General features: G+C 67.0%; 84 protein-coding genes (1 of these 84 cut by a window edge). 44 read left to right on the top strand and 40 right to left on the bottom strand.

All coding sequences use genetic code 11. The features are described from left to right. Together FV560_RS08820 and FV560_RS08815 are read left to right on the top strand one after the other, a co-directional pair. On the top strand, positions 1-632 hold a 632-nt coding region (locus FV560_RS08820), incomplete at its 5' end, for an SdrD B-like domain-containing protein (protein ID WP_200837586.1). 164 nt (positions 633-796) lie between these two features. After that, entirely contained in the window at positions 797-1,474 is a 678-nt protein-coding gene (locus FV560_RS08815) for a hypothetical protein (protein ID WP_159621139.1), read from the top strand. 46 nt (positions 1,475-1,520) lie between these two features. Here the strand turns inward: FV560_RS08815 and FV560_RS08810 are convergent, their stop codons facing one another. Genes FV560_RS08810 through idi form a run of 7 tightly spaced genes read right to left on the bottom strand, consistent with a single transcriptional unit; the run spans position 1,521 to position 7,046 of the window. Beyond that, on the bottom strand, positions 1,521-2,411 hold the full coding sequence (locus FV560_RS08810; protein ID WP_235020017.1) for a prenyltransferase: 891 nt from the start codon (positions 2,409-2,411) through the stop codon (positions 1,521-1,523). Beyond that, positions 2,408-2,740 (bottom strand): lycopene cyclase domain-containing protein, encoded by a 333-nt coding sequence (locus FV560_RS08805; protein WP_159621138.1) that lies wholly within the window; start codon positions 2,738-2,740, stop codon positions 2,408-2,410. Before FV560_RS08805 ends, FV560_RS08810 begins: the two co-directional genes overlap by 4 nt. Next, on the bottom strand, positions 2,737-3,060 hold the full coding sequence (locus FV560_RS08800) for a lycopene cyclase domain-containing protein (protein WP_159621137.1): 324 nt from the start codon (positions 3,058-3,060) through the stop codon (positions 2,737-2,739). The genes FV560_RS08805 and FV560_RS08800 overlap by 4 nt, the downstream gene beginning before the upstream one ends. Further along, a complete protein-coding gene (gene crtI, locus FV560_RS08795) occupies positions 3,057-4,637 on the bottom strand; it encodes a phytoene desaturase family protein (protein ID WP_159621136.1) in 1,581 nt (526 codons plus the stop codon). Before crtI ends, FV560_RS08800 begins: the two co-directional genes overlap by 4 nt. Continuing rightward, positions 4,634-5,485 carry a phytoene/squalene synthase family protein gene (locus FV560_RS08790; protein ID WP_159621135.1) on the bottom strand — a complete coding sequence of 284 codons (852 nt, stop codon included), beginning with the start codon at positions 5,483-5,485 and terminating at the stop codon, positions 4,634-4,636. The genes crtI and FV560_RS08790 overlap by 4 nt, the downstream gene beginning before the upstream one ends. Then, positions 5,482-6,519, bottom strand: coding sequence for a polyprenyl synthetase family protein (locus tag FV560_RS08785; protein WP_159621134.1), 1,038 nt, complete (start codon positions 6,517-6,519; stop codon positions 5,482-5,484). Before FV560_RS08785 ends, FV560_RS08790 begins: the two co-directional genes overlap by 4 nt. Next, a complete protein-coding gene (gene idi, locus FV560_RS08780; protein ID WP_159621133.1) occupies positions 6,516-7,046 on the bottom strand; it encodes an isopentenyl-diphosphate Delta-isomerase in 531 nt (176 codons plus the stop codon). The genes FV560_RS08785 and idi overlap by 4 nt, the downstream gene beginning before the upstream one ends. An 88-nt stretch (positions 7,047-7,134) precedes the next feature. On the opposite strand from idi, the gene FV560_RS08775 reads away from it, so the two are divergent. Further along, positions 7,135-7,635 carry a MarR family winged helix-turn-helix transcriptional regulator gene (locus tag FV560_RS08775; protein WP_159621132.1) on the top strand — a complete coding sequence of 167 codons (501 nt, stop codon included), beginning with the start codon at positions 7,135-7,137 and terminating at the stop codon, positions 7,633-7,635. Here FV560_RS08775 and FV560_RS08770 read toward each other — a convergent pair whose 3' ends face one another. Then, the gene (locus FV560_RS08770) at positions 7,636-8,364 is read right to left on the bottom strand and encodes a GAP family protein (protein ID WP_159621131.1); all 729 of its coding nucleotides are present in this window, start codon (positions 8,362-8,364) and stop codon (positions 7,636-7,638) included. A 110-nt stretch (positions 8,365-8,474) separates the two neighbouring features. On the opposite strand from FV560_RS08770, the gene FV560_RS08765 reads away from it, so the two are divergent. From FV560_RS08765 to FV560_RS08725, 9 genes are all read left to right on the top strand, one after another. Further along, positions 8,475-9,650, top strand: coding sequence for a sensor histidine kinase (locus FV560_RS08765; protein ID WP_159621130.1), 1,176 nt, complete (start codon positions 8,475-8,477; stop codon positions 9,648-9,650). After that, positions 9,647-10,318, top strand: a complete 672-nt coding sequence (locus FV560_RS08760) for a response regulator (protein ID WP_159621129.1) — start codon at positions 9,647-9,649, stop codon at positions 10,316-10,318. Before FV560_RS08765 ends, FV560_RS08760 begins: the two co-directional genes overlap by 4 nt. Before the next feature lie 234 nt (positions 10,319-10,552). Next, on the top strand, positions 10,553-12,211 hold the full coding sequence (locus tag FV560_RS08755) for a glycoside hydrolase family 13 protein (RefSeq protein ID WP_235020016.1): 1,659 nt from the start codon (positions 10,553-10,555) through the stop codon (positions 12,209-12,211). Next, entirely contained in the window at positions 12,196-13,704 is a 1,509-nt protein-coding gene (locus FV560_RS08750) for a sulfatase family protein (protein WP_235020015.1), read from the top strand. Before FV560_RS08755 ends, FV560_RS08750 begins: the two co-directional genes overlap by 16 nt. A gap of 58 nt (positions 13,705-13,762) precedes the next feature. Further along, entirely contained in the window at positions 13,763-15,562 is a 1,800-nt protein-coding gene (locus FV560_RS08745; protein ID WP_200837585.1) for a sulfatase, read from the top strand. Positions 15,563-16,035: 473 nt separating this feature from the next. After that, a complete protein-coding gene (locus tag FV560_RS08740) occupies positions 16,036-18,180 on the top strand; it encodes a right-handed parallel beta-helix repeat-containing protein (RefSeq protein WP_159621127.1) in 2,145 nt (714 codons plus the stop codon). Between the two features lie 132 nt (positions 18,181-18,312). Then, on the top strand, positions 18,313-19,683 hold the full coding sequence (locus tag FV560_RS08735) for an ABC transporter substrate-binding protein (protein ID WP_159621126.1): 1,371 nt from the start codon (positions 18,313-18,315) through the stop codon (positions 19,681-19,683). Continuing rightward, entirely contained in the window at positions 19,676-20,653 is a 978-nt protein-coding gene (locus FV560_RS08730; protein ID WP_159621125.1) for a carbohydrate ABC transporter permease, read from the top strand. Before FV560_RS08735 ends, FV560_RS08730 begins: the two co-directional genes overlap by 8 nt. Next, positions 20,650-21,477, top strand: a complete 828-nt coding sequence (locus tag FV560_RS08725) for a carbohydrate ABC transporter permease (protein ID WP_159621124.1) — start codon at positions 20,650-20,652, stop codon at positions 21,475-21,477. The genes FV560_RS08730 and FV560_RS08725 overlap by 4 nt, the downstream gene beginning before the upstream one ends. A 52-nt stretch (positions 21,478-21,529) precedes the next feature. Here FV560_RS08725 and FV560_RS08720 read toward each other — a convergent pair whose 3' ends face one another. The 5 genes from FV560_RS08720 to FV560_RS08700 form a co-directional block, all read right to left on the bottom strand. After that, a complete protein-coding gene (locus tag FV560_RS08720) occupies positions 21,530-22,582 on the bottom strand; it encodes a LacI family DNA-binding transcriptional regulator (RefSeq protein ID WP_159621123.1) in 1,053 nt (350 codons plus the stop codon). 189 nt (positions 22,583-22,771) lie between these two features. After that, positions 22,772-24,880, bottom strand: coding sequence for a beta-galactosidase (locus FV560_RS08715; RefSeq protein ID WP_159621122.1), 2,109 nt, complete (start codon positions 24,878-24,880; stop codon positions 22,772-22,774). 362 nt (positions 24,881-25,242) lie between these two features. Further along, positions 25,243-26,184 (bottom strand): aldo/keto reductase, encoded by a 942-nt coding sequence (locus FV560_RS08710; protein ID WP_159621121.1) that lies wholly within the window; start codon positions 26,182-26,184, stop codon positions 25,243-25,245. A gap of 23 nt (positions 26,185-26,207) precedes the next feature. Next, complete coding sequence (locus FV560_RS08705) at positions 26,208-26,990, bottom strand: SDR family NAD(P)-dependent oxidoreductase (protein WP_159621120.1); 783 nt, start codon at positions 26,988-26,990, stop codon at positions 26,208-26,210. Beyond that, entirely contained in the window at positions 26,987-27,841 is an 855-nt protein-coding gene (locus FV560_RS08700) for a fumarylacetoacetate hydrolase family protein (protein WP_159621119.1), read from the bottom strand. The genes FV560_RS08705 and FV560_RS08700 overlap by 4 nt, the downstream gene beginning before the upstream one ends. Positions 27,842-27,922: 81 nt before the next feature. Between FV560_RS08700 and FV560_RS08695 the strand changes: the two genes are divergently transcribed. The 5 genes from FV560_RS08695 to FV560_RS08675 all read left to right on the top strand — a co-directional run bounded on the left by FV560_RS08695 (position 27,923) and on the right by FV560_RS08675 (position 37,975). Then, a complete protein-coding gene (locus tag FV560_RS08695) occupies positions 27,923-29,209 on the top strand; it encodes an enolase C-terminal domain-like protein (RefSeq protein WP_159621118.1) in 1,287 nt (428 codons plus the stop codon). A 44-nt stretch (positions 29,210-29,253) separates the two neighbouring features. Beyond that, the gene (locus FV560_RS08690) at positions 29,254-29,952 is read left to right on the top strand and encodes a FadR/GntR family transcriptional regulator (protein WP_159621117.1); all 699 of its coding nucleotides are present in this window, start codon (positions 29,254-29,256) and stop codon (positions 29,950-29,952) included. Between the two features lie 461 nt (positions 29,953-30,413). Beyond that, on the top strand, positions 30,414-34,574 hold the full coding sequence (locus FV560_RS08685; RefSeq protein ID WP_159621116.1) for an SdrD B-like domain-containing protein: 4,161 nt from the start codon (positions 30,414-30,416) through the stop codon (positions 34,572-34,574). 47 nt (positions 34,575-34,621) lie between these two features. Further along, the gene (locus tag FV560_RS08680) at positions 34,622-35,293 is read left to right on the top strand and encodes a hypothetical protein (RefSeq protein WP_159621115.1); all 672 of its coding nucleotides are present in this window, start codon (positions 34,622-34,624) and stop codon (positions 35,291-35,293) included. Between the two features lie 162 nt (positions 35,294-35,455). Further along, entirely contained in the window at positions 35,456-37,975 is a 2,520-nt protein-coding gene (locus FV560_RS08675; protein ID WP_159621114.1) for a LuxR C-terminal-related transcriptional regulator, read from the top strand. 144 nt (positions 37,976-38,119) lie between these two features. Here the strand turns inward: FV560_RS08675 and FV560_RS08670 are convergent, their stop codons facing one another. The 4 genes from FV560_RS08670 to FV560_RS08655 all read right to left on the bottom strand — a co-directional run bounded on the left by FV560_RS08670 (position 38,120) and on the right by FV560_RS08655 (position 42,255). After that, positions 38,120-39,172 (bottom strand): N-acetylglucosamine-6-phosphate deacetylase, encoded by a 1,053-nt coding sequence (locus FV560_RS08670; RefSeq protein ID WP_159621113.1) that lies wholly within the window; start codon positions 39,170-39,172, stop codon positions 38,120-38,122. Then, the gene (locus FV560_RS08665) at positions 39,169-39,957 is read right to left on the bottom strand and encodes a 6-phosphogluconolactonase (RefSeq protein WP_200837584.1); all 789 of its coding nucleotides are present in this window, start codon (positions 39,955-39,957) and stop codon (positions 39,169-39,171) included. Before FV560_RS08665 ends, FV560_RS08670 begins: the two co-directional genes overlap by 4 nt. Before the next feature lie 109 nt (positions 39,958-40,066). Then, the gene (locus tag FV560_RS08660; protein ID WP_159621112.1) at positions 40,067-41,140 is read right to left on the bottom strand and encodes a dihydrodipicolinate synthase family protein; all 1,074 of its coding nucleotides are present in this window, start codon (positions 41,138-41,140) and stop codon (positions 40,067-40,069) included. Further along, positions 41,140-42,255 carry an NAD-dependent epimerase/dehydratase family protein gene (locus tag FV560_RS08655; protein WP_235020013.1) on the bottom strand — a complete coding sequence of 372 codons (1,116 nt, stop codon included), beginning with the start codon at positions 42,253-42,255 and terminating at the stop codon, positions 41,140-41,142. Before FV560_RS08655 ends, FV560_RS08660 begins: the two co-directional genes overlap by 1 nt. Before the next feature lie 91 nt (positions 42,256-42,346). On the opposite strand from FV560_RS08655, the gene FV560_RS08650 reads away from it, so the two are divergent. Next, positions 42,347-43,366, top strand: coding sequence for a Gfo/Idh/MocA family protein (locus FV560_RS08650; protein ID WP_159621111.1), 1,020 nt, complete (start codon positions 42,347-42,349; stop codon positions 43,364-43,366). A gap of 103 nt (positions 43,367-43,469) precedes the next feature. Beyond that, positions 43,470-44,585, top strand: coding sequence for an ATP-binding protein (locus FV560_RS08645; protein ID WP_235020012.1), 1,116 nt, complete (start codon positions 43,470-43,472; stop codon positions 44,583-44,585). 180 nt (positions 44,586-44,765) lie between these two features. On the opposite strand, the gene FV560_RS08640 is transcribed toward FV560_RS08645, so the two are convergent. From FV560_RS08640 to FV560_RS08615, 6 genes are all read right to left on the bottom strand, one after another. Continuing rightward, a complete protein-coding gene (locus FV560_RS08640) occupies positions 44,766-45,419 on the bottom strand; it encodes a hypothetical protein (protein WP_159621109.1) in 654 nt (217 codons plus the stop codon). A 227-nt stretch (positions 45,420-45,646) separates the two neighbouring features. Next, entirely contained in the window at positions 45,647-46,009 is a 363-nt protein-coding gene (locus FV560_RS08635; protein ID WP_235020011.1) for a type II toxin-antitoxin system PemK/MazF family toxin, read from the bottom strand. After that, positions 45,951-46,184: a hypothetical protein gene (locus FV560_RS08630; RefSeq protein WP_159621107.1), complete on the bottom strand. Its 234-nt coding sequence runs from the start codon at positions 46,182-46,184 to the stop codon at positions 45,951-45,953. Before FV560_RS08630 ends, FV560_RS08635 begins: the two co-directional genes overlap by 59 nt. A gap of 61 nt (positions 46,185-46,245) precedes the next feature. Further along, positions 46,246-47,223 (bottom strand): LacI family DNA-binding transcriptional regulator, encoded by a 978-nt coding sequence (locus FV560_RS08625; protein ID WP_159621106.1) that lies wholly within the window; start codon positions 47,221-47,223, stop codon positions 46,246-46,248. 52 nt (positions 47,224-47,275) lie between these two features. Continuing rightward, complete coding sequence (locus tag FV560_RS08620) at positions 47,276-48,202, bottom strand: dienelactone hydrolase family protein (RefSeq protein WP_235020010.1); 927 nt, start codon at positions 48,200-48,202, stop codon at positions 47,276-47,278. After that, the gene (locus FV560_RS08615) at positions 48,199-49,677 is read right to left on the bottom strand and encodes a DUF4127 family protein (protein WP_159621105.1); all 1,479 of its coding nucleotides are present in this window, start codon (positions 49,675-49,677) and stop codon (positions 48,199-48,201) included. The genes FV560_RS08620 and FV560_RS08615 overlap by 4 nt, the downstream gene beginning before the upstream one ends. Before the next feature lie 214 nt (positions 49,678-49,891). Here FV560_RS08615 and FV560_RS08610 point away from each other — a divergent pair, with 214 nt between their 5' ends. The 4 genes from FV560_RS08610 to FV560_RS08595 all read left to right on the top strand — a co-directional run bounded on the left by FV560_RS08610 (position 49,892) and on the right by FV560_RS08595 (position 59,928). Continuing rightward, the gene (locus FV560_RS08610; protein WP_159621104.1) at positions 49,892-52,792 is read left to right on the top strand and encodes a carbohydrate binding domain-containing protein; all 2,901 of its coding nucleotides are present in this window, start codon (positions 49,892-49,894) and stop codon (positions 52,790-52,792) included. 126 nt (positions 52,793-52,918) lie between these two features. Next, positions 52,919-55,876, top strand: coding sequence for a hypothetical protein (locus FV560_RS08605; RefSeq protein WP_159621103.1), 2,958 nt, complete (start codon positions 52,919-52,921; stop codon positions 55,874-55,876). 135 nt (positions 55,877-56,011) lie between these two features. Continuing rightward, entirely contained in the window at positions 56,012-58,528 is a 2,517-nt protein-coding gene (locus FV560_RS08600; protein ID WP_159621102.1) for a hypothetical protein, read from the top strand. 74 nt (positions 58,529-58,602) lie between these two features. Beyond that, on the top strand, positions 58,603-59,928 hold the full coding sequence (locus tag FV560_RS08595; RefSeq protein ID WP_159621101.1) for an enolase C-terminal domain-like protein: 1,326 nt from the start codon (positions 58,603-58,605) through the stop codon (positions 59,926-59,928). Between the two features lie 109 nt (positions 59,929-60,037). On the opposite strand, the gene FV560_RS08590 is transcribed toward FV560_RS08595, so the two are convergent. The 6 genes from FV560_RS08590 to FV560_RS08565 all read right to left on the bottom strand — a co-directional run bounded on the left by FV560_RS08590 (position 60,038) and on the right by FV560_RS08565 (position 66,773). Continuing rightward, positions 60,038-60,868: a carbohydrate ABC transporter permease gene (locus FV560_RS08590; RefSeq protein WP_159621160.1), complete on the bottom strand. Its 831-nt coding sequence runs from the start codon at positions 60,866-60,868 to the stop codon at positions 60,038-60,040. A 62-nt stretch (positions 60,869-60,930) separates the two neighbouring features. Next, entirely contained in the window at positions 60,931-61,869 is a 939-nt protein-coding gene (locus FV560_RS08585) for a carbohydrate ABC transporter permease (protein ID WP_159621100.1), read from the bottom strand. Between the two features lie 74 nt (positions 61,870-61,943). Then, positions 61,944-63,191 (bottom strand): ABC transporter substrate-binding protein, encoded by a 1,248-nt coding sequence (locus tag FV560_RS08580; protein ID WP_159621099.1) that lies wholly within the window; start codon positions 63,189-63,191, stop codon positions 61,944-61,946. Positions 63,192-63,293: 102 nt separating this feature from the next. Then, a complete protein-coding gene (locus tag FV560_RS08575) occupies positions 63,294-64,742 on the bottom strand; it encodes a DUF1961 family protein (protein ID WP_159621098.1) in 1,449 nt (482 codons plus the stop codon). 16 nt (positions 64,743-64,758) lie between these two features. Beyond that, entirely contained in the window at positions 64,759-65,748 is a 990-nt protein-coding gene (locus FV560_RS08570; RefSeq protein ID WP_159621097.1) for a Gfo/Idh/MocA family protein, read from the bottom strand. Beyond that, positions 65,745-66,773 (bottom strand): Gfo/Idh/MocA family protein, encoded by a 1,029-nt coding sequence (locus tag FV560_RS08565; protein WP_159621096.1) that lies wholly within the window; start codon positions 66,771-66,773, stop codon positions 65,745-65,747. Before FV560_RS08565 ends, FV560_RS08570 begins: the two co-directional genes overlap by 4 nt. Before the next feature lie 80 nt (positions 66,774-66,853). Between FV560_RS08565 and FV560_RS08560 the strand changes: the two genes are divergently transcribed. The 3 genes from FV560_RS08560 to FV560_RS08550 are packed head-to-tail and all read left to right on the top strand — an operon-like array spanning position 66,854 to position 69,390. Beyond that, positions 66,854-67,738, top strand: a complete 885-nt coding sequence (locus FV560_RS08560; protein WP_159621095.1) for a Gfo/Idh/MocA family protein — start codon at positions 66,854-66,856, stop codon at positions 67,736-67,738. Next, on the top strand, positions 67,735-68,727 hold the full coding sequence (locus FV560_RS08555) for a Gfo/Idh/MocA family protein (RefSeq protein WP_159621094.1): 993 nt from the start codon (positions 67,735-67,737) through the stop codon (positions 68,725-68,727). The genes FV560_RS08560 and FV560_RS08555 overlap by 4 nt, the downstream gene beginning before the upstream one ends. A gap of 9 nt (positions 68,728-68,736) precedes the next feature. Further along, the gene (locus FV560_RS08550) at positions 68,737-69,390 is read left to right on the top strand and encodes an SGNH/GDSL hydrolase family protein (RefSeq protein WP_159621093.1); all 654 of its coding nucleotides are present in this window, start codon (positions 68,737-68,739) and stop codon (positions 69,388-69,390) included. A gap of 59 nt (positions 69,391-69,449) precedes the next feature. On the opposite strand, the gene FV560_RS08545 is transcribed toward FV560_RS08550, so the two are convergent. Further along, positions 69,450-70,715: an NAD(P)/FAD-dependent oxidoreductase gene (locus FV560_RS08545; RefSeq protein ID WP_159621092.1), complete on the bottom strand. Its 1,266-nt coding sequence runs from the start codon at positions 70,713-70,715 to the stop codon at positions 69,450-69,452. A gap of 91 nt (positions 70,716-70,806) precedes the next feature. Between FV560_RS08545 and FV560_RS08540 the strand changes: the two genes are divergently transcribed. The 3 genes from FV560_RS08540 (at position 70,807) to FV560_RS08530 (ending at position 73,363) form a co-directional block, all read left to right on the top strand. Then, positions 70,807-72,378, top strand: a complete 1,572-nt coding sequence (locus FV560_RS08540) for a helix-turn-helix domain-containing protein (RefSeq protein ID WP_159621091.1) — start codon at positions 70,807-70,809, stop codon at positions 72,376-72,378. A 71-nt stretch (positions 72,379-72,449) separates the two neighbouring features. Then, positions 72,450-72,689, top strand: a complete 240-nt coding sequence (locus tag FV560_RS08535) for a hypothetical protein (RefSeq protein ID WP_159621090.1) — start codon at positions 72,450-72,452, stop codon at positions 72,687-72,689. A 77-nt stretch (positions 72,690-72,766) separates the two neighbouring features. After that, positions 72,767-73,363, top strand: coding sequence for a hypothetical protein (locus FV560_RS08530; protein ID WP_159621089.1), 597 nt, complete (start codon positions 72,767-72,769; stop codon positions 73,361-73,363). A gap of 98 nt (positions 73,364-73,461) precedes the next feature. Here the strand turns inward: FV560_RS08530 and FV560_RS08525 are convergent, their stop codons facing one another. After that, entirely contained in the window at positions 73,462-74,466 is a 1,005-nt protein-coding gene (locus tag FV560_RS08525) for a hydroxyacid dehydrogenase (protein WP_159621088.1), read from the bottom strand. Positions 74,467-74,559: 93 nt separating this feature from the next. On the opposite strand from FV560_RS08525, the gene FV560_RS08520 reads away from it, so the two are divergent. Beyond that, the gene (locus FV560_RS08520; protein ID WP_159621087.1) at positions 74,560-75,852 is read left to right on the top strand and encodes an AGE family epimerase/isomerase; all 1,293 of its coding nucleotides are present in this window, start codon (positions 74,560-74,562) and stop codon (positions 75,850-75,852) included. A 192-nt stretch (positions 75,853-76,044) separates the two neighbouring features. Continuing rightward, positions 76,045-77,019 carry an Rpn family recombination-promoting nuclease/putative transposase gene (locus FV560_RS08515; RefSeq protein ID WP_159621086.1) on the top strand — a complete coding sequence of 325 codons (975 nt, stop codon included), beginning with the start codon at positions 76,045-76,047 and terminating at the stop codon, positions 77,017-77,019. A gap of 214 nt (positions 77,020-77,233) precedes the next feature. Here FV560_RS08515 and FV560_RS08510 read toward each other — a convergent pair whose 3' ends face one another. Then, complete coding sequence (locus FV560_RS08510; RefSeq protein WP_159621159.1) at positions 77,234-78,916, bottom strand: glycerol-3-phosphate dehydrogenase/oxidase; 1,683 nt, start codon at positions 78,914-78,916, stop codon at positions 77,234-77,236. A 300-nt stretch (positions 78,917-79,216) separates the two neighbouring features. On the opposite strand from FV560_RS08510, the gene FV560_RS08505 reads away from it, so the two are divergent. From FV560_RS08505 to FV560_RS08470, 8 genes are all read left to right on the top strand, one after another. Beyond that, positions 79,217-79,510, top strand: a complete 294-nt coding sequence (locus FV560_RS08505; RefSeq protein WP_159621085.1) for a hypothetical protein — start codon at positions 79,217-79,219, stop codon at positions 79,508-79,510. Further along, on the top strand, positions 79,510-81,219 hold the full coding sequence (locus FV560_RS08500; RefSeq protein ID WP_159621084.1) for an alpha/beta hydrolase: 1,710 nt from the start codon (positions 79,510-79,512) through the stop codon (positions 81,217-81,219). The genes FV560_RS08505 and FV560_RS08500 overlap by 1 nt, the downstream gene beginning before the upstream one ends. A 125-nt stretch (positions 81,220-81,344) precedes the next feature. Then, positions 81,345-82,163: a DeoR/GlpR family DNA-binding transcription regulator gene (locus FV560_RS08495; protein WP_200837582.1), complete on the top strand. Its 819-nt coding sequence runs from the start codon at positions 81,345-81,347 to the stop codon at positions 82,161-82,163. A 91-nt stretch (positions 82,164-82,254) separates the two neighbouring features. Then, the gene (locus FV560_RS08490) at positions 82,255-82,713 is read left to right on the top strand and encodes a ribose-5-phosphate isomerase (RefSeq protein ID WP_159621083.1); all 459 of its coding nucleotides are present in this window, start codon (positions 82,255-82,257) and stop codon (positions 82,711-82,713) included. A gap of 104 nt (positions 82,714-82,817) precedes the next feature. Continuing rightward, positions 82,818-83,654, top strand: coding sequence for an HAD-IIA family hydrolase (locus FV560_RS08485; protein ID WP_235020009.1), 837 nt, complete (start codon positions 82,818-82,820; stop codon positions 83,652-83,654). Positions 83,655-83,688: 34 nt separating this feature from the next. Next, the gene (locus FV560_RS08480) at positions 83,689-85,269 is read left to right on the top strand and encodes an FGGY-family carbohydrate kinase (RefSeq protein ID WP_159621081.1); all 1,581 of its coding nucleotides are present in this window, start codon (positions 83,689-83,691) and stop codon (positions 85,267-85,269) included. Continuing rightward, positions 85,266-86,612 (top strand): iron-containing alcohol dehydrogenase, encoded by a 1,347-nt coding sequence (locus FV560_RS08475; protein ID WP_159621080.1) that lies wholly within the window; start codon positions 85,266-85,268, stop codon positions 86,610-86,612. The genes FV560_RS08480 and FV560_RS08475 overlap by 4 nt, the downstream gene beginning before the upstream one ends. A gap of 225 nt (positions 86,613-86,837) precedes the next feature. Beyond that, positions 86,838-87,815 carry an LLM class flavin-dependent oxidoreductase gene (locus tag FV560_RS08470; RefSeq protein ID WP_159621079.1) on the top strand — a complete coding sequence of 326 codons (978 nt, stop codon included), beginning with the start codon at positions 86,838-86,840 and terminating at the stop codon, positions 87,813-87,815. Between the two features lie 16 nt (positions 87,816-87,831). Here FV560_RS08470 and FV560_RS08465 read toward each other — a convergent pair whose 3' ends face one another. Then, positions 87,832-88,581: a maleylpyruvate isomerase family mycothiol-dependent enzyme gene (locus FV560_RS08465; RefSeq protein ID WP_159621078.1), complete on the bottom strand. Its 750-nt coding sequence runs from the start codon at positions 88,579-88,581 to the stop codon at positions 87,832-87,834. A 60-nt stretch (positions 88,582-88,641) separates the two neighbouring features. Continuing rightward, a complete protein-coding gene (locus tag FV560_RS08460) occupies positions 88,642-89,361 on the bottom strand; it encodes a YceI family protein (protein ID WP_159621077.1) in 720 nt (239 codons plus the stop codon). A gap of 208 nt (positions 89,362-89,569) precedes the next feature. On the opposite strand from FV560_RS08460, the gene FV560_RS08455 reads away from it, so the two are divergent. Further along, positions 89,570-90,406 (top strand): CPBP family intramembrane glutamic endopeptidase, encoded by an 837-nt coding sequence (locus FV560_RS08455; RefSeq protein WP_338049697.1) that lies wholly within the window; start codon positions 89,570-89,572, stop codon positions 90,404-90,406. A 23-nt stretch (positions 90,407-90,429) separates the two neighbouring features. Here the strand turns inward: FV560_RS08455 and FV560_RS08450 are convergent, their stop codons facing one another. From FV560_RS08450 to FV560_RS08440, 3 genes are all read right to left on the bottom strand, one after another. Further along, positions 90,430-91,596 carry a GDSL-type esterase/lipase family protein gene (locus tag FV560_RS08450; RefSeq protein WP_159621076.1) on the bottom strand — a complete coding sequence of 389 codons (1,167 nt, stop codon included), beginning with the start codon at positions 91,594-91,596 and terminating at the stop codon, positions 90,430-90,432. Next, a complete protein-coding gene (locus tag FV560_RS08445; protein WP_159621075.1) occupies positions 91,593-92,174 on the bottom strand; it encodes a TetR/AcrR family transcriptional regulator in 582 nt (193 codons plus the stop codon). The genes FV560_RS08450 and FV560_RS08445 overlap by 4 nt, the downstream gene beginning before the upstream one ends. Positions 92,175-92,315: 141 nt before the next feature. Then, positions 92,316-93,080 (bottom strand): SDR family NAD(P)-dependent oxidoreductase, encoded by a 765-nt coding sequence (locus FV560_RS08440; protein ID WP_159621074.1) that lies wholly within the window; start codon positions 93,078-93,080, stop codon positions 92,316-92,318. Between the two features lie 29 nt (positions 93,081-93,109). On the opposite strand from FV560_RS08440, the gene FV560_RS08435 reads away from it, so the two are divergent. Together FV560_RS08435 and FV560_RS08430 are read left to right on the top strand one after the other, a co-directional pair. After that, positions 93,110-93,694, top strand: a complete 585-nt coding sequence (locus FV560_RS08435) for a MarR family winged helix-turn-helix transcriptional regulator (protein ID WP_159621073.1) — start codon at positions 93,110-93,112, stop codon at positions 93,692-93,694. 9 nt (positions 93,695-93,703) lie between these two features. Continuing rightward, positions 93,704-94,201 carry a GNAT family N-acetyltransferase gene (locus FV560_RS08430; protein ID WP_159621072.1) on the top strand — a complete coding sequence of 166 codons (498 nt, stop codon included), beginning with the start codon at positions 93,704-93,706 and terminating at the stop codon, positions 94,199-94,201. A 4-nt stretch (positions 94,202-94,205) separates the two neighbouring features. On the opposite strand, the gene FV560_RS08425 is transcribed toward FV560_RS08430, so the two are convergent. Beyond that, positions 94,206-95,249: an LLM class flavin-dependent oxidoreductase gene (locus FV560_RS08425; protein WP_159621071.1), complete on the bottom strand. Its 1,044-nt coding sequence runs from the start codon at positions 95,247-95,249 to the stop codon at positions 94,206-94,208. Positions 95,250-95,339: 90 nt separating this feature from the next. Beyond that, on the bottom strand, positions 95,340-96,197 hold the full coding sequence (locus FV560_RS08420) for an SDR family oxidoreductase (protein ID WP_159621070.1): 858 nt from the start codon (positions 96,195-96,197) through the stop codon (positions 95,340-95,342). Between the two features lie 98 nt (positions 96,198-96,295). Between FV560_RS08420 and FV560_RS08415 the strand changes: the two genes are divergently transcribed. Continuing rightward, on the top strand, positions 96,296-96,670 hold the full coding sequence (locus FV560_RS08415; protein ID WP_159621069.1) for a winged helix-turn-helix transcriptional regulator: 375 nt from the start codon (positions 96,296-96,298) through the stop codon (positions 96,668-96,670). A gap of 99 nt (positions 96,671-96,769) precedes the next feature. Here the strand turns inward: FV560_RS08415 and FV560_RS08410 are convergent, their stop codons facing one another. Continuing rightward, a complete protein-coding gene (locus tag FV560_RS08410; RefSeq protein ID WP_159621068.1) occupies positions 96,770-97,234 on the bottom strand; it encodes an SRPBCC family protein in 465 nt (154 codons plus the stop codon). Between the two features lie 177 nt (positions 97,235-97,411). On the opposite strand from FV560_RS08410, the gene FV560_RS08405 reads away from it, so the two are divergent. Further along, positions 97,412-98,265, top strand: the 5' portion of a protein-coding gene (locus FV560_RS08405) for an amidohydrolase (protein WP_159621067.1). 724 nt of this gene lie beyond the right edge of the window; only the first 854 of its 1,578 coding nucleotides appear in the window; the start codon lies at positions 97,412-97,414; the stop codon falls past the right edge of the window.

Genomic DNA, 98,265 nt, shown 5'->3' with positions numbered 1-98,265 from the left:
CCACCAGTGGTGATCTGACCCAGGATGGTGACCGTGACCCGTCGCTGGACTTCGGGTTCGTCCCGGACCTGGTCTCGGTGGGTGACTACGTCTGGATTGATGAGGACCGTGATGGCATCCAGGACGAGGGTGAAACCCCCGTTGAAGGTGTCGAGATCACGTTGCTGGACGAGAACGGTGAGGTCGTGGCGACCACGACCACTGATGAGGACGGGTACTACGTCTTCACCGACCTGGACGTCAACACCGATTACACGATCGAGTTCCCCACCACCATCACCGTGGACGGCGACACCTACCCGCTCACCACAGCAGGGGCAGGAGACGACACCAGCCTGGACTCCAACCCGAACCAGGACACCGGCCGCTACTCCTTCACCACCCCCGCCACCGGTGCCAACTCCGCCGAACCCGGCCAAGCCGACATCCCCACCATCGACGCCGGCTACACCCCACCGCAGGTTGACGAGCCATCACCCAGTCCGACGGAAGGGCCGACCCCCAACCCGGTCGACCCGATGCCGAGTACGGGAGTCCCCGGTTCGCTCATCCTGACGGGTGGACTTGCCGCACTCGCTCTGCTGGTTGGCATCGTGCTCCTCACTGCACGCCGGCGGGCACTTCACTCCTAGACACGGAGCAACGCGAACGCCCGCGACACGGAAGTGTCGCGGGCGTTCGCCTGCCATCAGCGTGCGAGAGAATGGCAGCTGGACGAGGGCCCGGGACTTGGTGAAGGGATCCGTTGGTGGGCAACAGTAGGGACGCCGTCTCAGGGACACCCCAGACGGGCAACATGCACAAGCCCCTCGGAAAGCGGGTGCTCACCACTGTGCTGATGCTGTCGGCATTCTTGACCCTCGGTGCCTGCTCCGGAGGACTCGATGAGGAAGGGCAACCGCTGACGATCGAGCAGTCCGAACAGCTGGCTGCGGCCCGGTTCGCACTCGGCAATGGCGGCGTCTTCACAGCGACCGTGGCTACCGGGGAGTCCGATTCGATCGACCGAATCGCCACGGAACTCACGGTGGACCCTGTGCGTCTCGTCGCGTGGGGAACGCTGGCCCGCGGCCCTTCCGACATGGCAGTAGCGGAGGAGGTGTACCTGACAGAGACAGCCCTCGCTGTGATGCGAGATGGCCGATGGCAGGTGCAGGAGCAGGGACAGCTACTCGAGCAGCTCCGGATTGTCTTTGCGCTCGTCACTGACCGGCCAGAGAACGCGCAGTTGCTCCGTCAGTCCGATGCCCGGTATCTGGGAACCAGTGACCTCGATGACGTCGAGATGTCGGTCTTCCTGCTTCCTACCCTGGACGGCTCGGACGGCGTCTCTCGATTGTGGCTCGATCCAGACGGCAGTATCGGGCGACTCGATTCCGGCGATGACCGATTCGTGATTCGAGTCGGCGGTAGGGCTCCGACAGACGAGCCCGTCGACGCCCCCATCGCCGGAGCTGGCTCCGATACCGCTTAGGTAGCCGCGCCCGATGATTGTGCGGGTAGTGGTCCACGAATCAAGATCACCGAGCGAGGGCCCCTGGCGCGACCCACAGAAAGTACTGCGTCACCAGGAAACCCACCACCGGGTTCAACCACAGGAACAGCCGCCACCCGGCCGTCGCACGCTGTGCGTCAGTATCGCTGACGTTCAGATAGGGAGCTGTCGACACCAGGTAGGGAACCAGCAGCACGGCCAGCGGTGCCCACGCACCACCCCACACCGCCAGCATCACACCCGCCGCCACGTACAGCCCGACAGCGATACGCACCGTCGCGGCCGCCCCAGCCCACGTGGCGATCGAGGCGATCCCACCCGCACGATCGGCTAACACGTCCTGTACCGCCCCGAATGCGTGCGAGGCCATCGACCAGGCGAAGAAGGCGAACAGTGCGGCGAGCACGACAGCGTCGAGCTCGATACCGGAGAGTGCGACGGCGTACACCGCCGGACTCACGAAATGCATCGCAGACGTGACTGAATCCAGGCCCGGCCGCTCCTTGAAACGAAGCAGTGGTGCCGAGTACGCCACCACCGCGAACACACTGACGGCGAGCACCGCCGTCGCCGGCAACGACCCCAGCGCCACCAGAGCCGCAATGAACGGCGCCGAGGAGCCCACAGCAGCGATCACTGTGGTGCGGTGCAGTGAGCGTTCCAGGACCACACCGTGCACCCCGCCTTTGCGAGGATTGTGGATGTCGGACTCGTAGTCCCACACGTCGTTGAGGCCGTACATCAGCAGGTTGTAGGGCACGAGGAAGAAGAGCGTGCCCACGACCATGGTCAACGCTGGAACATCGCCCGCCAGCAGGCAGGCCACCAGGAACGGATATGCCGTGTTGATCCAGCTGATCGGGCGCGAGGAGGCGAGCACGTGACGCCACGGGAGGACCTGCTGCACCGCGCTCACGACGTGTCGTCCGCTCCGCGCCCGGTGCGGCCGTCCCGTCGCCGCAGGTCCGCTCGCGCGGCGAGCGACCAGAGACCGGGCACCACCATCGCCGCCACGAGTGGCCACGCGAAGTCCTCGATCGGGGCCAGACCCACCCGGACCCCCACCGTGTGCTCGTCCGCGTACCCGAACAGGTCAGCGGCGATCATCACGTTGTCGAAGACGGCGGTGAGAACCACCAGAACCAGCGCCAGTAGGCCGATATGCGGCCACGGTCCGCGATACGTCAGCGCACAGAACACCGCGGCCAGTGCCAGCACGATCAGGGCGAGTCCCAGGTAGGTCATGAACTCTCCGTCCTGCTCGTACGCCCGAGCAGCTGCAGAACGATGAGGCTCAGGTAGCACAGAAAGGTGATGAACACGAGCTCCTCCACGGGGAGCTCGGGCAGCACCTCGATGCCCGTCATCGCCGCGCTCTCACCTCGGTGGTAGAAGCCTGCACCGATGGCGACGACATCCCACACCAGGAAGATCGCCCCAGCTCCGAGCACGGTCGCCGCAGCACGCACCGGCGCGTGCCAGAACGCGAGTCGCCAACGGGCATCCATCAGCACCAGGCACCCCAGCGGGATCAGCAGGAACAGCAGGTAAAGGTACGGCGTCATCGACGTGCCCTGGTGCGCAGAGCGGGAAGCGGTTCCGGTAGTGGGCCGGTGCTGACATCGCCACGTATGCGCTTGAGAACCAGTTCCGCGCTGATGAGGCACATCGGCAGTCCCACACCGGGAATCGTCCCAGAGCCAGCATACAGCAATCCGCCAACGTGCCGGGACGCGTTGCGCGCCCGGAACATGGCGCTCTGGCGCAACGTGTGGGCCGGGCCGAGCATCGTGCCCCGCCACGCATGCAGGTCGGTGGCGAAGTCGGCCGGGCCCACGGTCCGGCGCAGAACGACGCGCTCGCGCAGGTCGGCGACCCCGGCCCGCTCGCCGATCTGATCGAGCATCCGGTCCACAAGCTCCTCGACGGCGGGCGAGCCCTTGCCGTCGAGGCCGCCGTGGCCCAGGGCAGGGTCCGCGCCCACCGGCACCAGCAGGAACAGGTTCTCGTCGCCGGCGGGTGCGACGCCGTCATCGGTGGCCGAGGGGCGGCAGACGTAGGCCGAGGGGGTACGTGGGATGCGGCCGGCGTCGATGTCGGCGAACGTGCTCGCCCAGTCCTTGGCAAAGAACAGCGAGTGATGGGACAGCTGAGGGAGCCCGCCGCGGATCCCGAGGTAGGCAAGGACGGCTCCCGGCCCCGGGTCGCGGCGGCGCCACCACGCCTCCGGATAGGTCTGTAGTTGCTCCGGCAGCAGCTGGGTCTCCAGATGGTGCAGGTCCGCAGCGCCGACCACCACGTCCGCCTCGAGGTGACGGCGCAGCCCGCGCCGGACGTAGTCCACGCCGCTCACCCGTGCCCGGCGGGTGCCGGTGGTGTCGATCGCCGTGACCTCAGCACCGGTGTGCATCTGTGCCCCGTTCTCGGTGGCGAGATCGGCGATGGCCTGGATGAGCCGGGTGAACCCACCCATCGGATACTGCACCCCGCCGGTCAGATCGAGCGAGCTCATCAGGTGATACATGCTCGGGGCCCGCCGAGGGGAGGTACCGAGGAACACCGCCGGGTACCCGAGGATCTGCTGCAACGGAACATCCGAGAACTCACCTCTCACCTTGGACTCCATCGACCGCAGCAGCAGCGTCGCCAGCCGCGGCAGCCGGCGCAGTACGTCCGGCGTCAGGAACCCACGCAGGTCCGCAAAAGTGGTGTAGAGGAACCGAGCCCGGGCGAGCGCCTCGGTCTCGGCGGCCGAGTCGAGATAGGACCGCAGGCGGGCGCCCGCTCCGGGCTCACGTGCCTCGAACAGGGCCACGTTCTGCTCCAAATCGGCCGCGATCTCGATCGGCTCCGCCTCCCCCTCGGCGAAGACGCGATAGGCGGGGTCCAGCGTGCGCAGGTCGAGCACATCGTTCACGTCCCGCCCCAGGAGCGAGAAGAAGTGGGCGAAGACCTCCGGCATCAGATACCAGGATGGTCCGGTGTCGAAACGGAAGCCCTCGGCCTCCCAGGAGCCAGCGCGTCCGCCGACCTCGTCGTGCCGTTCCAGCACGTGCACCTCGTGCCCCTCGGCTGCGAGCAGGGCCGCCGTGGCCAGCCCGGAGATCCCACCGCCGATCACCGCCACCACGGAGCCCGTCACGCCCGGGCTCCGATCGCCGTCACGAGAATGCGGGCCTTCACCGCATCCGGAACGCGGACCCTGCGGCGCAGGATCTCCTCAGCGGGTGTTCGCCTCAGGCGCCGGGAGAGCTCGCCGAAGAAGTGATGCGCGGCCAGCACCGCGCGGCGGCTGCGAGGTGGCAAACCCGCGATGGTCACCCGGGCAGCGGCGAGGTCGGCGTCGATCTCGTCCAGGAAGGTGTCACGCTCGGCGTTACTCAACCCCGCCACGTCCACCCCGGGCAGGTAGTTACGCCCGAGGAGATCCCGGTCCGCGGCCAGATCGCGCAGGAAGTTGACCTTCTGGAATGCGGCACCGAGCCGGATCGCGCCGGCTTGCAGACGTTCGTAGGCAGCGTGGTCACAGTCAGTGAACACGCGCAGGCACATCAGGCCCACGACCTCCGCGGAGCCGTGTACGTACGCATCGAGTCCGGTCCGGTCGTGGTCACGCACGTGCAGATCGCTGCGCATGGACGCGAAGAAGGGATCGATCAGCTCGGCTGTGATGCCGTACCGCCTCGCCGTCCCAGCGAATGCGTGCACGACCAGGTTGGCGCTACGTCCATTCTCGAGGGCAGCCAGCACGTCTGCCTGGAGACCATCGAGCAGGCGCGCGCGGCAGGCGGGGTCGAGGGCGGGGTCCGGATCGTCGACCAGTTCGTCGGCGATGCGCACGAGTGCGTAGATCGTGCGCACGTGGGTGCGGTCCGGCTCGCCCAGCAGCGCTGTCGCCCAGCCGAAGGAGGTCGAGTACTGGCGGATCACCACCTGTGCGCTGGCGTGAGCAGCGTCGTCGTATCGCGTGCGTCCGGTCGCGCCTGTCATGCGGCGCTCCACGCGAGGTCATGGGCGAGCCAGGCGACGCCGATGAGTTCGGCGCCGGCACTGCCGAGGAGGATCGCGCGCTCGCGGGCTGCGCGCTCGTGTTGGTCGGCCAGCTGCTCCACACTCGTCCTAGCGCCGCACTCGATCAGTAGTCGGCGCACTCTCGCCAGGGCTGCCGTGTCGACGTCGGGATCTCCTACGTGCGGGCGCACCTGGTCCCACGCATCGGTCGCGGCAGCATGGGCGAGCAGGGCCGTCCGCTTGCCCTCGCGAAGGTCGGAGAGGGGGTTCTTGCCAGTGCTGGTCTCGTCGCCGAACATCCCGCCGAGATCGTCGCGGAGCTGATAGGCGATCCCGAGCAGCCGTCCGACCTCTCCTACCTCGGTCACGACCTCCTCACTGGCACCTGCGAGCACTGCACCTGCCTGCAACGGCAGGGAGAAGGAGTAGGCAGCGGTCTTCAGCTCCTCCATCCGGAGCACCTCGGCCACCGGGAGCGAGTCGTCCAGCGTGGCGCGCACGTCGGCAAGCTCTCCGGCAGCACTGTCGAGGAGAGCATCGTCCAGGAGCGCGAGCAGTCGTGCGACGCGCTCGGTCGGCGCCCCGCAACCGGCCACCAGCTGGACCGCACCAGCGAGGGCGAGATCTCCGGCCAGGAGCGCGGCAGCCTCACCGTAGCGGCGCGCCACATCCGGCGCGGCACCGACACGGGCGCCGTCGTGGGCAAAGGAGCCGGAGATGTTGGGAAGGCCGCGCCTGGTCTGATCGCCATCGATCACGTCGTCATGGATGACGAAGGCCGTGTGCAGCAGTTCCACCGCGGCGCCGATCGTGGCGCTGTGGTCGGCGTCGGCGCCACCGCAGGCGGCAGCTCCCGCCTGGACCAACCGCGGCCGCAGCCGCTTTCCGCCGTCGCTGGCACGCCGGAGTGCCGTCCACAGGTCGTCCGCACCGCGCGCCGCCATGCGGGCGGCGCGGGAGGCGAAGAAGGCGTCGAGCCGTGCCTGGACGGCTGCGTCGTGATCGTGCGTCATGATCGCAGCTCTGCGTCCAGCAGGGGTACCTGGAGGGCCATCCACGGGCTCACGCTCCAAGGTGCGAGCCGAACGAGGTCGACAACGCCCGACCATGGCTCCCACCGCCACCAGACGACCTCGCCCGGGTTGGGCGCCGGATCGGTGCCGACCGTGGCGGTAAAGACCGGGCACACCTCGTTCTCGACGATTCCGGAGTCATCCACTGCCCGGTAGCGGAAGTCCGCGACCGCCATCCGGATACCGTCGGCCTGGAGCCCGAGCTCGTCACCGGCGCGACGACGAACTGCCGATTCGAGCTCTTCGCCAGGCCGGGGGTGCCCGCACCAGGAGTTGGTCCACACGCCTGGCCACGCACGCTTGGACAGGGCACGTCGGGTCAGCAGGACATGGCCGTCGTCGTCGAAGGCGTAGCACGAGAAGGCCAGGTGCAACGGTGTCGATCGATGGTGGCTCTCCTCGCGCGGCGCCGTCTCTCGTGGCCGGCCGTCGTCGTCGAGAAGGATCACGAGGTCCTCGGAATCCATGACACTCCCTCCTTATTGCTAGATAATCTAGCAATAAGCGTGCTGAGTAAAAAGGGGAGTGCTGATGGGTCGCCGTAGCATCGACGTCATGTCAGGCGATGGCTACTGGTATGACGCGAGCGCCGAGGGCACGCAGATCCTTGCGGCGCTGCGGCGATTCCGGGCGGCCGAAGAGCATTTCCGCCGCCAGCTGGTGCGAGAGATGGGGATGAACATCACCGATGTGGTGGCGATCCGTCACGTGATGGCCGCGGAGCAGGCCGGTGCTGCGCTCACCCCCCGCGACCTCGCCGACCGTCTGGAGATCTCGACGGCGTCCGTGACCACCTTGCTGGACCGGCTGGCTGGCTATGGGCACCTGGACCGCGTCGCGCACCCCACCGACCGGCGCAAAGTGGTGGTGCGTGCCACGGCGCACGCTCACGAGGAGGTGCGCACCCGCCTGGCCGCGATGCACGAGGAGATGGCCCGGATCGCTGCCGCCGTCCCTCCGCACTGCCGGGACGCCGTCGTGGGCTTTCTCGACGCGATGGCGGGCCACTTCGCCGGAGCCACGGGCCCAGCCGACCATGACCCAGCCGGTACGTGATCAGCCGATCGACACGTCGATCGCCTCCAGCAGTCCGATCCGGGAGGCGGCATCACGCAGCAGCAGGAACCCGGCGATACCCATCACCCAGGCGATCGTCTCGCCCGAGGATTTCGCCATCCAGGCCGAGACACGGATCAGCAACGGTTCGATCAGCCGGCGGGCGGCGATCCGTGCGCCGAGCAGCACCAGCGCCGGAAGCACCATCACCACGCAGTAGCCGGTGAGTAGCAGCACCCGCTGCGCTACCGGCAGGTCGGCGGCGGTGAGCATCCCGACGGCGCCCAGGTAGGGAAGCATGGTGGCCACCTCGAGTGTGGCTGCCCCGAGTGCCAGTCCCATCAGCGCCGGCCATCCGCCCCGGCCCTCGGCCGAGACTGTGCGCTCCCGCCAGCGGGAGAACCGGCCCGGTGCGGGGCTGCTGCCGTCCTTCGGCTCTCGCCCGACGAAGAACGCGCCGACGAACAAGACGGCCCCCAGGACGAGCTGCGCGTAGGTGAGCACCGGGGAGTCCTGGTCCAGCGCCGTCATCAGGGTGTCGGCTCCGGCGAGCAGGAGCAGCCCGACCGCCCAGTAGAAGGCGGCCACGGTCACCAGGAACACCAGTACCCGCCCCGGGCGTAGCCGCCCCGGGGCGAGCATCAACCAGATCGGGATCAGCAACGTCCCGAAACTGGCGGAGTCCACGAGCGCGAGCACGGCGAGCGTTCCGAGCAGAGCTGCAGTCATGCCAGCAGCATGCGCGGGCGGGCGGCGATGCGGCATCGGCCAGGAGGAGCGGGCGGATCTCATCCTTTCGTCGCATCGGTGCGGGCCCGTCGTGGCGCAAGAATGGACGGATGCAGCGATGGATCGAGGTGTGGCACCGGCGCCTGCGCGGCACGTCGCGACGCCAGGTCGTGACGGAGGCGATGGCCGTGGCTATCGCCGGCCTTGCGCTGCACGGACTGGGTGTGGGGCCGGTCATCAGCGATGCGCCGTTCGCCGTTGCCCCGTACTGGCACGTCCCGCTGCTGCTCGCTGGAGCCCTGATCATGCTCGGCAAACGCCGCCATCCGGTCGGTGCTCTGGGCGCCGGTTTCGTGGTGTTCACCGCAGACCTACACATCGGCGGCAGCCTCGGCGTGATGCTCGTCCTCATCGACCTGCTGTACACGCTCGCGTTGCACGGGTCCGCGCGTGCTGTCCGGCGCCTCATCGCCCTCACGGCCATGATCATCGCTGCCGTGACAGTGCTCGGCTGGGCACTGCTGCATGATCTGCGCGCCGGCCTCCTCATCGGCCTCCAGGCGTTCGCCGTGCTGGCGACTCCCACATGGTGGGGCACCTCGGTCCGGCGGCAATCGGAGCTGGCTGAGCTTGCCTCCGCCCGCGCCGCCGACCGTGAACGACTCACCCGGATGGAGCACGAGGAAGCCCTCCGTGACGAACGCGAGCGGATGGCGCGGGATCTGCATGACGCCGTGGCGGGGAACCTCTCCGCCATCGCTCTGCACGCCGAGGCAGGGCTCACGCGACCGGCCGTGGACCACGGTGCCCGCCGCGCGCTCGAGGCGGTGCGCGCCTCGAGCCTGTCCGCCCTCGCCGAGATGCGCACCATGATCCGGCTGCTGCGCGGCGGCACCCCGGAACGGTCGCCCACCGGCATCAGCGACAGCCGGGCCGTCCGGGAACTGGTGGCGGCGCACCACGGAGCCATCCGCGCTGACCCAGTCGATCTACCCCAACTCCCGACGGCGGTCGATCAGACCGCCTTCCGGCTCCTGCAGGAGGGGCTCACCAATGCGACCAAGCACGGATCGGGTCCGCCGGAGGTGGAGGTGACCCTCGCTGAGGGGCACCTGGACCTGCTGCTGCGCAACCCCAGCCCTACGGACGCCGAACGCAGGCGAGGGATGGGACTGGAGATCATGGCGGAACGGGCGTGCGCCGTCGGGGGCTCGTTGACGACGGGGGAGGATGATGGGGTGTGGACGGTGCGAGCGCGACTGCCGATCGAGGGGGAGACGGAATGATCCGCGTGCTGCTTGCCGATGATCACGCCGCTGTGCGGGCCGGCCTGCGGATGGTGCTGGAGACGGACCCGCAGATCGAGGTGGTCGGTGAGGCCGCCGACGGAGAGAGCGCCGTGACGAATGCCCGCGCTCTGCGCCCGGATGTGGTGCTGATGGATATCCGGATGCCGCGGATGGATGGCGTGGCGGGGACCACGGAGATCGCCGAGGCAGGCACCGCGCAGGTGTTGGTGCTCACCACGTTCGACCTGGACGAGTACGTGGTGGCCGCGTTGCGGGCGGGGGCGGCCGGGTTCCTGCTGAAGACCGCCGACGGTGCCACGCTGGTCGACGCGGTGCGCCGGGTGGCTGCGGGGGAAGGGGTGGTGGCGCCGGAGGTGACGCGGACGTTGCTGGACGCGTTCGTCGGCTCGCGCCCTGGGCCGGGGGAGAGCAGCGGGGGCGAGGCGGACGACACGCGCTTTCCCGGCCTGACCGCACGGGAGCGGGAAGTGCTCGACTGCCTCGGACGCGGCTGGTCGAACCAGGAGATCAGCCGGGCGCTCCACATCACCGAGGCGACCACCAAGTCACACGTCTCCCGGGTGCTCACCAAACTCGGATGCCGGTCGCGGGTGCAGGCGGCGATTCTGGCGCGGGAGGCGGGCGGTCACCGGCGCCTGCCGTAGGTGCCACTCATCGTCGCTCCGATCGCCCGATAGCAACGACGAGTGACACTTACCCGGAACGCCAGACCTGCGCAAGGTAGGTGCCACTGCCTGTCGGAATCGCCAAACGAGAGCGACAACGAGCGGCACCTCGCTGCTTGACCCGGGCGACGGCGGACACGTAAGGTCAAAATGAAACGTATAAATTGCGCAGAACGGAGCCAGGCTGTGACAAGGGCCCAGGGAACCAAGGGGGTGTCTCGTCCACGACAGGGCGGCACGGTGCTGGTCGGCGACGCCGACTGGTGGCGTCAGGCCGTGGTCTACCAGATCTACCCCCGCTCCTTCGCTGACTCCGACGGCGACGGCATCGGTGACCTGCCCGGGATCACCAGCCGCGTGTCCTACCTGCGCGACCTCGGAGTTGACGCCGTCTGGCTCAGCCCGTTCTACCCTTCGGCACTCGCCGACGGCGGCTATGACGTGGACGACTACCGCAACGTCGATCCGCGCTTCGGCACACTGGACGACTTCGACGAGATGCTCACCGCGCTCACCGAGGCCGGCATCAAACTCATCATCGACATCGTGCCCAACCACACCTCCAATCGGCACGAGTGGTTCCAGGCCGCACTGGCGGCCCCGAAGGGGTCGCCCGAGCGGGACAAGTACCTCTTCCGAGACGGCATCGGACCCGGCGGCGAGGAACCGCCGTCGGACTGGGCGAGTGCCTTCGGGGGCTCCGCCTGGGAGCGGGTGGCGGACGGTCAGTGGTACCTGCACCGGTTCGCTGTGGAGCAGCCAGATCTGAACTGGGACAACCGCGAGGTCCGCGACGACTTCCTGCGGACGTTGCGGTTCTGGTCCGATCGCGGGGTCTCGGGCTTCCGGGTGGATGTGGCCCACATGACCGCCAAGCGATTGCCGGACGAGCTGCCCACGATGGAGCAGCTGCAGGCGATGCCCTTTGACGGCAGCCACCCCACACTGGACCGGGACGAGGTGCACGAGATCTACGCCGAGTGGCGTGAGGTGTTCAACTCCTACGACCCGCCGCGCACCGCGGTGGCCGAGGCCTGGGTGCCCGCGCACCGTCGGGCCCGGTATGCCAGCGCTGAGGGCCTGGGGCAGGCGTTCAACTTCGATCTGCTGCAGGCGCCCTTCGAGGCCGAGGCGTTCCGCGATGTCATCGCCCGCAACCTCGACCTCGCCGCACAGAGCGGTTCCTCCACCACCTGGGTGCTCTCCAACCACGATCTGGTGCGGCATGCCACCCGCTACGGGCTGCCGCACGACCCAGCGGAGTTCAAACAGGGCCGGACGTGGCTGCTCAGCCGTGGGACCGAGCCGGTGCTGGATGCCGACCGGGGGCTGCGCCGCGCGCGCGCCGCGACGCTGCTCGAGCTCGCCCTGCCCGGATCTGCCTACATCTACCAAGGTGAGGAGCTCGGGCTGCATGAGGTGGCCGACATCCCCGACCATGCCCGGCAGGATCCGACGTTCGCTCGCAAGCCGGGCAGTGACGTGGGCCGTGACGGCGTCCGGGTGCCGCTGCCGTGGACCGCAGCGGGGGAGTCCTATGGCTTTGGTCCCGGTGCTGCGCATCTGCCGCAACCGGAGTGGTTCGCCGAGGTGGCCGCCTCCGGCCAGTCCGACGATCCGGCCTCGACCTTGTCCTTGTACCGCGAGGCCATCGCGATGCGGCACCGGTTGCAGTGCGAGGAGCAGCTGGAGTGGTTGGACACCGGACACGAGGACGTCCTCGCCTTCTCCCGCCCGAACGGCTGGACCTGCGTGACCAACTTCAGTGACAAGCCCGCGGATCTGCCGGCGGGGCAGGTGCTGCTCGCCAGCGCTGAACTCGACGGCGAGGGACGCCTTCCCGCGGAGACGACGGCGTGGCTGCAGCGATGAGCGCGGACCACCCCGACCTCGACCCGACCCGCCGACCGGAACCCGCACCCGTGACGACACCGAATGTCCTGCTCCTGCACTGCCACGACCTCGGTCGTTACCTCGGTTCCTATGGGATCGACACGGTGCAGACCCCGCACCTCGACGCTCTCGCCGCCGACGGTATCCAACTCGATCAGGCATTCTGCACGGCCCCCCAGTGCAGCCCTTCGCGCGCGTCGCTCTTCACCGGGAAGTACCCGCACGCGGCCGGGGTGAACGGCCTCACCCACGCTCAGTTCGCGTGGGACCTGAACGACGACGAACGCCACCTGGCCCTGGAACTGCAGGAGGCGGGGTATGCCACCTCGTTGCTGGGGGTACAGCACGAGTCCCGCGGGAACCGGTCAACCGAGGAGATGGCAGCACGGCTCGGTTTCGACCGGCTCCTGCTCGATCGGGAGATCGGCCACCCCTGCAAGGCCGAGGACGTGGCCACCCATGCGCGGGACGAGATCGCCCGGCTGGCCGTGGGGGATCGGCCCTTCTACCTGCAGGTGGGCTTCGTTGAACCGCACCGGCTCCCCGGTTTCAGCCGCTCCGAGCCCGGGTATATGGGCTTCATCAGCGACTACATGGAGCCCGACGACGAGCGCGGTGTCACGGTGCCGCCGTACATCGCTGATGAGGGCGAGAGCACCCGGGACGAGCTGGCCGAACTGCAGGGCGCGATCCGCTACCTCGATGCCCAGGTGGGCCGCGTCCTCGCGGCCCTCGAGGAGACGGGGCAGGCCGAGAACACGCTCGTCATCTTCACCACCGACCACGGCGTCGCACTGCCGCGGGCGAAGTGCGCACTGTACGATCCCGGGCTGGAGGTCGCCTGGGTCATGCGCTGCCCGGCCTTGGGCTGGACGGGCGGGATGCGCGTTGATGAGATGGTCTCCAACATCGACCTGTTCCCGACCGTGCTCGAGGCTGCGGGCGTCCGTCCGCGGAACGAGATCCACGGCCGCAGTCTCCGGCCGTTGCTGGACCGGACAGATGTCGCCTCAGGATCCGATGCTCCTGGACCCGGCGGACGAGGCAGGCCGGCGGCAGGGCGTCATCCCGGCCGCACGCACATCTTCGGCGAAATGACCTATCACGACTACTACGATCCCCGTCGGTGCGTGCGCAGCAGGACCTACAAGCTGATCGCGAACTTCACTGCGGCGCCCGAGTTCATGGATTCGTCCCAGTCGTGGCGGCCACGCACCATGCCGACTACACCGGTGCGGGCCTACCATCCACCCATCGAGCTGTACGACCTGCGCACCGATCCGCACGAGACCCAGAACGTGGCCGACGAGGCTGGATATGCCGACATTCGGGCTCAACTGCTCCGCGAGCTGTATACCTGGATGCGGGAGACCGGCGATCCGCTGCTCGGTGGGGCTGTGACGAGCCCGTTGCATGAGTTGTCGGTGTCGCTGCTTGCTGCAGCTGGGGAACCGGTCGCCAGCTCTGGCTGAGAGCCCGGGAGTGGATCCGGTGCCGAACATCTGCTGCTGCGGGGACTGACGGAAGGGTATGAGTGTGCGCGCGATCGTGGTGATGTACGACAGTCTGAACCGGGAGTACCTGACTCCCTATGCGCCATGTGGGATCGAGACTCCCAACTTCGAGCGGTTGGCGGCCAGGTCCGTGCGCTTCAACACCTGCTACGTGGGCTCGATGCCATGTATGCCGGCCCGCCGGGAACTGCACACCGGGCGGTACAACTTCCTGCACCGCGGGTGGGGGCCGCTGGAGCCGTTCGACGATTCGGTGCCGCGGATGCTCGGACAGGCAGGCGTGACCACGCACCTCGCCACCGACCACATGCACTACTGGGAGGACGGCGGGGCCACGTATCACACGCGGTACGGCACGTCCTCACTGATCCGCGGTCAGCAGGGGGATCCATGGAAGGGGCGGGTTGCTGACCCGGAGGTGGGTGAGGAGCTGCGCATCCACCGCAACGGCACGTGGCGCCAGGATCAGATCAACCGTGAATACATCAACGGCCTGGCCGAGTATCCGCAGACGTTGACCTTTGATGCCGGGCTGGAGTTCATCTCCGACAATGCCTCCGAGCAGGGCTGGTCCGTGCAGATCGAGACCTTCGACCCGCACGAGCCGTTCGACGCGGCGGAGGAGTTCCGCTCCCGGTACGGGGGGCGTTCGCCGGAGATGGCGCACTATGACTGGCCCGAGTACCAGGCCGTGCTCGAGGACGATGACCTCGCTGAGCAGGTGCGCGGCCATTACTCGGCCCTGGTGTCCCAGTGCGATGCCTCCCTGGGGCGCGTACTCGATGCCATGGACGCCCACAACCTGTGGGAGGACACGATGCTGATCGTGTGCACCGACCACGGGTTCCTCCTCGGCGAGCACGACCGGTGGGGCAAGGGCATGCCGTGGTTCGAGGAGACCGCGCACACCCCGTTGTTTGTCTGGGATCCGGTAGCCGGGGCGGCCGGAACCAGCACGGACGCACTGGTACAGACCATCGACATCGGGCCCACGCTGCTCGATCACTTCGGTGTGGACCCGACGCCGCGGATGCAGGGTCGCTCACTGCGCGAGACGGTTCGCTCGTCGGCTCCCGTGCGCGAGTTCGGGCTGTTCGGCTCCTTCGGCGGGCACGTGAACGTCACCGACGGCCGGTATGTGTACATGCGCGCTAGCGCCGACCACTCAAACGAGCCGCTGTTCGAGCACACGCTGATGCCCACCCGCATGCGCGGCTACTTCGCCGGTGAGACTCTCGCCGAGGCCGAGCTCGCCGACCCGTTGCCCTTCACCCAGGGAATGCCCGTGCTGCGCACCCCCGGCACCAAAGGTCACACCCCGGGCGCCTACGGCACGCTTCTGTTCGATCTGGAGTCCGACCCGGCCCAACAACACCCGCTGATCGATGACGAGATCGAGACCCGGATGGCCCAGGCCCTCGTGGAGGCGATGGCCGCCAACGATGCGCCGTCCAGCCAGTTCCAACGCCTCGGCCTGCCCGAGCACGGCCAGGTTGGTGCCGAGCACCTGCTGTGCCGTAGCCAGCACGCCCAGGCATTGGCCGCCCAGCGGGCCTACGACGCCGTCCCCTCGCCGGAGTCCTTCCCGTCCGGTCGCGTCGGGGTCACCTCGACCCTGCGGGAGATCCTCGACGACCCGGACGCAGCGGTCGTGCTGCGCCGCCACATCGGCGACGTTCCGATCGGCCCGTTCGCACCGGTCGCCGAAGCCACCACCCTCTACCGCGCAGCGCCCGTGCTCTTCGGACCGCTCCCGTGGGAGAAGTTGGGTGCGCTCGCGGACGAGCTGGCGCAGGTCAGCGGCGGTGGCCGATGATCGTGCCCCTCATCGTCTGAGCAGCTCTTCGACTCGAGCGGCGACCACGGGGATATTCCGCCAGAATACTGCAGACGATTTCCGGGTCGACGACGAGATAGCCGTGGGCGGCCAGGTTGCGGCATCTTTGACCCGGCGCAGTTCCAACTCGGGGTGGGCGTCGATGAAGCCCTCAAGCCACCATGCGCAAGCAGCAACTTGAATCGTCTCAGTCTACATCTTGACAGTGCCCAGCGAACTGGGCAAGCATGGACCAGCAACCACCACCGCCGCGGGTCACAGCGAGGGGTCTCGAACCGGCGGAAATCCCCGAATCTCAGAGTCGAGGTGAAGACAGCGCGTCGCTAGCGCATGAATTGATACGTCTCATTTCGGGACGAAGTCCGGACTGAGATTTCACCCCGCAGCGACGTCGCTGCGATCGAGAGTTGAGAGGCCAGGACACGATGAAACAGGTCACACAGGGAGCGTCCATGGAGGACACGGGTTCAAGCATGATCGGGCGCCGAGGCGTCTTCGGCGTAGTAAGTGGCGCAGCGCTCGCGACGGCCGCCTCGGTCGCGACGGCGACCAGCGCGTCGGCGGATCCTGGACAGGTGGTCGCCAGCGGCGGTCACGTGGTCGATACCGCCGTCGCTGACAGGGGTGGAATCAAAGCGCTTGATCCGGGCACGACGAAGGTGGTCTACCTGACCGAACCGGGACGGGAAGGAACATTCGTCTGGCGCGCCGGCGACTTCTCCGACCACGCTGCTGCTGACGCGCGCGAAGGTGTCTACATCGTCTCGGACTCGTCACCTGCCACCGACGGCGCATGGGTCCGAGTCCACGACGATCGTCTCAACATCCGGTGGTTCGGCGCGGTCGGCGACGGCGTAGCGGACGACTCCCAGGCAGTCCAGGGTGCGTTCGACCTGGTCGAGTTCCTGGTCGGCGATGGCGTGTTCACAGGGTTGGTCGTTTACGTCCCGACCGGCCTATACCGGATGATGTCCCAGGCGGTCTGCCAGATCGACAACCGTCCGGTCGATGGCGTGCCAGGGATCAGCGTGACCGGCGATGGTCCGCAGAGCTCCTACTTCGTCGCAGACGAGAGCAATGCGGACGGCCTGATCAAGCTGACGTCGAACTTCAACGCCGAGGTGTGGCAGGTTTATGGGATTAGCTTGCTCTCCGCACTACCGGCAGATTCAGCGACGAACAACGGAGTCGCGCTGGAGATCAGTTCGTCATTGAGCCCAGGAACGCCGGGTTTCGGGTCGCACCGACGTCGTTCAGTACGCATCGAGAACGTCTACATCGGGGCCTACGCCAATGGCCTCCGCGACCTGGCCTTCGATGGCAACTTCGAGAAGGGCATCTATCTGGCCAACAAGTGGTGGGCCTACATCACGGACGTCTACATCAACGGCGACACACCGTCGAACATGTTCACCAACTTCTACGGACCTCGTCAACCCGACCCGAGCGAGATTCCCTCTGAGGGTGAGTTGATGAAGTACGAGCTCACCGGGCGCACGCATGCCATCCACTTCAAGGACTGCTACAGCCCCGTGATGACCGAGATCTACGTCAATGGGTTCTGGCGCTACGGGGTCAAGATCGAAGGACGGGACGCCGGGGTCGCCCCCAATGACTTCGAGGATTTCCGGATCGCCGACTCCTTCCTCGTCGGCATGGACGTCGCGTTCGAAGTCTGGCACGCCGACGATCTGTCCGACGGGGTCCATTTCGACCGCCTGCACGAGCCTGGTGGGGCGATCTCCAACTGCCACATCAACGCCCACACCTACGGGATTCGACTACGACTCCACCGGCAGGTGGTGGTCAGCGGGGTCTACTTCTACACGCCTCGTGGCCGTGGCCTGGCCAATTACGAGGGACTCCCGTCGGCCCTCTTCCTGGATGGCGCAGACGACATCACCGTCATCGGGTGCCTCTTCCTCGAGCCCGGCTTCTACCTCGACCAGGACAACGCCACCTGCGGCATCAGAACCGCTGGACGGGTCACCGCGAACATCGTCGGAACCACATTTGCCCATGGCGGGATCGGGATCCGCACCGATGGTGACGGCGAAGGATCTGTCACCGTGACGTCGTCACAGTTCGTCGGCGCCACCGTCGATGATGTCTGGGCGACCTTCGTGCCGCGCGTCGACAATGCCGGCATTCTGGCCGAGGCCTACGTCGAACGTAAGGGCGGCGACCAGCCTGGATCTCAGCACGTGGTGCGTTCATCCGGCACCGGCGTGGGTAGCCCGGTGCGTTCCATCCTCAGGAGCGAACGCCCGGACTATGCGACGACCTCGGACCCGATCCTTGGCGACTGGCAGGTAGCTGGACCGAACGCCAGTGGCACGGAGGTGACGGCGTCCGTGATCCGGACCCGGCTGCACGACAATGCCGATGGTGGAGAGGTGAGTGGACTCGACTTCTTCGCGCTCGGCGGTGGTGCTCAGCCCGTGCGCGTGGCTGCGCTGGCCGGAACTGCAGCCGACGGCGAGACAACTCTGCTGCTCGGTGTCCAGGTTGACGGCGGGTTGTCCGTGCGCACGGTCGAAGTGGGTGATGCTGACAGCGGTGGGCCCGGCTATCGCAGCTTGCGTGTCATCAACTGACCCATCCGGGTGCTCGACCCAGGCTTTACGAGTCCGGGTTGAGCATCCTATATTGAAACGTATCAGGTACTGTTCCTCACATGTGGGGACACCATGAGCGACCGACGACGGTCGCCGAGAGGAGCCAGATCCATGCAGAGCGTTCGACAAAGTCGCCACACTGGTCCACGAAAAGCGACGGCAGCAATCACGGCAGCACTCGCGCTGAGCTTGGCAGGCTGTGGTGGGAACGACGCCGAAGGGGGCTCGAACGAGCCCGAGGCAGGCGAAGTTCCCGCACCCGAGGAGGTCACCGGTGAGTTGACGATCTCGGTCTTCGACTGGCAGGACCCTGTCGAGGGTCAGGTCATCGAGGCATACGACGAGGCGCGCCCGAACCTCGAGGTCGAGTACGAGTACGTGACCGCCTCCGAGTACGTCCAGCTCATGCTGCAGTCGCAGATGGCAGACGACCTCCCCGACGTCGTGGCCACTTTCGACCTGGCGAACGACACCTTCGCCGACAGTGGCATCACGCAGGACCTCACCGAGTTCCTCGGAACCGATCCGGAGCTCAGCGCAGATGAGTTCGCGCCGACGTTCCTCGCGAACTATGAGGTGCGCGGGGGCGAGAACGATGGTGAGATCCATGGCCTCCCCCGCAGCGCCGATGCGAAGGTCATCTACTACAACAAGGCGCTCTTCGACGAAGCAGGAGTGGCCTACCCAACCGACGACTGGACCTGGGAGGATCTCCTCGAGATCTCCCGACAGCTCACCATCACCGAGGGTGGGAGCACGGTGCAGTACGGGTTCGGCGCCAACTACAACCAGCCGGCGGAGTGGGTCTCAAAGATCAACATGTTCGGTGGCGCGCTGCTCGCCGAAGACGGCACACTACAGCTCGACTCCCCGGAGGCGATGCAGGCCTGGCACTACTGGCTCGACCCCATCCAGGAAGGCATCTTCATCCCGCCGTCGGTGCAAGCAACCCAGGGTGGCAACTTGGCACCGTTCCTGAACGGCACCCAGGCGATGTACTCCGGCGTCCGCGGGCAGGTGCCGCCGATCCGGAACTCGCTCGGGACCGACCCAGCCGACTGGGGCGTGGTCACCTGGCCGACGACCGACGGAGAGCGCGTCGTCGGCGCCGGTTCAGCTGGTATCGGGATCTCTGCCACCACCGACAACCTGGCAGCTGCTCAGGACTACCTGCGCTGGTACTACTCCGAAGACGGTGGGATGGGCATGCTGGCCGAGACCTACGCCGTCATGCCCCCGCTGACGTCACTCGCCGACAGCGCCATCTGGCGTGACCTGCCGGCGCCGCCGGAGAACAACGACGCGTACCTGCAGGCGATCGAGGACGGCGGGTCCTACCCGGACATCCCCTTCAACAACCAGGCCGGGGTGCGTGACGTCGTGATCCAGGCCATGGACGAGGTGCTGATCAACGGCACCTCCATCGAAGACGCCTTCACCCAGGCCAACATCGAAGCGAATGACGCCCTCAACGATGACTGACGTTGCCTCATCGAGCAGGTCCCATGCCTCGGCCGTGCCGGCACCGAACTCTGGTGCCGGCCACCGGCCGGGGAGGGGTCGGCCCACGCGCTCCTCCGGGCACCGGGGAGATAGACGTGGTCTGTGGGCGGCGATTCTGCTGGCCCCGAACCTGTCCGTCTTCACGGTCTTCGTGATCGTGCCGGCACTTCTCGCATTCGGTCTGAGCTTCTTCGAGTGGGACCTCACTTCCGATGCGAAATGGGTGGGCCTGGAGAACTACCTCCGCTTCCTGGGCGACGAGCGAGCACTGACTTCGCTTCGGCTCACCGCCATCCTCATGGCCACCACAGCGATCCCGATCGTGTTCCTCGGGTTCGTCATCGCCATCGGTGTCAACGTGCCCACCCGCTGGATGCGCGTCGTACGCACGCTCTACTTCATGCCCATCGTCATCTCATTCGTGGCATCGGCCGTGCTGTGGCGCTTCCTCTACGACCCCACGTACGGGTTGATCAACACCACGCTCAGCTTGATGGGCATCGAAGGGCCTGAGTGGCTGTTCAGTCCCACCTGGGCGCCCGCAGCTGTCGCAATCGTGGTGATCTGGCTCAACATACCGACCGCGGTCATCTTCTACCTGGCTGCGCTGCAGCAGATCCCGCACGAGCGAATCGAAGCCGCGCATCTGGATGGTGCCGGCGCGTGGTCACGCGCGCGCCACATCCTCTGGCCCGGCGTGCGTCAACAGACCTTCTTCGTCAGCGTCGTCACCACCCTGCACGTGCTGTATCAGACGTTCGACATCGTCTCGGTGATGACCCAGGGCGGTCCGCTGCGGTCGACCGAAGTCTTCATCTACTACCTCTACGAGACGGCCTTCCGGTCGTTCGACATCGGGTATGCCAGCGCCTTGGCGACTGTGCTGTTCATATGCATCGCCGCGCTGACGTTCTTGGTCTACCGGCCGCAGCTGAAGGAGAACGAATGATTGTCGACCGGCGCGCCCGCGCAGCGCACTACACGGCCGTGATCATCGGTGCGATCATCATGGCAGCGCCCCTGTTGTGGATGGTCACGAGCGCATTCAAGTCGCCTGCTGAGGTCATTGCCTACCCACCCACGTGGTGGCCAGAGTCGCTGCAGTTGAGCAACGTCACCGCAGCGTTCGAAATCCTCGGTGCCCGGGCATTCGTCAATTCGGCTCTGTTCGCGATCGTCGTCGTCACGGTACAGGGTGCGATCTGCCTTTCGGCCGGCTTTGCGCTGGCGAAGCTGCGGTTCCGCGGGGCGAAGCCCATGTTCACCCTCTTCGTCACGGCCATGCTGGTGCCTCCCCACGTGATGTTGTTGCCGATGTTTCTCGTGGTGAAGGAGTTCGATCTGCTGAACACCTACGTCGGCCTGATGCTGCCGATCGTCGCCCAGACGGGCTTCGGCACCTTCCTCTTCCGGCAGTACTTCACCTCGCTTCCCGACGAGATGGTCGAAGCGGCCAGGGTAGACGGCGCGCACTGGGGCCAGGTCTTCCTGCGGATCGCCGCTCCGTTGGCGCGCCCTGCCGTCGCTGCCTACGCGGCGATCTCGTTGCTGAACGCGTGGACCATGTATGCGTGGCCGCTGGTCGCAGCCCGGTCCTCAGAGATGCGAGTGCTGCCGCTCGTCCTAGCTCCCTTGGCAACGAGCGAGCATTCGATTACACCCATCAGCACGGTGATGATGGCCGTCCTGCTCACCACCCTGCCCATGCTGATCGTCTTCCTCGCTGCACAGAACCAGTTCGTCAAGGGCCTGGGAGGGGCCGTGAAGGAGTAGGCCCTGCAGATCAATGGATTCGATTCGGCCGCCCGGGTGACGCCGGCGCCGTTCAACCATGGACGGCGCCGGTCGACCCCCGAACGATCAGCTCCGGTTGGAACATCACCTGCTGATGCGAATGACCCTCGCCCGGGTCGATCTCCTCCAGCAGCAACTCCGCAGCCCGGCGTCCGAACTCGTGCTTCGGTCGCCGCACCGAGGTCAGCGCTGGGGCGAGGACGGAGGCGAATTCGACGTCGTCGTATCCGACCAGGGCAACGTCGTCAGGGACCCGGAGCCCACGGGCGTGCAAACCGCGCAACGCGCCCAGGGCAACAAGGTCGTTCACGCACATGATCGCCGTCGGCGGAGGAGACTGCGACATCAACCGGTCGACGGCTTCCTCCCCCTCGCTCGCAACCAGCGTCGGTACCACGACCTCCTCGACGGTGGCGGCGACGTCCAGTCCGGCGGCCGCCACGGCGTGCCGCAGGCCTTCCCGCCGGTCGGAGGCCTGCTGGATGTGCTCTGGTCCATTGATGAGGGCGATGCGCCGGTGTCCAAGATCCAGCAGGTGCTGGGAAGCCGTCACCGCTCCCTTGATGTCATCCACCGCGACTGAACAGCGACCCGCATCGGGGCTGGGCTGGTCCAGCAGGACGACGGGCGTACCGCGTGAGCGGACGCCGTCAACCTGGGCGAGATTCGTCGTCGACGGGGCGATCAGGATCCCGCTGACACCGTGTTCCTCCAGTTGGGCCAGCTGGCGCTCCTCCGTCTGCGGATCCCGGTCGGAACTGCACAGCATGAGGACGAAACCCGCCTCGGCCATCCGCTGCTCGACACCTTTGGCGACCGCAGTGAAGTACGGCCCGACGATGTCCAGCACCAGCAGCCCCACGGTCTGTGACCGCCCCATCCGGAGCTGCCGCGCGGAGGCGTTGCGCACGAAGCCCATCTCCCGCATCACGGTCTCGACCTTCTCGCGTGTGGCCGGTGCGACGAGGTCAGGGCGATTCAGGACGTTCGAGACGGTGCCGACAGACACACCAGCACGCGCCGCGACGTGGCGGCTGTTCGGGCGTGCGTTGCCGTCCGGCCCGCGTGATCCCTGTCGTGGCATCGGTGGGTATCCCGTTCGTGGTCGTGGGGGATCCATCTTTGCACGTTTCAGGTGGCGAGATCATCTGCATGGTGCCGCCGCAGTAGGTGCCATCGCCTGTCGGCAACCGACTGCGCGAACGACGACGGATGGCACCTACTGGCTGGCTACCGACGACGGATGGCGCCTACCCGGCCACACGGTTGCCGATCAGCGCTCGGCGACCACGGCGGACCCGTGTGCGGGCACGTGCAGCTCGCCGGCCACCTCGGTGCTCGTGAACAGCTCGGTGCCAGACGCCGGGACGGTCACGTCGCTGTCGGTGTGGTTGAGGACGAACAAGAAGCTGGAGCGCTCACCGGACTCCATGGCACGTCGCACCACCTCCACCCCACGTGGCACCGCAGCCACGTGCTCCACCCCCGCCTCAGCCAGCACCTGCTCGACCAACGCAGCGGTTCCTGCCTCGTCCTGCCGCGTCGCCACGTACCAGGCCGCACCCTCGCCGACTGCGTTGCGCGTCACGGCAGGGCCACCGGGTAGGGGGCCGTCGGCGAAGGACCGGAGCACCTCAGCGGTGGTGACCTCCACCCGCTCGGTCCACACGTCCGCCGTCGTGCCATCGTCCAGCGTGACGCTCTCGCCCTCGAGCAACGGGAAGAACTCATCCGAGCTCGCCCCGAGCAACTCGCGGAACGCACCCGGGTAGCCGCCGAGGCGGACGTGGTCGCGCTCGTCGACGATGCCGGAGAAGTAGGTGATCACCACGCTCGCACCGCGCTCGGCGGCCGCCGCGATCGCCGCGGCGTGCTCGTCTGTCACGAGGTACAGCGAGGGGACGAGTACCACGTCGTAGCCGTCCAGGTCTGCGCTGGGATGCACCACGTCCACCGTCACGTTCCGGTACCAGAACTCGCGGTAGAGCGCCCGGATCCTGTCCCCGTAGGTCACGTCCACACTGGGGTGGGAGTCAAGCTCGATCGCCCACCATGCGTGGTAGTCGAACAGCAGCGCCACCCGCGCCTGCACCCGGCTCCCGACGACGTCGCTCAGCGTCCCGAGCGCCTCACCCAGCCGCACGCTCTCCCGCCAGCCGGTCGACTCCCGGCCGGCGTGCGGAACGAGTGCCGAGTGGAACTTCTCCGCCCCCGCCTTGGACTGGCGCCACTGGAAGAACATCACCGAGTCCGCGCCGCGCGCCACATGTGCCAGGGAGTTGCGGACCATCTCCCCGGGCCCCTTGGCGCGGTTGCGCGGCTGCCAGTTCACGGCGCCGGTGGAGTGCTCCATCAAGATCCACGGCTTGCCGCCGGCCACTCCGCGGGTCATGTCGGCCGCCAGGGCGAGATCGATCTCCCGCTCCGGGTCGTCGGCGATCGTGTAGTGGTCGGTGGCCACCACATCCACCTCACGCGCCCACCGGTAGTAGTCCATCCACTTCGTGCTCAGGTTCACCATGAAGTTCGTGGTGGAGGGCACGAGCGGGGTGATCGGCCGGACGGCGTCACGCAGCTTCTTGTAGTACTCCAGCAGCGTGTCCGAGGAGAAACGGGCGAAATCCAGTTGCTGGGTCGGGTTCGCGTAGGTCGGCGCCGCCAGCGGAGGTAGCACATCCTTGAACGCGCTGTAGCGCTGGGACCAGAACGCCGTGCCCCATGCCTCGTTGAGCCGGTCGATCGTGCGGTAGCGCCGCCGCAGCCAGGTACGGAACGCCCGCTCAGCCGACTCGGAGAAGTCGTGCGGCACGTGGCAGCCGATCTCGTTGTCGATGTGCCACAGCGCCAGCGCGGGATGTTCGGCGTAGCGCTCCGCGATCGCCGTGGCCATCTTGACCGCGTAGTCCCGGTAGACGGGGGAGGAGGGGGCGTAGGACTGCCGGCCACCCTGATGCAGCACGACTCCCTCAGCGGTGCGGGGCAGGATCTCCGGGTGGTTCGCCGTCAACCACGGTGGCGGAGAGGCGGTGGCCGTGGCCAGCGCTACCTTCACGCCCGCCGCCTGCAGCCGGTCCATGATGTTGTCCAGCCAGGTCCAGTCGTAGCGACCCTCGCGCGGCTCGATCGTGGCCCACGAGAAGATCGCCAGGCTGACGAAGTTGACCCCGGCCTCGCGCATCAGCTCGATGTCCTCGAGCCGCACCTCCATCGGCCACTGCTCCGGGTTGTAGTCGCCACCGAATCCGAGCGCGCGCAGCCCGATCGGCCAGTCGGGGGTCGTGGGGGCCGGTGGCGTGGCCGGCTTGGGCTCGGATTCAGCAGCGGGTTCAGCAGCGGGTTGAGACTCGGGTTGAGTCTCCGGGGCGGTGACGTCGTCGGCCATGCTTCAGAGCGTATTGACCCCCTGTAGGTCGGTCCAATCGCTGGGTTCGAGGCGCGGCCGTGACCTAATCGTTGCCGGGTTGTGATCACGATGCGATCTACCAGCGCCTCCGAGGCGTCACGATGGGCAGCAGGTCCGGGCGCCCGCCGCTCAGACCGGCGCAATGGGGCGTCACTGGGGTCGAGGTCGGCCCATCCCCTGCCTGACCTCGACCCCGCCTCAATTCTGAGGCGGCGGCGGGCGTACCTGGCCGGACCATGAGGTTCCGGACCGTGCGGTACGCGACCGTGCTGGGATGTGCTGTGCAGGTGCCCGGCGCACCGGTCGGACCCGGCCTCGGTGCCTCTGGTTCAGCACACCCCTCAGAGCCCGGCCTCACCCCACGCCGTGAACTCCGGCCGCGACCGCAGCGCCACGTTCTCCTGCACCTCGACCGCGGTCTGCATCCCGAGCACCACCGACGCCACGCACTCCTGCCGCAGCGGGTACTCGACCGCCAGCTGCGGCAGCGTCGCCCCGTACTGCGCAGCGACCGCCGCGATCTCACGGGCCCGGTCCAGCAGGGCAGTCGGGGCCGGCTCATAGTCGAAGGTGGCGACCTCCGGAACCTGCGGGCGCGCAAGGATTCCCGAGTTGAACACCCCCGCGAGCACCACGCGACGCTCACCCGCGGCATCCCGCACCCGGTCGAAGTCGTCATCGCGCAGCAGGGTGTACCGGCCGGCGAGCATCACGGTGTCGATGTCGTACCGCTCCAGTGCCACCGCCGCGGTCGCAGAGTCATTGGTACCGACGCCCACTGCCTTCACCACGCCCTGTTCGCGCAACTCCAGCAACGCCTGCACGCCCTGGTCGAGCGCATCCGGATCGTCGCTGACGTCCGGGTCGTGCACCAGCGCGATGTCGATGTACCCCAAGCCGGTGCGGTCCAGGCTCGCATCCAGCGAGCGCCGCACCGCGTCACGATCGAAACCCCACTCACGGGTCAGATCTCCCGGGACCTCGAACATCTCATCGTCCTGCGGCAACGGCGGGACCCGGGGGGCGAGCAATCGCCCGACCTTGGTCGAGACGACGAACTCCTCCCGCGGCCGCCCGGCCAGCCCCGCCCCGAGGCGACGTTCGGACAGTCCCAGCCCATAGTGCGGTGCCGTGTCGAAGTAACGGATCCCCAGCTCCCAGGCGGCGTCCACGCACCGCTGCGAGGTCTCGTCGTCGATCGCCTGGTACAGATTGCCGAGGCCAGCCGCCCCGAACCCGATCTCCGTGAGCGCAAGACCTCCGCCCAGCTCACGCGTGCGCATCACTGGGCCTGCTGTCGGGCCTGTCATTGGGGCCGCAGCCGCAACTCGTGCATGCCGCCGTCCACGGCCAGGCTCACCCCAACTGTTGAATGACTGTGCGGATTCGCCAGATACGCGACGGCGTCCGCCACCTCCACCGGGTCCACCAGCCGGCCGTGGGGTTGCCTCGCCCGCAGCGCCGCTCGCTCGGCCTCGGGATCATCGGCGGCGTCGAGCAGCCGGCCGATCCACGGGGTGTCCGCGGTGCCCGGACTCACGCAGTTGACCCGGATGCCCTCGCGCACATGATCGGCGGCCATCGCCCGCGTCAGGGCCAGCACCGCCCCCTTGGATGCGCTGTACAGCGCTCGCTGCGGGAGCCCGGCGGTAGCGGCGATCGAGCTGGTGTTCACGATCGCCGCATGCGCGGAGGCGCGCAGGTGTGGCAGGCAGGCGCGGCTCACCCGCGCGATCCCGACCACGTTCACGTCCAGCACCCGCGCCCACTCGGCGTCGTCGTTGCCGGCCACGTCGCCCTGAGCGCCGATCCCGGCGTTGTTGACGAGGATGTCGATCCCGCCGCAGGTGGCCACCACCTGCTCGACGGCGGAGCTCACCTGTGCGCTGTCCGTCACGTCCGCGCGCACGCCCAGGACGCCGTCGGGCAGCCCCATGACGGGCGCCGGGGTGCCCTCGGGGAGGTCCCGGTCCAGGACGACCACGCGGGCGCCGTCGGAGTGCAAACGTGAGGCGACGGCTGCGCCGATCCCGGATGCCCCGCCCGTGACCAGGGCGACCAGACCCTCGAAGGCGCCGTTCGTCGTCATCGGGATGCCTCCATGACGGTGCGCTGACGTCCCAGGCCCTCGATCTCCACCTCGACCACGTCCCCGGCGCTCAGGTACGGGAACCGGCCCGAGAGGGCCACGCCCTGGGGGGTGCCGGTCAGGATGACGTCGCCCGGGTCGAGCGCCAGGTACTGGCTCAGGTGCCACACGATGTGGTCGACGTCGAAGATCATGTCTGCCGTGGACGAATCCTGACGTGGCTCACCGTTCACCCAGCTGCGCAGCGCCAGGTTCTTCGGGTCCACCTCGTCGGCGGTGACGAGCCACGGGCCGAGCGGGGAGAAGTCCGGCGCGCACTTGCCCTTGCTCCACTGACCACCGGACTCGGCGAGCTGGAAGTCGCGCTCGGAGAGATCGTCGGCGGTGACGAAGCCGGCGATGTGCTCACGTGCCTGCTCGGGGGAGTCGAGGTAGAGCGCGCGGGTGCCGATCACGATGCCCAACTCCACCTCCCAGTCGGTCTTGGTGGCCCGCCGCGGGATCGCCACCGGATCGTTGGGACCGGTCAGCGTGTTCGCCGCCTTGAAGAACAGGATCGGCACCTCCGGCGGCTCGGCGCCCGATTCGGCCGCATGCGCGGCGTAGTTCTGGCCGATGCACAGGATGGAACCTGCACGAGCGATCGGGGAGCCGGTGCGCAGGTCGGCAGAGCCCTCGAGTGCCGGCAGTGCGCCGTCGTCCGCGGCCTGCTGGATCTTCGCCAGCGAGTCCGGCCCCAGGTGCTCCCCGGTGATGTCGGGCACGACCGAACGCAGGTCGAATGCGGTGCCGGACTCGTCGATCAGCACCGGGATCTCCTGGCCGGGTGCTCCGAGGCGTGCGAGCTTCATGGGTCCTCCACTAGTGACTGGCGCATTGACCAGGCAAACATCCGATGTCTAGGCTCACCACCGTATCCACGGGAGGCAGCCATGAGCAAGATCGTCGCCATCGACGTCACCGACATCCGATTCCCCACGTCCACCCAGCTGGACGGGTCCGACGCGATGAACCCTGACCCTGACTACTCGGCCGCCTACCTCCGTGTCGACACCGGCGACACCGGCGACACCGGCGAGTCCGGCTACGGCTTCGTGTTCACCATTGGCCGGGGCAACGACGTGCAGGCCGGTGCGGTGCGGGCGCTGGCCGAGCGGCTGATCGGTCGCGATGTCGACGAGCTTCTCGCCGACCTGGGCGGCGTGTGGCGCGAACTCGTCTATGACTCCCAGTGGCGCTGGCTCGGCCCGGAGAAGGGTGTCGCGCACATGGCGGTCGGGGCGGTCGTCAACGCCCTGTGGGACCTGCGCGCCAAGCGCGCGGGCATGCCGCTGTGGCAGCTCCTGGGGAGCCTGAGCCCGGAAGAGATCGTCGATCTCGTCGACTTCCGGTACCTCACCGACGCACTGACCCGTGCGGAGGCACTGGAGATCCTCACAGCCGCCCAGGCCGGGCGCGCCGAGCGGGAGGCGACCCTTCTTGCCGAGGGCTACCCCGCCTACACCACCACCCCCGGCTGGCTCGGCTATTCCGACGAGAAGCTCGAGCGGCTCAGCAAGGAGGCTGTGGCGGACGGGTTCGCCCAGATCAAGCTGAAGGTCGGAGGCGACCTCGCGGACGACCGCAGACGGCTACGGATTGCACGGGACGCCGTCGGGCCGGACATCCGGATCGCGATCGATGCCAACCAGCGGTGGGATGTGGCCGAGGCGATCGGCTGGGTGAACGCGCTCGCCGAGTTCGACATCGCCTGGATCGAGGAGCCCACCAGCCCCGACGATGTGCTCGCTCACGCGGCCATCTCGCGCGGGGTGGCGCCCATCCCGGTGGCCACCGGGGAGCACGCCGCGAACCGGGTGATGTTCAAGCAGCTGCTCCAAGCTGGGGGCGTGCAGGTGGTGCAGATCGACGCTACCCGCGTGGCCGGGGTGAACGAGAACATCGCGATTCTGCTGCTCGCGGCCAAATTCGGGGTGCGGGTGTGCCCGCACGCCGGCGGGGTGGGCCTGTGCGAGGCTGTCCAGCACCTGTCGATGTTCGACTATGTGGCGGTCTCCGGCACGCGCGAGGATCGGATGATCGAGTTCGTCGATCACCTCCACGAGCACTTCCTGGATCCGGTGCGTGTGACCGGTGGGGCGTTCCAGGCGCCGAGGCTGCCCGGTGCGGGGATGCAGATGCACGAGGCCTCAGTGCGCGAGTACACCTGGCGCGGGTGAGGCGCTGCTCAGGGCAATGTTGCGGCGAGAGGAGAGGATGAGCCATGGCTGTCACCGATACCGCGATCGAGACCATCAAGGCGATGATCGTCTCCGGTGAACTCAAGCCGGGGCAGCGCCTCCCCCCGGAGAAGGAGCTCAGTGAGAGGCTCGGGCTGTCGCGGAACTCGTTGCGCGAGGCAGTCAAGTCCTTGGAGCTGATCCGGGTGCTGGACGTGCGCCGTGGTGATGGGACGTATGTGACGTCGCTCGAACCTGGGCTGTTGCTGGAGGCGATGAGCTTCGTGGTGGACCTGCACCAGGACGACTCCGTGCTGGAGATCTTCGAGGTGCGGCGGCTGTTGGAACCACACGCCGCGGCTCGGGCGGCCGTGCGCATCACCGACGATGAGCTCGCGGCGTTGCAGGCTGAGCTCGACAGTGTCACACCTGCGGCGAGTGTGGAGGATCTGGTGGCGCACGACCTGCGTTTCCACCGGGCCATCACCGAAGCCGGTGGCAATACGTACCTGGCGAGTCTGCTCGACTCCCTCACCAGTGCCACGGTGCGGGCGCGGGTGTGGCGCGGGATTACCGAGGGCGGCGTGACTGACCGCACCCTCTCCGAGCACCGGGCGATCCTGGACGCGCTACGGCGTCGGGACGATGAGATGGTGCGCGCCGCCCTCACCGTGCACATCGGGGGAGTGGAGGCATGGCTGCGACGCGCGGCCGAGGGGGACCGCGCCCAGCAACACGCCTGACCGGCGTGGTGGCCACGACTGCGTGAATCGCCTGAGTGTTCTCGGCCCCCGTCCGTGCGTGCTGAGCGCGTGCGACGGGGGCTGAGGACCATATTGAGGACCAAATCAAGGACCAACTTGGGCGCGCGAGGTATCCGTGGTCGGCGAGGTGCCGGGCAGGACCATCCGCTCCGACGAGTGTCGAGTAGTCGGCTTCAACAGGCGCATAAGGCCTGGCGACTCGAGCATTCCCCGCTGCCCCCGCGAGCTTGTCACAGGTGAGGTGCGCGCCGATGGGGGTACTGGTGTCGCCTTACTCCCGCGCCCTAGCCTGGCCACATCTTGGAATGTCGCGGCTCACCAGGTGACTATCCCGCGGGGGAGACAGCCCACGCCGTGCATCGAGGCTCAACAAGACCTGGAGGTCGGACGTGTCAAGTGTGGTTCCTTCCCGGCGCACGCCGCGGCGAGGCTCAGGGGGCATGCTGACGCGTGCCATTTCCGTCGTGGCCCTGGCCATGGCCAGTGTTGGCGTCGGCGGTGGTGCATTCGCGGCCGCCGGTGACGGATCGGTCCAGGTTCGGGTAGTCGAAGATTCCGGCGCGCATGGCTACGTCGCCATCGAGACCACCGGGCCCGACGAAGGGGCGCAGACCGCGACGAGCCGTCAGATGGCACCGCCGCTGTCCGGGGTGAGCGTCACCCTCACAGATGACGATGGCGACACGCTCTCCGCCACGACCGATGACGATGGCATCGCGACGTTCGACCTGGCCTCGGCGCCGGAGATGACCGGCGGGCAGTACCGCGTGGATGTGGCCAACCCGGACCCGGGCACCTACTTCCCGGCGTTCGCCGCCAACAATCAGGAGGTCGGCAGCGGGCACGAGCCCTTCGTCGACGCATCCGGTGGCACGCCGAGTACGGTCCCGCCGGTGATGCTCGAGGACCTGGCGAACCCGAACAACGCGAAGCTGTCCTCGAACACCGAGTTCGTCGACGTGCGCGAGGGGGCCTCCGCGTTCGTGAACACGGCCTTCTGGTACCCGCCGTACTACTGCCAGGACAACCCGGCCGTCTGCGACGCCAACCAGCCGTGGGATGCGGAGGACCCGGGTAACCAGAGCGCGCCGGATGAGGCAACTCTGCTGTCTGCGCCATACCACCTGGACCAGCCTGACAGTGGATTGGCAGAGAACCAGGAGACCGGAACGGTCTACGGCATTGCGTATGACCGCGAGAACGAGCGCATCTTCTCGGCGGCCTACGCCAAGCGCGGATCCGACTACGGTCCCGCCGGCGCAGGCGGCATCTACGTCACCGATCTCACCTCGACCAGTTATCCGCTCGAGGGCACCACGAGCGAGTGGACGACAGTGCCGAACGCAGGTGCGGACAATCACGCGATGGACGTCGACAACGACCTGGGATTCATCCCGCACGTCGGCAACGAGTCCTTGGGTGACATCGACATCACCGACGACGGGCAGTACCTCTTCGGCGTGAACCAGTTCGACCGGACCGTTTTCGTCTACGACATCGCTGCCGGCGGTGCCGCTGGGACTCCGGAGGTCTACACGATCCCGAACCCGTGCGCCGTCGAGTCCGACTGGCGCCCGATGGGGACCGGTTCGGCACGCGGTGGAAGTTACGTCGGTGGCGTGTGCAACGGCCAGAGCTCGGCCGATATGAACGACCTGTCGGCGCACGTCTTCGAGTTCGACCCGGCATCGGGCGCGTTCGGAGCCGAGGTGCTCAGTGACCCCCTGACTTACGGCCGGGGCTTCACCATCCGCCCCGTGCTGTGCGACGGCACGCTCGACGGCGAAGGCCGGTGGTTCTCGTGGACCGACACCTACCCGTGGGGTCCGAACGAGCAGCAGGCTGAAGGCTGCGACGGACCTGCCGGAGGTACCGGCTCGAACGGGACCAGCGAGGGCAACCACTGGGTGGCCCATCCGCAGCCGATGCTGAGCGACATCGTCGAGGAGACCAACGGGGATCTGGTCCTCTCCTTCCGCGACCGCCTGGCGGACCAGGGCGGTGCCGGAGCGCTCATGGAGACAGTGGAAGGCGAGCAGTTCTACAACGTGTGGGGGCCGGCCAGCGGAGGCGACCTGGTGCGTGGCTGCCGCCTCGCGGACGGCTCCTACGTGCTGGACCCGAACTACGCGGGTGAAGCCCTCGATGCGGCGGCCGTGTGCACCGACAACAATGTGGACGGTGCGGCGAACGGTGGCCAGGAGACGAGCTTCCGCGAGTACTACGTCGGCGACTGGCGCGTGAACAACAGCCACACCGAGACGTTCTTCGGAGGCATGGCACTCTCCCGCGCCGAGCCGACGCTCGTGATCTCCGGGATGGATCCGGCTGACGGCATCATGACCCAGGGAATCAGCGCGATCGACCGCAACGGTCAGCGCCCGGAGGGATCCCTCGGTGTCGTCACCGACAGCCCGTCGGACCGCTTCTCAAAGGGCGCCGGCATGGCGGATCTTGAGGTGTTGTGCGACGTGGCACCGATCCAGGTGGGCAACCGCGTCTGGAACGACGTCGACGGTAACGGTGTGCAGGATCCGGGCGAGCCAGGCATCGCCGGCGTCACGGTCAACCTGTACGACGACGCCGGAGAGGTCATCGGTACGACGATCACCAACGACACCGGTGCCTACTACTTCGACGCCACGAATGTGAACGTCGAGGACGACGACCCGGGCAACGACGGGTTGGCCCAGAGCACCGACTACACGGCGCGACTGGACAACCCGGACGACTACGACGAGGGCGGACCGCTGGCCGGCCTGAGCCCGACCATCGCCGACGCCGGCGAGGACGACGGTCACGACTCCGATGGAGCGATCCCCGACGGCGGAACCTACTCGGAGATCGACCTCACCACCGGTGGGGCCGGCGAGAACGACCACACGCTCGACTTCGGGTTCTCGGGCCCGCAGGTCTCGGTGGGCGATTTCGTCTGGGTCGACAGCGATCGGGACGGCGTGCAGGATGAGGGCGAGCCCGGGATCGAAGGGGTGACGCTCGTCATCACCGGACCCGACGGTGAGCCTGTCATCGATGTCGCCGGGAATCCGGTAGACCCGGTGACGACGGACGCCGATGGCCACTACTCCTTCGACGGCCTGCCAGTGTTGCCTCCGGGTGAGTCCTACACGGTGACCATTGACCAGGGTGCCTCGGCAGATGCGCTCGCCCCCTATGAGCCCACTGTCGAGGGCGCCGGGGACGATCCCGCCGCGGACTCCTCGACATGGACGGCTGAGTCGGGCGATCTGAGCGAGGACGGCGCTGCCGACACCACTCTCGACTTCGGCTTCGTCGAGCCCGTGGTCTCCATCGGTGACTATCTGTGGATCGATGGCGATGGCGATGGTGTGCAGGACGAGGGTGAGTCACCAGTCCCGGGTGCCACGGTGCGGCTGCTCGATGACGAGGGTGTCGAGCTGGCCACGACGACCACGGATGAGAACGGCTTCTACGCCTTCACCGATCTCCCGCCCGACACCGAGGTGACGGTGGAGTTCCCGACCACGGTGACCGTGGACGAGATCGACTACATCCTGGTTCCGCCGGGGCAGGGTGAGGACCCAGCCGCCGATTCCAACGCGGATCAAGCCTCCGGGCAGGCGCCGGTCACGACGCCGGCCGAGGGCGAGAACTCCGGTGAGCCGGGGATGGCTGACGATCCCACGATCGATGCCGGCTATGTGCCCGCCCCGGTCTCGATTGGTGACTACCTCTGGATCGACGCCGATGGTGATGGCGTGCAGGACGAGGGCGAGCTCCCCGTCGCGGACGCCACCGTCCGGCTGCTCGACGTCGACGGCAACGAGCTGGCGACCACGACGACGGATGAGAATGGCTTCTACGCCTTCACCGATCTCCCGCCGAACACTGACGTGATCGTCGAGTTCCCGACGTCGGTCACGCTCGACGGCGTGGACCACCCCCTGACCGTTCAGGGGGCGGGGGATGACCCGGCTGCCGACTCCAACGCAGATCCGGAGACCGGCAGGGCTGCGGTCACCACACCGATGCGTGGAGACAACATGGGCACCCCCGGGGAGGCTGATCTGCCGACGATCGACGCCGGATACCGGCCGAACCCCGTCTCGATCGGCCACTACGTGTGGATCGATGAGGACGGCGACGGCGTCCAGGATTCGGGAGAGTCTCCGGTTGCCGGCGTGACGGTCGACCTGCTGGACGAGTCCGGAGAGGTCATCGCGAGCACCACGACCGACGAGAACGGGTACTACGTGTTCACGGACCTGCTTCCGGACACGCAGTACGGGGTGAAGTTCCCGACCACCGTGATCGTCGACGGCGTGGAGCACACCTTGAGCACTCCAGGTCAGGGAAGCGACCGCGGTACCGACTCCAACCCGGATCAGTCGAGCGGGATCGCCTGGGTGACCACGCCGGCGACTGGCTCGAACTCGGCGGAGCCGGGCGAGGCGGATGATCCGACGATCGATGCCGGGTACACCCCGGACCCGACCGCGCCGCTCCCGAGCACCGGGTTCGACAATGTCGCGCCTATCTTGGCCAGTGCTCTGTTCCTGCTGGGTGGTGGGTTCCTGCTGGCACAGCGCGGCAGCCGCAGGGCACGTAGCACCTCGTGAACCGGCGGCAACGACCCATCGGGCGGATGGCCCGGTGGGTCGTTGTCATGGCCAGCGTGTTGCTGTCCGTGGCTGTCGTGACGGGATGTTCCGACGGCGATCCGTCCCCTTCGCAGGAGGAGGCGCCGCGTCCGCTGACGTCTGAGGAACTCGACAGACTCGCGGTCTCCCGGTTCGTCCTCTACCAGACGGAGACGGTGGAGGTGCAGGCCACGGTTTCCGGTCAGCAGCCGGTGACGTTCAACGGCTGGGTGGACGTGGCTGACGGGCTCGGGTACGGCGTTGTGGTGACACCGAACGGCGGGCAGGGCGGAGCGTTCCTCACGGCGTGGACTGACCAGGAGGTCAGCGCTCAGGACACCTCCGGCACCTCGGCACCGCTTCCGCCTCCGGAGTCTGGCTGGCAGACGATGCCGCTGGACCCGGATACGTCCACGCTGGCCGCGGCGCAGGTACTGCTGGTCAGTCTTGCCGCGGACCGGCCGGAGAACTCCCAGCTGCTGGCTCAGAACGGTGCGCAGTGGCTGGGGGCAGGAACCGTCGACGGCGTGGTGGTGGACATCATGAGCGGGCCGGTCGAACCTGGTGCCTCCGGTGGCAGCAGCAGCTTCCGCTACTGGATCGATGATGACGGCTCCCTGTTGCGCGTGGAGGCGATGCTCGACGGCGTCGCATGGAGCACGTTCGACCTCACACCTGCCCAGGGCGTGGATCTGTAGGTCGCTGCCGGCGTGCGGCGTGTGTGTTTCGCGGGATCGGCTACAGTGCTCTCACGTTGCCCAGGCGTTGGCTGCTCCCTAGAATCGGCGCGTGCGTTCCGGGACTGAGGCGTCGGCGAGCGGGACGTCGGCTGCCTTGTTCAGTGCCGCCACCGTGGCCAGGTGGCGGCGTTGATGCGATGGGGCGATGGGATGCCTGTGCCGCGGATCGTGGACGATGCCGTCGCGATATCGCGTGTGCATGACGTTCTCAACAGGTGGGCACCGCTCACCGTGGTGCAGGGCCTGCAAGGCGCCGGCAAGACGACACAAGTGGTCCTCTGGCTACGCGAGTTGTCGTCGCGTCCGTCGCTGGCGTGGATCGACGCCGGCGAGGGGCCGAGCGTGGACGACGTGATCGCGCAGCTGCCGCAGCGCCGTGCGGATGGGCGTGCCGTCGTCGTGATCGATGACGCGGATCGGCTCGCGGCCGGCGATGTGGAGCGCCTACTGACCCTGCTGTGCCGACACCACGACGTCCACGCCATCGTGATCTCGCGCGCTCCGACGTCACTGGACCGCGAAGCCGACGGCCGGGTGCAGATGGAGCGAGTGACGGCCGGCGATCTGATGCTGCGGCCCGATGAGATCGCGGATCTGGCATCACGAGTACGTGCGCCCCTCAGTGTCCACGAGTGCGATCGCCTCGCGCGTAAGCTCGGTGGCTGGGCAGCGCCGACCCGGATGGTGCTGGACGCGCACCAGGACGCCGATGGCGAACCGCCGCTCACCCGCGCCGAACGCTATGTGCAGGAGGCGGTGCTGCAGAGTCCGGCCGGCGCGGGGGAGCAGCAGGTGCTCATGGAGCTGGCGCTTGCCGACTGCCTGACACATCGCCTGATCCGGGACGTCCTGGCCGAGCGCGCGCAGGGCGCGATCGAAGCACTCGAAGCCGAGGCGTATACCCACGTGCGCTACCACGCCGACGATGTCGAGCTGAGGATCCCGCATGTCGTGCGACGGGTGCTGCGCCGCGAACTCATGGATCGGCAGCCGGATGCCGCGTGCAGGATGCATGAGCGATTGGCTGCATGGTTCGAGCGAAACCACGGCCCGGGCTACGAGCTGCACGCCTTGCGCCATGCCCATGCGGCGCAGGCGTGGACGCTTCTGGAGTCAGTCTGGAGTCGGTCCGGTGCACACCTGATGACCCGTTGGCCCGTCGAGGTTGAGCGCGTGTTGCGGGACGTACCGATCGCTCTGCTCACCCGGCGTCCGAGCATCGCCGTGCTGAGGGACGCGCTGGCCGCGGGGCGGTCTGAGCTGACGGCGATTCGCGCAGAGTACGTGCGGATGTCGTCCCAGGTCGCGCCGTCGAACATCCTGAGTATGCCGCCGGAGGACATGCTGATCGTCGGTACCGGGCGGATGATGGGACTGCGGCAACGCGGGCTGGTCAGCGAGGCAGCGGCCTGGGCCGAGCGGCTGGAAGTGACGATGGAACGCGCACCTGAGGCGCGCGGACCGGGCGCGGACGTGGTGAGTTGGTTCTACCTGCAGCGGGCTGTGATCGCGCTGCTCCAGGAGGAGCTTGGGAATGCGCTCCGGTGGCTGCAGCGTGCATGGCATGACGGAGGGGGTGACGCCGGCACTGCCGCATCGATCGCCGGCGGGCTGGCGCTGGTGAGCGCGCTGAACGGCTGGACCGAGGAGAGCCTGGCATGGCAGGCCCGCAGTCCTGCGATCGCCGGGTCCGGGCAGGAGACCGAGGTGCTGAGTCGTGCGGCCGCTCAGGTGGTGGCTGCCGATCGGGTGCAGGCAGCCGGTGCCGAGCCCCCGGATCTATCCGAGGCGCTGGGGGAGTATGGTCCGTTGGTCGTCTACGCCGCGACCCGGTGGACCCTGACCTTCGGCCCTCGTGGCCGGGTGATCGGCCTTCTTGATCGCATTCGCCAGGTGCGGGCCTCCGGGGCGCCGGCCCTTCTGGCCCGGGCCGAGGCTGAGGTGCTGATCGCCGCCGGGCGGGCTCACCAGGCACTCCGGCTGATCGAATCGACCGATCGCGAGGTACGACCGCTACTGGACGTGCCGCTGGCGTGGATCCATCTACTCTCCGGTGATCCGGCTACTGCAGGTCAGGTTGCCCTAGCCGCGACCTTCGCCGATGACAGCGCGGTGTCGGACCGCGTCGAGACGATGCTTGTGGCAGCCATCGCCATCGAGCAGTGCGGTGACCAGGCGGCGGCCGCCGATGCCTTTGACCAGGCTGTCGCGATGGCAGTGGCGTCCGGCATCTGGCGCCCCTTCACTCTGCCGGACCGGAGGCTTGTGGAGAACTGCATGCGGGGGCTCGGCCGCGAGCTGCCGCCGGAGGGAAAGGTGAGAGTGTCCGACGTCGTGCCCACCTACCCGGAGCAGGTGGCTGTCGTGACGTTGACGCCACGCGAACGGCAACTGGTCACCTTGCTTCCGCACGAGGTCTCCCGTGAGCGGATGGCCGACTCCATGTTCGTCTCGATCAACACGATCAAGAAGCAGTTGGCGACCCTGTACCGCAAGCTCGGTGTGACCAACCGTGCGGACGCGCTCACGCGCCTAGCAGCGCTCGGGATGCTGGCGGCGGGTAGCGGCGAGGCGCGGACGCGCCGTCCGCGCACGGACGTGCCTACCGCACGCGTGCGCACTTCCCACGCGCGGACCTAGATCCAGGAACCGAGCTCCTTCTACTTTTGCCTGCCTCGATCGGTGTGGAGATGGTGCCGGAGTCGCGCCGCCCGGCGTGCTGGTGGGCTGCGCCCCGCCATGGTGGATGCGGACGGCCTTGCTGTGAATGCCAGGCCCAATAGCTCACTCCTGGACGACTCTGTGCCCCGCCACATCGACAGCGAGCACCCGGCTGCCCCCGCGGCTGATCTCGAGTTCCACCCGGTCCCCTTCCGGCCCGGTGCGTTCTGCCAGCCCGAGCAGCGACGCCGGGCGATCCGTGGCGGCCGCCACCAGGTCTGCCTCCTCGAACGGCAGGTGTTCGCGCGCCCAGTCGAGGCACGCGCGCAGCGAGCGGCCGGACCCGGCCAGCAGGTCCGTACCGGCCAGAGTGAGCCGGCCGTCGTCGGAGACGGCCACCGAACCGCCGACGGGCGTGCGGTACTCACCCGGCTCGGCACCGGCGAGGGCGACCGAGTCGGAGGTGAAGACGCATCGATCGGGCGCGGTCGCACGCAGGAACACAGTGAGCACATCGGCGGGCAGGTGGTGTCCGTCGGGGATCACCATCGCCGTCAGCCGGTCCTCGGCGAGCTGTGCCCACAGGTGGTTCGGATGCCGCGGCAGCTGGGGGTAGGTGCCATTGCCGAGGTGCGTGGCGAGGCTCGCGCCGGCTGCCGCTGCCTCGTGCACCTGGTCCGGGGCCGGCGCACAGTGTCCGATGGAGACGCGCACGCCCTGTGCCGTGGCCCCGCGGATGTACTCCAGTGCGCCGTCTCGCTCGGGCGCCAGGGTGACGATACGGACAAGGCCGTCGCTGGCCTCCTGCCAGCGCTCGAGCTCGCCCAGGTCGGGGTCGCGCAGGTGGCGCACGTCATGCGCACCGCGAGGGCCGTCGTCGGGGTTCAACGCGGGCCCTTCGACGTGCACGCCCGGGATCGAGTGCGCCACGAGCGGATCCCGACGGCGTGCCTCGGCTATCGCTCGGAGCGTCGCCAGGAGCTGGGCTTCCGGGGCGGTGACGAGGGTGGGCAGGTAGGTGGTGGTGCCTTCTGCCCACAGCGCCCTGGTCAGCGCGATGACGAGGTCGGCGTCCGCGTCGGGAGCATTCAGGTCCAGGCCGCCGTAGCCGTTCACCTGCAGATCGACAAGGCCTGGGTAGCTCACCTGCCGAGTCGTGGACGCGGGGGAAGTCATGACGACGATGATGCCGTGACTGTTACTCCTTCGAGCTCGCTCGCGGCCTCTGAGTCCACGAACCAGCGTGCGCCTGGATGCTCCTGCAGGCGGCTCGCCGGGCACGCGGTCTCCACCGGGCCTGTCAGCGCTCGCGCTACGGCGTGCGCCTTCTGCCGGCCCAGCACGGTGCACACCATCGTGGCGGCCGAAGTGAGGGCCGGGACGGTCAGGGTGAGTGCGCGGGTGGGGACCTCGTCGACGGAGGTGAACAGTCCGTCGTCCACCTGCTGCTGGCGCGAGACTACATCCAGCGTGACCTCCCGCACCCAGGCGGGGTCCGCGAAGTCTGCGATCGCCGGCTCGTTGAATGCGATGTGCCCGTTGACGCCCACACCGAGGCACGTCACATCGATCGGTGCCTGAGTGATCAAGGTGCTGTAGCGGGCGATCTCGGCTGTGCTGTCGTCGGCATCGGCGCGGATGCGTTCGAAACCGGGGAGAGCGGTGAGCGGGAGGCGGTCGGCGAGCCACTGGCCGAAGGCCTGCGGTCGGTCCATGGCCAGGTCGAGGTACTCGTCCATGTGGAAGGAGGTGACCTTCGTCCAGTCGATGCGTTCGTCTCCTGAGAGCTCGGCCAGCATCGCCTCCTGGGACGGGGCGCTGGCGAAGACGACGCGGGCCGATCCACGAGCCTGGACGGCTCCGATGATCGCTTCGGCGGCGTGCTGGGCCGCTGCACGAGCGGCGTCGGCCACGGTGGCCCCCATGGTGACCCGTGTCTCCAGCTCGTCGGTGACGGGCATGTCGTTCCTTTCACTTGCAAGCGGTTGCATCACTCTAGTGTGGCGTACTTCTGTGGTCAATCGGTCCGGTCGTGCGCTGGTGTCGTCCTGCGAGGTTGAGGACGAAGGGCTAGGCCAGCCAGCGGTCGAGGTTCTCCGCGATGAACTCGTCGTCGCGCAGGTGGGGGTAGGCCGCCCAGATGCGGTCGATCTCCTCGGCCTGTCCGGGGGAGAGGCCTTCGCCCTCGTCGAGGAAGACCAGATTCTCCAGCAGGCCCTGCCGGCGCAGGATCTCGTGGATACCCGGGATGCAGCCGGCGAACCCGTTCGCGGCATCGAAGATCACCCCGTTGGCATCGGTGAGGGCGGGGTTGATCCGCAGCAACGACTCGAGTGCCTCGCCGTCGCCCTGCTTGGCGCGGCGGGCGAGGGCGAGTGTCTCGACGGCGCCGCCCACCCAGACCGCCCACTGCCCGAGCAGCCCACCGACGATCTCCATCTGCGTGGTCTCGCCGCCGGAGGTCTGGGCTGGGAAGGAGGTGAGTAGATCCATCACGATGTGATCGTCGTTCCCCGTGTACAGGGCCACCTCGTCGGCGCGGTCGGACCGGGCGACGCCCTGGATCACATCGAGCGTGGCGTACCGGTCGAACGGGGCGATCTTGATGCCGACGACATTCGGCAGCGCGGCCAGTCGCTCCCAGAAGGAGCGCGAGAGCCGCGTACCCCCGACGGCCGGCTGGAGGTAGAAGCCGATCACCGGTAGTACGGTGGCGACTGCCGCGGCGCGCTCGATCAGATCGTCCTCACTCGCCTCACCGACGCCGTAGGGCGAGAGCAGCACGAGGTCGTACCCGAGGGACGCGGCCAGCTCGGCCTCGCGCACCGCCTGCCGGATCGGGCCGGTGATGCCGGCCACGAGCAGGGGATTCTCGGCCGGGTACTCCCGGGCGACGTCGGCCGTGAGTGTGAGGACCGGCTCGAGCAGGTGCTGATGCGAATCGTGGATGGCGAACTGTGTCGAGTGCACGGCCACCGCCAGCCCGAGCGCACCGGATTCGATCTGGTAGCGACCCAGCGCTCGCTGCCTGCGTTCATCGAGCCTGCGGTCGCTCGTCAGCGCGAGCGGGTGAGCGGGGATGACACCCCCGGCCCGGAAACGGGAGACGGCGGGGGAAGCGTCGAGAGCTGCCGGCGTGGTCATCAGAACTTCCCGTCTCGTTGCTGGAACTTGGTGGGCTTGCCGAGCGTCTCGCCACCGGCGGCGACCCAGTCGGCGGTGGCCGCGATGAGCTGATCGAGGGTGAGCGCGGGGTAGCCGAACATGCCGTGGCACCGGGCGGCATTGGCAAGCAGTGCGGTGGGCGCTTCCTCACCGGTGAACTCGACCTCGCGTCCCATCCGTTCGGCGAGCTGGCTCGCCACCTGGCGGATCGAGATCGTCTCCGGTCCGGTGAGGTTGAGCACGAACGGCGGTACATCGGCGTGCAGCAGCGAGCGCAGCACCACCTCATTGGCGTAGCCCTGCCACACCACGTTGGCGAATCCGGTGGTCACGTCGACCGGCCGGCCGGCCATGATCTCGCGGGCGATGTCCACCAGCACCCCGTAGCGCATCTCGACGGCGTAGTTCAGCCTGATCAGGGAGGCGGGGGTCTGCGTGGTGCCGGCCAGGTGGGTGAGCACGCGCTCGCGGCCCAGGCAGGACATCGCATAGTCTCCGACCGGACCGAGCGGGTCGCCTTCGCGCGAGCCACCGCCGGCCACCGGAACGAGCGGATAGACATTCCCGGTGGACAGGGCCGCAATCCGGGAACCGGCGTAGCGCTGCGCGACCCGTCCCGGCAGGTAGGCGTTCGTGGCCCAGGTGGCCGCCTCTGCTCCGGTGCTGCCGAACTTCGCGCCGACGAGGAAGACGACGTTCGCCGCGTCGGGAAGGTCGTCGAGCGCACGGTCGTCGCTGAGGTCGGCGGAGACGATCTGCGCGCCGGTCCGCTCGATCGCCTCGCGGGATGCCGCGCTGCCGTATCGCGAGACGGCGTAGACCGTCGCCCCGGTTCCGGCTCGCTCGATCGCACGTACGGCCAGCGAGACCAGGCTGGGGCCGAGCTTGCCGCCCGCGCCGAGCACGACCAGGTCGCCATCGAGAGCGCGCATGTCACGAATGAGCCCGTCGCTGGGTGCCGCGAGGGCCTCCTCGAGCTCGTGCAGAGTCTTCATCACAGGTTCCAGTCCGTTGGGAGCGAGTGCCGCGCTGTGCCGCAGCCGTGGTCGCGGCTGTGCCCCGGCATCGTGGGCACTCGCGACCGCTGTGGCCATAGCGGCTACGGTACGGATCTGCGCCCCAGAATGCAACCGATTGCAGGCAGGGTGTGAGAACCTGGGTGGAACCAGACGAATGGAGGATGTTGTGGGCGAGTCCCTGCGCGTAGGTGTCGTCGGAGCGGGAGCGAACACCCGGCGCCATCACCTACCCAAGCTGCAGGCCATCGACGGTGTCGAGGTGGTCGCCGTCGCCAACCGGAGCCGGGAATCGGGAAGCCGGGTGGCTGAGGAGTTCGGGATTCCCGTGGTGCATGACCACTGGCAGGACCTCGTCGGCAATGCTGACGTGGACGCCGTCGTGATCGGGACCTGGCCGAACATGCACGAACCTGTCACTGTGGCCGCACTGCAGGCAGGCCACCACGTGCTGTGCGAGGCACGGATGGCGCGCGACCTGGCCGAGGCTCGACGCATGCTCGCTACCGCGCGCACGCACCCGAAGCAAACGGTGCAACTGGTCCCGGCGCCGTTCACGCTGCCCCACGACGACGCCATCTCCCGCCTGATCGGCGAGGGAGCGATCGGGGAGCTGGTCGGCGTGGACGTGACGATGCGGACCGGGTACGCGGACCGCCAGGCGCCGCGCAGTTGGCGTCAGGACGTCGATCTCAGTGGCTTCAACGTGATGGCCCTGGGGATCTGGTACGAGCAGGTGATGCGCTGGGTCGGGGAAGCAACGCGCGTCTCAGCCCTGGCGCGCACGGTGGTGCCGGTGCGGTCGGACGGCGCCGGAGGGACCGTCGCCGTCGACGTGCCGGACCACGTGGATCTGATCGCAGCGCTGGCCGGGGGTGGCCAACTGCGGATGACGATCAGTCAGGTAAGTCAGTCGAGCGGGAATGGTGTGCAGATTCTCGGGACCGACGGCACGCTAACTTTCGTCGACGGGGAGTTGAGCCTGCAGCGGCGGGACGCCGAACCGGAGACAGTTCCGCCTGACGCCTCGGCCGGATGGCGGGTCGAGGAGGAGTTCGTGGCGGCGATTCGCGGCACCGAGCAGGTGCGCAGGACGACCTTCGAGGACGGCGTGCGCTACATGGGATTTACCGAAGCCGTGCACCGGAGTGCGCGTGAGCACCGGCAGGTCTCGTTGAGCGAGTTGTAGCCTGACTGCGGATGCTTGAACTAGTCGGGAGAACCACTCCAACCCCAGTATGAGAAGTTTTAAAAGATTTAAAACTTCTCATAGGCGCTGTAGGATGCTGGCCGTGAACCCGTTCACCCCAGGATTCGGCGTTACGCCACCGTTGCTCGTCGGTCGCGAGCACGAGATCGACGATTTTCGCGTGGCGTTGCAGGAGGGTATCGGCGCGATCGAGCGGATCACGTTGGTGACCGGACTGCGTGGCACAGGCAAGACGGTCATGCTCAATGCCTACGAAGATGTGGCGAAGAGCGAAGGGTGGGTGGTGCTGTCGGAAACCGCAGGCAGAGGAGTCCTGAACCGCCTCACACATACGGCGGTACCTGAGGCACTGCGGATGCTGGAGCCGAACCAGACCCAGTCGAGGATCACTGGCCTTTCGGTAGGCGGCGGATTCGGCGCACAGCGGCAGGTCAAGGAGTTGAACGAGCCCGAACCGAACTTCCGGTCTCGGATGAATCAGTTGCTCGACGCGATGAGCCCTGAGACCGGCGTGCTCATCACGATCGACGAGATCCACCGTGACGACGACATCGAACTTCTCGGCTCGACTCTGCAGCACTTGCGCCGGGAAGGGCGGCATGTCGCATTTGTAGCGGCCGGGCTGCCGTCAATGGTCCAAGACCTGCTCGCATCAACGCATGCCTCGACCTTCCTGCGTCGCGCGGACCGACGCCACCTGGGCTCCGTCAGCGAAGACGACGTGCGCCAGGCGCTTCGCGTGCCGATCTCCCACGGAGACCGCACGATAAGTGATCACGCCTTGAGCGCCGCTGTCGCGGGCACTCAAGGCTATCCCTTCATGATCCAGCTTGTGGGACAGCAGGCCTGGCGGGCGGCTCATGGTGAGCACGAGATCTCGAGCGACCATGTTGAGCGAGGGGTTGCGCAGGCTCAACGCAAGATCGGGCAACTGGTGCATGCGCCAGCGATGGCGGATCTTTCTCCCACGGACCGCTCATTCCTCATCGCGATGGCAGACGATGCGCAAGGCCCCAGCCGCATGGCGGACATCGCTGCACGGCTAGGCGTGAACAGCAGTTATGCCGGTCAGTACCGCATGCGTCTCATCGACGCCGAGGTCATCGAGCCCGCCGGGTACGGCAAGGTCGAGTTCACCATCCCGTACTTGCGCCAGTACCTCCGCGAACATGCGACTGCAGATCTTCGCCACTTCTGAGCCGCCACGACGACGACCCCGCTGTACGCGACTCGGGAGCCCGCCCCCCGATGTAACCCCCGGGCGCCTCTCACGCGTATGGGCCCGGCCCAACGACACGAACTCCTCAAGATCGACTAACTACTAGCACCGCCTCGCTGCCCCGGCCGCATGAGATACCGCGGCTAGCGCCGCAGCGGCTCAGGTGATCAAGTCCGTGATGTCCATCGGGTACCAGTGCTTGGGGTTCTTCTTGCACTCGGCGGCGGGCTCCCGCCGGTCGATGATCCGCTTGCGTCGACCGTTGATGACCTCGTCATGCCATTCGACCGGCTTGTCGTAGAACCGCAGCTGTCCGTTGCAGATGATGCAGTTTCCTGAGAACCGCACCAACGCGAGCCGCTTGCGGGAGCGCTTGTCGGTGACGCCCGCGAGTGCCGGGAGGGTGCTCAGGCGAGGTGGCTGGAACGTCTGATTCCTTACGTGACGCAGGCCCGCGAACACGGCCACCAGTGCGACGATGCACACGAAGAGTGCGAGCAACCAGTAAGTTTGGCTATCGCCCGGTGCAGGTGGCAGAAGGTCGCGTCCTTCCCTGAGGCCGTTGACCACCTGGATGAGCGGCGTGAGCGATCTCCACCCGGTCGAGAACGTGACGATGGTGATGACAGCCGCGGTCGTGGCGAGGGCGCCCTGCGTTGGCAGGTTCATGACGACGCGGGCGCTGTAGGGCTGGACTGGGTTCTCCGGGGCTCCGGGATTCACGACGATTGTGCCGTTGTTGCCGCCGTTGAAGATGCCTCCGACGCTTCCGCCGGTGACCTGATTGTGCTGGGTCTGCTGCTTCTCGGACATCCCATTCTCCTTGTGACGCTTGACAGGACACATACGAGCAGATCAGAAGCCACCGACAGCGGCCCTCGAAGCCGGACGACCTTCGAGGACGGCGTGCGCTACATGCGCTTCACCGAGGCCGTGCACCGGAGCGCACGTGAGCACCGGCAGGTCTCGTTGAGTGAGTTGTGACGTGACTGTGGTGACAGGCTCCGCCACGTCGCCACGGTGAGGGCCATCTCATCGCGCTACAGGCTCATCACCACACGCAGCGCGGCGTCGACCGCACGCAACTCATCGAAGCCCAGGTGCCCGATCCGGTCGCCGAGCCGGCTCGGATCGACTGCGCTCGCCTGTTCGGCGAGGACGCGAGTTTCGATGCCGTCGATCCCAACGCTCGGGCGGAATGTGGCAGGGCGCGCCGACGTCGACGTGGGAGCGACCAGCCAGGTCGACAGGAGATGCAGATCATCGGACTGCACAACGACTGCGTAGCGAGATCCCTGCTGTTCGTGACCCCCGGTGCCGCGGGGCGCGCGCAGACGGTAGACATCACCACGCACGCAGAGACTCCATGTCGCGCAAAACCTGCGCGGCCTCAGCACGGTCATCGGGATCCGCAGCCAGAGCCTCAGCTTCGGCCTGTAGCCGGGACTTCGCATGCTTGGCAGCCGCCTCGACCAAGGCATCGCGCACCGCCCGCGACACGGGAGTTCCATCGGAGGTCAACTCATCGAGTGCGAGCCGAGCCTCATCATCGGGACGGAATGTGATCGTTGCGGCCATAGCTCGAGTGTCTCACGGAGCGTAAGACACCGCGAGAGAGGTCCTCGCTATGTCGCCGCCGTCACACCTTCCCCGTCGTCCCCCGTGGCGCGTACACCCCGGACAACTTCTGATTCCCGGGCGCACCACCGGCGCTCACCTCGCTGAGCATGGTGACCGCGCGGGCGCCCAGTTCTTCGAACGGAGCTGTCACGGTGCTCAGCTGCGGTGTCAGCGTGCGCGCGAGGAGCACGTCGTCGCAGCCGATGATGCTGCGATCGTCCGGGACGGACAGGCCCTGCTCGTCGAGCCCGCCGACCACACCGCAGGCGAGGTAGTCGTCGAAGGCCATGATCGCCGTCGCCCCGCTCGCAGCGATGGCCTCCGCTGCGTGCCAGCCGGCTTCGTAGGTGGCTTCGACGGGTCCCAGCTCGACGAGCTCGACATCGGCTGAGGTGTGCTGCGCCCAGGAGCGGACGGCGTTCGTACGTTGGCTTGCCGCCCATGATCCTGCGGGTCCGCGCAGCAGCAGGATTCTGCGGTGGCCGAGCTCGACCAGGTGGTCACCCGCTTCCCGCAGAGCGGCGGAGTTGTCACAGGTCACCGACGGGATGCCGCGAACTGACCGGTTGACCAGCACCGTCGGCGTCGATCCGACGGCTGCCTGCAGGTCCTTGGTGGCCAGGCGCGGTGAGGCGACGATGAGGCCGTCGACCTGGGCACTGAGCCTTTTGAGCTGGTCGGCGGCCTTCTGGCCGCCGGACTCGGCGTCGAGCAGCATCACCGACGTATCCGACTCGCTCGCCGCGCGCTCGACCGCGCGGACCAGGGGCGGGAAGAACGGGTTGGTGATGTCCAGCACCACTAGGCCGATCAGTCCGGTGCGTCCGGTGGCGAGCCCGCGGGCGGCGCGGTTGAGCTCGTATCCCTGAGCTTGCGCGGTAGCGAGGATGCGCTCGCGGACCTTCGCGTTCACCATGTCCGGCCGGGAGAAGGCACGCGAAACGGTCGATGCCGAGATGTCCAGCTCTCGCGCGATCGAGTAGATGGTCGCCTTCACGCGTGCGCCCCCTGTCCGTCGTCGGTTCATCGGCACGATACTCCCCGCAAGGTTAGTTCAGATGGTCGGTGAGCCAGGAAGCGCAGGCGGCGAACACGTGGTCGGGAAGCGGGTGGCCCGTGTTGTGCATCAGCACATCGAATCCCGAATCGGGCCAGTGTTGCTGCGCACGCTGGGCGATGTCGGCGTTGTGCGACCCGTCCGACGCCCCACCGCCGGCATACAGGATGGGGCGAGGGGAGATGAGTCCGGTGAGTTCGTCCAGGTCGCGGTGTCGTGGCACCTGATCGCCCAGATACCACGGGTCCTGCCAGTTCGAGTGCGCGAAGCCCACACCTGGTTCGTGCACCACGGCGGCGCGAATCCGTGGATCGAGGGCGGCGAGGAACAGCGCGTGCTTGCCGCCGAGGGAGTGGCCGAAGGTGCCGATTCGATCGGCGTCGACCCCAGGGGTTTCGGTGAGTGCATCGATGGCGAGCAGCAGATCGGCGACGCTGCGGCCCAGGCCGGTGACGCCCGGATGCTGCGCGGCGTGCGCCGCGGCCGGTGGACCATATCGCGCGGATAACTCGGTGGGGCCCTCGCGCTCGGCGAGCAACTCCGCCCACCACGGCACAGCGAGCACACCGAGGCCGCGCGCGGCCAGGCGCAGCGCATAGTCCCGGCCCGGCCCCGGGCGGCCCGCCGGATAGAGCGGGCTCGGCCGTCCCAGCAGGGTATCCGTGTCGTAGAACGGCACCACCACGACGGCGGAAGGTGAGGTGGCATCCGGCGTGAGCAGCACCGCCGTCACGTCTGTTCCGAAACTTCGCAGGTGCAGCGGGCGCTGCACGCTGCCGTGGGGGCCGGGCTCCGTTTCGCCGAGCCGCCACGATCCGTCGACGGCGCGGCGTGCACCGATCAGGTCGATCCAGCTGGTTCGGTCGATCCGGTCGGTGGGACCGGCGGCGTGACCAGTCTCGTGTCCGGAGGTGCTCACCGGACCCGTTCCAGGTCGAAGTCCACGGTGAACAAGTAGTTCCAGGGCCAGCGCACGTCGCGTACCCGCCACCCGTCGAGTGCGTCGATGCCAGATGCCCAGTCGTTGAGTTCGTCCTCGACGCGCCGCTCCAACTCGGGGATCTCCTCCAGCGGCGGATCCGTCAGCCCCCGCTGCATGAATTCGTGCTGCAGTCGTGGGCGCAGCACCGGCAGATAGTGGCCGTCCTTGATGATCTTGTTCGCCAGGAACTGCTCGCGCTCACGGGATGCGTCGTCGGAGTCATCGATGATCGCGCTGACTGCGGCGGCGAGCGCGGTCCCCAGGGTGTTGCCGGCCGTGTTCCACCCGCCGTAGGAGACCAGGCGCGGAAACAGATTCGCGGCGTCTAGGGCATCGACCAGCAGCGGGTCCGAACCGTTCGCATAGCGCACGTCGGCGAGCGCGACGCGGCGACCCTCGGAGAGCAGGGCCCCGACCTCGGCGACGAGCTCCTCACGCTCTGCTGCCGTGCTCGGTTCTGGCACCTCGCCGGTCCAGTCCCCGGGCGTCGTGGATGGTGGATGGACAACGAGCACGACATCCGCATCGGCTGGATCGTCCACACGGGCAGCTCCGAGCGCGCGAATCTGGTTGCCGATGCCGTCGGCGAGCGGGCGGTCCTCATACGGTGCCGTACGGTCGAGACCACCCGGTTCCGGGCACCGCACGCAGATCCGTGGCGTCACCGCCTTTGCTTCGGCCGCGACCCGTGCCGTCAGCACGCTCGGCACCTCGTCGGCCCCGGGGTAGAACAGGGCGCGCGTGCCGAGGCGGTCGTTCCATCGGTCCAGGGCGCGGCGGTCCGATGCGGGAAGTCCCCGGGGCGCGGTGTCGTCGGACGTGATCGCGAGCGTAGACACTGTGCCGTCGGCGAGCAGGGACAGGGCTGTGAGGTTGATGGTGTGGTTGCGCAGGCGCCGCTGAACCTGATCTGCCACCGCGTCGGTTGGCACGGCCTCCCGGGCAGCACTCACCTGGTCGGCGTTGGCTTCGCCGTGTTCGATGTTGTCCCAGGCCTGGGACAGCTCGAACAAACGTCGACCATGTGTCGCCCAGTACTCGGGCTCTTGCCGGCTGCGCGTGTTGTTGTCGTAGTGGGGCAGGCGGGTGACCACCTGGTAGGCCGTGATCGGGGAGGTGAGTCCCCGGAGCACCTCCAGCCGCGGGAGTGCATCGAGGATTCCGTCCGGCGTGTTCCGGGACGGGATGAGTCCGCCGTGCACCAGGAGGTCGAGCGAGAGGACGAAGGCATCGACGTCCTGGTCGACCTCACGGAGCCAGACGGCAAGCCCGGCCGTATTCGCGCCTTCACGAAAGCGCGGCATCAGGTGGCGCGGAGGCAAGAGAACGTCGACTCCGCAGCACCGGCCGATCCACTCGGCGTAGCCGGCCGTGTTCGGACGCTCGTCGGGTGGGAGGAGGGCGATGCGCATGGATCTCCTTGTCGTCTCGTCAGCCCCGCGACCGCGGCGTGGGCAGCAAACCAGGTCGGTTCATCCCCAGAACTGGTATCGGCTGCTACTTCGCGCTGGGGGTTGTGCCCGACTGATGAACCACGGTAGCGTCACACAGCAATGCGATGCAACCGATTGCACTTGTCATACGCGGCAACTCCGCGTCGTCCAATCTGCAGTGAAGGAGATTGAGATGGGACACTCCACGAATCCACGCCGCGCCGTGAGCACGGCAGCGCTGGTCGGGCTGGCAGCAACGATGCTGATGCCGGTGGCGGCTGTCGCGACGCCGCCCACGAACGAATCCGGGATCGCACAGGAGACCAGCCGTGTCGAGGAAGACCTCGGCCCCACGATGACCGGCTACGGCTCCGCTTCGGTTGGCTATACGACCGATCCCGACGGCCGCAACATCGGACTGTTCGTCTCCACGGGGTCACCATCGGCGTTCAGCGCGGTCGATATCGAGACAGGCGAGCGCCTGCTGGAGTACGACATCGACGGCTTCGGCGTGCAGATATGGGAGTTCGTCACGGCACCGGACGGCGACGTCTACTTCGGCGCCACCAAGACTGGTGAGGTCTTTCAGTACGACGTCGAGAACAACGAGCTCAACGTAATCGCCGTCGAACCGTTCGGACAGACCCACTTCTTCGGCGCTGCGGCAGGAAGCGACGGCCGCATCTACTTCGGCACCTACCGCGACGGAAAGGTGATCTCCTATGAGCCGTCGGCGGATGAGTGGCGTGACTACGGCTCCGTGCTCGACGGGGCAATGTACGTGCGAAGCATCGACGTCGACGATGAGTACATCTACGCGGGCACGGGGACGACTGTCGGTGTGGTGCAGATCGACATCGAGACCGGCGCGATGAGCGAGATCGAATTGCCCACTGCGGCCCAGGATGAGCAGTTCGTCCAGGACCTCAGCGTGCGTGGGGACTACGTATTCGCCCGGATGAGCGACGCGGTGTTGCACGTGTACTCGCTCGCACAGGAGGCCTGGATCGAGGAGATCCCGCGGGCAGCTGGTCAGGACCTCTCACCCGTGGTGACGACGATCGACTCGGGTGTGGAGCGCCGCGAAGCGCTGATCCCGATGCAGCTCTCCGACGGCCTCGCCTTTGATATCGACACAGGTGAGACGCGTGAGATCTCGTTCGGCCACCGGGGGCAGAAGCGCAGCTTCGGTCTGCTGGAACTCTCGGCGGAGGGATTCCCCGGTGAGACCCTCGTCACCGCGACCGATGAGGGGACGTTCTACGCCTGGAACCCCGAGACAGGGGCCACGTCAACCTTTGAACCGGACGTGGCGCCGTCGCGATACCTGATCCGTTCGCTTGGTGTGGGCCCGCAAGGTGACATCTGGACCGGCGGCTACGCGAGCCCTCCAGGTCTCGCGCGCACAGATGCTGACACGGGGGAGAGCATCGTGTACCCGACGCGCACCGGGCAGCCCGAGGAGATCGTCGCGCACGGCGACTACCTTGTCGCCGGGATGTACACGCGGGCGAGGCTTCATGCCTACGACACGACCCAGAGCTGGTCGTGGGGCTCGAACCCGAGAACCGATATCCGGCTCGGGGAGGAACAGGACCGGCCACTCGCGCTCGCATCGGCCGGTGACGTCGTCGCGGTCGGCACGATGCCGACGTACGGCACGTTGGGGGGCGCACTGTCTCTCTTCGACCCCGAATCTGGTGATGTCGACGTCTTCCGCAACGTGGTGAACGACCAGACCGTGCTCTCACTGGCCTACCGGGGCGGGCTGATATACGGCGGCACCGGCATCTGGGGTGGCATCGGCGTGGAGCCGAGCACCACAGAAGGACACCTCTTCGTCTTCGATCCGGCGACGTCAGAGGTTGTGTATTCCGGTGTCCCTGTCCCCGGTGCCGAAAACGTCTCGGCGCTCACCTTCGACAATGACGGCAACCTCTGGGGCTTCACGGCCAACGAGCTGTTCAAGTTCGACCCGACCACCCGTGAGGTGGTGTTGACCGAGCGCTACTTCGACTTCGATGACAGCTCGATCTATGCGACGGGTCGCGAGTTGTTCTGGCACGAGGGAAAACTCGTCGGTTCCTCCAACAACCAGCTCTTCGAGATCGACCCTGAGACGCTGGAGATGACTGTTCTGTTCGACGATGCGTACGGCCTGGCCATTGACCGCAACGGTTCCTACTACTACGCCCGCCAGGCGAACCTCTATCGCTGGGTGGAGCCCGAGTTGGTGTGCAGCCAGACACTCACGGACACGGTCAATGGCGGACTCACGGTTGCGGCAGGTGACGTGGCCTGCCTTGAGGGTGCGCGTGTGAACGGCGGGATCACGGTGGGAGTAGGCGGAGCGTTGCTGGTCGATGATTCCTCAATCCGTGGGGGAGTGAGCACCACCGATGCGCGGAGCGTGCAGATCCGGGACTCGGAGATTCGCGGTGCAGTCACGGTGACCGGAACTCAGGACGAGACCGTTCTCTCAGGCAACACGGTGCGTGGATCTCTCGAGTGCTCCGAGAACTCCTCCCAACCTCACCACGAGGGGAGCCTGAACACTGTCACCGGGTCTGCCGGCGGCCAGTGCGCAGTCCTGGTACCGGTCGAGGACGATTCGCCGAATCTTCTCGTCAATGCCGGCTTCGAAGAAGGCGCGGACGTGACCGATATCCCCGGCTGGTCGCTGCGTTGGCCCGCATCAGCGCATTACGTCTCGTTGACGGACGAACGCTCCAGCGATGGCATTCGGAGCCTGCACGTCCGGGACACCTCGACCTCAGGCGGCGGAGGGTTGGTATCCGACTCAGTTCCCGTGGAGGCAGGTGCCACCTATGAGTTCAGCTTCGATCAGTACCGGATCGACGGCCGACTGGCTCCGACGATCTTCTTTGACGACGCCGACGGCGACGTGGTCGATCAGTCGTACGAGCTCGTCGAGCCCACTCTCGACACCTGGGAACGGACCGACCTTCGCTTTGAGGTGCCAGAAGGCGCCGTCGCGGCGCGAGTGATGATCTACAGCTCCAGCGGGATCGTCGGCGAGTCCTTCGTCGACAACGTCTACTTCGGCGTCCCTGGCGGGTTGGGAGATGGGTGAATCCGCCCCAGAGATCCGCAGCTTCGCTGAACGAAGCTCCGAGCATCCAGCCGCATTGATTCGCCCACGAACGCTTGATGAATCAGAGCACGACACCGAGATCATGCCCCGAAGGAGACGATGACCATGACCCAGTCCAGAACCCTGCTGACGCGAGCAGCTGGCGTCCTGCTGGCGGGAGTGATGCTCGCCGCAGCCGGAGTCAGCGCACATGCGGCGGGCGAGACACCCGCTGAGGAGCCCAATCGGCTCACGAACACGAGCTTTGAAGAAGGCGAGGACGCTACCAACGCGCCAGGCTGGGCGCCCCTGTGGGGAAGGAACGAACTTGTTTCGTTCACCGACGAGCGCGCGAGCGACGGCGTGCGGAGTCTGCACATCCTCCGGGAGGACGGGATGCGTACCGGTGGGCTGGTTTCAGACCCGGTGCCGGCGGACGCGGGTGAGACATATGAACTCAGTTTCGACCAGTACCGCGAGGGCGGCGCGCTGAGCGTCACGTTCTACTTCGACGATGCCGAGGGCAACGTGATCAGCCAGCCGTACGAGATGGTCCGTTCGACGACGGATACCTGGCAGCGGACATCAGTTCGTTTCGAAGCCCCTGAGGGCACGGTCTCGGCACGACTGCTCTTCTATGCTGTCTCCGGGGCGACGCTCAACACGTTCATCGATGATGTGTGGTTCGGGCTGGCGAGCGAGGAGCCTGAGGAGCCCGAACTGTCTCCCGTCGAGACGATTCTCGCCCAGGATGAGAATCTCGAGTACCTGGGGACCCCGGTGACGAGTCAGATTCCCAGTCAGGCGGCCCAGGGAATCGAGGACGGTAGGCACGTCTCGTATCAGGTTTTCAAGGGGAATCCTTCGAGTGGATACCCAGCGGCATTCGCGGTCACCGACATCGAGACAGGCGCACAACTTCGAACGTGCGAGCTCGGCGACGCCGAGAACGCGAGAAACTTGAATATCGCGGACGACGGCCGCGTCTACTGGGGTACGTACCATGACTCCAAACTCTGGAGATATGATCCACTGACTGGTGAGTGTGCCGATCTGGGCCGATTCAGTGGTCATAAGGACTCCACCTTCGGAATGTCGCCTGGTCCTGACGGGTCGATGTATGTCGGCTCCTACCCGGAGGGCCGGCTCTATCTGATTGATCCTGAGACTGACGAGGTTGAGTTCCTTCGGCAGATCGGTGCCGGTATCGACTACATCCATTCAATCGCTTACCACGCCGAGACCGAGACGGTCTACGTCGGCACCGGTGTGCAAGAGCCGCAAATCTGGAAGATCGAGGAGCGCGGTCGCGGCGAGCAGACCCTGATAGCCGATGACTCGCTCGTCCCTGGACTGAGTGATGAGGGGGCCAACACCATCAGCAGGATGGACATCGTCGGCGACCGGATCATCGCCCAGGCGCGTTTGCGGATGCTCGTGCTTGATCTCGCGGGAAATGTCATCCACTGGGATCCCGAGCAGACCCGATTCTTCTTCGGTCACCACAGTATTGAGGGCGCCGAAAGGGGTACCGCCATCTTCTCGACCGGCGGTGGTGGACTGCTCATCTATGACACGGCCACGAACTCCTTCACGTCCACCGACATAACGATCGGTGGGTACCTTTCCAACGGTGTGGTGGATTCATCGAGTGGTACGTCGCTGCTGTATGGGACGTCGGCGTCTGGAGTCTTCGTCGCCGATCTTGAGGCAGAGGAGCTCCTGTCGGCCAACCCGGTTGAATTTGCTCAGCCGACGCTGATTCAGAAGCTCTTCGCGGGCCCGGACAACACTGTGTGGGCATCGGGATACATGGTGGGCCTGTCGCAAGTTGACAAGGATGGCGACACCCATGGGCCGACGATGCAGCGTGGTCAGTTCGAATCCGCTGCGATTCGGGACGGGCAACTGTACTTGGGTGCCTATGGAGAAGCCAGGTTCGACCGGCTCGACCCGGCCACCTATGAACCCGCAGATCCCAGCACCGTGCCGACGCTATTTACTGGGGTCGACTTTGGGCAGGACCGACCGTTCGGGATGGCATATGGCCCTGACCGTGACGAGTTCTACATGGGGTCGGTGGCCACCTATGGTGAGACCCAGGGCGGTGTGGCGATCTGGGACGCGGCGACCGGTGAGCACGAATGGCTGACTTCCGAGATTGGCCAGGACGAGAACATTGTCTCTGTCGCGTACAATCCCGTCGACGGTCTGGTGTACCTCGGCAGCACTGTGGATGGCGGGCTCGGATCGGACCCGAGTGGCAACACGGCGGGCAAGCTGATCGTCTTCGATCCGGAGACCCGGAGCGTCGTCACTACGATCGACCCGGCCGGGAGTGAGCGCGAGGGCATCACCGGATTGATGGTCGACCCCGACGGCGTGGTGTGGGGCGTCGCCGAGGAGGCACTGTTCGCCTACGACCCCGCTACGGGTGAGTCGGAGATCATGGGCACCGTGGGTGGCCGCTACCCAGACGGCAGGACCTTCTGGGCGTACGGCACGGTCTCGATGTCAGATGCTGACGGGAGAATCTACGTCACGGCGGGCAGCCGCTTCAGCGTTCACGATCCCGAGACTGGTGAGACAACGCGGATCGCGAACGGTCTCCAGTGGAGCACCGTGGACGAGGACGGCGACGTCTACCTGAGTTCGGGTGCCAACCTGTTCCGGTACAACGCGGCCGGCTCACAGGAGCCAGTGACCTGCAGCGAGACACTCACCGACCGGGTCAACGGTGGTCTCACTGTCGCCGATGGGGAGGTCCTATGCGTCGAGGCTGCGAGTGTGAACGGTGGCGTATCGGTCGAGGCCGGTGGTGTGCTGGTCGTCGAGGGGTTGAGTGAGATCCGTGGCGGCCTGACTGCAGTGGATGCTGTGAGTGTGCAGGTGCGCGACAGTCAGATCCGCGGTGCCGTGTCGGTGACTGGCACGACGGATGAGTTCGTGTTCGCGGGCAACGACGTACATGGCTCGGTGCAGTGCTCCGACAACGCCTCCGTTCCGGACGATGAGGCCAGTGCCAACACGATCACCGGCTCGGCCGATGGTCAGTGTGCCGGGCTGGTCGTGGCGGGTGGATGATCTGCCGCGCTGCTTCATCGACCCCGTTGGGTTGAGCCACTACGGCGAATACACCCGCTAGCAAGGAGGAGCCAGCCTCACGGTTGACTCCGCCGCCCCGATGGTCCGATCGATCAAATGGTGAAGAGGTCACTCATGACATCCCAAGGATCTGCTGTACTCGCCCGGCCGTTCATTCGCTCGTTGCTGGCGGCACTCGCCTGCCTGGCGTTGCTTGCGTTGAGCGTGGCAGGGCAAGGTACTGCCCGGGCCGACTCGCCAGACAACTCGCGAGTCGGCCCGATCAACGGCGGCTTCGAGGAGCCGATCGTGGAAGGGCAGATCCCGGGCTGGGACCAGCGGGGCGGCACAGCTGGAGGCTCCACTGTCGTGACCGATCCCGTGTTCTCGGGTCAGCACAGCCTTCGGTTGGACGACCCGGAGGATGACAGGTCATATGGGCTGATGAGCGACCGGATGCCGATACGCGCCGGGCATTCATACCAGTTGTCCCTGCGCGCGCTGATCGAACGTGGCTCACCGACTCTGTACGTCTACTTTTACGACGCGGACGGTCGCCAACTCGATGTGGAGTACGCGCACTACACCGATGAACCGGCTGGGGAGTGGACTCAACTGCGCCTGGATGCCAGCGCACCGGAGCAAGCCGCTACTGCATCAATCTATCTCTACTCGAACATCGCCCGGATCTCGACCTTCCACGTCGATGAAGTCAGCCTCACCCACACCCACGCCCCACTCGAGGTCACGGACCTGGGCACTGCGTTCCACAGCCCGAACGTCCGCCTGGCCGAAACCGACGTCCTCAGCGATGGCACCCCGGTGGGATATGTCTTCTCCGACGGGGAACCGGTGAGTTTCAACGTCGTCGATCTGCGCACCGGCGAACTGCTGGACAGTCATGACATGGACGCCTACTCCATCGCTGCCTCAGTGGTGGTCGATGATGACGACAGCGTCTACTTGAGCGTGCGGGGACCCAACGACGGTTCGCTGTGGCGCTATGACCCCGCATCCGCTGAGATGGAACGGCTCGCGAGCAGGATCGCGGGCGAGCGCATGCTCCGCAGCCTCGTCATCGCTGAGGGGATGCTCTTCGGCACGACCTATCCCAACGCCAAGGTGTTCTCCTACGACCTGGCCACCGGGGCGATCCACGACTATGGAAGCGTCGTGGACGATGGTTCGTATGCGTGGGGCTTCGGCATGATCCAGGGCAACCTCTGGGTGGGCACGGGCACCAATCCGCACCTCATGGTGCTGGACCCGGAGACGGCGGCCTTGGCGGAGATTCCGCTGCCTGAGGAAGTCGCCCAGGCTGCGGACTTCATCACGCGGGTGCAGCAGCTGGGTGATCTCGTGCTCGTCAGCTTCTCGCCCGGAGGCGCGGAGAACACGGCGATCTACGACCTGGCGACCGAACAGTGGATCGGCGGTATCGGGGGAACTGTCGGTCCGTGGACGGCGGCTTCCTCGGACGGACTCTCCTACTACGTGGGTGATGGCACGGTACGGGCGTTCGACCCTGACTCCAGGCAGAGCCTGGACATCGGCTGGGCGGAGAGCGACCTTGCCGAGGAGTTGGACGGTACCAACGCCGTGTCCCTGGTCGAGCTCGGCACCGAGGCTTTCCCGGGCGAGAGCCTGATCGGCTATCGCGCAGACGGGACGATCTGGCGATACAACCTTGCCACTGGCACCGGGGATGTCATCGAGCCACCGATCGTGGGTGCTCCTGCGACTGTCCACTCGGTCGGTACCGGTGGCGACGGGAACATCTACTTCGGTGCGTATCTGAGCGCCGGGGTGATGGCCCGGCTAGATCCGGCCACTGGTGAGCTCGAACAGCTGACCGGGCCCAAGCAGGCTGACAGCATCACGGCGCACCACAACCGCACCGTCGTCGGGACATACCCAGGCGCCGACTTCCACGTCGCTCTCGGCAATCGGGACTGGGAGTGGGGGCAGAATCCGGCGCATGTGCTCGGCCTCGGCCGGGAGCAGTACGGGCAGGACAGGCCCGTCTCCCTGGTCTCCACCGGAGCCCGGGTGGCGGCGGCCACGATCCCGAACTACGGCGAACTCGGGGGCGCCCTGACCTTGTTCGAACCGAACAGCGGCCGGTACCAGGTGCACCGCAACATCGTCGAGGACCAGAGCATCACCGAACTGGCCTACCGTGACGGCCTGGTCTACGGCGGTACCAGCATTCACGGTGGTCTGTCCTCGGAGCCCACCCAAGACGAGGCGGAGCTGTTCGTGTGGGACACCCGCCGAGACCGACTGGTCTCCAGCAGCGTGGTGGTCCCGGGAGCAGAAGTGATACACGCTCTCGCCTTCGATCACGACGGAGATCTGTGGGGCTTTGCCGACAACGGGGTCTTCTTCGAATACGACGTCGAACGCGGTGAGGTAGCCCGCACCGTCTCGACCCCAGCCCGGGTGAGCAGCAACTGGGGGCGGCTCAGCGAGCTCTATCTGCATCCGGATGGGCAGTTCTACGGGGACTCCGGTGGAAGACTCTTCCGCTTCGACCCCGAGACTGACGAGTTCGTGACGCTCATGACCGATGGCGCCTTCCACTCCACGATCGATACGGCCGGGAACATCTACTTCGCCGACGAGACCAACATCTACCGATACGTTCCCTAGTCCGCCCCCGGCTGCCCCGTGGCAGGGATCGGTCGTGGCGTTCAGCCGAACCGAGAAGAGGTACGCAAGCCACTATGTCCAAGACCGACATCCGGGTACTCGACACTGCGATCGCCTACCGTGACGTCCAGCTTGCGTCGCCACTGACGATCAGCGGGGGATCGATCACGCACTTCACTGTTGCTGAAGTCGATGTGGCGGTCGTGAATCGCTCAGGCGAACGCGCAACGGGTCACGGTGAGAGTGTGCTGTCGGTGCCATGGGCATGGCCCGGAAGTGACCTCTCCGTCGCAGAACGGGATGCGGTACTGCGCGAGCTGGTGCACGGCTATGCGCAGCGGGCTACAAAGCTCGAGCCTGCTGATCCGATCGCGATGTGGGGACATCTGGCCGCCGGCACCGAGGCCCTCCTCCGGGCAGCCTTGCGGGCGCCTATGCAGAAACGAGTCCCGAAGCTGGGCGCAGCCCTGGCGCTGGGCGCGGTCGACAATGCGCTACATGATGCGTGGGGCAACGCAGCGGGTCAGAACGTGTTCGGGATGTACACGGCAGATCATCTGGCAGATGATCTACGCGCCTACGGTCTGCCCGGCCGCTACCCCGGCGACGGGGTCGAACCTTCGCCGCGGCAGTCGTTGCCTGTGCAGCACGTCGTCGGCATCTCCGATCCGCTGACCACCGAGGCGGCAGGAGACGGGTCGACTGCGCTTGCGGACTGGATCGCGCAGGAGGGTGTCGACCGTCTCAAGGTCAAAGTGGCCGGAGCCGATCCTGTGGTCGATGCTCGGCGGATCGCCGATGTCTACCGCACCGCGAGGTCACAGGGTGTCGTGCCGCACCTGGCCGTCGACCCGAACGAGGGGTATACGGACGCGAGCCTCGCGGTGACCATGCTGGACGAACTCTCGGCTTCCGATCCGGGCGCCGCCGCTGCGGTGCAGTACCTGGAGCAGCCGATCCCCCGCTCAGCGGCTGCCGACCCGCGTACGATGTGGCGGCTCTCTGAACGAGTGCCCACCATCATGGACGAGGGATTCACATCCCTCGCAAGACTGCCGCGAATTCGCGGAGAGGGATGGTCCGGGGTGGTCATCAAGGCGGGTAAAGGACAGACACCTGCGGTGATCGCGGCCGCTGTTGCGCGGCGCCTCGGATTGTTCGTCGCCGTTCAGGATCTCACCGCCACCGGACGTGCGTATGTGCACTCCGCGCGGATTGCCAGCGCCTTGCGGGTGAGTGTGCCGCAGCTCGAGTACAACAGCAGGCAGTACGCTCCCGCAGACAATGACGGGCTCCGTAGCGTGCTCCCACAGCTGGCCAACGTGAACGACGGTCAGGTGAGGTTGGACGGGCTCGACGGAGCGGGGCTCTACGGCGCAGATGTGTGGACTCCCCAGTAGCGGGACTGGCAGAGCAGGGAACGCACCTGATACGAGTCGCGCCCCCTGCCCTGCGCCCCGATCGGTGACGGGCGGTGGTGCCCGTCACCGATCTTCGTGGACCACTGCTCTACTTCATCCCCGACATCATGACGCCACGGACGAAGTACCGCTGCAGGACGATGAAGATGATCAGAGTCGGGATGAAGCTGACCACTGCCGCAGCCATCATTGTCGCGAGCGGCACCTGCTGCTCTTGCAGTGTATTCAGCCCCACGGTCAGCACGTAGTTCTCCGGGGACTGCTGCGAGATCATCGGCCACAGGAAGTCGTTCCAGTGCCAGAGGAAGACGAACGTACCCAGCGTCGCCATGATCGGCTTGGTCTGCGGCAACACGATCGACCAGTAGATACGGAACTCGCCGGCACCGTCGATCTTGGCCGCATCGAGCATCTCGTCCGGGATGCTGTAGATGAACTGCCGCATCAGGAACATCGCTTGAGCATTCGCGATCGTTGCGGCAATCATTCCCCACATGGTGTCCAGGCCGTTGAGCCCGCCGACGATGAGATACTGCGGGATGATCGTGAGGTGGTAGGGGATCATCAGCATCGCGAGGAAAACCCAGAAGATCACCTCACGTCCCGCGAAACGCTTCTTCGCGAAGGCGTATCCGGCCATTGACGCCAGCAGTAGGACGATGACCACTGACACGACGGAGTAGATCGCTGAGTTCAACGCCCACTGCGGAATGTTCTGGCTGTTGAGAGCGTCCTCGAAGGCCGCGACGGACAGCCTATCCGGGAACATCGAATCTGGCAGAACGATGGCCTGTCCCGGTTGGAAGGCAATCATCACCATGGCGTAGAAGGGAAATGCTGTCACCACCGCCACAGCGATGAGCAGCACATGCATCGGCGCGAGGCGGCGGGCCCGGGTCAGGCGCCGGGACAGCGGCATGGAACCACTCATGCGAGGCGGCGTCGGAGCGGGAGCCGGCGATAGGTCACGTGTGATGGACATCAGTCGTCCCTCCCGACCAGTCGGCGTTGGATGAGTGAGAAGACCAGGGCGATGATCAGCAGAACAACACCCACCGCGCTGGCATAGCCGAAGTCGAAGTAGCCGAACCCCTGGTCGTAGAGCATGAAGGTGAGCGTGTAGCTTGCGCGCACCGGGCCGCCGCCGGTCATCACGAAGATGGTGTCGAAGGTCTGGAACGACTTGACCGTTTCGAGCACCAGCACGAAGAAGAGAGCCGGCCGCAGGGACGGGAGCGTGATGCGCCAGAAGCGCTGCCACCCGTTCGCGCCGTCGATCGCTGCCGCCTCGTAGTACTCCTGCGGAATCGCCAGCATGCCGGCCAGCAGGATCAGCATGTTGTAGCCGAAGTTCATCCACGCACTCACCAAGGCGAGCGCCGGGAGCACCCAGAAACTGTCTTGTAGCCAGCTGATCGGCTCGAGCCCGACGGCGCTGAGGAGGCGATTGATCGGGCCCGACTCGGAGAAGATCCACACGAAGATGAGGCCAGAGAGCACCGGCGACGTCACCGCGGGAAGGAAGAAGATGGAGCGGTAGAAGGCCATGCCGCGCATCATCCGATTGCACAGTTGAGCGATGGCGAGTGAGAGGACCACTGTCATTGGCATGGCGATCGCGGCATATTTCAGCGTGACCCAGAGCGCTCCCCAGAAGTTGGGGTCAGCGAAGAGCCTGGCGTAGTGGTCGAGCCCGACGAACGTGAGTGCGCCCGTGAGGCTGTACTCGCCGAAACTGAGACCGATCCCGAAGATCGCTGGAAGTATGCGAAAGACTACGAAGAACACCACGTACGGCGCAATGAAGATGTACGCCGCAATCGCGCTCTTTGACCTCCACCACCTTCGCTTGCGGGTCGGTGGCTGCCGCGCATCCTGCGCCGTCTGGTCCACCGGTGCGGATCCCGTGGCTACTGCCATGATTGATCCCTTTCTGAGTAAGCGTGGGGCCAGCGCAGTGGCTGGCCCCACGCAGACAAAGACATCTGTCCGGGTCAGAGAAGCCCGTTGACCTCGGCCGCAGCGGCGTCCAGCGCATCCTGCGGATCGGCGCCTTCGAGCAGCACGCTCTGAATGTGCGGGCGAATCATGTCGATGATCTCGCGAGCGTTGGGGTGCTGAACACCAGTGCGGAGATGCTCAAGATAGTCCGCTCCTCCGGCGATCTGCGGGTCATCTGCGAACAGGCCCTCGATGTCAGCGCGCGGTGAGAGGTACCCCGCCTCGCTCAGGAAGTCCTCGAGGAACTCCGGCTCACCCAGGAACCGGACCCAGGCCTGAGCGGCTTCCGGTGACTCGGTGGTGTTGAAGATCGACCATGCACCCACGGAGCCAGAGGCAACCTGCTCGACGTTGCTCATCGGCGGGACGGTCTCGATGACGTCAGGGTCGATGAACTGTCGGGTGGACGCCAGGTTCGAACCCATCACGTATCCGAGGTTCCCCTGCCCGGCATCGGTCTGTTCGAAGGGCTCGGCGATGCTCAACGGTTCCTGCGGAACCCACTCGTTGTCCACCATCTCCTGGATGAACTCCAGTGCCTGCAGGCCTTCCGGGCCGTTGAACGTCGCCTCGGTCATGTCCTCGTTCAGCACATCACCGCCTGCCTGCCAGAGGTAGACGTAGAAGGTGTGGTTCAGCGTGGAAACTCCGTTGTACTCGGTTGCGTAGTAGCCGGCTTCCTGGATGGCCGGCGCGGCGTCGCGGAACTCGTCCCAGGTGGTCGGGCAGTCAGCAACACCCGCCTCCTCGAGTACTTCGGTGTTGCAGTAGGACGTCTGCAGCTGCATCAGCATGGGCTGTCCGTAGAGGGTGCCGTCCCAGGTCATGGCCTCGAGCGAGGAGTCGTAGAACTGGTCCCAGTCCTCGCGCAGGTCATCTATCGGGAGCAGCAGGTCCTGGTCGGCGTACTTCGGCACGAAGTCCGGGTTGAAGTAGACGACGTCGGGCGCGTTGTTGCCGGTGATCGACGTGACGAGAGACTCTTCACGTCCCTGCCAGGCCTGCATCACGACCTCGACCTCGACGTTCGGGTACTCCTCGTTGAACTCGTCAACGTAGGGCTGCCACCAGGATGCCTCGGCGATGGTTGAGAACGGATAGGTCCAGAACGTCACGGTGCCGGAGACCTCTTCCGGGTCGACGTCTGTGGTGTCTGTGGGAGTGCTGCCGCTACACGCAGCGACGAGAAGTAGCGCGCTCGTCGCGACGGCACCGGCGGCAACTGTGGTCTTGTGCCTCATGGTCCCTCCATTGGGTTCGATCGTGTTGGTCGGAACTGCAATCGGTTGCATGCAACGTAACGACTGACGACGAGACGTGTCAAGACACCGGAGGGACGTATCTCAATCGTGACCTTTGCCAGCCTGGTTGGCGGGAAAGGTCTGTGGTGTGGTCACGACATCTCCGGCGCGCGTCCACACGTGCAGATCCCGCACCCGCATCCGCGTCTGGTACATGAGCCGCAACGCAATCCTCCCCGTACGCAAGATCGGGCCGTAGTTCTGGAAGGAGTCGTCGTGGCCTTCCACGACCCACTGGCCGTCGATGGCGCCCCGCAGTCGTGCCCCCTCCTGCACCAGCAGCAGGCGATGCCACTGCCCGACTTCGACGACCGGAGAAGCGCTCAGCGCAAGGTTCCGCGTCCACGGATTCTTGACCAGGGTGTGAGAGGCGACGTGCTTGGGTGTGGTCGGGGTGCGCCGGAAGAAGCCCCAGTAGTAGTTGCGGAGCCGGTTCCTGTTGATGACTTGCATGGCGCCGCGTGCCAGGTCACCTGGATCGGCGAGCACATCCTCGCCCTGCATCCCGCTCGCGTGCGTCACGAGCATCCCGAACCCGCTGTCCTGCTCCATCCGGAAGTCGAACTGGACGGCGAGATCGCCCTCGAACATCTGCGGGCTCCACAGGTACATGCGCGATTCGTCCGCGACCTCGTCTGGTGTGTGCAGCACGAGCCCCTCGCTGGTGGTGCGCAGCTCCCTCATCTGATGCGGAGGTCGCTGGCAGCCGTGCAACGTCCACCCGTCGATATCGCTCGGATGGGTGAAGGACGTCTGTAGGTCTAGGCTCCAGTCGGAGCCGGGCTCCCAGTCCACTCGAGCGCGAGGCTGGGGTTCGAACAATGGCCGGATCCGCTCGGCTGCCGCACGACTACGGGATGAGGCAGACGAGGCGAACTCCTCCCGTACGTCGGCTGCGGTGAGCTCACGATCGACTGCCTCGATCGAGGCGAACACCATGGCGGGATTGCCGAGGTGGAGTCGGGTGCCCGGTACATCAGCGGTGAAGTCGAACTCACTGATCCCTGCCAGCACCCCGTTCACCCACAGACACATCCGCTTCTCCCGGTCGGAGAACGTCAACACCAGGTGGTACCAGGTGGCCGCAGCCAACGGCAGGCTCTCGACCTGCGTGGACGCCGGCAGCCGCCCGGGCTCCGGTGTGCCGTGGACCAGCTTGGCCTGCATGGCCGGCCGGATCTGCGAGGTCCACAGCCAGCTGAAGACCCCGCCGGCCCCGCCCACGGGAGTGTCGCTGACCAGCCGGTACCGCTGTGCCTCGGGATCGTGCTCGAGGATCCACGCCAGCGGTGCCGCCACGTCCAGATCCTCCAGCGAGCACACCCACAACGAGAGCGACCATTCGGCCCCGCGCAGCAGGTCGGTCTCGAAGGTGAGTTCGCTCGTGCGGGTGGTCGGGTGATAGCCGCTGCGCCCGTCAACCGTGACGAAGCGGTGTGGGCCGTGGGGGCGTACGGTCCCCGTCAGGCAGTCGGGGCTGCTGAGGTCCACGGGAAGGGTTCCTTTCTCACCAGGGGCGAGGGACGCCGTCGTGATCGGCACTGTCCTGAGCCAGCAAGGCGACTCGTGTGGCCAGCAGGCTCTGCGCCGTCGTGATCTCCGGCTCGTGGCCGGCTGCCACTGCATCGAAGAAGTAGGCCGCTGGGCGCAGGCCCGGCGGGAGGTCCACCTGACGGCGGGGCTCGTCGTGCGTGGTGACCGTCACGGAGTCGTATGCCCAGTCCAGCTCGGCCGTGCCATCCGTTGCGGCCAGGCGCATCCGGTAGTGGCCGTGCACATCGGCTGCCTGCGGAGCGAGCCAGTTGGCCTCGATCGTGGCCGTGAGATCCCCGGCCTGCAGCAGCACTGCCACATGGTCATCGAATTGGGGGTGGTCGGCCGCCCGGGCGTTGCCCGTGACGGCCGAGACTGTCCCCGAGGTCGCGCCACTGAGCATCAGGGCGAGGTCGATGTCGTGCACCGGGAGGTCTCCGGCGATCCCGCCATAGGTGCTGCGGTCCAGGAACCAGGCCGGGCGACTGGGGAGGTTGAGCTTGTGCGGACCGGTACTGGCCATCAGCGCCGGCTCGCCCAGGGTGCCGGCGTCGAGCAGGTCTCGCAGGGCGAGGGTGGCCGGATAGAACCGCTTCTCGAAGACGACGGAGACGTGCCGGTGCTCCGCGGCGGCGAGTTCCTCGATCCGGTCCAGCTCGTCAAGGGAGGTGCACAGCGGCTTGTCTGCCACCACGTGTGCCCCCGCCTCCAGGGCCGCGATCACGGCCGCACCGCGGCGGGAATAGACGCCGGCGACCAGTGCGACATCGACCTGGTGGGCTGCCAGTAGCGCGGCGGGGGAGTCGTAGCGTGGTGTGTCGCCGATATCGGACAGGTGTGCCGCCTGCATGTCGGGGTCCGGTTCAGCGACGGCGACCAGTGTGCAGTTCTCCCGTGCGGCCACCTCGTCGAGCGCGTACGAGACGTGCGGATGTGCTGCTCCCAGGATGGCGACCCGGATCATGCCGACACCTCCACCTGCGTGCCGGTCTCGGCGGCCCGGTAGATCGCATCGAGCAGGTGGACTGTGCGGGCTGCCTCCGGTGCATCGATGGCGCATGGGCGCCCCTCGCGGAGTGCGGCCATGACCTCCTGCCACATGGTGACGTGCCCGGCGATGCCGATGGCGGCCGGATCGGCGGATCCGCTGGTGACCGACGCCGATGAGGCGGGACGTGGGACTCCCGGAATCTCCCAGCGCAGGATCTCCCCTTGTCCGAGTTCGACGGTGCCGCGCGAGGTGTGCAGGGTCAGGGTCGCGGCCGAGCCCGGAGGGGTGGCCGTCGAGGTGCTGATGAGGCCCAGGCCGCCGGATGCGAGACGCAGGGTGGCCACGGTGGTGTCCTCGGCCGCCATGTCATGGCCGAGGGTGGCCTGCTGCGCGGTCACGGCGTCGACCGGGCCGCACAGCCAGCGGAGCAGGTCGGCGTTGTGGACGCCCTGATTCATCAGGGATCCGCCGGCGGGCATCGTGGTCCGCCAGGGGGCTGCCTGGTAGTAGTCGTCGTCGCGGCTCCAGTGGACCTGAGTGACGGCGAGCCGGATCTCACCCAGCTCGCCGGAATCGAGCAGCTGCTTGATGGCGGCGACCTCGGGCTCGAATCGCCGTTGGGCGACCATCGCGACGAGGACGTCGTGCTCGCGTGCCGCAGCGACGATGCGGTCCGCATCGGCAGCCGTGGTGGCGAGGGGCTTCTCGACGACGGCGTGTTTTCCGGCCGCGGTGGCGGCGAGCGTGAGCGAGGCGTGGGTCTGCGATGGCGTGCAGATCGCGACGACATCGACATCCGGATGGTCGATCACCTCGTCGGCACTGCACTGGCGGGCGGCCGGCCATCCGCCGTCTGAGATCACCTCCGGGTTGCCGCCGCTGTAGGCGACCAGGGTGGTGCCCGCCACGTGATGCAACGCCCGCGCGTGGGTGGTGCCGATACTGCCGGCGCCGACGATTCCGACACCGATCGCTTCTGCTGTCGTGTGTTGCCGCATGAGCTCACCCTACGAGAGCTTCTCCTTGAACTGCAACCGATTGCATGTCAGGATGGATCTGATACCTGCAACGAGAGGACATGCGCGTGACCGGCATCGGCTTCATCGGAACCGAGAACTCCCACACCCGGCATTTCATCCGATTTCTCAACGAGGAGGGCAGGCATCCCGGCGTGCGTGCGGTGGCACTGGCTGACGGCCACACCGAACGGAACGCGGAACTGGCCGACGTGGGCGGGATCGAGACGATCGTGACCGAACCGGCCGAGCTGATCGGTGTGGCCGATGCGGCGATCATCTCGACGCGGGACGGTGCCCGGCACCGTGAGCAGGCGGAGCCGCTGCTCGCCGCCGGTATGCCGGTTCTCGTGGACAAGCCGCTGGCGACCACGCCGGCGGACGCGGCCGCGATCCTGGACGCCGCTGCTGACGCCGGAGCGGTGGTGTACTCCTCGTCCGCGTTGCGGGCAGTGCCCCAGATCGCCGAGCTGATCAGCGAAGGTGCGGACTCCGGCCCCCTGCGGAGCCTGCATATCGTCGGCCCCGGCGATCCGGACAGCCCGTACTCCGGCCTGTTCTTCTACGGGATCCACCACGTGGAGGCCGCGCTCGAACTGCTCGGCAACCCTGCTGTTGCTTCCGGCGAGATAGCCGCAACCGTTCAGCATCACGGCGACACCACGACTGCGTTGCTCCGGATCGCCGACGTCGATGTCACCTTGACCTTCGTGACCCCCACCGACACCGAGCGAGTGCCGTTCCACCTCACAGCGGTCCACACCAATGGGGTGGTGACCCGGCCGATCGCACTCCACCCCGACTACAACGCTCCGGCCTTGGCCACGTTCGTCGAGGCGATCTCTTCCGGGAAGTCGCCCGTGTCGCGGGAGACGATGATGGCACCGGTCGTCGTGCTCAGCGCGATCGTCGAGGCACTCGAGGCGACTCGGCAGGTGCAGTCATGACCGCCGCGCACCTTCGGTTCGGCGTGATCGGGGTCGGGATCATCGGCCGAAAGCATGTGGAACGGATTCGTCAGGACGACGTTCCCGCAGAGCTGGTCGCCGTCGCCGATGCTTCGGCCGAGGCGGCACGGTCCATCGCATCCGACTACGGAGTCGAGGCAGAGACGGTCGAGGGACTGCTGGTGCGTGAGGACGTCGACGCCGTCGTGATCGCTATCCCGTCCGGACTGCACGCCGATGCGGCCGTTGCCGCTCTGGATGCCGGCAAGCATGTGCTGCTGGAGAAGCCCATCGACGTGACCGTCGACGCGGCCGACCGCATCATCGCTGCCGAGCGGCGCTCGGGCAAGGTGCTCAGCGTGGTCAGCCAGCGACGGTTCCTGCCCGAATCGGGCTTCCTGCGCGAGTCGATCCGGTCCGGTTCCCTCGGTTCGATTACCTCGGCCACCGTCGAGATCGCCTTGTGGCGGACGCAGGAGTATTACGACTCCGGCGCGTGGCGCGGCACGTGGGCGCTGGACGGCGGCGGTGCGCTGATGAACCAGGGCGTGCACCTGGTCGACCTGGCGCTGTGGCTCCTCGGTGAGGTGGAGGAAGTGCACGCCTACGGCGGCTTGCTCGCACACGAGAACATCGAGGTGGAGGACACCATCTCGATCACCGCGCGGTTCGCCGGCGGTGGCGTACTCACCTTCCTCGCGAGCACCACGGCGTATGGCGACCTGCCGATCCGGATGGCCATCATGGGCGACGGCGGCAGTGCCGTGACGATCGCCGGGAAGATCGAACACTTCGTGACGGCGCAGGAACATGACCTTCCCGCGTTCGAGCCGAACGACATGCAACGCGCGCAGCTCCTCGACTTCCTCGGGGCAATCGAGAACGCTCGTGAGCCCGTGGTCACCTCGACCCAGGCCCGAGCCGCAGTCGCCTTCATCGAGGCGGCGTATGAGTCGATGCGCAGCGGGAAGCCGGTGCAGCCACGATGACCCCAGGCAGTGGCGAATCCGGCACTGCGTGAGGTTCTCGACTCGCCGGACCCGCGGGTGTGGACCTTCCTGGGTGACAGTGTGACGGCGGCCAGCTGGCACACCTGGGGGAGCCGCGGGTTCTCGGAACTGGTCGAAGAACGGTTGCGGGAGCAGGGACGTTCGCGGGACGCGGTGATCAATACGGCCGTCTCGGGATGGCAGATCACCGACCTCGAGCCAGAGCTGGAGGCGCTGTGCCTACGGTTCGCACCGGACGCCGTCGTGATCGGCTTCGGTCTGAATGACACCAGGGGAGGCGCCGACGGGGTTCAGGCGTTCGGTCGGGTCTACCGGGAGGTCATCCGGCGTATCCGGGAGACAACGGACGCCGTCGTGGTGGTGATGACCCCGAACGGGACGTTGCCGACGGCGCCGGCGCACGTGGTGGACCATCTGCCCGCCTACGTCGAGGAGGTGCGGGCCGTGGCAGCCGACACGTCGGCCGTGCTCGTGGACCACTATGCCGAGTGGCAGCAGGCCGAGGAAGGCTCCTGGTTCCACTGGCTCGGGCACGGGTGCCACCCGAATGCCTACGGGCATCGCGCGATGGCTCGCACGGTGATGCGTGCGCTGGGGATCTGGGACCCGGAATCCAGGAGTGGGCGGCTCATGATCCCGTGAGGGAGCGAGGTTTCGCGAATTGACGGCCTGTCCACAGGCTCAAGCCTGCTGATCACGTGTCAGCGGAGCGGGTCGAATGCCGCTAGTTCGCTGGGTGCTTCTCCGGTGGTGATGAGATCTGCGAGGAGTTCTCCGGTGGCGGGCCCGAGGGTGATGCCCCACATGCCGTGACCTCCGGTGACGTACACGCGAGGTGATCGTGTTCTACCGATGAGCGGAAGTCCGTCGTGGGTACAGGGCCGTGAGCCGACCCAGTCCTCTACTCGGTCGGCGGGGTCGCCGACATTGAGGAGGGGGCGGACGCTGTTGACGATGGCCGTGATTCGGCGTGGATCGAGTGGGGCATCGGGGGATCGGAACTCCATCATCCCGGCGATACGCAGCTTGTCTCCGAGTGGCGTGCAGGCGACGCGTTGGTTCGGAAAGTACAAGGGCCCGCTGGGCAGATGGTGCGTTGGCACACTGAAGCTGTAGCCACGTCCGGCTTGTACGGGCATCCTGACTCCGTGCGGTTGTGCGAGCCGGTCGAGCCAGGCGCCGTTGGCGAGGACGACGGCATCGAATGCCTCGGTGTCGTTGGTGTCCGTCCGGGTGACGGCCGCGTTCTGTGTGTTCTCTACGGCCGCCACCTCGGTGCCAAGTTGGAACGTTCCGCCTCGGCGCTCAACGGCAGCGGCAAGCTCTGCGGCGAAGGCTCCGGGGTTGATGAAGCGTTGGTCGCGAAGCCTGATTGCTGCTCCGACCTCGTCCCCGAGCAGGGGTTCCATGGCGTGAACCTCTTCTCGGTTCAGGAGGTCGAAGTGGACATCCAGTCCGGCTGCCCGAACGTGGTTGAGTTCTTTCACGAGGTGTGTGCGCTCGGACTCGGCGCGAAAGGCAGCCAGGAACGGGTTGGCCGACTGGGTGTGCGCGTTGACTCCCCCTTCGGCGAGGTGGTCGAACGCCGAGAGTGCGCGGTTGTTGATCGGAACCAGTGCAGCCATCGAGCGACGCCATCGAGCGGCGGTGCTGTTGCACGCGAACTTGGTCAGGAACTGCAGAAGTCTGGGGCCTATGGGCAACGGTAGATAGACGGGTGATGAAGGGTCGAGCACCGCGCGTATCCCATATCGGAGGACGGCCGGGTCTGGCAGTGGTGCGGCCAGGCCCGGCGTGAGCCATCCTGCGTTACCCCAGCTTGCACCGGCAGCGATCCCGTCGCGGTCGATGACGGTGACCGCCACGTCTCGCTCCTGAAGGAACCACGCGGTGGCGAGTCCGGTCATTCCGGCGCCGACGATCGCGACACTGCGGGGCGGACTGTGCGTCGAACGGGTCGTCCTCATGTCACGAGTGTGGAGTGTGGCCGGACCGGTCGTCATGGACGCTGCCGTGCAAAGTTCGCGCAGAGCATTGTGCTCGGCGCACAATGACTCGATGAGTTCAGCTTCTGACATTGCGGCCTCCTTGGGCTCGCCTCTCCTGCAGGTGATTGCCGGTGAGGCAAATGTCACGGAGGTGCGCGATGTGGTCATCGCCGAACCAGATGACACTGATCCCAACGGGCCAGGAGACCTGGTGCTGGGGGTCGCGGCTCACGATGTCGACCACGCCGAGCGCCTCGTCCGGCGTTGTGCGCAGAGGAGCGCGTCGGGGGTCATCCTCCGATCGGGAGTGGCAGACGAGCAGCGAGTCATCGAGACCGCGCAGCAGGTGGGGATTCCGCTACTTTCTCTCGGGGAGGAGATCGCGTGGGCGCACCTGGTCTGGCTGCTACGTGGACTCGTTGATCCTGCCGTTCCGCACTCTGGCTCCGTCGACGGCGATCCTGCGCCGGAGAGAGGCTACGACCTGTTCGCCCTGGCCGATACTGTGGCCGCGATCGTCGGCGGACCGGTCACCTTTGAGGACAACCGATCACGGATCCTGGCCTACTCATCAGGTCAAGCGCAGACAGACCCAGCACGCGTGGCGACCATTGTCGGTCGCCGGGTCCCCGAAGAGGTGACAGCCCACTTCAGGGCACGCGGAGTCTTTCGGCGGCTAGCGCGCTCAGACGAAGCGTTCGTCGTTCGAGACTGCCCAGATGGGACACTTCCACGGCTCGTTGTACCGGTCTGGGCCGGCGGCCAGTGGCTCGGATCGATCTGGGCCATGGTCGAGCGATCGGTCGATGAGAGCACCACGGCTGAACTGCGTCGTGCCACCTCGATCCTCGCGCTGCACCTGTTGCGAATGAATGCCGGCGCCGATATCGCCCGAAGTCAGGTCAAGGAACTGATCCGCGCCACCTTGCGGGAGTACGCCCCCGAGCGTCCTATCGCACGTCTGCTGCCCGGGCGCGGGCCCTGGCGGGTCGTGGCGCTTCGTGCACCGTACAGCCGGGGCGTCGACGAGCATGCGCAGATGTGGGCCACGACCCTACGACGGCATGGATGGCGCCAGGCAGTCGTGGCCGACCTGGATGGCACCGTCTTTGCCGTGGTCACCGACGACAACTCCGGTTCGACCGAGCCCGGAACCTGGGCATGGTTGGGCGCGCTGGTGCGCGACCTTGCCAGTTCAGAGGCTCTCGGATGGTCGGCAGCGGCTGGAACGCTCGCGATGGTGCCAGAGCTGCCACGCTCGCGGGCGGAGGGGGCTGAGGCCCTCGAGGTCCGACAGGCGGGCTTGGTTGAGAGCCCCGCAGTAGCTGTGGAAGACGAATGGGATGCGATCGTCCTCGGCCGAGTCCTCACCACTGTGGACCTGATGGCCCCAGGTAGCCCACTGCGAGTCTTGCTCGACCACGATGCCGACAACGGCACCTCGTATGTGCCGACACTCGGCGCGTGGCTGAAGTACTACGGCGAACCGGGCCGGGCAGCTCGATCACTAATGATTCACCCGAACACCCTGCGCTACCGCATGAGTCGGCTCCACCGCCTGGTCACCCTCGTCCTCGACGATCCACAGCAGCGACTCGTGCTGCAACTGCAGATCGAAGCCATTCATTCTCCCCGTGGCTGACGCGAGGCTCGCTTCGCTGATTCGGCTCAGGTCCGGGTTGTAGTTCCGCTCGACACCGTGAGGTGCCCACGATGCCCTTCACTGAGCCGACGGTCGCCGTCGCCTTCGCAGGGCCGGGCGGGTTCCTGCGCCGTGAATCCGTGTTCGATCTGCTGAGGCTCGGACAGTTCAACCCTCTGAAGGTGCGAGTCGGCACCCGCCGTCGGGTGCGGCGCACTCTGCCGGAGTGGATGGAGCTGGCTCGTACGTTCCTGCGTGCACTCGAGCTCTGGAACCTGGAATCCAGGAGTGGGCGGCTCTTGATCCCGTAAGGGAGCGAGTCTTTGCGGAGTAGCGACTTATCCACAGGCTCAAACGATCGGCGGGTCGGCCTTGAGAGGATCGCGCGATGGTCGTCTCGTCTTTCCACGCGTGGGTGGACGAGTCGATGCACATGGCTCAGGGTCAGTTGCGCGAGGGGATCTATGTGCTGGCGGCCACGGTTGCAGATCCGAGCGTTTGTGATGAGATTCGAGACCTCTTGCGAACGCTGCGCACCGTCCCGGACGCGAAGCTTCATTGGAAGGACGCGGGCGGTTCGCACCGGCTCCGCATCTGCGAGAGGTTGGCTGATGTGGGCGTCTTCCACGCCGTCGTCGTTGGGGTGTCGGTTGATCCGCGCCGCCAGGAACGCGCGCGGCGGTTGTGTATGGAGCGCTTGGTCTTTGAGCTTGCTGGCCACGAAGTTGCCCAGGTGTGGGTAGAAAGCCGGACGGATTCGTTGAACAGGCGAGATCGACGGCTGGTCGACGCATTGCGCACTCGACGCGTCATGCCTCCTGCGATGATGCTGGACTTCGCGCTACCCCGTGAAGAACCGATGCTCTGGTTCCCCGATGTAGTTGCGGGAGCCATCGGTCTGCACAGGCGTGGTCTCGACAGCCGCCCCTACGGCCTTCTGGAGCCCAGGATCACTGAGAGTGAGATCGCCCTGGACAAGCGTTAGGGCCGAGTCCCGGTATACCCCGGGGGTCTCGGCCCCTTCTTCCTCATCCCCAACGAGGCGAGGCAGATTCTGATTCTAGCACTCTCGATGAATTGTGCTCAGCCGAGCCGATCGTAGTTCTCGGATGTCACCTCAGCGCGGAGGGTGCCCTCCCGCAGGAAACTCTCAACCTCGCTGACGACGGTCGCGCCTTGGGCGAACCGGGCCTGCACGGTGCCGCCGGCGACGTGCGGGGTCAGGATCGCATTGTCCAAGCCGAAGAACGGGCTGTCCGAGGGGAGCGGTTCGGTGGTGAACACGTCGAGGCCCACCTTGAGGCGACCAGCCTTCACTTCGGCGAGTAGCGCCTCCTCGTCGGTCACCTGGGCCCGCGCGGTGTTGATGACGATCGCACCGTCCGGGAGTAGGGCGAGCTGTTCGGCGCCGAGCATTCCGGCCGTCTTGGCCGTGACGGGAGCATGGATCGAGAGAACGTCGCTCGTTGCGCACAGCTCTTCCAGGTCGCACAGCTCGACGCCGAGCTGGCGTGCGTCGTCGGTCGAGCAGTACGGGTCGTAGGCGCGCACGGAGGTGGCGCCGAGCCCCTGGACCATCGAGGCGTAGTGCCGGCCGACGCGGCTGAGGGAGACGATGCCGATGTGCTGTGCGGCGATGCTCTGGCCCAGCGTGCCCTGGCCACCCTCGCGCCAGTCGCGGGTGCGCTGAAAGGCGCGGTCGTGCCACACGAGATTGCGCAGATGGGCAAGCGTCATGGTGAGCGCCATCTCGGCCACCGGCAGCGCCATCGCGTCGGCGCCACCCTGTGCCAGGCGAAGCTGGCCGCCCAGGCACTCCGCGGGGAACAGGTTGCGCACCGATCCGGCGCTGTGCACCGCCAGGTGAAGGCGCGAACCTGCCAGGATGGCTGGATCGAATCGCTCGGTGCTCCACGAGGTGAGCAGCACATCGAACTCGTCGCCGATGTCCGCGGGGACGGCCACCTTCCCGTCGGTTTCCATACCGAAGACGACCTCCCCGAGGCCGTGGAGCTTCGCCTGGGTCTGCTCGTCGTAGAGGCGGTCGAACTGGTCCGTGGTGATCGCGACGAAGATGCGGGCGGTCATGATGCTCCTGTTCTCGAAGTCGGTCTGCATGACTATCGCACATATCTGCAATCGGTTGCAACGACGGAAGTGAATCACCTACGATCGTGCAGCATGAAGACCCTCGAGAGCGCCGCCGTCGATGCACGTGATCAGCTGGAGCAGGTGGTGCTGCCGTTCTGGCTGACGCATGGGATCGACCACGAGTACGGGGGCTTTCACACGTGTTTCGACAACCGCGGCCGCACGCAGGTCTCCGGCGACAAGTTCACCTGGTCGCAGGGTCGATTCGTGTGGATGCTGGCGCGGGCTGCTTCCCTGACCCGCGCTGGACTGCTGCGTCCGGTCGAGGGCTTCGACGCCGACGCGTTGATGGCGTGCGCCACACGCGGCGCCGACTTCCTCGCGGAGTACGCCCTTCGCCCCGACGGCACCTGCTCGTTCGCTCTCGTGCGCGACGGATCCGTCGAAGCAGGAGGCCACCCCGTGAGGAGCGTCTATGCCGATCTGTTCGTGGCGATGGGATTCGCGGAGATCGCGCGGCAGGGTGGGCCGCAGCGGTGGCTGGAACCGGCACGCTTTATCGTCGACCGCGCCCGGGAGGACATCCACCAGCGGGTTGCGCCCACACCGCCGTACACGATTCCGGAGGGGCACCGAGCCTTCGGGCCCCACCTGATCCTCCTGAATGCGCTCCTCGTCCTGAGTGAGGCTGAGCGGAGTCTACAGATGCCGATCTCGCGTCAGGAGGCGCTCGCCTCCGAACTCGATGCAGTGATGTCATTTCACGACGGCGACCACGGCTTCCGGGAGATGCCTCCGTTGGGGAGGGCTCGCTCTGGCGACCCCGGCGAGAGTTCGGCTGGCCCGTCCGGTGCGGGCCTGGTCGCCACGCATCGCGTACCGGGCCACGCGCTGGAAGCGATGTGGATCGCCCTCGAGGCGATGGATCTGCTCGGCGATGCGACACATCGGGAGACCGCCCTGGCGAGCATCGCCCCCCTGTGCGAACTCGGGTGGGATGCTGAGTACGGCGGGTTGTTCCGATACGTCGACGAGGCCGGCGGCCCGCCCGCCGGTGTGGCCGGGGCGAGCGACTATGAACGTCTGGTGCAGACCACCTGGGACACCAAGTTGTGGTGGGTGCACACCGAAGCGGCCGCCGTCGCCGCCACGGCGGCCTGGCGGCACGACCGCCCGGAGGTCGCTGCGTGGTTCGACCGGATCTGGCACTACACCCTGAACACGTTCCCCGGCGGGACGGACGGTGAGGAATGGGTGCAGATCCGCAACCGGGACGGGTCGCCGCGCGATGAGGTGGTCGCACTGCCGGTGAAGGATCCGTTCCACATCACGCGCAACCTGATGCAACTGGTCGAGATCGCAGCCGCGCGCGCCGGCCGCTGAGGACTGAGGCCAGGGCATCGCCCCACATCAGAAATCCCTCGTCGATGTGGCTGGTCGCCTGTCCAGCCACATCGACGAGGGATTCTGTGGATGGCGTGGGGTCTGGGGTGAGACGTGGCCCCGATGACCGGGTGTCCACAACCCCTGGGGTGACGCCGGCAGGGTGGGGGTGGTCGCTTCTACGGTGCACGGATGGCGAGCAGAAATGATCACCTGAACCCGCATGACGCGATGTTCCGCGCGGTGGTGGGTGTGCCGGCGAATGCGGCGTCGGTGCTGGCCTCGGTGCTGCCTGCGGAGATTGCCGATCGGTTGGACCTGGGAGGCCTACGTCCCGAGCCGGGGAGCTTCGTCGATGCGGAGATGCGCCATCGGCACACGGACCTGCTGTTCAGTACCCGCCTGAACGGGAAGCCGGCGCTGGTGTATGTGCTCGTGGAGCGCCAGGCCAGCTCCGATCGGTGGATGGCGTTGCGCGTGCTGGAGTACGTCACGCGGATCTGTGACCGGTACCGCGCCCAGCATCCCCGTGAGCGAACCTTGCCGGCGGTGCTGCCGGTGGTCGTCTATCAGGGACGGCGCCGATGGAATGCCCCCACCAGGCTGGAGGCGCTGTACGACGTTGACGCCGAGCAGGCGCTCGGCGAGTTTCTGCCCCGGCATCAGTTCGTGTTGCAGGACTTGACGGGAGTGGAGGTGGAGGCGTTGCTGGCAGCACCGCTGACTCCGGCGGCACGGTTGGCGTTGGCGATGCTGAGGTTCGCACCCAATCAGCAGCACCTGGCACAGGTGCTGGCGCAGTTCACCCCGGACGTGCTGGAGTTAGTTCTCCCAGCTCGGGCCGATGAGATGTTCGCGATTATCATGGAGTACGCCTACCAGGTCAGCGACACCGACCCGGAAGAGCTGCAGACGTTCTTCCACGATCTTGGACCCGATGCACAGGAGGCCTACATGTCCACCACACTTGAACGAGGCGTGGCACAGGGCGTCGCCAAGGGGCGCGCGGAGGGCGCAGCAGGCATGCTCACCCGTGTGCTGGCTGCTCAGTTCGGTGCCCTTACCCCCGAGCAGTCCGCCCGCATCCACGCGGCGACACCCGACCAACTCGACGCCTGGGTCGACCGCTTCACCGACGCCACCAGCATTGACGACGTCCTCCGCTGACCTGGTCGTAGGCATCTGCGCGAGCGTCGACCGACCGCCACACGTCTGACGTGTGCGTCCCTCACGCTTCGACGACCCAGGAATTGCACGTCGATCTGGCGGCTAAGCTCGCACGTTGGAACCGCCAAATCGACGTGCAATCTCGGGTAGCTCGAATCCGACGTCGATCTGGTTGGTCAGCTCCTCTGCGCAGGCGCCAAATCGACGTGCAATATCAGCTCTCGAGGTCGGCGAGCGGCACCAGATCAGCCACGGCAAGCCTGGCTGCTTCGGCCTCGGCGTCGGTCATCGTGCCCAGCGCAGCCTCCTCGGCGGCGGCCATCTCGGCATACGCGCTCACCTCGCGGCGCACCGTCTGCTCGTCCCACCCGAGCCGGGGGCCGACGATCTGCGCCAGCTCCTCCAACGCGCTCACGCCCCGGTCGCGCTGCTCGAAGAACAGCCGGATGCGACGCATCAGGATGTCCTCCAGGTGCAGTGCACCCTCGTACTCGACCGCCATCACGGCCTCAGCTCGCAGGTACGCCGGGGCGGAGTCGAGCGGCTTGCCGAGTTCGGGGTCGTCATCGACGAGTGCCAGCAACGTGTCCAGGTCGGAGCCGTAGCGGCCGAGTAGGTGCTGCATTCGGGCCTTGTCCCAGCCATACTTTGCGGCGATCTGTGGCGCTTGCCGCGTGATCGCCTCCAACCGGGGCGCACCGATCAGCGGGGTCTCTGGGGTGACCGACGGCTTCTTCCGCGCCTCCTCACCGAGGGCGTGGTCCACCGCGTGCTCGGCCATGAGCCGGTAGGAGGTGAGCTTGCCGCCGGAGATCACCGTGAGTCCGGGCGCGGACTCGACCACCGTGTGGTCGCGAGAGACCTTCGTGGAGGCCGTGCCGCCGTCCTTGGTACCGGGCTGTACCAGCGGCCGCAGGCCCGCATACACACCAATGACGTCGTCGAAGCTGAGGTTCGAGGAGAGCACCGCGTTGGCGTGGTCGAGGATGTAGTCGATATCCGCCCGGGTGGCTACCGGGTGCAGGCGCTCCTCATCCCACGGGGTGTCGGTCGTGCCGATGATCCAGTACCGCTGCCACGGGATGATGAACAGCACGGACTTCTCGGTGCGCAGGAACAGCCCGACGTCGCCCTTGATGCGCTCCTTCGGGATCACCACGTGCGCGCCCTTGGAGGCGAGCACCTGCAGGCCGCCCTCGTTGCCGCCCAGTGCCTCGGTGTCCTCGGTCCATACGCCGGTGGCGTTGATGACCCGCTTGGCACGGATCGCGCGGCGGGTGCCGGTTTCCAGGTCCACGACCTCGGCACCGACCACGCGGCCGTCCTCCTTGAGGTAGTCGACGACCTGGGTGCGGGAGGCGGCGTGGGCTCCGAAGGACTGCGCAGTGCGCACGAGCGTCATCACGAGCCGGGCGTCGTCCACCCGCGCGTCGTAGAAGCGGATACCGCCGACGAGCTGGTCGCTGCGTACGTCGGGGAAGAGTTGCTCCACCCCAGCGCGGGAGTAGTGCTTCTGTACCGGCACGGCCATGCCGCGGTGCCCGATCACGGCCATCGCGTCATACAGGCCGATGCCCAGAGCGCTGTAGGCGCGCTCGATCACCGGCGTCTTCAACGGCCACAGGAACGGTTGCGCCTTCACCAGGTGCGGGGCGGTCTTGGTCAGCAGTAGCCCCCGCTCGCGCAGCCCCTCGGCCACCAGTTTGAAGTCGAGGTTGTAGAGGTAGCGCACCCCACCGTGCACGAGCTTGGAGGACCATGACGACGTCCCCCCGGCCCAGTCCTGCATCTCGACGATGCCTGTGCTCAGGCCACGGGTAACGGAGTCGAGCACGACGCCCGCTCCGGTGATGCCACCGCCGACGACCAGGACGTCCAGCGGTTCGCCGCTGGTCATGGCGTCGAGTGCGGCAGCGCGGCTGTGCTTCGTCAACGCTGAACGTGTCACAACATCTCCTGTGAGGTCCGAGGTCTGGCCTGGTGGTTCGATCCTCCCGTGTGCACGCACTGACGTGCAAACACATCACACGAACGTGCAAGACATCGAAGGTGGGGCGCACGATCGCATCCCCTGCCCCGACCCTACGGCCGGTCGAGCCTGCGCGCTGCGGATGGGGACCGTTCCCCATGGTCCTGCGCGGTCGCATGTGGCTAGCGTTGCTCCAGGACCGAGCGGGCCGATGGGGTGGGAGTGGCAATGGCAGAGAGTGTCGAGATCGATTCGGTGTCGATCGGGTACCGGTCGGCGGAGGTTGGTCTGTATCTCTCCACGCACCCTGAACTGGAAGATCTGCACGGGAACGGCATCGGCTATCCGGCCAATCGCAGCCAGCTCGCCGTCGTGGCGGGGGAGGCGCTCGCGGACCTGGCGGCGCGCGATCGCGAGCTGGGCGAGAAGGCTCGTGCGCTGCGTGACTCGCTGCAGGCGGTGGCCGACGCGTTCCCGGACCTGGACATTGAGCTGGCGCAGGGTGAGAGCGGGGGTATGTGATGGCCGAGCAGGTTGAGCTGGTCTCACCTCATGAGGGGTTCCCACTGCTAGCGCTCGATGGCAGTGAGCACGAGATGGGTCACATCGAGACTGTCCTAGGAGATCGCCACGACGACCTGTCCTACCTGCAGGGGCTCGTCTCTTCGCTGACGTCGCTCGATGGCAAAGGTGACGCGATTGAGTCCCTGCGTTCGGACGCGGTCGAGCTTCTCGAGGTGATGGGACCTGTTCTCGACACCATCACCCTGCTCAAGCTGGCGATGTCGAACTACCGGGAGGCCTTCGAGGCCGCGGACCCGCCGATCCGGCGTCTGGTCGAGGAGGTGCGTGAGGCCCACGCCGCGGCCGAGGCGGCGGAAGCGGCCCATGACGAGACCACGACCGCTGCCGATGCCTCGGATGAGGTGTTGGACGCGGCGCGCGCCGAACGCGCTACCGCCGCTCAGATGTTGGCCGAGCTGTGGGAGGACTACGAGCGGGTCTTCGGCACCTGGGACGAGAGCTATGAGCAAGCGCTCGACTCCTTCGCAGTCACCATGGCGATCATCCCGGGCTCGGACCCCGCTCTCGCGGTCACCTTGCGCGACGTGGTCGGCGGCGACCCTGCCGAAGTCGCCGAAGCGTGGGACGCGCTCAGCGACGCAGAGCGAGCCGCTCTCCTGCGGGAGTACCCCGAGATCATGGGGAACCTGGAGGGAATCCCCTACGATCAGCGAGCCGAGGCGAACGAGCGGTCGCTGCTCGCCGCGCTGGCGACCGACCCCGAGGACCCCGAGCTCGTGGCGATCGCCCAGGCGGTCCTCAAGGACCGGCAACTGGAGCGGTTCGGCATCTCACCCATCGACGGCGAATCGGGGTCCCTGATCTCCTTCCAGCCTCGGGCTGAGGAACAGGCCCTGGCCGCCGTCGCCTACGGAGACGTCGCCGGCGCGAGCCAGGTGAACATGCTGGTCCCCGGGATGAACTCTAGCGTGACCGATCTGCCGACATGGGGTGGCACCGCCCAGGACTTCAACTCCGACCTCGCCGGCCAGCACGGCATGGAGGACGTCGCCACGATCGCCTGGTTCGGCTACGACTCGCCGAGCGAGGTCGAGGAACCATGGATGGGGCGTGCCGACGATGGTGCCAGCCGCTTCACCAGCTTCCTCAATGGCCTCAATGTCGAAGCACCTGATGCATCCGTGAGCGTGGTAGCGCACTCCTACGGCTCGACCACCGCGGCGTCAGCGATCGGTAGCGATCCCGATAATCTCGGCGTGGATCAGTTCATCACGATCGGCAGTGCCGGCTTCGATGAGTCGATCGCTGACAATCTCGGCGGCGTCGACGTGTTCGCCACGCGTGCCGACGGGGACAACTGGGCGTTGGTGGGCAGCGGCGACGCGGTGCCGTTCGCCCCATATGTTGACCCGCTCATTCGCCCTTACATCATCCCGTACGTCGTGGAAGTTCCGTTTGTTCCTGATCCTGGGTTTGTCTCAACGCACACCACCCGACCAGAGGACATCTCCGGCACGGTCGAGTTCGAAAGCGATGGCGAGAACATCGGCGGCGAGCACCTGACCGAGACGCCCGGGCACTCGACCCACGACTCGAGCTGGGCCTCCGATGGCTTCGATCAGAACGATCAGGGCTACCTCGTCCCGGGCACCGAGTCCTACTACAACATCACCCACATCATCGCTACGGGGACGCCAGGAACGTAGCTCATCGAGGTGAGTTGCCAGTTGTGGCCCGTACCGGCGCCCTCGCTCGGGCCACAACTGGCAACTCGGTGGCAGCACGCGCCAGTGAGTAGGCTCGGGCGAAACGGTGGCAGAGAGGAGCCTTCGTGGCGCAGGCGCAACGCAGCGGTGGACGCAAGGGGCGCGCACCCGCCGAGGTGACCGCCCGCCGCCGGAATCGGATCGTCGATCTCGTCCAGCGCGACGGGTCGGTGAGCATCGAGGAACTCGGTGCCACCTTCGGGGTCTCCACGGTGACGATCTACCGTGACCTGGCCGACCTGGAGTCCCTCGGCATGATCGTGCGCCAGCGCGGCGTGGTCACGGCGGCTGGATCCAACCTGCAGGAGGCCCCGGCCCGGTTCCGGCTCGGTCAGAACGAGCCCGCCAAGCTCGCCATCGCCCGCCACGCCGCCGCCATGGTGCCGCGGGGGAGTGCCGTGATGCTCGACGACTCCACCACCGGTGTGCTCACTGCCCGCGAGTTGCGCGAGTTCACGCCGCTGACCGTCGTCACCAACTCCCTCCTGGTCGCCGAGGAGGTGCGAGCGAGTGCAGGGATGCGCCTCGTGCTCACCGGTGGCGAGTACGAGGCCTGGGCCGAGGCGCTCCTCGGCCCGATCGCGGCCGGAACCGTGGCCTCCCTGGCTGCCGACGTGTGCCTGGTCTCGGTCTCCGGGATCACCGACGGCGTCACCTACCATCCGTACGCCGAGGTCGCCGCGGTGAAGAAGGCGATGATGCGCGCCTCCGCGCGCAGTGTGGCCCTGATCGACCACACCAAGTTCCGCCGTCGTGCCCTGCACGAGGTGGCCCCGTTGACTGCGTTCGACACCGTGGTGACGGACCGTGGCACGAGCCGTGAGGTGCTGGAGCTCTTGCGGGAGGGCGGTGTCAACGTCGAGGTCGCACCAGACATCGGGTAGTTTTTCTCACAAACGGTGGAGTTTTCTACATCAAACTTGATAATCTGGCGTCAGTCGACGGCGCGTAGGAGCGCCGGGAAGCAGGGAGATCATGGGACTTCGGATCATCGTCGGTGCCGACAGCGCCGGATACGACTACAAGGAAGCCATCAAGGCCGACTTCGAGGCGGACGAGCGGGTCGACTCCGTGGTCGATGTGGGCGTCGGATCCGGTGAGGACGTCGACTACCCGCACGTGGCCGTCGACGCCGCCCGGAAGGTGGCGGCCGGTGACGCCGACCGGGCACTGCTGATCTGTGGCACCGGGATGGGCGTGGCGATCGCCGCCAACAAGGTGCCCGGGATCCGCGCCTCCGTCGCGCACGACAGCTTCTCCGTCGAGCGCCTCATCAAGTCCAACAACGCCCAGATCCTTACCTTCGGCCAGCGCGTGATCGGCCTCGAGCTGGCCCGCAAGCTCGCCGGGGAGTGGCTGGAGCACGCGTTCGACCCGACGTCGCCCTCGAAGCAGAAGGTGGACGCCATCTGCTCCTATGAGCCCGAGGGCTGAGCGTGCCCGGAATCGAGCCTGGCGCACCCGTTGAGCCTGGTGCACCGGTTGAACCCGGCACGCGGGTTGAACCCGGCACATCGGTCGAGCCTGGCATGCCTCCTGTGTCTGTCGAGCCCGAGAAGCTCTACGACGCCTACGTCTTCGACCTCGACGGCACCATCTACCTCGGCGAGGAGTTCCTCCCGGGCGCCGAACGCCTCGTACGTGAGCTCCGCCGTCGCGAGATTCCGGTGCGATTCCTGTCCAACAACCCCACCAAGGACCCGGCCCAGTACGCCGAGAAGCTCGAGCGCCTCGGTCTGCCCACCCCGGTGGACGAGATCGCCAACACCGTGGTGGTGATGGTGCGTTGGCTGCTGGAGAACCACCCGGGTAGGACGGTCTACCCGATCGCCGAGGAACCGCTGGTCCGGGCGCTGGCCGGGGCCGGGATCCCGATGAGCGAGGACCCGGCCGAGATCGACATCGTGATCGCCAGTTATGACCGGTCCTTCGAGTACCGCAAGCTGCAGATCGCCTTCGACGCCATCTGGTTCCACCAGCGCGCGATTCTCGTGACCACCAACCCGGACAAGTACTGCCCCTTCCCGGGCGGGCGCGGCGAGCCGGATGCTGCCGCCATCGTCGCGGCGATCGAGGCGTGCACGGGTGTCACGCTGGCCAAGAACGTCGGCAAGCCGGACCCGGACATGCTCACCGCGGCGCTCGCCGGGGTGGACGTCGACCCCCGCCGGGCCATGATGATCGGCGACCGGCTCGGCACCGACATCCAGATGGCCGTCAACACGCAGATGTCCTCCACGCTCGTGCTCACCGGCGATTCCACCCGGGCCGACGCCGAGGCGCTGCCGGAGGCCAACCAGCCCACATTCATTCTTGAGCGCATCGACCACCTGATCCCGGCGCCCCTGCGCGCCGAGCTCGGCTGGACCGACTGAGCGGGCCGACAGACCCGGGCTGGATGAACTGACCATGACGGACTACCTGCTGGGCATCGACTTCGGCACCGAGAGCTGCCGCGTGGCCGTCATCGATGCCGAGGGCCGGATCGTCGGGGTCGCCAGCTCCGGGTACGCCACCACCTACCCACACCCCGGCTGGGCCACCCAGAGCCCGGATGCGTGGTGGTCGGCACTGTGCGCCGCCTCGGCCGAGGTGCTCGAGCGCACCGGTGTGCTCGCCGAGCAGATCGCCGGCATCGGCTACGACGCCACCACGATGACCGTGGTGCCGATGGCCGCATCCGGTGACCATCTGGCCGACGCCATCCTGTGGATGGACGTACGCGCCGTGGAACAGGCCGCCCGTGCCACCGGTTCGCGATCGGTTGCGCTGCGATATATCGGCGACGGCGCAGCACCGGCCAGCGCCGAGTGGTTCCCCTTCAAGGCGGCCTGGCTGGCGGAGAACGAGCCGGCGCTGTTCGCCCGCGCGGACTACCTGGTGGATGCTGCCGACTGGCTCACCCAGCGCCTGACCGGGGAGTGGACGCAGAACATCAATACCGCCGCCCTGCGGATGTTTCACAACCGGGATGCTGGTGGCTGGCCCACCGATTTCTATGACGACGTCGGTGCGGGTGAGGCGCTCGCCAAGGTGCCGCAGCGGGTCGTGGACCTTGGTACCAGGGTCGGTGGCCTCACTAACAGGGCTGCAGACGAGTTGGGGTTGCGGGCCGGTACCCCGGTCGCTCAGGGCTGCGGAGACGCCTGGGCCGGGCAGATCGGACTGAACGTGCTCACCCCCGGGCGGATGGCGCTCATCACCGGGTCCTCGCACGTGCTCACCGGTCAGACCGATTCCCCGATCAGCGGCGCCGGGTTCTTCGGTGCCTACACCGACGCGGTCGTGCCCGGCCAGTACACACTCGAGGCCGGGCAGGTCTCCACCGGCTCGGTGCTGAAGTGGTTCGTCGAGAACTTCGCGCGGGACGTGATCGCTGAGGCCGAGACGCGGACGGCCGAGAACGCGGGTGAGAGTGCGGGTGGTGCCTGTAGTGCGTTTGATCTCCTCAACGAGCGCTCCGCCCACCTGCCACCTGGCGCGGACGGGCTGGTGATGAACGAGTACTTCCAAGGCAACCGCACTCCCTACACCGACGGTCGGGCCCGCGGCAGCCTGTGGGGGCTGAGCCTGAGTCACACCCGTGAGCACGTGTACCGGGCCATCCAGGAGGCCGTCTGCTATGGCACCGCCCACAACCTGCGCACGATGGCGGAGGCGGGGTCACAGGTCGAACGGATCGTGGCCTGCGGAGGGGCCACCCGCAGCCGGGAGTGGATCCAGATGCACGCCGACGTGACCGGGATCCCGATCGAGCTGACCGAGGTGGGCGACGCCGTCGTGCTCGGCGCGGGAGTGCTCGCCGCCACCGGAGCGGGCCTGTACCCCAGCGTGAGCGCAGCGGCCGCTGCCATGGTGCGTACCGCCGTCGTGCTCGAGCCTGATCCTGAGCGGCACGCGGCCTACCGCCCCTTCGTGGACGCCTATACCCGGACCTATCCACTGCTGCGCGAGGAGATCCACGCGCTCGCTGATCAAGGAGAACGATGAGCCTCATCGACCAAGCGCTCGCCGACGCGACCGACACCCGAGCGATCGAGGTGGGTACCGACGTGCTGAAGCGCACCGGTGCCGTGTACACCGAGCTGTTCGGCACGCGCACCGCGATCGTGGTCGCCGACGAGAACACCTGGGCCGTGGCTGGCGAGCAGGTGACGGCGTCGCTGACGGCGGCCGGAATCCCGTTGGCCGAGCCGTTCATCTTCCCCGGGGTGCCGACGCTGTACGCCAGCTACGAGAACGTGGAGACGCTGCGCGAGCACCTGCGCCCGCTGGACGCGATCGCCGTCTCCATCGCCTCCGGAACCCTCAACGACCTCACCAAGCTCGCCTCCGGGGAGCTCGAGCGCGAGTACATGAACGTGGCCACAGCCGCGTCGATGGACGGGTACACCGCGTACGGCTCGTCCATCACCAAGGACGGCTTCAAGCAGACCATCTTCTGCCCCGCACCCGCCGGACTGGTGGCCGACCAGCACATCCTCGCCGCTGCTCCCGCCCGGCTGACGGCCACTGGAGTAGGCGATCTGATCGAGAAGGTGCCTGCTGGGGCCGACTGGATCATCGCGGACGAGCTGGGAATCGAGCCGATCGACCACGGGGTGTGGGATCTGGTGCAGGGGCCGCTGCGGGCCTCGCTCAGCGACCCGGAGGGGTTGCGCGATGGTGACGTGGCGGCGATCTCCGGGCTCACCGAGGGGCTGATCATGTCCGGCCTGAGTATGCAGGCCTACCAGTCCTCCCGGCCCGCATCGGGTGCGGGACACCAGTTCTCCCACCTGTGGGAGATGGAGAAGCTCGGCATGCACGATGAGCCGCCGCTCTCGCACGGGATGAAGGTGGGGCTCGGGACGATCTCGCTGTGCGCCCTGTATGAGGTGGTGCTCCGGCGTGACCTGGGCGCTGTGGACGTCGAGGCTGCCGTGGCCGCGTGGCCCAGCTGGCCTGAGCGGGAGGCGCAGATCCGCTCTACCTTCCCCGACGACCTGGTCGAGGCGACGGTGGCGCAGAGCAAGGCCAAGCACCTCGAGCCCGAGCAGTTGCGGGAGCGATTGGCGCTGGTGAAGAAGACATGGCCGCAGATCGCCGAGCGGGTGCGTGCGCAGTTGCTCCCGGCCGCCGAGATCGAGCGGATCCTTGGCGTGGTCGGTGCGGTGACGCACCCGGCACAGATCGGCGTGGATCGGGCGCGGTTCCGCGAGACGTACTTCCGCGCGCAGGCCATCCGCAGCCGGTACACGCTGCTTGACCTGCTGTTCGAGACGGGCCTGCTGACCGAGTGCGTGGACGAGCTGTTCACCGACGGCGGCTTTTGGGCCGCCCGCCCCTGGTGAAATCCAACGTCGATCTGGCGGTTCGCTCCCGCCCCCTCCTGAAATTGCACGTCGATGTGGCGACGCCCTCCGGCCCACCCCTGGAATCGCACGTCGATCTGGCGGTCGGCAGAGCGGGGCGAGTGACCATATCGACGTGCGATTTCCGGGAATGAACGCCGGACGGCGCGGGGTTACTCCCACGGGCGATCAGCCCATCACCCGTCTGTCACGAAAGGGGCACCCATGCCGCCGATTCTCTCCCTGCTGGATCTCGCCGTCGTCGGACGGGAGCAGACCACCCGGGAGAGCCTGGAGGGCACGGTGGCCCTCGCTCGGGCGGCCGAGCAGGCCGGGTACGAGCGCGTCTGGTACGCCGAGCACCACAACAACCCGGCGATCGCCTCCTCCGCCACGAGCGTGCTGATCGCGCACGTGGCAGCGCACACGCGCTCGATCCGACTCGGAGCCGGTGGCGTGATGCTGCCGAACCACGCACCGCTGGTGATCGCCGAGCAGTTCGGCACCCTCGCCACGCTGCACCCGGACCGGATCGACCTCGGACTGGGCCGGGCGCCAGGCACCGACCAGAACACGCTGCTCGCGCTGCGACGGGACGCGCGTGCGGCTGACACGTTCCCCGCCGATGTGGCTGAGCTGGACGGGTACCTGCGTGGGAAGACGACGATCGAGGGCGTGAACGCCTACCCCGGGGCCGGGACGAACGTGCCGTTGTACATCCTCGGTTCCTCCCTGTTCGGCGCCCAGCTGGCCGCGAAGCTCGGGCTTCCGTATGCCTTCGCCTCCCACTTCGCCCCGGCGGCGCTGAAGCAGGCGGTGGCGACCTACCGGGCGGAGTTCACCCCGTCGGAGCAGCTCGCGGAGCCCTACGTGATCGCGGCCGTGGGTGTGGTGGCGGCGGACAGTGCGGCCGAGGCCGCCGATCAGCTCCTGACGGCGCAGCGCCGCCGCGTGGGTCTGCTGCTGCCCCCTGGGCGCACGGTCACCGACGAGGAAGCCGACATGGTGCTCGGCACCGCCCAGGGCCGGCAGTTGCTGGAGATGATGAAATACACCGCGGTCGGGACCAAGAACGACGTGGGGGAGTACCTGCGCTCCTTCGCCGGCCATGCTGATGCCGATGAGCTCATGATCGCGCTGCACGCCGACGGGGTGGCCGAGCGGGTGCGAGCCGCGGAGATCGTCGCCGACGCGATGGACTGACGGTCCAGCAGTTGCTTCAGCCGATCGCGGAACTCGCCAGCCACAGTGCCGCCACGGACTCATCGCCGACGATGCGCGGGACCGGTCGCCGGTTCCACAGCGCGAGATACAGCTGATCGGCAGGACCGGCAAGTTCGCAGTCGCTGTCGGCCACCTCGCCAGCGGTGGTACTCGGTGGCCCGAGAGAGAGCCGGACGGTCCACACTGCGTCGGCATCGGTGGCGCGAACCCTCAGGACCGAGGGCGTCTCGGTGCGTACCCGGCTCGTGGACCGGGCGTGGAAGCCGCGCAGTAGCTCATCAATGCCGTCCACGGCGAAGTCCGCATCGATGGCACTCGTGCCGGAGACAGGCGCCTCACCGTCGGCGCCCTCGGCATCGACGCGATGCACGGCTGTCTCGTGCGCCTGGCGTCGGACCCAGAACGTCAGCGGCGACGCTACCGGTGCCGGGTGGAAGGTCCAGACCTGGACGTCCGGCGGGGCGCTGGCCAGTGTCTCGACCAGGCGGTGGTGGCTGTCGCGGTACCAGGAGATCAGCTCGGTGCTGTCGAGCTTGGGTCCGCCGGTCATGGGTTGACGTGCCGTGTGCCGTTCAGCGACGAGCGTGGCCGCCCAGCGGTGTACAGCACCGGTGTGCCGCAGCAGATCCCGCATCCTCCAGCCAGGGCAGGTCGGAATCTCGGCGTCGGTACCGGCGCGCTGGGCTGCTGCCGCCAGGAGGGCCCCTTCGTCGGCCAGCGTCGCGAGGAGGCGAGCAGATTCCATGTCCCGAGTCTGTCGCATCAACGCCCCGGTGCTCGCGCTTGGGGAAGGGTAGGTGAGGACTCACGCCTGCTCGAGCACCAGGCTGAACTCCACCTGCCCCTCCTCTTCGACGGTCACGAACCCGAGGTCGGGAGCGGTCACGTCGAAGTCGGCGAACGTGATCGGGACGATCCCGATCACCTGGATCTCGGCCCCGGAGGCCGCGATCTCGGCATCGACGGTCACCTCCTGGGTGACGCCGTGGATGGTCATATCACCGACCAGCTCGACCTCGGTTGTCTCCGTCAGCAGGACCGGGCTGGTGAGCTCGAATGTTGCTGTCGGAAAGGTGTCCGTCTCCAGTGCGCTGCTGCGGAAGTAGGCGTCGCGCTGGGACTCGTCGGTGGCGACGGAGGCCATGTCCACCTCGAGGCGCGCATCAGTCAGGGTGTCGTCGTCGATGGTGATCTCACCGGTGACGGACTCGGTGCGGCCGGTCACGGTGATGTCCTCGCCGCTGAGCACCTCCTCCACTCGGTAGCCGGCGTAGGAACCGTCGCTGATCGACCACTCTCCGGTCAGGGCCGAGCCGGGATCTGTTGTGCTCGGAGGGTCCGTGGACTCGGTGGAGTCTGCCGGATCGCTTTCGGTGGACTCCGCTGAACGGTCGAGCGTTGGTTCCTCTGCAGCGGAGGCGTTGACCCAGTCGGCGTACACACCCGGGCCGATCAAGGCACCGGCCCCTCCGAGAGCCACGAGTCCAGCGACGGTGCCGGTCAGGACCTTCGTACGTGTCTTCATGGATGCTCCGTTGGTGAGAGGGTGCCGAGCCGGTCTGGGTGAAGCCGTGACAGTGTTACGCCCGCCGCTGAGGGTTCGTGGGGAAGTTCCTGGGAGATTCCTGAGAACCGCTCACGGCCGCGTACCGCATCGGTGCATTCGCCGACGCACTGCCGCATAGGGCATTCGAAGCCACGGCCACGATGGATGGTGATGGCATGCTGGACCCGTGACTGCCGTGCCACCCGCCGCCCAGACGGACGTGAAGAACTCGGTACCGTCCCTGAGTACTGTGCTCCCCGCCGTCGGGGTGGCGCTCTCAGCCTTCCTACTGTTCGGTCTGATGCTCCCCGGCTGGGGGCACGGCCTGCTCGTGGTCAGTTTGGCCGCGGCGTGGTGGGTCTCGCGCGAGCTGGGCAAGGACCTCAGCCTGATCGGGATCGGCATCGCGATCGTCTCGGTCACCTCGGTCGAGGCGGACGTGCACTGGGACCGGTTCTTCACCATCGGCATCGTGCTCATCCTGGCGGTCCTGACTCCCTCGCTCATCGACCGCCTCGTGTACAAGCGCCACGCCATCCGCTTCCCGTGGCGCACCGGGCAGAAGTGGGCGCCGATCGAGAAGGGCTACATCGTGGCCGTGCCCGTGCTGGGCTGGCTGATCCTGCCGTTCTACTTCATCACCTCCGGTGCCTACCTGAACTGGCCGCACATCACCGACGGCAGCGAGCTGGCGCGGTTCTTCGTCGGCGTGAACTTCGTGGGCACGTGGGATGAGCTGTTCTTCATCTGCACGTGCTTCGCGCTGCTGCGCCGGCACTTCCCGGTGTGGCTGGCGAACCTGCTCCAGGCCACGATCTTCGTCTCGTTCCTGTGGGAGCTCGGCTACCGGGAGTGGGGCCCGTTCCTGACCGCCCCGTTCGCGCTACTGCAGGGGTGGATCTTCACCAAGACCGGGTCGCTGACCTACGTGCTCATCGTGCACCTGCTCTTCGACGTGGTGGTGTTCCTCGCCATCGTGCATGCGCACAATCCCGGGGTGATGGGATTCTTCCTGGTGGGGTGAGTGAGTGCCGCGAGAGCGCGCACTCACTCACGATCGGGTACGCCGCCGAACGCGGCCCCAGGGGCGAAGACCCGCTCCGCAAAGCGTCGACCGATGAGGTCGTGTGCTTCAGCATCCGGATGGAGGCCATCGGGGAGCGGAAGGGTGTCAGCATCGGCCGGGCCGTAGAGTTCAAGGCCGTCGAGGAAGTGGAGATTCGAGTCCTCGGATCGGTGCTCCACCACTGAGCGGAGCGCGCCCCGGATCACCTCCAGCGTCAACCGGCCTTGTGCGGTATCCCCGGGTGTCCCGGTGGCGATGAACTGGACGTGGTCTGTGCCGAGGGTGGCAGGATCGACCGCCCCAGGGCCGGGGGTGTTCTCGTGGATGCCGCAGAAGATGGGCGATACGAGAACCAGTGGCGTATCGGGGTGCCCCTCGCGGATGGTGTCCAAGAAGCCATGGATTGCCGGAACGAAGGACCGTAGCCGCATCGAGTCGAGGTTCACGACGTTGATGCCGAGCTTGATGCTGATCGCATCGGCAGGGGTGTCGCGGATGACGCGAGCGAGAAACGGGTCGACGAGGGCGCTGCCGCCCAGGCCCAGGTTGCACAGTTCGACACCACCTGCCGTTCGCGCGGCGACCACTGGCCAGATCTCGGTCGGGGCGAGGGCGTTGGACCCGTGGCTGATGGAACTGCCGTGGTGTACCCAGACCGGGCGCAGACTGTGCTCGGGGACGACAGGCTCGTCGGTGAGGAGGTCGATGAGCTCCACGGTTTCATTGTGCGGCAGCCACATCTCAACCTGCTTGTTGCCCGGGTGCAGGTCCGCTATCACGGTGCGATGTGCCGGGCCCGGGTGAGCGCTTGAGGTTCCGGTCTGCAAGTCGATCTCGTTGCGGTCGCCCCCGGTGAGTTCGTCCCGCGTGTGCAGGACGCCGTCGATGAAGACATCGATACGCCCGCGCGCGCGGTCGGCGCCACGATAGGTGATCCGCACCGGATGGGTGGCGAGTTCGATACGTGAAGCGGTTGTGCTGAAGATCAAGCGGGCCCCGGAGGGCTGGGCTTGCATCGCGAGTAGTTGAGGATCGGGAAACTGTTGACGGACCCACGTGGGCAGTCGGTGCGGCGTGATGCCGCGCGGTGTCGGCTCAAGCTCGGCGACTCCGTGGACAAGGTCGTTGGTGAGCGGGGTGGCGATCATGAGCGGACTCCTTTCGCAGGCCAGGTGTGCAATGCGCGGTCGAGGGCGTCGATCGTGACCGTCCAGGATTCCTCTTCAGCTTCTGAGCGGTGTCCGAAGGCGTCGACTCGACTGAGTGTGAGGAAGCCGTTGATCGTCGCACCGATGAGACGCGCGGCGTGGATGAGAGCATCGGAGGGGACGGGATATCCCCTCACGACCGCGAGAGTGAGGGATGCGACTCGTCCCGCCTCGGGCGATTGGGCGGTCTGCGCTGATGCGCGGCGTTCGATTGCGGCCCACGCGCCGGGGCGCTCGCGGGAGTAGGCGCGGTGGGCGTCAGCGAGCCCGCGGAGAGCCTCACTCCCAGCGCACCCTGCGACGCCGGCACTGATGCGCGAGCTGAGTTCGCCGAGAGCGAGCCGCTGGATCCCATCCAGGAGTGCCTCTCGCCCCCGCACGTGCTCGTAGAGACTGGCTGGTTGCACGCCGAGAAGTCGGGCAACGGCCGAGACTGTCACGGCAGCAAAGCCCTCCCGGTCCGCGAGACCCGCAGCCGCTTCGAGGACGGTGTGTTCGTTGAGATTCGCGCGGGGCATGAATGAGATCCTACGCCCATTAGGCCAAAACCTAAACTTTGTAGGCAAAGGCGATCAGCGCAGTGACGCCGCACCTGTTCGCACTGGGCCCGGCTGCCGCTCCTGGCGCCCCATCGCGCCAAGGGCCGAGCTCGCCCATGATCACTGGCGGTGAGTGGCACCGCCGTCCACGTGCAGCACCTGGCCGGTGATGTGCCCGGCGCGGGGTGAGGCGAGGAACCCGACGGCGGCAGCGATGTCGTCCGGGCGGCCCGGGCGTTTGGTCATCGTGGCCGCGACGAGTCGCTCGTGTCGTTCGTCGGTCATGGAGTCGCCGAAGAACTCGGTCTCGGCAACGAAGCCCGGAGCCACGACATTTGCGGTGACACCTCGCGGACCGAGCTGGCGAGCCAGTCCCACCACCCACGACTCCAGCGCGGCTTTCGCGCCACCGTAGGAACCGCTGCCCTGGGCGCCGGCGATCGAACCGATCACGACGAGGCGCCCGTCCTTGGCCAGGCGGTCGGTCAGAGATGTCACGGGCACGACGGCGGTCAGCACGTTGCGGGCGAAGGTTGCCATCCAGACGGCGGCGGTCTTTCGTGCTGCCATCTCGGCGGGATTGAGTCGCTCCACCTCTTCGCTGATGGAGGACTCGTCCGGCGACGAGGGAATTCCGCCGGCGTTGGCGACCAGCACGTCGATCTGTTCGGGAAGGGAGGCGCCAAGCTGCGCCACCGCTGCCGGGTCTTCAAGATCGGCGACGGCGGCACGAACGCCGAGATCGGTGGCCGCCTGTTCGAGGACGTCTGCGCGCCTCCCGATGATCGTGACGTCATGGCCGCTTGCGCTGAGATCGGCAGCGATCGCGCGGCCGATGCCCGTACCGCCACCGGTGACGACGGCGGTGCGTCTGACTTCTGGCATCTCTCCTCCTTTAGGGCTAAAGTAGTTCCATGATGGCACATGAAGAGCCGGTTCGCGACGCCGTCGATGAGATCGCGCAGGCGTGGCGCCGGGAGCTCCCCGGTGCTCCGGTGGAGTCGATCGGGGTGATCACACGGATCTGGCGGATCGCGCATCTGCTGGAGGCCGATCGGCGCAGGACCATGCAACGTCTGGGCATGGAGGTGTCCACCCGCAGTCTGCTCGCCACGCTACGCCGAGCGGGAGAGCCGTATGCTCTTGCCCCCTCCGAGATTGCTCGACGGTCCGGGGTCAGCCCCGGTGCGGTGTCCCAGTGGGTGTCGCGGGCTGAGCGGGACGGGTGGGTGGTGCGTCGGCGCGGCGGCGGGTCTGACGGCCGTGCGGTCGAGGTGGCGCTCACCGACGCGGGGAGAACGCGCATCGATGAGGTGGTCGGTGAGTTGCTCGAGCACGAGGCAGGACTGGTGGCGGGCCTCGACGACGAGGAAGTGGCACAGCTTGGCGGACTGCTCCGGACGCTGATGGCGGGGCTCGGGAAGAGAGCGGGAGAACAGGAAACGTCTCCCGAACTGCCCTCGGATGGTCCCGTGCATCGGCGAAGTGGCGGCAGCTAGAGTGCTGCGATGTCGATCGCAGCGCCAACACCGTGTGACATCCGCGCTTACCGAGGCCCTGATGACGCCACAGCGACTTTCGACGTCTTCCAAGCCGCGATTCGCCAGACGGCCGCTTCGGTCTATGCACCTGACCAGGTGGAGGCCTGGGCCGGGCCCGCTCGCACTGACCTGACCACCTGGGACATGCGGCGGCGAAAAGCGGCGACACTCGTGGCAGAGGTCGAAGGCGTCGTCGTGGGATTCGCGGACCTGACGCCGGACGGGTTGGTCGACATGGTGTTCGTCCATCCACGAGCTGGAGGCAGGGGCATCGCCCGCGCCCTCCTGACTGCTGTCATGCACGACGCGCGTGCCTGGGGCCTGACCGAACTACGGACCTTTGCCAGCCGGAGCGCGCAGCCGGCGTTCGAACGCCTCGGATTCGTTGTGGTGGCCGATCGCCCGGACAATATGGTCCGTGGAGTTGCCGTTCCGAACGCAGAAATGCGCCGGTACCTCGCCTAGTCCCTCAGCGCCAGCCGAGCGCAGGCGCGACGTGCGTGAGGATGGACTCGAGGACGTGAGCGTTGTAGTCCACGCCCAGCTGGTTGGGCACCGTCAGCAGCAGTGTGTCCGCCGCGGCGATTGCCTCGTCGCCCCGGAGCTGCTCGACGAGCGCCTCGGGTTCGTCGGCGTACGAGCGACCGAATACTGATCGCGTGCTGTCGATGTACCCGAACTGATCGTCGCGGTCCCCGCTGCCGAGGAAGTAGCGCCGATCCCGATCGTCGACGATCGCGAAGATCGACCGCGACACCGACACCCGCGGCTCGACACCGTGATCGTGCTGGGCCCACTCCGTACGGAATGCTTCGATCTGCTGGCGCTGCTGCACGTGAAAGGGCTTGCCGGACTCGTCGTCCTTGAGGGTCGAGGACATGAGATTCATGCCCTGCTGCGCTGCCCACCGTGCCGTTGCATCGGAGCCTGCGCCCCACCAGATGCGCTGGCGTAGGCCCTCCGAGTACGGCTCGATGCGCAGCATCCCCGGAGGGTTCGGGAACATCGGCCGGGGATTCGGCTGGGCGAACTGCTTGCCCGAGATCATCTCCAGTGCCACCTCGGCGTTCTTGCGGGCCATATCCGCGTCGGACTCGCCTTCGGCGGGCTCGTGGCCGAAGTAGCGCCACCCGTCGATCACCTGCTCCGGTGACCCCCGTGAGATCCCGAGTTGGAGTCTGCCCCCGGCGATCAGGTCCGCCGCTCCGGCGTCCTCAGCGAAAGCCAACGGGTTGGTGTAGCGCATATCAATGACGCCCGTGCCGAGCTCGATGCGGCTCGTCTTCGCGCCCGCCGCGCTCAGTAGCGGGAACGGCGAGCCGAGTTGCCGAGCGAAGTGGTGCACGCGGAAGTACGCGCCGTCCGCGCCGAGCTCCTCGGCGGCGATCGCCAGGTCGATGCTCTGCAGCAGAGCGTCAGCTGCGGTCTGGGTGGCGGAGGTGGGATGCGGATTCCAATGCCCGAAGGAGAGGAAGCCGATGTTCTTTCGCGCGCTCACCTGCTCCACAACCATGCGGCGGGTAGCGCTATTCCGCCGACCCAGTGATCCAGAACGGGGCTGGGGAGAGCCCGCGCCCTCACCCAGCCCGTTCAGCGAGCCGGCTCAGCCGATCGCCGCCCGTAGTCCATCGACCAGCGGCGTCGTCGGACGGCCGATGAGGCGGGCCAGGTCACCGGTCACCTCGGCGAGGAGGCCCGCCTTGATGTTCTGATCGAGCGCGACGACGAAGCCGGCGGTTCCTTCGTCGAGTCCGGCCTCGCGCAGAGTCGCCTCATGCTCGGCGGGGCTCAGGTCCCGGAATGTCACCTCCCGGCCCACGACGGCGGAGGTCGCCTCGGCGAGATCGGTGTGCGTCCATGCCACGTCACCAGTGAGTTCATAGATGGCGTCGTCGTGCCCGTCAGTGGTCAGCGCCGCTGCTGCCGCCTCGGCGAAGTCCTTGCGGGAGGCGCTCGCGACCCGTCCCTCACCCACTGATCCCACCAACTCGCCGGTCTCGCGAGCCCGTGCGACGGCGTCGGTGTAGTTCTCGGTGTACCAGTTGTTCCGCAGGATCGTGGTGGTCACGGGTGCGGCGGCGAGCATCTCCTCGGTGGCCTTGTGCTCGGGTGCGAGCACGAGAGCGGAGGTGTCCGCGTGCGGGGCCGAGGTGTAGACGATCCGCTGCACGCCGGCGGCGACGGCAGCGTCGACGACGTTGCGGTGCTGACGTGCTCGCTCACCTACGGCATCGCTGGAGACCAGCAGTAGCGTCTCGACCCCGGTGAACGCCGTGCTCAGCGTGGACGGGTCGTCGTAGTCGGCCGCGCGGGTCTGCACACCGGCGCCGGCGAGGTCAGCGACCGCCTCGAGCCTGCGGGAGGTGGCGACGACCTGATCGGCGGGGACGCCGCGATCGAGCAGGGCGAGGACGGTGAGACGGCCGAGGTGGCCGGATGCTCCGGTGACGGCGAGGGACATGGACTTCTCCTTGGGTTGGTGGATGTCGTGACCATCAACAGGCTCGGTACTCGTCAACTTCCCAGACGCAGGTACCCACTTTCTAGTAAGGTACTGTCATGAAGGTAAGTTCCCAGGTCATACCGGACATCCTGGATCTCAGTTCCGGAACCTACACCGAGAACTGCCCCACTCGGGTGGTGCTGGACCACGTCACCAGCAAGTGGGGTGTACTGGTGCTGGTCGCTCTGACAGGCGGCCGATTGCGCTGGGGTGAGTTGCGCCGCGCCGTCGACGGGATCAGCGAGAAGATGCTCGCCCAGACCTTGCGCACCCTCGAGCGCGACGGACTGGTCCACCGGGAGGCTCAGCCCACGATCCCGCCCCGCGTCGACTACGAGCTCACGCCGCTGGGACACGAGCTCGCTGGCCACCTCACGCCGTTGCTGCGGTGGATCGCCGGCCACGCCGAGGAGATGCTCGCTGACGGGTGAGCCTGCCGCGCCACGAGGGTGGCATGGGTGTCGAGAATCGCCGAGGTATCGACACTCACCGCACCGTCGTGAACTCGATCCCGCGAGTCATGTGCCGTCCTACAGCGATCTCAGTACCTCAGGGTCGGCACACCCCGCCGCGAACCCATCGATGCGGCGGCGTAGGTCCCGCCCGAGGGCCGAGGTGCCGATCTGCTCGGCGAGCGGAGCAAGCCAACGTGGCCGGCACCGGAAGTTGTACTTCCACACGGCCCGCGTTCCGCCGTCGATGGCCTCGAACCGCCAGCCGGCAGCGAGCATCTCGAAGAACCACGGCCCGTCCACCATCCGCATTCCCGCATTCCGCGGCGGGGCGTAGGAGACGTACTCGCTCACCATCCGCAGCCCGCTACGGTGCACGGTCAGCGTCCGTACGCCCTTGGCGGGCGCCGTGGCGCCGTCGAGGAACCCCTGACGGCGGATGAACGGGTCCCAGCGCAGTCGTACCTCTCCCGTGGTCTGGGAGACGGCGAACGCTGTCGCAGGGTCGACCTCGACGGTCACCTCCGCCTCCACCATGGGCATGGAGGCAGTCTGCCAGCCGCCGCCCCGACGTGCGCGAGGGGCAGTGGGTGCCTGCCCCCGATCCGGAAATCCCTCGTCGATCTGGCGGTTGCGTCGGGATGGCAACCGCCAGATCGACGTGGGATTTCGGGAGGGAGGAGCCACATCGACGTGGGATTTCTGGATTAGGGTCGCCGGGTGAGTGAACCGCCTCCGCTGCTGCTCCGGCGCGTGCGCCGCCCGGGCAGCGACGACCTGCTGGATGTGCTGATCGCCGACGGTCGGGTTGCCCGGATCACCCCGACCGGCACCGTGTATTCCAGCATCGCCGGCACGCACGCCGAGCCGACTGCCGCCGCACTGCCAACGGCCGAGCAGATCGACGCCGACGGTGCTGTGCTCCTGCCCGGGCTGTGGGACTCGCACGTGCACTTCCGGCAGTGGGCGCTGCGGCGTGAGCGCCTCGACCTCACCCGCGCCGAGTCCGCACACGACCTGCTGCAGATCGTGCGCGCGGCCGCTGACGATTCGAAAGCCTCGGGCCCGCTCGTCGGTTACGGTTTCCGGGATGCGACCTGGCCGCAGCCACCGACCCAGGAGTCGCTCGACCAGGCAGCAGGGGGCCGGCCCGTAGTGCTGATTGCCTGGGATCTGCACTGCGCCTGGCTGTCCACCCCGGCCGCGCGGTGGCTCGGCGTGCACCCCGATCCCGACGGCGTGGTCCGCGAGGCCGAGTGGTTCGCCACCTCCCGCAGTCTTGACTCACACACCGAGCACCTGGAGCGAACCGATGCCGGAGCACTGCGCCGCGCCGCCGACGCAGCCGCAGCACGCGGCGTCGTCGGCATCGTCGATCTGGAGATGGCCGACAACCTCGCCACCTGGCCGGGCCGGATCATGGCCGGCGTGCGCTCGCTCCGGGTCCGCGCCGGCTTCTACCCTGACCGTCTCGACGATGTCATCGACGCCGGCCTGCGCACCGGCGAGATTCTCCCCGGCACCGACGGCCTGGTCACCGTCGGACCGCTGAAGATCATCGCCGACGGCTCGCT

It is taken from the genome of Ruania rhizosphaerae, from assembly GCF_009805705.1.
GTDB classification, from domain to species: domain Bacteria; phylum Actinomycetota; class Actinomycetes; order Actinomycetales; family Beutenbergiaceae; genus Ruania; species Ruania rhizosphaerae.
This window is presented reverse-complemented; position numbering and strand designations above follow the sequence as displayed.

Bases quoted from the DNA above. Each gene is read 5' to 3' on its own strand.
- FV560_RS08465 (WP_159621078.1), bottom strand. From the start codon at position 88,581: ATGGAATCTGCTCGCCTCCTCGCGACGCTGGCCGACGAAGGGGCCCTC.
- FV560_RS08655 (WP_235020013.1), bottom strand. From the start codon at position 42,255: ATGGCCACAGCGGTCGCGAGTGCCCACGATGCCGGGGCACAGCCGCGA.
- FV560_RS08410 (WP_159621068.1), bottom strand. From the start codon at position 97,234: ATGCCCATGGTGGAGGCGGAGGTGACCGTCGAGGTCGACCCTGCGACA.
- FV560_RS08580 (WP_159621099.1), bottom strand. From the start codon at position 63,191: ATGAGGCACAAGACCACAGTTGCCGCCGGTGCCGTCGCGACGAGCGCG.
- FV560_RS08545 (WP_159621092.1), bottom strand. From the start codon at position 70,715: ATGAGGACGACCCGTTCGACGCACAGTCCGCCCCGCAGTGTCGCGATC.
- FV560_RS08680 (WP_159621115.1), top strand. From the start codon at position 34,622: ATGGCCAGCGTGTTGCTGTCCGTGGCTGTCGTGACGGGATGTTCCGAC.
- FV560_RS08775 (WP_159621132.1), top strand. From the start codon at position 7,135: ATGTCAGGCGATGGCTACTGGTATGACGCGAGCGCCGAGGGCACGCAG.
- FV560_RS08460 (WP_159621077.1), bottom strand. From the start codon at position 89,361: ATGAAGACACGTACGAAGGTCCTGACCGGCACCGTCGCTGGACTCGTG.
- FV560_RS08450 (WP_159621076.1), bottom strand. From the start codon at position 91,596: ATGATCGCCACCCCGCTCACCAACGACCTTGTCCACGGAGTCGCCGAG.
- FV560_RS08570 (WP_159621097.1), bottom strand. From the start codon at position 65,748: ATGATCCGGGTCGCCATCCTGGGAGCAGCACATCCGCACGTCTCGTAC.
- FV560_RS08435 (WP_159621073.1), top strand. From the start codon at position 93,110: ATGATGGCACATGAAGAGCCGGTTCGCGACGCCGTCGATGAGATCGCG.
- FV560_RS08585 (WP_159621100.1), bottom strand. From the start codon at position 61,869: ATGGCAGTAGCCACGGGATCCGCACCGGTGGACCAGACGGCGCAGGAT.
- FV560_RS08690 (WP_159621117.1), top strand. From the start codon at position 29,254: ATGGCTGTCACCGATACCGCGATCGAGACCATCAAGGCGATGATCGTC.
- FV560_RS08415 (WP_159621069.1), top strand. From the start codon at position 96,296: ATGAAGGTAAGTTCCCAGGTCATACCGGACATCCTGGATCTCAGTTCC.
- FV560_RS08730 (WP_159621125.1), top strand. From the start codon at position 19,676: ATGACTGACGTTGCCTCATCGAGCAGGTCCCATGCCTCGGCCGTGCCG.
- FV560_RS08595 (WP_159621101.1), top strand. From the start codon at position 58,603: ATGTCCAAGACCGACATCCGGGTACTCGACACTGCGATCGCCTACCGT.
- FV560_RS08695 (WP_159621118.1), top strand. From the start codon at position 27,923: ATGAGCAAGATCGTCGCCATCGACGTCACCGACATCCGATTCCCCACG.
- FV560_RS08515 (WP_159621086.1), top strand. From the start codon at position 76,045: ATGGCGAGCAGAAATGATCACCTGAACCCGCATGACGCGATGTTCCGC.
- FV560_RS08480 (WP_159621081.1), top strand. From the start codon at position 83,689: ATGACGGACTACCTGCTGGGCATCGACTTCGGCACCGAGAGCTGCCGC.
- FV560_RS08555 (WP_159621094.1), top strand. From the start codon at position 67,735: ATGACCGCCGCGCACCTTCGGTTCGGCGTGATCGGGGTCGGGATCATC.
- FV560_RS08500 (WP_159621084.1), top strand. From the start codon at position 79,510: ATGGCCGAGCAGGTTGAGCTGGTCTCACCTCATGAGGGGTTCCCACTG.
- FV560_RS08530 (WP_159621089.1), top strand. From the start codon at position 72,767: ATGGTCGTCTCGTCTTTCCACGCGTGGGTGGACGAGTCGATGCACATG.
- FV560_RS08600 (WP_159621102.1), top strand. From the start codon at position 56,012: ATGACATCCCAAGGATCTGCTGTACTCGCCCGGCCGTTCATTCGCTCG.
- FV560_RS08525 (WP_159621088.1), bottom strand. From the start codon at position 74,466: ATGACCGCCCGCATCTTCGTCGCGATCACCACGGACCAGTTCGACCGC.
- FV560_RS08640 (WP_159621109.1), bottom strand. From the start codon at position 45,419: ATGTCCGAGAAGCAGCAGACCCAGCACAATCAGGTCACCGGCGGAAGC.
- FV560_RS08700 (WP_159621119.1), bottom strand. From the start codon at position 27,841: ATGAAGCTCGCACGCCTCGGAGCACCCGGCCAGGAGATCCCGGTGCTG.
- FV560_RS08630 (WP_159621107.1), bottom strand. From the start codon at position 46,184: ATGGCCGCAACGATCACATTCCGTCCCGATGATGAGGCTCGGCTCGCA.
- FV560_RS08790 (WP_159621135.1), bottom strand. From the start codon at position 5,485: ATGACAGGCGCGACCGGACGCACGCGATACGACGACGCTGCTCACGCC.
- FV560_RS08520 (WP_159621087.1), top strand. From the start codon at position 74,560: ATGAAGACCCTCGAGAGCGCCGCCGTCGATGCACGTGATCAGCTGGAG.
- FV560_RS08770 (WP_159621131.1), bottom strand. From the start codon at position 8,364: ATGACTGCAGCTCTGCTCGGAACGCTCGCCGTGCTCGCGCTCGTGGAC.
- FV560_RS08565 (WP_159621096.1), bottom strand. From the start codon at position 66,773: ATGCGGCAACACACGACAGCAGAAGCGATCGGTGTCGGAATCGTCGGC.
- FV560_RS08815 (WP_159621139.1), top strand. From the start codon at position 797: ATGCACAAGCCCCTCGGAAAGCGGGTGCTCACCACTGTGCTGATGCTG.
- FV560_RS08785 (WP_159621134.1), bottom strand. From the start codon at position 6,519: ATGACGCACGATCACGACGCAGCCGTCCAGGCACGGCTCGACGCCTTC.
- FV560_RS08705 (WP_159621120.1), bottom strand. From the start codon at position 26,990: ATGACGACGAACGGCGCCTTCGAGGGTCTGGTCGCCCTGGTCACGGGC.
- FV560_RS08605 (WP_159621103.1), top strand. From the start codon at position 52,919: ATGACCCAGTCCAGAACCCTGCTGACGCGAGCAGCTGGCGTCCTGCTG.
- FV560_RS08440 (WP_159621074.1), bottom strand. From the start codon at position 93,080: ATGCCAGAAGTCAGACGCACCGCCGTCGTCACCGGTGGCGGTACGGGC.
- FV560_RS08735 (WP_159621126.1), top strand. From the start codon at position 18,313: ATGCAGAGCGTTCGACAAAGTCGCCACACTGGTCCACGAAAAGCGACG.
- FV560_RS08615 (WP_159621105.1), bottom strand. From the start codon at position 49,677: ATGCGCATCGCCCTCCTCCCACCCGACGAGCGTCCGAACACGGCCGGC.
- FV560_RS08745 (WP_200837585.1), top strand. From the start codon at position 13,763: ATGAGTGTGCGCGCGATCGTGGTGATGTACGACAGTCTGAACCGGGAG.
- FV560_RS08510 (WP_159621159.1), bottom strand. From the start codon at position 78,916: ATGACCAGCGGCGAACCGCTGGACGTCCTGGTCGTCGGCGGTGGCATC.
- FV560_RS08610 (WP_159621104.1), top strand. From the start codon at position 49,892: ATGGGACACTCCACGAATCCACGCCGCGCCGTGAGCACGGCAGCGCTG.
- FV560_RS08800 (WP_159621137.1), bottom strand. From the start codon at position 3,060: ATGACGCCGTACCTTTACCTGCTGTTCCTGCTGATCCCGCTGGGGTGC.
- FV560_RS08635 (WP_235020011.1), bottom strand. From the start codon at position 46,009: ATGACCGTGCTGAGGCCGCGCAGGTTTTGCGCGACATGGAGTCTCTGC.
- FV560_RS08535 (WP_159621090.1), top strand. From the start codon at position 72,450: ATGCCCTTCACTGAGCCGACGGTCGCCGTCGCCTTCGCAGGGCCGGGC.
- FV560_RS08720 (WP_159621123.1), bottom strand. From the start codon at position 22,582: ATGCCACGACAGGGATCACGCGGGCCGGACGGCAACGCACGCCCGAAC.
- FV560_RS08665 (WP_200837584.1), bottom strand. From the start codon at position 39,957: ATGCCCGTCACCGACGAGCTGGAGACACGGGTCACCATGGGGGCCACC.
- idi (WP_159621133.1), bottom strand. From the start codon at position 7,046: ATGGATTCCGAGGACCTCGTGATCCTTCTCGACGACGACGGCCGGCCA.
- FV560_RS08760 (WP_159621129.1), top strand. From the start codon at position 9,647: ATGATCCGCGTGCTGCTTGCCGATGATCACGCCGCTGTGCGGGCCGGC.
- FV560_RS08560 (WP_159621095.1), top strand. From the start codon at position 66,854: ATGCGCGTGACCGGCATCGGCTTCATCGGAACCGAGAACTCCCACACC.
- FV560_RS08685 (WP_159621116.1), top strand. From the start codon at position 30,414: ATGCTGACGCGTGCCATTTCCGTCGTGGCCCTGGCCATGGCCAGTGTT.
- FV560_RS08740 (WP_159621127.1), top strand. From the start codon at position 16,036: ATGGAGGACACGGGTTCAAGCATGATCGGGCGCCGAGGCGTCTTCGGC.
- FV560_RS08430 (WP_159621072.1), top strand. From the start codon at position 93,704: ATGTCGATCGCAGCGCCAACACCGTGTGACATCCGCGCTTACCGAGGC.
- FV560_RS08660 (WP_159621112.1), bottom strand. From the start codon at position 41,140: ATGACCACGCCGGCAGCTCTCGACGCTTCCCCCGCCGTCTCCCGTTTC.
- FV560_RS08470 (WP_159621079.1), top strand. From the start codon at position 86,838: ATGCCGCCGATTCTCTCCCTGCTGGATCTCGCCGTCGTCGGACGGGAG.
- FV560_RS08445 (WP_159621075.1), bottom strand. From the start codon at position 92,174: ATGCCCCGCGCGAATCTCAACGAACACACCGTCCTCGAAGCGGCTGCG.
- FV560_RS08475 (WP_159621080.1), top strand. From the start codon at position 85,266: ATGAGCCTCATCGACCAAGCGCTCGCCGACGCGACCGACACCCGAGCG.
- FV560_RS08715 (WP_159621122.1), bottom strand. From the start codon at position 24,880: ATGGCCGACGACGTCACCGCCCCGGAGACTCAACCCGAGTCTCAACCC.
- FV560_RS08805 (WP_159621138.1), bottom strand. From the start codon at position 2,740: ATGACCTACCTGGGACTCGCCCTGATCGTGCTGGCACTGGCCGCGGTG.
- FV560_RS08765 (WP_159621130.1), top strand. From the start codon at position 8,475: ATGCAGCGATGGATCGAGGTGTGGCACCGGCGCCTGCGCGGCACGTCG.
- FV560_RS08540 (WP_159621091.1), top strand. From the start codon at position 70,807: ATGAGTTCAGCTTCTGACATTGCGGCCTCCTTGGGCTCGCCTCTCCTG.
- FV560_RS08710 (WP_159621121.1), bottom strand. From the start codon at position 26,184: ATGCGCACGCGTGAGCTGGGCGGAGGTCTTGCGCTCACGGAGATCGGG.
- FV560_RS08725 (WP_159621124.1), top strand. From the start codon at position 20,650: ATGATTGTCGACCGGCGCGCCCGCGCAGCGCACTACACGGCCGTGATC.
- FV560_RS08505 (WP_159621085.1), top strand. From the start codon at position 79,217: ATGGCAGAGAGTGTCGAGATCGATTCGGTGTCGATCGGGTACCGGTCG.
- FV560_RS08420 (WP_159621070.1), bottom strand. From the start codon at position 96,197: ATGTCCCTCGCCGTCACCGGAGCATCCGGCCACCTCGGCCGTCTCACC.
- FV560_RS08590 (WP_159621160.1), bottom strand. From the start codon at position 60,868: ATGCCGCTGTCCCGGCGCCTGACCCGGGCCCGCCGCCTCGCGCCGATG.
- FV560_RS08490 (WP_159621083.1), top strand. From the start codon at position 82,255: ATGGGACTTCGGATCATCGTCGGTGCCGACAGCGCCGGATACGACTAC.
- FV560_RS08425 (WP_159621071.1), bottom strand. From the start codon at position 95,249: ATGGTTGTGGAGCAGGTGAGCGCGCGAAAGAACATCGGCTTCCTCTCC.
- FV560_RS08670 (WP_159621113.1), bottom strand. From the start codon at position 39,172: ATGACTTCCCCCGCGTCCACGACTCGGCAGGTGAGCTACCCAGGCCTT.